Source organism: Frateuria hangzhouensis, assembly GCF_026410505.1.
Taxonomy (GTDB): domain Bacteria; phylum Pseudomonadota; class Gammaproteobacteria; order Xanthomonadales; family Rhodanobacteraceae; genus Frateuria_A; species Frateuria_A hangzhouensis.
This window is the reverse complement of sequence record NZ_JAPMIU010000003.1, coordinates 1-115,343: the sequence shown is the minus strand read 5'-3', so window position 1 is coordinate 115,343 and position 115,343 is coordinate 1. Positions and strand designations below refer to the sequence as shown.

General features: G+C 67.0%; 89 protein-coding genes, 1 pseudogene and 1 riboswitch (1 of these 91 running past the window's edge). Of the genes and pseudogenes, 54 read left to right on the top strand and 36 right to left on the bottom strand.

The window, feature by feature from the left end:
- The 3 genes from OSC30_RS04160 to OSC30_RS04150 form a co-directional block, all read right to left on the bottom strand.
- Nucleotides 1-212 carry the start of a response regulator gene (locus OSC30_RS04160; RefSeq protein ID WP_267170572.1) on the bottom strand. The gene continues 235 nt to the left of window position 1, outside the view, so the window shows 212 of its 447 coding nt (coding positions 1-212); the start codon lies at nucleotides 210-212; its stop codon lies off the left edge, out of view.
- The gene (locus OSC30_RS04155) at nucleotides 209-1,981 is read right to left on the bottom strand and encodes an ATP-binding protein (protein WP_425474733.1); all 1,773 of its coding nucleotides are present in this window, start codon (nucleotides 1,979-1,981) and stop codon (nucleotides 209-211) included. Before OSC30_RS04155 ends, OSC30_RS04160 begins: the two co-directional genes overlap by 4 nt.
- 426 nt (nucleotides 1,982-2,407) lie before the next feature.
- Nucleotides 2,408-4,672, bottom strand: coding sequence for a GH92 family glycosyl hydrolase (locus tag OSC30_RS04150; protein ID WP_267170570.1), 2,265 nt, complete (start codon nucleotides 4,670-4,672; stop codon nucleotides 2,408-2,410).
- Between the two features lie 401 nt (nucleotides 4,673-5,073).
- On the opposite strand from OSC30_RS04150, the gene OSC30_RS04145 reads away from it, so the two are divergent.
- The 5 genes from OSC30_RS04145 to OSC30_RS04125 all read left to right on the top strand — a co-directional run bounded on the left by OSC30_RS04145 (nucleotide 5,074) and on the right by OSC30_RS04125 (nucleotide 11,766).
- On the top strand, nucleotides 5,074-6,123 hold the full coding sequence (locus OSC30_RS04145) for a LacI family DNA-binding transcriptional regulator (RefSeq protein WP_267170569.1): 1,050 nt from the start codon (nucleotides 5,074-5,076) through the stop codon (nucleotides 6,121-6,123).
- A 20-nt stretch (nucleotides 6,124-6,143) separates the two neighbouring features.
- Nucleotides 6,144-7,463 carry a sugar MFS transporter gene (locus tag OSC30_RS04140; RefSeq protein WP_425474729.1) on the top strand — a complete coding sequence of 440 codons (1,320 nt, stop codon included), beginning with the start codon at nucleotides 6,144-6,146 and terminating at the stop codon, nucleotides 7,461-7,463.
- Nucleotides 7,460-8,440, top strand: a complete 981-nt coding sequence (locus OSC30_RS04135) for a carbohydrate kinase family protein (protein WP_267170568.1) — start codon at nucleotides 7,460-7,462, stop codon at nucleotides 8,438-8,440. Before OSC30_RS04140 ends, OSC30_RS04135 begins: the two co-directional genes overlap by 4 nt.
- Before the next feature lie 145 nt (nucleotides 8,441-8,585).
- Complete coding sequence (locus OSC30_RS04130; protein WP_267170798.1) at nucleotides 8,586-9,797, top strand: AGE family epimerase/isomerase; 1,212 nt, start codon at nucleotides 8,586-8,588, stop codon at nucleotides 9,795-9,797.
- Nucleotides 9,798-9,810: 13 nt separating this feature from the next.
- A complete protein-coding gene (locus OSC30_RS04125) occupies nucleotides 9,811-11,766 on the top strand; it encodes a M1 family metallopeptidase (protein WP_267170567.1) in 1,956 nt (651 codons plus the stop codon).
- A gap of 66 nt (nucleotides 11,767-11,832) precedes the next feature.
- Here OSC30_RS04125 and ligD read toward each other — a convergent pair.
- Nucleotides 11,833-12,687 (bottom strand): annotated as a pseudogene (ligD, locus tag OSC30_RS04120) (non-homologous end-joining DNA ligase); the annotation flags it as partial.
- A 235-nt stretch (nucleotides 12,688-12,922) separates the two neighbouring features.
- Nucleotides 12,923-13,888 (bottom strand): non-homologous end joining protein Ku, encoded by a 966-nt coding sequence (gene ku / locus OSC30_RS04115; RefSeq protein WP_267170566.1) that lies wholly within the window; start codon nucleotides 13,886-13,888, stop codon nucleotides 12,923-12,925.
- A 106-nt stretch (nucleotides 13,889-13,994) separates the two neighbouring features.
- On the opposite strand from ku, the gene OSC30_RS04110 reads away from it, so the two are divergent.
- From OSC30_RS04110 to OSC30_RS04100, 3 genes are read left to right on the top strand one after another with little or no spacing between them, the layout of a single operon-like run.
- Nucleotides 13,995-14,618 carry a YceI family protein gene (locus OSC30_RS04110; RefSeq protein ID WP_323374194.1) on the top strand — a complete coding sequence of 208 codons (624 nt, stop codon included), beginning with the start codon at nucleotides 13,995-13,997 and terminating at the stop codon, nucleotides 14,616-14,618.
- Nucleotides 14,605-15,177 carry a cytochrome b gene (locus tag OSC30_RS04105; protein WP_267170565.1) on the top strand — a complete coding sequence of 191 codons (573 nt, stop codon included), beginning with the start codon at nucleotides 14,605-14,607 and terminating at the stop codon, nucleotides 15,175-15,177. Before OSC30_RS04110 ends, OSC30_RS04105 begins: the two co-directional genes overlap by 14 nt.
- Nucleotides 15,174-15,740 carry a YceI family protein gene (locus OSC30_RS04100; protein ID WP_267170564.1) on the top strand — a complete coding sequence of 189 codons (567 nt, stop codon included), beginning with the start codon at nucleotides 15,174-15,176 and terminating at the stop codon, nucleotides 15,738-15,740. Before OSC30_RS04105 ends, OSC30_RS04100 begins: the two co-directional genes overlap by 4 nt.
- Nucleotides 15,741-15,745: 5 nt before the next feature.
- On the opposite strand, the gene OSC30_RS04095 is transcribed toward OSC30_RS04100, so the two are convergent.
- Nucleotides 15,746-15,976 (bottom strand): glutaredoxin family protein, encoded by a 231-nt coding sequence (locus tag OSC30_RS04095; protein ID WP_267170563.1) that lies wholly within the window; start codon nucleotides 15,974-15,976, stop codon nucleotides 15,746-15,748.
- Between the two features lie 76 nt (nucleotides 15,977-16,052).
- Between OSC30_RS04095 and OSC30_RS04090 the strand changes: the two genes are divergently transcribed.
- On the top strand, nucleotides 16,053-17,435 hold the full coding sequence (locus OSC30_RS04090; protein ID WP_267170562.1) for an L-serine ammonia-lyase: 1,383 nt from the start codon (nucleotides 16,053-16,055) through the stop codon (nucleotides 17,433-17,435).
- Between the two features lie 487 nt (nucleotides 17,436-17,922).
- Here the strand turns inward: OSC30_RS04090 and OSC30_RS04085 are convergent, their stop codons facing one another.
- Nucleotides 17,923-23,733 carry a fibronectin type III domain-containing protein gene (locus tag OSC30_RS04085; protein ID WP_267170561.1) on the bottom strand — a complete coding sequence of 1,937 codons (5,811 nt, stop codon included), beginning with the start codon at nucleotides 23,731-23,733 and terminating at the stop codon, nucleotides 17,923-17,925.
- Nucleotides 23,734-24,349: 616 nt separating this feature from the next.
- Here OSC30_RS04085 and OSC30_RS04080 point away from each other — a divergent pair.
- The 5 genes from OSC30_RS04080 to OSC30_RS04060 all read left to right on the top strand — a co-directional run bounded on the left by OSC30_RS04080 (nucleotide 24,350) and on the right by OSC30_RS04060 (nucleotide 33,643).
- Nucleotides 24,350-25,108, top strand: coding sequence for a copper homeostasis protein CutC (locus OSC30_RS04080; RefSeq protein WP_267170560.1), 759 nt, complete (start codon nucleotides 24,350-24,352; stop codon nucleotides 25,106-25,108).
- A 10-nt stretch (nucleotides 25,109-25,118) separates the two neighbouring features.
- On the top strand, nucleotides 25,119-27,791 hold the full coding sequence (locus OSC30_RS04075; protein WP_267170559.1) for a beta-mannosidase: 2,673 nt from the start codon (nucleotides 25,119-25,121) through the stop codon (nucleotides 27,789-27,791).
- Nucleotides 27,788-29,218 (top strand): glycoside hydrolase family 125 protein, encoded by a 1,431-nt coding sequence (locus OSC30_RS04070; RefSeq protein WP_267170558.1) that lies wholly within the window; start codon nucleotides 27,788-27,790, stop codon nucleotides 29,216-29,218. Before OSC30_RS04075 ends, OSC30_RS04070 begins: the two co-directional genes overlap by 4 nt.
- 63 nt (nucleotides 29,219-29,281) lie before the next feature.
- Nucleotides 29,282-31,702 (top strand): GH92 family glycosyl hydrolase, encoded by a 2,421-nt coding sequence (locus OSC30_RS04065; protein ID WP_267170557.1) that lies wholly within the window; start codon nucleotides 29,282-29,284, stop codon nucleotides 31,700-31,702.
- 276 nt (nucleotides 31,703-31,978) lie between these two features.
- A complete protein-coding gene (locus OSC30_RS04060) occupies nucleotides 31,979-33,643 on the top strand; it encodes an APC family permease (protein WP_267170556.1) in 1,665 nt (554 codons plus the stop codon).
- 165 nt (nucleotides 33,644-33,808) lie between these two features.
- Here the strand turns inward: OSC30_RS04060 and OSC30_RS04055 are convergent, their stop codons facing one another.
- The 3 genes from OSC30_RS04055 to metX are packed head-to-tail and all read right to left on the bottom strand — an operon-like array spanning nucleotide 33,809 to nucleotide 37,029.
- The gene (locus tag OSC30_RS04055) at nucleotides 33,809-34,879 is read right to left on the bottom strand and encodes a homoserine dehydrogenase family protein (RefSeq protein WP_267170555.1); all 1,071 of its coding nucleotides are present in this window, start codon (nucleotides 34,877-34,879) and stop codon (nucleotides 33,809-33,811) included.
- Nucleotides 34,876-36,063: a cystathionine gamma-synthase gene (gene metB / locus OSC30_RS04050; protein WP_267170554.1), complete on the bottom strand. Its 1,188-nt coding sequence runs from the start codon at nucleotides 36,061-36,063 to the stop codon at nucleotides 34,876-34,878. The genes OSC30_RS04055 and metB overlap by 4 nt, the downstream gene beginning before the upstream one ends.
- Before the next feature lie 18 nt (nucleotides 36,064-36,081).
- The gene (metX, locus tag OSC30_RS04045; RefSeq protein WP_425474732.1) at nucleotides 36,082-37,029 is read right to left on the bottom strand and encodes a homoserine O-succinyltransferase MetX; all 948 of its coding nucleotides are present in this window, start codon (nucleotides 37,027-37,029) and stop codon (nucleotides 36,082-36,084) included.
- Between the two features lie 143 nt (nucleotides 37,030-37,172).
- Nucleotides 37,173-37,289: riboswitch (SAM riboswitch) on the bottom strand.
- Nucleotides 37,290-37,583: 294 nt separating this feature from the next.
- Here metX and OSC30_RS04040 point away from each other — a divergent pair.
- The 6 genes from OSC30_RS04040 to OSC30_RS04015 all read left to right on the top strand — a co-directional run bounded on the left by OSC30_RS04040 (nucleotide 37,584) and on the right by OSC30_RS04015 (nucleotide 46,514).
- Nucleotides 37,584-38,309: a 2OG-Fe dioxygenase family protein gene (locus tag OSC30_RS04040; protein WP_267170552.1), complete on the top strand. Its 726-nt coding sequence runs from the start codon at nucleotides 37,584-37,586 to the stop codon at nucleotides 38,307-38,309.
- Nucleotides 38,306-38,959, top strand: a complete 654-nt coding sequence (locus tag OSC30_RS04035) for a M24 family metallopeptidase (protein ID WP_267170551.1) — start codon at nucleotides 38,306-38,308, stop codon at nucleotides 38,957-38,959. Before OSC30_RS04040 ends, OSC30_RS04035 begins: the two co-directional genes overlap by 4 nt.
- A gap of 76 nt (nucleotides 38,960-39,035) precedes the next feature.
- A complete protein-coding gene (locus OSC30_RS04030) occupies nucleotides 39,036-40,637 on the top strand; it encodes a peptide chain release factor 3 (protein ID WP_267170550.1) in 1,602 nt (533 codons plus the stop codon).
- Nucleotides 40,638-40,807: 170 nt separating this feature from the next.
- On the top strand, nucleotides 40,808-41,692 hold the full coding sequence (locus OSC30_RS04025; RefSeq protein WP_267170549.1) for a CPBP family intramembrane glutamic endopeptidase: 885 nt from the start codon (nucleotides 40,808-40,810) through the stop codon (nucleotides 41,690-41,692).
- Nucleotides 41,693-41,769: 77 nt separating this feature from the next.
- Nucleotides 41,770-45,381 carry a response regulator gene (locus tag OSC30_RS04020; protein WP_267170548.1) on the top strand — a complete coding sequence of 1,204 codons (3,612 nt, stop codon included), beginning with the start codon at nucleotides 41,770-41,772 and terminating at the stop codon, nucleotides 45,379-45,381.
- 137 nt (nucleotides 45,382-45,518) lie between these two features.
- Entirely contained in the window at nucleotides 45,519-46,514 is a 996-nt protein-coding gene (locus OSC30_RS04015) for a diguanylate cyclase domain-containing protein (RefSeq protein ID WP_267170547.1), read from the top strand.
- A gap of 253 nt (nucleotides 46,515-46,767) precedes the next feature.
- On the opposite strand, the gene OSC30_RS04010 is transcribed toward OSC30_RS04015, so the two are convergent.
- Both OSC30_RS04010 and OSC30_RS04005 read right to left on the bottom strand, forming a co-directional pair.
- Nucleotides 46,768-49,248, bottom strand: a complete 2,481-nt coding sequence (locus OSC30_RS04010; RefSeq protein ID WP_267170546.1) for an acyl-CoA dehydrogenase — start codon at nucleotides 49,246-49,248, stop codon at nucleotides 46,768-46,770.
- Between the two features lies 1 nt (nucleotide 49,249).
- The gene (locus OSC30_RS04005) at nucleotides 49,250-50,134 is read right to left on the bottom strand and encodes an alpha/beta fold hydrolase (protein ID WP_267170796.1); all 885 of its coding nucleotides are present in this window, start codon (nucleotides 50,132-50,134) and stop codon (nucleotides 49,250-49,252) included.
- A 103-nt stretch (nucleotides 50,135-50,237) separates the two neighbouring features.
- On the opposite strand from OSC30_RS04005, the gene OSC30_RS04000 reads away from it, so the two are divergent.
- The 5 genes from OSC30_RS04000 to OSC30_RS03980 all read left to right on the top strand — a co-directional run bounded on the left by OSC30_RS04000 (nucleotide 50,238) and on the right by OSC30_RS03980 (nucleotide 54,921).
- Complete coding sequence (locus OSC30_RS04000) at nucleotides 50,238-50,816, top strand: TetR/AcrR family transcriptional regulator (protein WP_267170545.1); 579 nt, start codon at nucleotides 50,238-50,240, stop codon at nucleotides 50,814-50,816.
- A gap of 129 nt (nucleotides 50,817-50,945) precedes the next feature.
- The gene (locus OSC30_RS03995) at nucleotides 50,946-52,721 is read left to right on the top strand and encodes a phosphoenolpyruvate carboxykinase (GTP) (protein ID WP_267170544.1); all 1,776 of its coding nucleotides are present in this window, start codon (nucleotides 50,946-50,948) and stop codon (nucleotides 52,719-52,721) included.
- A gap of 301 nt (nucleotides 52,722-53,022) precedes the next feature.
- Nucleotides 53,023-53,574, top strand: a complete 552-nt coding sequence (locus OSC30_RS03990) for an RNA polymerase sigma factor (protein WP_267170543.1) — start codon at nucleotides 53,023-53,025, stop codon at nucleotides 53,572-53,574.
- Nucleotides 53,571-53,993, top strand: a complete 423-nt coding sequence (locus tag OSC30_RS03985) for a hypothetical protein (RefSeq protein ID WP_267170542.1) — start codon at nucleotides 53,571-53,573, stop codon at nucleotides 53,991-53,993. Before OSC30_RS03990 ends, OSC30_RS03985 begins: the two co-directional genes overlap by 4 nt.
- Before the next feature lie 19 nt (nucleotides 53,994-54,012).
- The gene (locus tag OSC30_RS03980; protein ID WP_267170541.1) at nucleotides 54,013-54,921 is read left to right on the top strand and encodes a DUF4097 family beta strand repeat-containing protein; all 909 of its coding nucleotides are present in this window, start codon (nucleotides 54,013-54,015) and stop codon (nucleotides 54,919-54,921) included.
- Between the two features lie 249 nt (nucleotides 54,922-55,170).
- On the opposite strand, the gene OSC30_RS03975 is transcribed toward OSC30_RS03980, so the two are convergent.
- The gene (locus OSC30_RS03975; protein ID WP_267170540.1) at nucleotides 55,171-56,070 is read right to left on the bottom strand and encodes a hypothetical protein; all 900 of its coding nucleotides are present in this window, start codon (nucleotides 56,068-56,070) and stop codon (nucleotides 55,171-55,173) included.
- Nucleotides 56,071-56,334: 264 nt separating this feature from the next.
- Between OSC30_RS03975 and OSC30_RS03970 the strand changes: the two genes are divergently transcribed.
- Entirely contained in the window at nucleotides 56,335-59,229 is a 2,895-nt protein-coding gene (locus tag OSC30_RS03970; RefSeq protein WP_267170539.1) for a bifunctional diguanylate cyclase/phosphodiesterase, read from the top strand.
- A gap of 50 nt (nucleotides 59,230-59,279) precedes the next feature.
- On the opposite strand, the gene hslO is transcribed toward OSC30_RS03970, so the two are convergent.
- On the bottom strand, nucleotides 59,280-60,179 hold the full coding sequence (gene hslO / locus OSC30_RS03965; RefSeq protein ID WP_267170538.1) for an Hsp33 family molecular chaperone HslO: 900 nt from the start codon (nucleotides 60,177-60,179) through the stop codon (nucleotides 59,280-59,282).
- 108 nt (nucleotides 60,180-60,287) lie between these two features.
- On the opposite strand from hslO, the gene mtgA reads away from it, so the two are divergent.
- From mtgA to OSC30_RS03950, 3 genes are read left to right on the top strand one after another with little or no spacing between them, the layout of a single operon-like run.
- Nucleotides 60,288-61,028: a monofunctional biosynthetic peptidoglycan transglycosylase gene (gene mtgA, locus OSC30_RS03960; RefSeq protein ID WP_267170537.1), complete on the top strand. Its 741-nt coding sequence runs from the start codon at nucleotides 60,288-60,290 to the stop codon at nucleotides 61,026-61,028.
- Between the two features lie 3 nt (nucleotides 61,029-61,031).
- A complete protein-coding gene (locus OSC30_RS03955; RefSeq protein WP_267170536.1) occupies nucleotides 61,032-62,003 on the top strand; it encodes a glycosyltransferase family 2 protein in 972 nt (323 codons plus the stop codon).
- A 44-nt stretch (nucleotides 62,004-62,047) separates the two neighbouring features.
- Nucleotides 62,048-62,476, top strand: a complete 429-nt coding sequence (locus OSC30_RS03950) for a CBS domain-containing protein (protein WP_267170535.1) — start codon at nucleotides 62,048-62,050, stop codon at nucleotides 62,474-62,476.
- Between the two features lie 83 nt (nucleotides 62,477-62,559).
- Here OSC30_RS03950 and OSC30_RS03945 read toward each other — a convergent pair whose 3' ends face one another.
- Nucleotides 62,560-63,828, bottom strand: coding sequence for an NTP/NDP exchange transporter (locus OSC30_RS03945; RefSeq protein ID WP_267170534.1), 1,269 nt, complete (start codon nucleotides 63,826-63,828; stop codon nucleotides 62,560-62,562).
- Between the two features lie 230 nt (nucleotides 63,829-64,058).
- Here OSC30_RS03945 and OSC30_RS03940 point away from each other — a divergent pair, with 230 nt between their 5' ends.
- Complete coding sequence (locus OSC30_RS03940) at nucleotides 64,059-65,327, top strand: serine hydrolase domain-containing protein (protein WP_267170533.1); 1,269 nt, start codon at nucleotides 64,059-64,061, stop codon at nucleotides 65,325-65,327.
- 182 nt (nucleotides 65,328-65,509) lie between these two features.
- On the opposite strand, the gene OSC30_RS03935 is transcribed toward OSC30_RS03940, so the two are convergent.
- The 6 genes from OSC30_RS03935 to OSC30_RS03910 all read right to left on the bottom strand — a co-directional run bounded on the left by OSC30_RS03935 (nucleotide 65,510) and on the right by OSC30_RS03910 (nucleotide 71,526).
- Complete coding sequence (locus OSC30_RS03935; protein ID WP_267170532.1) at nucleotides 65,510-66,505, bottom strand: energy transducer TonB; 996 nt, start codon at nucleotides 66,503-66,505, stop codon at nucleotides 65,510-65,512.
- 270 nt (nucleotides 66,506-66,775) lie between these two features.
- Nucleotides 66,776-67,363: a met regulon transcriptional regulator MetJ gene (metJ, locus tag OSC30_RS03930; protein ID WP_267170531.1), complete on the bottom strand. Its 588-nt coding sequence runs from the start codon at nucleotides 67,361-67,363 to the stop codon at nucleotides 66,776-66,778.
- A gap of 466 nt (nucleotides 67,364-67,829) precedes the next feature.
- Nucleotides 67,830-68,225, bottom strand: a complete 396-nt coding sequence (gene gcvH / locus OSC30_RS03925) for a glycine cleavage system protein GcvH (RefSeq protein ID WP_267170530.1) — start codon at nucleotides 68,223-68,225, stop codon at nucleotides 67,830-67,832.
- An 81-nt stretch (nucleotides 68,226-68,306) separates the two neighbouring features.
- Nucleotides 68,307-69,407, bottom strand: a complete 1,101-nt coding sequence (gcvT, locus tag OSC30_RS03920; protein WP_267170529.1) for a glycine cleavage system aminomethyltransferase GcvT — start codon at nucleotides 69,405-69,407, stop codon at nucleotides 68,307-68,309.
- A gap of 105 nt (nucleotides 69,408-69,512) precedes the next feature.
- The gene (locus tag OSC30_RS03915) at nucleotides 69,513-70,136 is read right to left on the bottom strand and encodes an alpha-ketoglutarate-dependent dioxygenase AlkB family protein (RefSeq protein WP_267170528.1); all 624 of its coding nucleotides are present in this window, start codon (nucleotides 70,134-70,136) and stop codon (nucleotides 69,513-69,515) included.
- Nucleotides 70,129-71,526 carry an amidase gene (locus OSC30_RS03910; protein ID WP_267170527.1) on the bottom strand — a complete coding sequence of 466 codons (1,398 nt, stop codon included), beginning with the start codon at nucleotides 71,524-71,526 and terminating at the stop codon, nucleotides 70,129-70,131. Before OSC30_RS03910 ends, OSC30_RS03915 begins: the two co-directional genes overlap by 8 nt.
- Before the next feature lie 150 nt (nucleotides 71,527-71,676).
- On the opposite strand from OSC30_RS03910, the gene OSC30_RS03905 reads away from it, so the two are divergent.
- From OSC30_RS03905 to OSC30_RS03885, 5 genes are all read left to right on the top strand, one after another.
- Nucleotides 71,677-73,293, top strand: coding sequence for an electron transfer flavoprotein-ubiquinone oxidoreductase (locus OSC30_RS03905; protein WP_267170526.1), 1,617 nt, complete (start codon nucleotides 71,677-71,679; stop codon nucleotides 73,291-73,293).
- A 111-nt stretch (nucleotides 73,294-73,404) separates the two neighbouring features.
- On the top strand, nucleotides 73,405-75,393 hold the full coding sequence (locus OSC30_RS03900; protein ID WP_267170525.1) for a glycosyltransferase: 1,989 nt from the start codon (nucleotides 73,405-73,407) through the stop codon (nucleotides 75,391-75,393).
- A gap of 5 nt (nucleotides 75,394-75,398) precedes the next feature.
- Nucleotides 75,399-77,465, top strand: a complete 2,067-nt coding sequence (locus OSC30_RS03895) for a glycoside hydrolase family 99-like domain-containing protein (protein WP_267170524.1) — start codon at nucleotides 75,399-75,401, stop codon at nucleotides 77,463-77,465.
- A gap of 87 nt (nucleotides 77,466-77,552) precedes the next feature.
- Entirely contained in the window at nucleotides 77,553-78,299 is a 747-nt protein-coding gene (locus tag OSC30_RS03890; RefSeq protein WP_267170523.1) for an electron transfer flavoprotein subunit beta/FixA family protein, read from the top strand.
- A 27-nt stretch (nucleotides 78,300-78,326) separates the two neighbouring features.
- Nucleotides 78,327-79,271: an electron transfer flavoprotein subunit alpha/FixB family protein gene (locus OSC30_RS03885; protein WP_267170522.1), complete on the top strand. Its 945-nt coding sequence runs from the start codon at nucleotides 78,327-78,329 to the stop codon at nucleotides 79,269-79,271.
- On the opposite strand, the gene OSC30_RS03880 is transcribed toward OSC30_RS03885, so the two are convergent.
- Entirely contained in the window at nucleotides 79,272-80,234 is a 963-nt protein-coding gene (locus OSC30_RS03880; RefSeq protein WP_267170521.1) for a hypothetical protein, read from the bottom strand.
- Nucleotides 80,212-80,835 carry a class I SAM-dependent methyltransferase gene (locus OSC30_RS03875; RefSeq protein WP_267170520.1) on the bottom strand — a complete coding sequence of 208 codons (624 nt, stop codon included), beginning with the start codon at nucleotides 80,833-80,835 and terminating at the stop codon, nucleotides 80,212-80,214. The genes OSC30_RS03880 and OSC30_RS03875 overlap by 23 nt, the downstream gene beginning before the upstream one ends.
- 285 nt (nucleotides 80,836-81,120) lie before the next feature.
- Between OSC30_RS03875 and OSC30_RS03870 the strand changes: the two genes are divergently transcribed.
- The 3 genes from OSC30_RS03870 to OSC30_RS03860 all read left to right on the top strand — a co-directional run bounded on the left by OSC30_RS03870 (nucleotide 81,121) and on the right by OSC30_RS03860 (nucleotide 84,264).
- Nucleotides 81,121-82,095, top strand: coding sequence for a glycosyltransferase family 2 protein (locus OSC30_RS03870; RefSeq protein ID WP_267170519.1), 975 nt, complete (start codon nucleotides 81,121-81,123; stop codon nucleotides 82,093-82,095).
- 79 nt (nucleotides 82,096-82,174) lie between these two features.
- The gene (locus tag OSC30_RS03865) at nucleotides 82,175-83,626 is read left to right on the top strand and encodes a glycosyltransferase family 39 protein (protein WP_267170518.1); all 1,452 of its coding nucleotides are present in this window, start codon (nucleotides 82,175-82,177) and stop codon (nucleotides 83,624-83,626) included.
- Between the two features lie 14 nt (nucleotides 83,627-83,640).
- Nucleotides 83,641-84,264, top strand: a complete 624-nt coding sequence (locus OSC30_RS03860) for a hypothetical protein (RefSeq protein WP_267170517.1) — start codon at nucleotides 83,641-83,643, stop codon at nucleotides 84,262-84,264.
- A gap of 38 nt (nucleotides 84,265-84,302) precedes the next feature.
- Here OSC30_RS03860 and OSC30_RS03855 read toward each other — a convergent pair whose 3' ends face one another.
- The 4 genes from OSC30_RS03855 to OSC30_RS03840 all read right to left on the bottom strand — a co-directional run bounded on the left by OSC30_RS03855 (nucleotide 84,303) and on the right by OSC30_RS03840 (nucleotide 91,540).
- A complete protein-coding gene (locus tag OSC30_RS03855) occupies nucleotides 84,303-88,058 on the bottom strand; it encodes a glycosyltransferase (RefSeq protein ID WP_267170516.1) in 3,756 nt (1,251 codons plus the stop codon).
- An 86-nt stretch (nucleotides 88,059-88,144) separates the two neighbouring features.
- Nucleotides 88,145-89,533 (bottom strand): ABC transporter ATP-binding protein, encoded by a 1,389-nt coding sequence (locus OSC30_RS03850; RefSeq protein WP_267170515.1) that lies wholly within the window; start codon nucleotides 89,531-89,533, stop codon nucleotides 88,145-88,147.
- The gene (locus OSC30_RS03845) at nucleotides 89,523-90,380 is read right to left on the bottom strand and encodes an ABC transporter permease (RefSeq protein WP_323374193.1); all 858 of its coding nucleotides are present in this window, start codon (nucleotides 90,378-90,380) and stop codon (nucleotides 89,523-89,525) included. Before OSC30_RS03845 ends, OSC30_RS03850 begins: the two co-directional genes overlap by 11 nt.
- The gene (locus OSC30_RS03840; RefSeq protein WP_267170514.1) at nucleotides 90,377-91,540 is read right to left on the bottom strand and encodes a trans-sulfuration enzyme family protein; all 1,164 of its coding nucleotides are present in this window, start codon (nucleotides 91,538-91,540) and stop codon (nucleotides 90,377-90,379) included. Before OSC30_RS03840 ends, OSC30_RS03845 begins: the two co-directional genes overlap by 4 nt.
- A 148-nt stretch (nucleotides 91,541-91,688) precedes the next feature.
- Between OSC30_RS03840 and rfbB the strand changes: the two genes are divergently transcribed.
- The 8 genes from rfbB (at nucleotide 91,689) to OSC30_RS03800 (ending at nucleotide 99,867) form a co-directional block, all read left to right on the top strand.
- Nucleotides 91,689-92,738, top strand: a complete 1,050-nt coding sequence (rfbB, locus tag OSC30_RS03835; protein ID WP_267170513.1) for a dTDP-glucose 4,6-dehydratase — start codon at nucleotides 91,689-91,691, stop codon at nucleotides 92,736-92,738.
- Between the two features lie 10 nt (nucleotides 92,739-92,748).
- Nucleotides 92,749-93,636, top strand: a complete 888-nt coding sequence (gene rfbA / locus OSC30_RS03830) for a glucose-1-phosphate thymidylyltransferase RfbA (protein ID WP_267170512.1) — start codon at nucleotides 92,749-92,751, stop codon at nucleotides 93,634-93,636.
- A complete protein-coding gene (gene rfbC / locus OSC30_RS03825) occupies nucleotides 93,633-94,190 on the top strand; it encodes a dTDP-4-dehydrorhamnose 3,5-epimerase (protein ID WP_267170511.1) in 558 nt (185 codons plus the stop codon). The genes rfbA and rfbC overlap by 4 nt, the downstream gene beginning before the upstream one ends.
- A complete protein-coding gene (gene rfbD, locus OSC30_RS03820; protein ID WP_267170510.1) occupies nucleotides 94,187-95,116 on the top strand; it encodes a dTDP-4-dehydrorhamnose reductase in 930 nt (309 codons plus the stop codon). The genes rfbC and rfbD overlap by 4 nt, the downstream gene beginning before the upstream one ends.
- A 111-nt stretch (nucleotides 95,117-95,227) precedes the next feature.
- Nucleotides 95,228-97,414, top strand: coding sequence for a toll/interleukin-1 receptor domain-containing protein (locus tag OSC30_RS03815; RefSeq protein ID WP_267170509.1), 2,187 nt, complete (start codon nucleotides 95,228-95,230; stop codon nucleotides 97,412-97,414).
- Between the two features lie 31 nt (nucleotides 97,415-97,445).
- On the top strand, nucleotides 97,446-97,820 hold the full coding sequence (locus tag OSC30_RS03810; protein ID WP_267170508.1) for a hypothetical protein: 375 nt from the start codon (nucleotides 97,446-97,448) through the stop codon (nucleotides 97,818-97,820).
- 96 nt (nucleotides 97,821-97,916) lie between these two features.
- Complete coding sequence (locus OSC30_RS03805) at nucleotides 97,917-98,078, top strand: hypothetical protein (protein ID WP_267170507.1); 162 nt, start codon at nucleotides 97,917-97,919, stop codon at nucleotides 98,076-98,078.
- A 97-nt stretch (nucleotides 98,079-98,175) separates the two neighbouring features.
- A complete protein-coding gene (locus OSC30_RS03800; protein WP_267170506.1) occupies nucleotides 98,176-99,867 on the top strand; it encodes a hypothetical protein in 1,692 nt (563 codons plus the stop codon).
- A 358-nt stretch (nucleotides 99,868-100,225) separates the two neighbouring features.
- On the opposite strand, the gene OSC30_RS03795 is transcribed toward OSC30_RS03800, so the two are convergent.
- A complete protein-coding gene (locus OSC30_RS03795) occupies nucleotides 100,226-100,795 on the bottom strand; it encodes a manganese efflux pump MntP (RefSeq protein WP_267170505.1) in 570 nt (189 codons plus the stop codon).
- Between the two features lie 10 nt (nucleotides 100,796-100,805).
- Nucleotides 100,806-101,804 (bottom strand): CDF family Co(II)/Ni(II) efflux transporter DmeF, encoded by a 999-nt coding sequence (gene dmeF / locus OSC30_RS03790; protein WP_267170504.1) that lies wholly within the window; start codon nucleotides 101,802-101,804, stop codon nucleotides 100,806-100,808.
- Between the two features lie 15 nt (nucleotides 101,805-101,819).
- On the opposite strand from dmeF, the gene OSC30_RS03785 reads away from it, so the two are divergent.
- From OSC30_RS03785 to OSC30_RS03775, 3 genes are all read left to right on the top strand, one after another.
- Nucleotides 101,820-102,107 (top strand): metal/formaldehyde-sensitive transcriptional repressor, encoded by a 288-nt coding sequence (locus OSC30_RS03785; RefSeq protein ID WP_425474728.1) that lies wholly within the window; start codon nucleotides 101,820-101,822, stop codon nucleotides 102,105-102,107.
- Between the two features lie 10 nt (nucleotides 102,108-102,117).
- The gene (locus tag OSC30_RS03780) at nucleotides 102,118-102,318 is read left to right on the top strand and encodes a DUF1289 domain-containing protein (protein ID WP_267170503.1); all 201 of its coding nucleotides are present in this window, start codon (nucleotides 102,118-102,120) and stop codon (nucleotides 102,316-102,318) included.
- Nucleotides 102,319-102,492: 174 nt separating this feature from the next.
- Complete coding sequence (locus OSC30_RS03775; protein ID WP_267170502.1) at nucleotides 102,493-103,560, top strand: DMT family transporter; 1,068 nt, start codon at nucleotides 102,493-102,495, stop codon at nucleotides 103,558-103,560.
- Between the two features lie 115 nt (nucleotides 103,561-103,675).
- Here OSC30_RS03775 and OSC30_RS03770 read toward each other — a convergent pair whose 3' ends face one another.
- Entirely contained in the window at nucleotides 103,676-104,965 is a 1,290-nt protein-coding gene (locus tag OSC30_RS03770; protein ID WP_267170501.1) for a Y-family DNA polymerase, read from the bottom strand.
- Nucleotides 104,965-105,540, bottom strand: a complete 576-nt coding sequence (locus OSC30_RS03765) for a LexA family protein (RefSeq protein WP_267170500.1) — start codon at nucleotides 105,538-105,540, stop codon at nucleotides 104,965-104,967. The genes OSC30_RS03770 and OSC30_RS03765 overlap by 1 nt, the downstream gene beginning before the upstream one ends.
- A 183-nt stretch (nucleotides 105,541-105,723) precedes the next feature.
- Between OSC30_RS03765 and OSC30_RS03760 the strand changes: the two genes are divergently transcribed.
- Both OSC30_RS03760 and OSC30_RS03755 read left to right on the top strand, forming a co-directional pair.
- Nucleotides 105,724-105,942 (top strand): 2-hydroxyacyl-CoA dehydratase, encoded by a 219-nt coding sequence (locus OSC30_RS03760; RefSeq protein ID WP_267170499.1) that lies wholly within the window; start codon nucleotides 105,724-105,726, stop codon nucleotides 105,940-105,942.
- 68 nt (nucleotides 105,943-106,010) lie between these two features.
- Nucleotides 106,011-106,772 carry a S1/P1 nuclease gene (locus OSC30_RS03755; protein WP_267170793.1) on the top strand — a complete coding sequence of 254 codons (762 nt, stop codon included), beginning with the start codon at nucleotides 106,011-106,013 and terminating at the stop codon, nucleotides 106,770-106,772.
- A 54-nt stretch (nucleotides 106,773-106,826) separates the two neighbouring features.
- Here the strand turns inward: OSC30_RS03755 and OSC30_RS03750 are convergent, their stop codons facing one another.
- The 4 genes from OSC30_RS03750 to OSC30_RS03735 all read right to left on the bottom strand — a co-directional run bounded on the left by OSC30_RS03750 (nucleotide 106,827) and on the right by OSC30_RS03735 (nucleotide 109,141).
- Complete coding sequence (locus tag OSC30_RS03750; protein WP_267170498.1) at nucleotides 106,827-107,063, bottom strand: hypothetical protein; 237 nt, start codon at nucleotides 107,061-107,063, stop codon at nucleotides 106,827-106,829.
- A gap of 280 nt (nucleotides 107,064-107,343) precedes the next feature.
- A complete protein-coding gene (locus OSC30_RS03745) occupies nucleotides 107,344-107,874 on the bottom strand; it encodes a 2'-5' RNA ligase family protein (protein ID WP_267170497.1) in 531 nt (176 codons plus the stop codon).
- Complete coding sequence (locus tag OSC30_RS03740) at nucleotides 107,843-108,136, bottom strand: hypothetical protein (protein WP_267170496.1); 294 nt, start codon at nucleotides 108,134-108,136, stop codon at nucleotides 107,843-107,845. Before OSC30_RS03740 ends, OSC30_RS03745 begins: the two co-directional genes overlap by 32 nt.
- A gap of 36 nt (nucleotides 108,137-108,172) precedes the next feature.
- Complete coding sequence (locus tag OSC30_RS03735; RefSeq protein WP_267170495.1) at nucleotides 108,173-109,141, bottom strand: SOS response-associated peptidase family protein; 969 nt, start codon at nucleotides 109,139-109,141, stop codon at nucleotides 108,173-108,175.
- Nucleotides 109,142-109,306: 165 nt separating this feature from the next.
- On the opposite strand from OSC30_RS03735, the gene OSC30_RS03730 reads away from it, so the two are divergent.
- The 3 genes from OSC30_RS03730 to OSC30_RS03720 all read left to right on the top strand — a co-directional run bounded on the left by OSC30_RS03730 (nucleotide 109,307) and on the right by OSC30_RS03720 (nucleotide 114,166).
- Nucleotides 109,307-111,718, top strand: coding sequence for a DEAD/DEAH box helicase (locus OSC30_RS03730; RefSeq protein ID WP_267170494.1), 2,412 nt, complete (start codon nucleotides 109,307-109,309; stop codon nucleotides 111,716-111,718).
- Nucleotides 111,715-112,563: a ribonuclease H-like domain-containing protein gene (locus OSC30_RS03725; RefSeq protein ID WP_267170493.1), complete on the top strand. Its 849-nt coding sequence runs from the start codon at nucleotides 111,715-111,717 to the stop codon at nucleotides 112,561-112,563. The genes OSC30_RS03730 and OSC30_RS03725 overlap by 4 nt, the downstream gene beginning before the upstream one ends.
- Before the next feature lie 1,186 nt (nucleotides 112,564-113,749).
- Nucleotides 113,750-114,166 carry an H-NS histone family protein gene (locus OSC30_RS03720; protein ID WP_267170492.1) on the top strand — a complete coding sequence of 139 codons (417 nt, stop codon included), beginning with the start codon at nucleotides 113,750-113,752 and terminating at the stop codon, nucleotides 114,164-114,166.
- A gap of 340 nt (nucleotides 114,167-114,506) precedes the next feature.
- Here OSC30_RS03720 and OSC30_RS03715 read toward each other — a convergent pair whose 3' ends face one another.
- Complete coding sequence (locus OSC30_RS03715) at nucleotides 114,507-114,974, bottom strand: hypothetical protein (RefSeq protein ID WP_267170491.1); 468 nt, start codon at nucleotides 114,972-114,974, stop codon at nucleotides 114,507-114,509.
- Between the last annotated feature and the right edge of the window lie 369 nt (nucleotides 114,975-115,343).

The following is a 115,343-nucleotide window of genomic DNA, read 5'->3' as shown; positions in this document are numbered from 1 at the left end:
ATCTTGATGTCCAGCAGGATCACCGACGGATCGACGTCCTCGCGTCCCTGCCACGGACCGCGGCAATACAGATAGTCCAGGCAATCCACGCCGTCTTCCACGTGCACCACCGGATTGGCCAGGTTGGCCTCGCGCAGCGCGTCCATCGCCATCTCGGCGTCGGCGAGGCTGTCTTCGACCAGCAGTACGGGGCCCAGGTGTCGGTTGTTCATGACGGACGGCTCGCGGTGCGCGCCTCGGCCAGTTCGGTGGCCGGCAGCGAAAAGTGGAAGCTCGCGCCGCGATCCTGCTCGGCCTCGGCCCAGGCCCGGCCGCCGTGCCGCGCGACGATGCGGCGCACATTGGCCAGGCCGATGCCGTTGCCCGGGAATTCGGACGCACGATGCAAACGCTGGAACACGCCGAACAGCTTGCCGGCGTATTCCATATTGAAACCCGCGCCATTGTCGGCCACCGTGAAGACATATTCACCATCGCGATCACGTTTCACGTCGATCGCGATCTTCGCCACCTCGCGCCGCCCGGTGTATTTGACCGCGTTGCCGATCAGGTTCTGCCAGACCGTGCGCAGCATGTTCTCGTCGCCGATCACGATCGGCAGCGGGGTGATGGTCCACTCGATACGCCGGTCGCCGGCGTCCGATTCGGCCAGGGCGCGCGCCTCGTCCACCAGCGACTGCATGTCCACCGCCTGCAGCCTGAGCGCGCCGCGGCCCAGCCGCGAGAACACCAGCAGGTCGTCGATCAACTGGGCCATGCGCGTGGCCGAGGTGCCGATGACCTCCAGGTAATGCGCGGCGGTCTCGTCCAGGTGCTGCTCCAGGTGGCGGCGCAGCTTGCCGGTGAAGCCGGCGATATGGCGCAGCGGCGCGCGCAGGTCGTGCGACACCGAATAGCTGAAGGCTTCCAGCTCGCGGTTGACGTCGGAGATCTGCGCCACCTTGCCTTCCAGCTGGCGGTTGAGCTCCTTGACCTGCTGTTCGACCAGCGCGCGCGCGGTGACGTCGCTGACGGTGAGCAGCAGCACCGGCTCGTCGCCCTCGTGCAGTTGCAGGCGGCGGGCGTTGACCATCACATGGCGATCGATGCCGCCGACCGTGCGCTGCACCAGCTCGTAATCCCACAGCTCGCGATCGTGCAGCAGCACGTCGCGCAGGCGCTGCAGCAGCGCGCCGTCGGTCCAGGCGCCCTCGCCCACGTCCTGCAGCGCGCGCAATTCGCGCTGGTCCTCCTGCGGCAGGCCGTACAGCTCGCTGAAGGCGGTATTGACCAGTAACGTGCACAACTGTGCGTTGAGCAGCGCGATCGGCTCGCGCACGGCCTGCACGATCATCTGCGAGCGGCGCACCGCCTGGCTCTCGCGCGTCTCGGCGCGCATGCGGCGGGCGATCTGGCGCTCGGAGACCACCACGATCACCGACAGCAGCACGATCTGCGCGATCGAGGTGATCGCCAGCACCAGTGCGCTTTCGAAGGCACTGCGGCGAGCATGGGCGCGGCGCTCCATCAGCACGGTGCCCTCGTTGCGCACCACGGTTTCGATCTGCTGGTCCATGGGGAACAACGTGCCGGCATCGTGCAAGGCGGCGATCGCGCCCTTGCGGTCGCCGTGCTGGATCCGCGCGAGCGCCTGCTCCAGCAGCGCCAACCGGCCGTTGACCACGTTGCCCAGGGCGCCGATGGCGGCCTGCTGGGTGGGGTTGTCGCGGGTCATGTCGCTGAGCTGGCCGAGCAGCGCGGGGACGTCGTTGCCAGCCTGGCGCGCCTTGTCGACCAGTTTGGGCTCCTTGCCGCCTTCGAGCAGGCGGAAGATCGCCGCCTCGCTGCTGCGGGTGACGTAGGCGATGCGGTAGGTGAGCGACTTGACCTCGGAGGAATGCGTGACCAGTTGGCCCGCTTTCATGGCGTCGTCGTGGCTGGTGCGCGTGGCCAGGTAGGGCAGCAGCACGATCACCAGCACCGCGCACAGCAACCCGGCCATGCGCCAGCGCGGCACGCGCCAGCGGTGCAGGCCGCGGCGGAGCTCGGGCAGCAGGTCGCGATGGCGGCTGGGCATGCGCAGAAGGTTCCTCACCGGCTCGGCGGCCAGGCGGAGCTTACGGCGTGTCTACACCGGCCGGTAAACGTGCAATGAAAGCGTACGCCACGTTAGCGTGAGGTGATAGCGGGCGTGCGATCGCCCCCCTCCCCCGCGGGAGGGTCTGGGGTGAAGCATCGCACTGGCTTCGGCCTATCCGTCGGAGGCATCTGATAACAAGGTTCTTCGCGGGTCAGGGAACGGGGGCCTTGACCGCCACGATCCCGCTCCGTCAGATCAGGCCACGTGTTGGTAGGAGCCCACTTGTGGACTCCTACAGGAGTACGGCCAGGCCGCCGTGGCTCGAGGGGCATGTGCCGCGTTCGAGCGTTACCGCGCCGGCTCGGCCTGCATGCGGAAGTGCAGTTCGCCACCCGCGAGGATCTGGCCGTGCCGCAGGAACGGCCCGGCCAGCGGCTGGCCGTTCAAGGTGACCTCGCCCACATAGGGATGCGCGTCGTCCAGCGGCGCGGCGCTGACGGTGAAGTCCTTGCCGTTGGCCAGGTGCAGCGTGGCCCGTTCGACGAACGGTCGGCCGATCGCGTAGACATCGCTGGCGGGCGTCACCGGATAGAAGCCGAGCGCCGTGAACACGTACCAGGCCGACATCTGGCCCAGGTCGTCGTTGCCCGAGAGGCCGTCCGGACGCGCGGCGTACTGGCTGTCCATGATCTGCGTGAGCCGCTGTTGCGTCTTCCACGGCGCGCCGGCGTAGTCGTACAGGTAGGCGATGTGGTGGCTGGGCTCGTTGCCGTGGGCGTACCAGCCGATCAGGCCGGTGATGTCCTCCACGTGCTTGAAATGCGCCGGATCGATCTTTGCGTCGAAGACCTCGTCCAGCCGCTGGATGAACTTCGCCTTGCCGCCCATCGCCTGGATCAGGCCCGGCACGTCCTGCGGCACGTACCACGAGTACTGGTAGGCGTTGCCTTCGGTGTAATCGGTGCCGTAGCCGGCGGCGGCAGGATCGAACGGCGTGCGGAACGCGCCCGTGGAAAGCCGCGCGCGCATGAAGCCGGTCTCGGAATCCCACGCGTTCTTCCAGTTGCCGGCGCGTTTGCCGAACGTGGTGGCGACATCCTTGCGCCCCATCGCTCTGGCCATCTGCGCCAGCGCCCAGTCGTCGTAGGCGTATTCGAGCGTCTTGGAAGCACCTTCGGGCTCCCGGTCGATAGGCACGTAGCCGAGCTTCATGTAATCGGCCAGGTCGCCGTAGGGCGCATAGGTGGCGCTGGCGACCATGGCGTCGAGCGCCTTGTCCGCGTCGAAGCCACGTATGCCCTTGATCCAGGCGTCGGCGATCACCGGCACCGCGTGGTAGCCGATCATGCACCAGGTCTCCAGACCCTGGTACGCCCACACCGGCAGGATGCCGAATGGGCTGGATTCGCGTGCGGCGATCAGCGAGCGGATGAAGTCGGAGCTGCGTGCGGGATCGAGCAGCACCATCAGCGGCTGTTGCGCGCGGTAGACGTCCCACAGCGACCAGGTCGAATAGAACTCGTAGCCGTCCGCCTGGTGCACGGCGTGGTCGGGGCCGCGGTACTGGCCGTTGACGTCCATGCTCAGCGTGGGCGAGAGCATGGCGTGGTAGAGCGCCGTGTAGAACTGGGTACGCACGGTGGCGGGCGCGTCGATGTCGACCACGGCCAGCGCCTTGTCCCACGCGGCCTTCGCCTGCGCGCGGCGGGCGTCGAAATCCCAATGCTTGCCGTCGGCGTCGAGGTTGGCGACCGCGTTGGCGGCGCTCACCGACGAGATCGCCACCTTCACTTCAAGCGGCTGTTCCAGCGTGCCGAAGTCGAACACGCCAACCAGCGCGCGACCGTTCTGTGCATCGTAGTCGACCGGCTGGTTGCCGGGTCCCTTGAAGCCCTTGTAGAGGACGTCGCTCTCGCGGTCGTACAGGGTTCGCGAGGTCATTGGCTGGCTGAAGCGCATGGCGAAGCACAGTTCGCGCCCCGGCGCCCAGCCGCGGGTGGTGCGGCAACCGCTGACGGTGCCGTCGTCGGCCACCTGCAGTTGCGACCACAGCACCTTGCCGGGGTAGTCGTAGATGCTCGGACGCAGGTCCAGCAGCAGGTGGGCGCTCTTGCCTTTCGGGAAGGTGTAGCGATGCCAGCCTACGCGGCGCCCGGCGGTGAGTTCGGCGCGGATGCCGTAATCGGCCAGCGTCACCGCGTAGTAGCCGGCCTGTTCGACCTCGGTTGCGTGGTCGAAGCGCGACCGGTAGCCGCTGCCCGGCCTGGCCGGGTCACCGGGCTCCAGCTTCACCTCGCCGGCGACCGGCATCACCAGCACATCGCCCAAGTCCGAATGGCCGGAGCCGGAAAAGTGCGTGTGCGAGAAGCCCATGATGCTGTCATCGCCGTACTGGTAGCCGGCGGCCCACTTGTAGGCGTGCTTGAAGTCCGGCATCGCGGTGTCGGGCGAGAGCTGGATCATGCCGAAAGGCACCGTGGCACCCGGGAAGGTATGACCGTCACCGCCGGTGCCGATGCGCGGGTCGACGCGGTCGGCATGGCCGGTGGCAGCGAGGGCGAATCCGGGCAGTAAAATCAGGGCAAAGGCCAGGCGGGACAGGCGCAAGCGCATCGGTGCTCTCCGAATTTGGATCGTTCCAAATAGCCAAGCTAGCAGCGCTCATCGCCGCTTGCACGCTGCATTGCGCGAAGTGGGCGAAAGGCCTCCCCCTCTCCCCAACCCTCTCCGAGCAAGCTCGGGGGAGAGGGAGCCGGTGGGCGTACCGCAATGTGCGCCCCAACACGAGCGAGCCGCCGAGCAGCAAGCGGTCGACCGCCATGCGCTCGAACTCGACCGGCCTGGCCCAGGAGCAATGGCGTGCCGCGATGTGCTCCCTCTCCCCCGGCACCGCCGGGGGAAGGGCTGGGGAGAGGGGGAGGCCCTTGCTCCGATCCACAGGAACCGGTTCCAGTAACCCCACCGATCCGCTAGATTTGGATCGTTCCAAAGCAAGTTCCTCCCACGGGTGCCCCATGGATAGCAACCCTCCGCTCGGCCGCAAGGTCACCGTGCGCGACATCGCCGCGGGCTGTGGCGTCTCGCGCGCCACCGTATCGCTGGTGCTGCGCGGCAGCCCGCTGGTCAACAAGGACACCCGTGCCCGCGTCGAGGAAGAGCTGCGCAAGCAAGGCTACGTCTACAACCGCGCCGCGGCCAACCTGCGCCGGCGCACCTCCTCGTCGATCGCGCTGGTGATCAACGAACTGGCCAATCCGTTCTTCGCCGAATTCGCGGCGGGCGTGGACGACGTCATCGGCGAGGCCGGCATGGTGACGCTGCTCGGCTCATCCAGCGAATCGCCCAAGCGCGAACAGGCCGTGCTCGGCTCGCTGATCGAGCACGGGCCCGGCGGCATCATCCTTTCGCCCGCCGAGGGCAGCGACGCCAGCCAGGTGCTGGCGGCAGTCGGCGCACGCACGCCGCTGCTGCTGTTCAACCGGGAGCTGACCGGCGAGCAGCCCGAGTACGCCCACTGGGACACGCTGGCAATGGACAACCAGCAGGGCGCGCGCGAAGCGACCGCGCACCTGATCGCGCAGGGCCACCGGCGCGTCGCCTTTTTCGGCGGCCATCGCGATTCCAGCTCCTGCCGCCAGCGCCGCGCCGGCTACCGGGAAGCGATGCAGGCCGCCGACTTGCCGGTGGCGGCGCACTGGGAGGTCGAGTGCCTGCCCACCCGGCTCGAAGCGGCGCACTGCGCGCAGGCGCTGTTCGATGTCGAACCGGCGCCTACGGCAGCGGTCTGCTACAACGACGCCGTGGCGCTGGGCCTGATGCACGGGCTGCTCGAACGGGGCCTGGCACCCGGCCGCGACTTCGCCCTCACCGGCTTTGACGACATCGCCGAGGCCGCGCTCGCCACGCCATCACTGACCACGCTGGCGGCCGCGCCGCGCGCCCGCGGCCGCCAGGCAGCGCAGATGTTGCTGCAGCGGCTGCGCGAGCCGGATGCCGAAACCCGACGCATCGTCGCCCCCGTGCAGCTGGTGATCCGCGCCAGCAGTTGTCCGCCCACCGCCTGATCCGGACCCGAGTGACACCTATGGCCATCATGCAAGCCCCCCACCCGTCGCCCCTGGCTCCGAACGGGCCGCGCGAGCCCTACACCACTTATCCGGCGGCGCTGGCGGTGGTCACCACGATCTTCTTCATGTGGGGCTTCCTGACCTGCCTCAACGACATCCTGATTCCACACCTGAAGGCGCTGTTCGAACTGAACTATGCCCAGGCGATGCTGGTGCAGTTCACCTTTTTCGGTGCGTACTTCCTGACCTCGCTGCCGGCGGGGCGGCTGGTGGCGCATCTGGGCTACAAGCTCGGCATCGTCGCCGGGCTGGCGATTGCCGGCATCGGCGCGATGGGCTTCTGGCCCGCGGCCGGACTGCATTCCTACCCGGCCTTCCTTGGCGCACTGTTCGTGCTGGCCACCGGCATCACCGTGCTGCAGGTGGCGGCCAATCCGTACGTGGCGCTGCTGGGGCCGGCGCGCACCAGCTCCAGCCGGCTCACCCTGGCGCAGGCGCTCAATTCCTTCGGCACCTACCTGGCGCCGCACTTCGGCGGGCTGCTGATCCTGTCGGTGGCGGTGAAAAGCTCACTGGAGGTCACCCGGTTGTCGCCGGCCGAACAACTGGCCTACCGCACGCAGGAAGCGCAGGCAGTGCAGGGACCGTACCTGGGCCTGGCCATCGCGCTGTTCGCGCTGGCGGTGCTGGTGTACCTGTTCCGCCTGCCCGCGCTGGAGGAGGCCACCGAACAGGCCGACCGCAGCCATCACACGCTGCTCGACGCGCTGCGCATCCCGCACGTGATGTTCGGCGTGATCGCGATCTTCTGCTACGTCGGCGCGGAGGTCTCGATCGGCAGCTTCATGGTCAGCTACCTGTCGATGCCGGACATCGGCGGCATGCGGGAGGTGGATGCGGCGACGTACGTCTCGTACTACTGGCTGGGCGCGATGATCGGGCGCTTCGCCGGCTCGTGGCTGATGACGCGCCATTCGCCGCGCGCGCTGCTGGCGCTGTTCGCCGCCGTCAACATCGCGTTGCTGGCCGTGACCATGAGCACCGGCGGCATGCTCGCCACCTGGAGCGTGGTGGCGATCGGGCTGTTCAACTCGATCATGTTCCCGACCATCTTCACGCTGGGCATCGAACGGCTCGGCCCGCTGACCGAAAAGGCGTCCAGCCTGCTGATCATGGCCATCGTCGGCGGCGCGGTGGTGCCGGTCGCGCAGGGCGCGCTGGCCGACCACATCGGCGTGCAACTGGCCTTCGTGCTGCCGGCGTTGTGCTACGTCTACATCGTGTTCTACGGCCTGCGCGGTTCGCGCATCGTGGATGCCTCGCTGGAGGCACGATGAGCCGTCCGATCCTCTGCTTCGGCGAGGCGCTGATCGATTTCCATGCCGAGGGCACCGGCGACGCCGGCTTCCCGCGCGCGTTCGTGCCCTTTGCCGGCGGCGCGCCGGCCAACGTGGCGGTGGCGGCGGCACGCTTGGGCGGCGCCGCGCGCTTCGCCGGCATGCTCTCGCGCGACCCGTTCGGCGACTTCCTGCTCGACAGCCTCGAGCGCGCCGGCGTGGGCGTGGCCGACGTGGCGCGCACCGGCGAGGCGAATACCGCGCTGGCCTTCGTCAGCCTCGACGCGCGCGGCGAGCGCAGCTTCAATTTCTACCGGCCGCCCTCGGCCGACCTGCTGTTCCGGCCCGGACATTTCCGCGCCGGCGCGTTCGACGATGTCGCGGTGTTCCACGTCTGCTCCAACAGCATGACCGATGCGGAACTGGCCGAAACCACCCGCGAGGGCATGCGCCGCGCACAGGCGGCCGGGGCGCTGGTGAGCTTCGACCTCAACCTGCGTCCGGCGTTGTGGCCGCGGGACTCCAACCCGCGCCCGTCGGTGTGGCCGGCGCTGCAGCTGGCCGACGTGGTCAAGCTGTGCGCCGAGGAATTCGCCTGGCTGGCCGAGGACGGTGCCCTGCTCAACCGCCTGTGGCGCGGCCGCACGCGGCTGCTGGTGGTCACCGACGGCCCGCGGCCGTTGCGCTGGTTCCGTCGCGACGCCAGCGGCGAGTTGCCCTGCCCGCAGGTCGAGGCGGTCGACACCACCGCCGCGGGCGATGCCTTCGTCGGCGGCCTGCTGTGCCGGCTGGCGGCACTCGAGCCGGGCGCCTTCGACACCTTGCTGCACGACGAGGCGGGCCTGCACGAGATGCTTGCCTTCGCCGCCGCCTGCGGCGCGCTCACCGTCACCCGCCAGGGCTCGTTCGCCGCGATGCCGAGCGCGACGGAAGTGGACACCTTCCTGGCATCGAACCCACAAGGGAGCCTCGAATGACTCCCTTCGTGCTCAATGGCCCTGTGGGAGCCCGCTCGCGGGCGATGCTCTTTCAGGCACCGGAGCAAGAGCATCGCCCGCGAGCGGGCTCATGCAGGTTCGACGCGCGCCTTCGGCACTGCGCGACCCTACCCTGGACATTCCGATGACCACCCTGCCCGACTTCCGCAGCGAACACTTCCTGCGCGACCATATCGCCCGGACCATGGCGTTCTACCACCCGCGCGCCATCGACCCGGCCGGCGGCTTCTTCCAGTATTTCAAGGACGACGGCACGATCTACGACCGCAGCCATCGCCACCTGGTCAGCAGCACGCGCTTCGTCTTCAACTACGCGCTGGCGGCGATCGAGTTCGAGGATCCCGATTACCTGGAGGCCGCGCGCCACGGCCTGCACTACGTGCACGAGGTTCACCGCGATCCGGCCACCGGCGGCTACGCCTGGACGATCCGCGACGGCCAGCCGGAGGACCGCACCAACCACGCCTACGGCGTCGCTTTCGTGCTGCTGGCCTGCGCCAGCGCACGCCGCGCCGGCATCGTCGAGGCCGTGCCGTGGATGGACGAGACCTGGGCGCTGCTGGAAAAGCGCTACTGGGATGCCGATGCCGGCCTCTATCGCGACGAGGCCGATGCCGACTGGGATTTCTCGCCCTATCGCGGCCAGAACGCCAACATGCACATGTGCGAAGCGATGCTGGCCGCCTACCAGGCCAGCGACGACCCGCGCTACCTGGATCGCGCGCTGCTGCTGGCCGAACACATGACCCGCCGCCAGGCAGCCAAGGCCGGCGGCCTGGTGTGGGAGCACTACGACGCGCACTGGAACGTCGACTGGGACTACAACCGCGACAACCCGCGGCACCTGTTCCGCCCGTGGGGCTTCCAGCCCGGCCACCAGACCGAGTGGGCCAAACTGCTGGTGATCCTCGAATCCCACCTGGCCGGGCGCGGCCGCGAGGAGCGCTGGCTGCTGCCGACCGCGCGCCATTTGTTCGACACCGCGCTGATGCGCGCCTGGGACGCCGGGAACGGCGGCATCCACTACGGCTTCGCGCCCGACGGCAGCATCTGCGACGCCGACAAGTATTTCTGGGTGCAGGCCGAATCGCTGGCCGCCGCTGCGCTGCTGCACGCGCGTACCGGCGAGGCCGTGTATGACGACTGGTACGCGAAGCTGTGGACGTATGCGTGGCAGCATTTCGTCGATCACGAACACGGCGGGTGGTACCGCATCCTCACCCGCGACAACCGCAAGTACGACGACGAGAAGAGTCCCGCCGGCAAGGTCGATTACCACACCATGGGCGCCTGCCACGAAGTGCTCGCGCTGATCCGCGCCGGCGGCCAACCGTAAACAGGGGATCCCCATGAAAGCTCTCGCCCTCTCCCTCTCCCTCGCCAGCGCGCTGGCGCTGGTCACCACCGTCGCCGCGGCGGCCGACGCACCGCGTTACGACCCGCTGCAGACGTTCGCCCCGTTCAGCTATCCCGACCCGGTCAATGCCTACCGTTCCGGCGACGGCAAGCCGGGCCCGCTGTTCTGGCAGAACCGCGCCGACTACGCGATCGAGGCCACCCTCGAACCGGCCAGCCGCCTGCTCAGCGGCCGCGAAACCATCACCTACACCAACCACAGCCCCAACGCGCTGGACGTGCTGTGGCTGCAACTGGACCAGAACCGCTACAAGACCGACGCGCGCGGCGCCTTCACCAGCAAGTTCCCCACCGAATTCACCAGCGGCTACCACATCGCCTCGGTGGAAGTGGAGGACGCCCGCGGCCAGCGCCAAGCGGTGAAATGGATCGTCTCCGACACCCGCATGCAGCTGCGCCTGCCCGCCGCAGTCAAGGCCCATGGTGGCAGCGTGCGCGTGCACATCGCCTGGAACTACACGGTGCCCGGCGAGTTCGGCGGTCGCACCGACGTCAACCCGAGCAAGAACGGCGACATCTTCGAGATCGCCCAGTGGTACCCGCGCCTGTGCGTCTACGACGACCTGCGCGGCTGGGACACGGCGCCCTACTTGAATAGCGAGTTCTACCTGGAATACGGCGATTTCGACTACAAGATCACCGTGCCGTCGGACATGATCGTGGCCGGTTCCGGCGAGCTGGTGAACCCACAGCAGGTACTCACCGCGACCCAGGTCAAGCGGCTGGACCAGGCCCGCCACAGCGACACGACGGTGATGATCCGCACCCCGGCCGAGGTCACCGACCCGGCCAGCCGTCCCAAGCAGGGCGGCACGCTGACCTGGCATTTCCGCATGCACAACAGCCGCGACGTGGCCTTCGGCGCCTCCAGGGCGTTCGTGTGGGACGCGGCGCGGATCAACCTGCCGCAGGGCAAGACCGCGCTGGCGATGTCGGTCTATCCGGTCGAAAGTGAATGGCGCCGCGCCACCGAGTTCCTGAAGGCCTCGGTCGAGCATTTCTCCAGCAAGTGGTTCGCCTACCCCTGGCCGGTGGCGATCAACGAGGCCGGCACCGCGGGCGGCATGGAATACCCGGGCATCACCTTCGACCACAAGCGGGCCACCGGCAAATCGCTGCACATGCTGATCGCGCACGAGATCGGCCACACCTGGTTCCCGATGATCGTCGGCTCCAACGAGCGCCGCGACGCGTGGATGGACGAGGGTTTCAACACCTTCATCGACATCGGCGAGGATGAGGCCTTCAACCACGGCGAGTTCGCGCCCAAGCGCGATAGCGAGTACGCCCCCGGCGGCGGCAACCCGGCCGACGAGATCGCCAAGGTGCTGGCCGACCCGGACGCGCCCGCGCCGCTCAACGGCGCCGACATGACGCCGGAGAAGTACCGCCATCCGATCAGCTACTTCAAGGGCGCCTTCGGCCTGGTACTGCTGCGCGAGCAGATCCTCGGCCCGGAGCGCTTCGATGACGCGTTCCGCAAGTACATCGCCACCTGGGCCTTCCACCATCCCTCGCCGTCGGATTTCTTCCGTTTCATGGAGAGCGAATCGGGCGAGGACCTGGGCTGGTTCTGGCGTGGCTGGTACCAGCACAACTGGCAGTTCGACATGACCGTGCGCAAGGTCGCGCCGATCGACGGCGACTGGTCGCACGGCGCGGCGGTAACGGTGGCCAACCTGGACCAACTGGTGCTGCCCAATACCCTGCGGCTGACCTACGATGACGGCAGCACGAAGGACGTGCGCGTGCCGGTGGAGACATGGCAGCAGCATCGCGAGTACGTGGTGCGGGTGGCCGGGCCGCGCAAGGTGGTGTCGGCGATGCTGGACCCCGAGCACGGCCTGCCGGAGGCCAACCGCTCCAACGACACCGTCAAGCTGAAATAACCCCTTGTGGGCGATGTCTTTGGTGGCGAGGTCAGCCCCTTGAGAGCATCGCCCACAAGTGGGCTCCTACCTTTTCGGCAGGCGCTGTTGCAGTTTGGCCATGCCTTCCCAAGGGTCGGCCTTCAAGCTCTTCGCCCGCGCCAGCGCCGCCTGAAGGCCAAAGGCGGCGCCGCCCTCGACCTTCCCCAACTCTTCCCACCGCAGCGGCATCGCCACCGGCGCGCCGTCGCGTGCCCGCAGCGACCAGTTGCACACGCTGGTCGCGCCACGGGCATTGCGCAACCAGTCGATGAAGATCTTGCCCTCGCGCTGCGCCTTGCTCGCCGTGGCGATGTAACGCTCCGGCGCTTGCTCGACCATCGCATCGGCCACCCACTCGCAAAAATCCTTCATCGCCTGCCAGCTGGGTCCGCGACGGAACGGCACCACCACATGCAACCCCTTGCCGCCGCTGGTGCGCACGAAGCTGGCCAGTTCCATGCCCTGCAGCAGCGTGCGGATCCCGCGCGCGCACTCCACCACGGCCGCCCAGGCGACGCCGGGTGCGGGATCGAGATCCAGCACGATGCGGTCGGGCGAGTCGGGCTTGTCCACCCGCGAACCCCACGGGTGCAACTCGATCGTGTTCATCTGCACCAGTTGCAGCAGCCCCTTGCGGTCGCGGATGTAGACGTAGTCGTCTTCGCCACCCCCTTTTTCCTCCAGCGGGATCGGGCGCACGCTGGAGCCGAGCTTGGCCGCATGGTGTTTCTGGAAGAAGCAGGCGCTGTCCGTACCGCCGGGGCAGCGCACCATCGACAGCGGGCGGTTCACCAGTTCGGGCAGGATCCAGTCGGCCACGGCGGCGTAATAGGTGGCGACCTCGCCCTTGGTGATGCCGTCATCCGGATAGACCACGCGCGAGGGGTGAGTGATCCGGACGCCGGCAATCTCGACAGGCTTGTCTGCGTGCGATCGATGCCCATGGGCGGCCGAGGTGGATGCCACCGGGACGTGTGCACGCGAATTCACGACCAGGACCCGGTTGGCTCCCTCCCCTGCTTGCAGGGGAGGGTTGGGGAGGGGTGCTCTTCCGCTTCGACCGGGCTTCCCCCGCCCAAGCTCCGCCGGCACGCAGGGCGAGGCGCCGAAGCGGTGTCTGCCTGCTCGATCGGCTTCATCCGGCCTTGCGCCCCTTGCGGGTGGCCGTGACCTTCTTCGCCGGGCTCTTGCGCGCGGATTTCTTGGGTGCAGGCTCGGCCTTCTTGGCGGCCTTCTTCGTCGCGGGCTTCTTTTCGGATTTCTTTTCGGACTTCTCCTCGTCCTTGCCCTTGGCTGGCGTGCGTTCCTTGCCCTCGATGCTCTTCTTCAGCAACGCCATGAAATCGACCACGTTGGTGGTGGCGTTGGCGTGTGCCGGCTCCTCTTCCTCCAGCGTGGTGGTGACGCCCTTGCTCTTGAGGCGCTGCTCGATCACCGCGGTGAGCCGTTCGCGGAACTCGTCGCGGTAGCTTTCCGGCTCGAACTTGCCGGCCATCGACTCGATCAGCTCGCCGGCCATGTCCAGCTCGCGGTCGCTGATGCGGTAGTCGGCCACCGGCTTGTCCGGCAGGGCGTACTCTTCGGCGTCGACCAGCTCCTGCGGGAAGCGCAGCAGCACCAGCATCAGCGCCTCGTCCTGGGGCATCACCGCGCACAGGTATTCGCGCGTGCGGATGACCACCCGTGCAATGCCGATCTTCTTCGTACGCTTGAGCGTCTCGCGCAACAGCACGTAGCCCTTCTCGGCCTTTTTCCCGGGGACCAGGAAATAGGGCTTCTCGAAGTACGCGGGGGTGAGCTGGCCGGCATCGATGAAAGTGTCGATTTCCACCGTCTCGTGCGCCTCGGCCGCGGCGCTGCGGATGTCCGACTCCTCCAGCACCACGTAATTGCCCTTGGAATACTCGTACGCCTTGACGATGTCCTTCCAGGGCACTTCCTCGCCCGATTCGGCGTTGACGCGCTCGTAACGCACGGGTTGGTTGTTGCGCTGGTCGAGCATGCGGAAATGCAGGTCGACCTTGCGCTCGGCGGTCATCAGGCGGATCGGGACGTTGAGCAACCCGAACGACAGCGTGCCGGTCCAGATGGGGCGTGCCATGGCTTACCTCCACGACGGCGGGTTTCGATGGTAGCCACGGCGCCCGTGCACGGAATGCCAAAGCACCGCGCTGGCGCGTGTGCAAGGGATCGTCCAGACTTGCCCGATGAGCGCCATGCCCGCCGCCGCCCGCCTGCTTGCCTGTGCCGCCCTGCTGTGGCCGCTGGCCGGCCATGCGGCCGCGCACCGCTATCGCTACGACACCGTGCACAGCCAGATCGTTTTCAGCGTGAGCCACGACGGCTACTCGCGCCCGTTCGGCCGGCTGCATATCGCCCGCGGCTGGCTGCGCTTCGACCCGGACGACTGGAGCCACGCCGCCACCGAGCTGGACATCGACCTGGCCAGCCTGGACATGGGCGACGCCGACTGGAACGCCGCCGTGCTCAAGCCGGCCTTCCTCGATGCCACCAGGACCCGCTACGCCCACTTCGCCAGCACCTCGGTGGAGCGCACGGCCGACAAAAACGGCATCCTGCACGGCAAGCTCACCCTGCGCGGCGTCACCCGCGAGGTCGACATCCCGTTTACCTTCAACCGCCAGGCGCGCACCATCTTCGGCCTGCATACCATTGCCGGGTTTTCCGCCACCGCCATGCTCGACCGCACCGATTTCGGCATGACCGCCAACTCCGGCTCGATCGGGCGACACGTGTCCGTGTGGCTGGAGCTCGAAGCCATCCGCGAAGAGCGCACCGATGCCCGGGAGAGCGCCGATGCTGCGCAATGACGAGTGGCGCTGGGGCGCCGTCGCCAAGTTCTTCCACTGGACGATCGCCCTGCTGATCCTGGGCAACGGCGTGTTCGGCCTGCTGATGGACCTGGCCGGCTCGCCCATGCAGAAGGTCGGCTGGATGGCCCTGCACAAGTCGATCGGCCTGACCGTACTGGCGCTGTTCCTGCTGCGCGTGCTGTGGCGCGGATTCAACCGCCCGCCGCGCGAATTGCCCGCGCCGCGCTGGCAGTTGTGGGCCGCGCGCCTCGTGCACGGCATGCTGTACCTGCTGGTGGCGGCGCTGCCGCTGTCGGGCTGGTGGTTCAATTCCGTGCGCGGCTACCCGCTGCAGTACTTCAAGCTGTTCAACCTGCCGGCGATTGCCGCCAAGGACACCGAACTGCGACGGCTCGCGCACGAGGTGCACGAATACCTGTTCTGGATCCTGCTGCTGGTGTTGCTCGCCCACGTGGGCGCGGCACTGAAACACCACGTGTTCGACAATGACGACGTGTTGCGCCGCATGTGGCCGTTCGCCCGCCTCAAGGCGGGATCCAAAGGAGACAACCGATGACCCGACCGACCCTGCGGCGTCTGGCCCCGCTGCTGCTATGCCTGGCCCTGCCGGCGGCCGCCCAGGCGACCGATTACCGCGTGCTGCAGGACCAGAGCACGCTGGCCTTCACCGCGACCTTCCAGGGCGCGCCGTTCGAGGGCACCTTTTCCCAATGGCACGCCGCCATCCGCTACGACCCGGCGCATCTGGCCGACGCCCGCTTCGACGTCTCGGTGGACACCACCAGCGCCGGCACCGGCGATCCGGACCGCGACGGCGCGCTGCCCGGCGCGGACTTCTTCAACGCGACCAAATACCCGCAGGCGCACTACATCACCACGGGCTTCGTCCAGGCCGGCGGCCACGTGATCGCCCACGGCAACCTGACTTTGCGCGGCGAAACCCATCCGCTCGACCTCACGGTGACCTTCACGCCACAGGACAACGGCACCGCGGCGCTGGACGTGACCGGCACCCTCAAGCGGCTGGACTACGGCGTGGGCGGCGGCGAGTACGCCGATACCTCGGTCATCGGCAACGAGGTGGTCGTCAACGCGCACCTGGTGCTGGCGCCGAAATAGCGCGCTCAACCGTTCGCAAACCGCCGGACCGCCGCCGCGTCGAACGGCCAGTCCAGCTCCCGCCCGTCCCGTGCATCGCGCAGCACCGGCACCCGCGTGCCGTAGCGCGACTCCAGCGCCACATCGTCATCCACCCACACGCTGTCGAACTCCGGCGCACGCGCCTCGGCAAGCACCGCGAGCGCCTGGTCGCACAGATGGCAGTAATCGCGCTGGTAGAGGACAAGATCGGCCATGCGAGGTCGAATGGACTGCCAAACGTGGGGCGGGCGGGTAGAATAACGGGTTCACCCCTTTCCCCGTAGCGCATCCATGGCCGTCAGCGTCTTCGATATTTTCAAGATCGGCATCGGACCGTCGTCCTCGCACACGGTCGGGCCGATGCGCGCGGCCGCCCGCTTCGGCGAGAGCTGGCTGGAGGACAAGGGCGTGCTCGACCGCGTGGTCCGCGTTCGCGCCGAGCTTTATGGCTCGCTGGCGATGACCGGACGTGGCCACGGCACCGACAAAGCGGTGCTGCTGGGCTTCGAGGGCCACCATCCGGACGCCATCGACCCGGACGCCATCCCCGACGTCCTCGCCCGCATCCGCGCCAGCAGCCGGCTGCGCCTGCTGGGCAAGCACGAGATCGCCTTCGACGAGAAGGCCGACCTGGTCTTCAACAAGCGCCAGAAGCTGCCGCTGCACACCAACGGCATGCGTTTTTCCGCCTACGACGCCGACGGCAACCAGTTGGCCACGCGTGACTACTACTCGGTCGGCGGCGGCTTCGTGGTGAACCACGACGAGGCGGCCGAAGACCGCATCGTCGCCGACACCACCGAACAGCCCTATCCGTTCTCCTCCGGCGACCAGTTGCTGGCGCTGTGCGAGCAGCACGGCATGTCCGTCGCCCAACTGATGATGGCCAACGAGGCCGTGTGGCGCCCCGAGGCGGAAACCCGCGCGGGCCTGCTGGTCATCTGGAAGGCCATGCAGGACTGCGTCGCCCGCGGCCTGCGCTCCCCCGGCACGCTGCCCGGGGGCCTGCACGTGACGCGCCGCGCCCCCGCCATGGCCGCGGAACTGCGCGGCCAGCCCGAGGCGTCGCTGAAGGATCCGCTCACCATCCTGGACTGGGTCAACCTCTACGCGCTCGCGGTCAACGAGGAAAACGCCGCCGGTGGCCGCGTGGTGACGGCGCCCACCAACGGCGCCGCCGGCATCATCCCCGCGGTCGGCCACTACTATCTGCACTTCTGCCCCAAGGCGGACCAGAACGGCATCGTCGACTACCTGCTGACTGCCGCCGCCATCGGCATCCTCTACAAGGAAAACGCCTCGATCTCCGGCGCCGAAGTCGGCTGCCAGGGCGAAGTGGGCGTGGCTTGCTCGATGGCCGCCGGCGGCCTCACCGCCGCGCTGGGCGGCAGCATCTGGCAGGTCGAGAACGCCGCCGAAATCGGCATGGAGCACAACCTGGGCCTCACCTGCGACCCGATCGGCGGCCTGGTGCAGATCCCGTGCATCGAGCGCAACGCGATGGGCTCGGTCAAGGCCATCAACGCCAGCCGCATGGCGCTCAAGAGCGATGGCAAGCACCGCGTCAGCCTGGACAAGGTGATCAAGACCATGCGCGACACCGGCCGCGACATGAAGGACAAGTACAAAGAGACCAGCCGCGGCGGGCTCGCGGTGAACGTCATCGAGTGCTGAGCTTCAACTCCTCTCTCCGCGCGGGCCAGGCCTCGCCGGCGGCGCGGGGTCTGGCGTTCACACGCCTCGCATTCAGCACCTGTGACGGAAGACCGTGACTGCGCCCTTTCCGTCGCCAGGGCGGCGAAAGGGATGCGCAGCTGGGCTCGGGTGGCACTCCACTGGTGCTCAAAGGGAGCTGCCGCCATCGGCCTTCTCGCGAAAACTTCGGCCGCCGATGACCCATCTCTGGCGTCTTCGCTAGCGTCCTGAGGCTCGATGTAGCGGTGCCACCGGCCGCTTTGGCAGCACATCGCGAAGGCGAGATGGCGCTGCTTTCCGGGGCGAATCTGAAGCTGTCCTGCTCTCTCTCGAGCAGCGCAGTCGATCTTTCTCCTGAACCCGGGGCCCCTGGTTCGGCGCGAGGCGGATCACCGCCTTCGCGCCAAGTACCCTTCGCTGGCGCAAGACGCCCGGCAATCCCCGGGCATCGCGCCTGCGCCGCCGATCAATGCACTGCGTTCTTTCCGCAGCGCGGACCGTTGCAGACCGCCCCTGCTGGCGCCGCACCAGGTTGCATCTGGACGGCAGTAGCTGCGGCCGGGGCGGGCGAGCCGTAGGTGATTCTCAGGCCGATGCTGGTGTCGCTCGTCGCGCCGCTGGCCTGCTCGTATCCGAGCAGCAGCGACATCAGCCACCCGCGGCTCAGGCCCAGGTCGAAACCCGCACTCAACGACAGGGCGTTGTCGTTGTAGCTCGACATGCGCAGGCGGTAGTCGGTGGCGTTGGGCCAGAGGACGTAGTTCATCCGAGCCTCGCCGCGGTTGCCGACGGCTTCGCGGTATTCCACGGTCCAGAACGGTCGCAGTCGCCCGTCCGCGCCACCCACGAGCCACGAGCCTTCGAGGCCCAAGGCCACGGTCCGGTTGTCGACGGCCTGGCGGCGATAGGCCAGGTCGTAGATGCCCAGGCCGGTTTCGCGGTAGCCGTCGAGGGACGAGCGACTGGCATCCGCCCGGGCGTAGCCGGTCAACGTCAGCGCAGGACCGCGGTGCTCGTAACCCAACGACAGCGAGCCAAACCACTGGTCACCGTCGCGCGTTGCCATGCCGACCGCGCCAGCGTCGTCGCTCCAGCGCCGCATGTCGAAGTTCAGCCTGCCTGCGCCGAGCACGCCATCGAGGAACACGTGATCCCCCGCGCGCCAGAGGCCGTACAGCGCGAGCGAGCGCTGCGATGCGTCCAGATGGGACGCGTCGTCGTCGAGGTCACTGTCGTTGCGCGCCATGCTGCCGGCCACGCCGACGAGCAGGTCGCCGCCGATCGCGCGGTCCACGCCCACCGTGATGCCGTCGGTGCGGAAGTCGAAGCCACTGGCCTGTCCCGTGCTGCCGAAGGTGGCGGTGCCCGACGACCAGAGGCCCCATCCCTTCGGCATCGCCGGCGCCGCAGCATCCGAGCCCAGCGGGATCGAGCTGCCCTGCGAGTAGGGGCCGCCTTCATTGGCCAGCGTCAGATGGGTCGAGGAGGCGTTATCGCCGCTTCGTACCTGGCGCAGGCGATCACGGATATTGGACTGCTGCGCCCTGGCGAAGCGTACGCTCGCATCCACCTGCGCCTGCAGCAGGCCGGTCACGCTCGGGTCGCGCGTCGGATCCGGTCGCGCGGTCACCTCCAGTTGCATCTGGATGCTGGCGGCAGCGTAGTTGCCGCTGGCGGCCTGCGTCGCGGTGATGACGGTGGTACCGCCGCCATGCAGCGTCACCGTGCGGCCGCTGACCGTGGCGACATCCGGCTGGCTGCTGGTGAAGGTGAATCCGCCCGCGCTGGGGCTGCGTGGATTGGTCAGCTCGAATGCCGGCTCGCCCAGCACCTTCGACAACTGTGCCGGCCACGTGAGCACCGGCACCGCCGCGGCGATGTCGACGTCCAAGCGCACCTGCGCAGCAGCGCCGAAGCGGGTGTCCCCGGCCTGGTCGGCGGTGAGGCTGCAACGCCCCGCCGCATGCATGGTGACCGTGGCGCCTGTGACGGTGCAGACCGTCGACGCGGTGCTGGCGAACACCACCGGATTGCCGGATGCCCCGCCCTGCGCGCTCACCTCGAACGTGCCGTTGCGTACGAATACCGGCGCGACCGGGTTCGATGCGAACGCGGTGATGGCCTGGGCGGCCTGGGCGACGACCAGCTCGAAAACGTTCGTAGCGGTGAAGCCGTTGGCGTCGCGGACCTCGACGGTGGCGGAGAAGGTGCCGGTTGCGCCTGGCGTACCCGAGAGCACACCCTCGTTCGAGAGCGCCACACCCTGCGGCAGCGCGCCGGCGGTGATCGTGTACTTGTACGGCGCCGTGCCGCCGGTGGACTGCAGCGTTTGCGTCAGCGCCACGCCGAAGGTGGCCGGGGGCCAGGTGTCGGCCGTCAACGCGATCTGCGGTACGTCGACCACCAGCGTATAGGCGTGCTGGCTGACGAACGGGCCGGTGCCCGTACTGCTGTCGGTCGCCTGCACGGTGAAGTTGAAGGTGCCGGCCTCGGTCGGGGTACCCGAAAGCACGCCCGAGGGCGACAGGGTAATGCCGTCCGGCAACGTTCCGCCGGCCAGCGCGAACGTGTACGGGGCGGCGCCTCCGGTGGCGGTCAATGCGTGGCTGTACGCCGTTCCACCGGTTCCGTTGGCCAGCGTCGCGGCGTCGAGCGACACGGACGCGTTCGACACGGTGATGCTCACGGTCGCGGCGGAGGTCGTCGTGATGCCGTCGCTCGCGGTGTAGGTGAAGCTGTCCGCGCCGGCATAGCCGGCGGCCGGCTGGTAGCTGATGGTGGTGCCGCTGGCAACGGCCGTGCCGTGCGACGGCGGCGTGCCGATCGCCACCGACGTGGCCGTGCCGGTGATGGCGAGCGTGACCGGCGTCGCGGCGGCTGCATAGGGCACCGTCGCATTGACCGCTGCCACCGCGAGCGGCGGTGCCGGCATCACCACGTTCGACGCCACCGACGCGTTGCCGGTGCCGGCGCTGTTGGTCGCCGCGACGGTGAAGGCATACGACGTGCCATTGGTGAGCCCGCTCACGAGGATCGGGCTGGCCGCGCCCGACGCGGTGATGCCGCCTGGGATGGACGTCACGGTATAGCCAGTGATGGCCGCGCCACCGTCACTCGCCGGTGCGGCGAACGTCACCGTCGCCTGCGCGTCGGCGCCGACGGCGGTGACAGAGGTCGGCGCGCGCGGGACGACGGCATTGACCGTGAAACTGCGGCTCACCCGCGCCGCAGGCAGGACGGCCGCACTGCCGGACTGGTCGGCATCGATGGTGCACGTGCCAACGGCAACGAACGTGAGCACGCCGCTCGACGACACGGCACACACGCCGGGGGTGGCCGACGTCAGCGTTACCGGCAGGCCCGAATCGCTGGTGGCCGCCAGCGTCGGCGACGTGCCGAAATCCTGCGCACCGGGGTTGGCGAAGGTTATTGTCTGGTTCGCTGCCGGCGTGACCGCGTTCGACGCGGCCGACGTCGCACCGCTGCCCGCGGAGGTCGTTGCGGTGACGGTGAAGCTGTACGCGACGCCATTGGTCAGGCCGGTGATGGTGATCGGCGATCCCACCCCCGTGGCCGTCAGGCCGCCGGGCAGCGAGGTCACCGTGTAGCCGGTGATCACGGCGCCACCGTTGGACGCCGGCGCGATGAACGTGATCGTGGCCGAACCGTCGCCGGCGGTCGCGGTGCCGATGACCGGCGCCGCGGCCGCGACGGCATTCACCGCGAACGACTGCGTGACCGTGGCAGCGGCAGCGGTTACGGCGTCGCCCGGCTGGTCCGCATCGATCGTGCAGGTGCCGGCGGACACGAACGTCAGCACGCCACCGGCGGTGATCGTGCAAACGCCCGTGGTCGAGGAACCAAAGCTGACCGGCAGCCCGGCGCTGGAGGTGGCCGTCAACGTCGGCGAGGTGCCGAACGACTGCGTGCCGGGATTGGCAAAGGTGATTGTCTGGCTCGCTATCGGCGTGACGGCGTTCGACGCGGTCGACGCGACACTGTTGCCCGCCGAGTTGCCGGCCGTGACGGTAAAGGTGTAGGTCGTGCCGTTGCTGAGCCCGCTCACCTGGATCGGCGAAGCGGTGCCGGTGGCCTGCACGTTGCCCGGGCTCGAGGTGACCGTGTAGCCGGTGATCGCCGCTCCGCCGTCGCTGGCGGGCGGGACGAAGGAGACGGCCGCCTGCGCATTACCGCCGATGGCGGTGACCGACGTCGGCGCGGTCGGAACGACCGCATCGACCGTGAAGCTGCGGCTCACCCGCGTTGCCGGCAGATAGGCCGGGGTGCCTGCCTGGTCCGCATCGATCGTGCAGGTACCCGCAGCACCGAAGGTCAGCGCGCCGCCGGACGTGATGGAGCACACGCCGGGAGTCGAGGAGGAAAACGACACCGTAAGGCCGGATGTCGAGGTCGCCGTCAGCGTCGGCGAGGTGCCGAACATCTGGGCGCCGGGGTTGGCGAAGGTGATCGTCTGGTTCGCCTTCGGCGTGACCGCGTTCGACGCAGCCGATGCCGCGCCGGTGCCCGCGGAAGTCGTGGCGGTGACGGTGAAGGCGTACGCAACACCGTTGGTCAGGCCGCTCAGGGTGATCGGCGAGCCCGCGCCCGTGGCGGTGAGGCCGCCGGGCTGGGACGTCACCGTGTAGCCGGTGATCGCGGCGCCGCCGTTGGACGCCGGCGCGGAGAACGTGATCGTGGCCGAGCCATCGCCCCCGGTCGCCGAGCCGATGACCGGCGCGCCGGGCGCGACGGCATTGACGGCGAACGACTGGGTGACGGTGGCGGCGGCCTGGGTGGCCGCGTCACCCGGCTGGTCCGCATCGATCGTACAGGTGCCGCCCGACACGAAGGTCAGCGCGCCGCCGGCGGTGATCGTGCATACGCCCGTGGTCGACGAGCTGAAGGTGACGGTCAGCCCGGTGCTGGAGGTTGCCGTCAGCGTGGGCGAGGTGCCGAAGTTCTGCGCGCCGGGATTGGCAAACGTCAGCGTCTGGCTCGCCTTCGGCGTGACTGCGTTCGACGCGGCCGAGGCGGCACCCGTGCCCGCGGAGTTGGTGGCGGTGACGGTAAAGGTGTACGCCGTGCCGTTGCTCAGGCCGGCGAGCGTGATGGGGCTGGCGCTGCCGGTGGCGCTCAGGCCGCCCGGACTCGAGGTCACCGTGTAGCCGGTGAGCGCGGTGCCGCCGGTCGAGGCGGGAGGGGTGAAGGTCACGGCGGCTTGCGCGTCACCGGCGGTCGCGGCCCCGATGACGGGAGCGCCCGGTGCGACGGCATTCACCGTGAAGGATTGCGTCACCTGCGGAGCCGCATTGAACGCCGCGCTGCCCGCCTGGTGGGCGTCGATCGTGCAGGTGCCCGCGGCGATGAACGTCACCGCGCCACCGCTCGTTGCGGTGCACACAGTCGTCGAGGCGGACGAGAAGCTCACCGGCAACCCGGACGACGCGGTCGCGGTCAACGTCGGCGCAGTGCCGAAGTCCTGCGCACCGGGGTTGGTGAAGGTGATCGTCTGCGGCGCCTTGGGCGTGACGGCATTGGATTGCCCGGACAAGGTGCTCGTCCCGATCACGTTGGCCGCGCTGACGGTGAAGCGGTAGGCCACGCCGTTGGTCAGGCCCGATACCGTGATCGGGCTGGCGGTGCCGTTGGCGGTGACGCCACCCGGGCTCGAGGTCACGGTATAACCGTCGACCGGCCAGCCGCCGTCGAAATCGGCTTCAGTGAACGCCACCGTGGCCTGGGTGTTACCCGCCGTGGCCGTTCCGATCACCGGCGCGTCGGGTTCGCGGGGCGGCGCGTACGTCAGGACCAGCGTGTTGGTGCTGCCGCTTCGGGCCGCGCCGGTCGGTCGCGTTGCACGCCAACGCCCAAGGGCCGTGATGGTCCCCATCGCCATGTCCATCGGCTGCACGGTGTAGGTAAACGTGCAGTTCGTGGTCGTCATCAGATCGGCGGGCAGGCCGGGACAGCTCAGTCCGGACATGCCGGCGGGACTACCGCTGGTGAAGGTCAGCGAATCGATCGCGGTGTTGCCGGTGTACAGCTTCACGTTGAACGTGATCACTTGGTCCACCCGCGCAAAGGTGGGCTGTCGGGCGCCGGTGATCGTCACCGTGGTGGCGCTCTGCGCAGCCGCGGGGGTTGCCGACAGACCGGAGAGCAGCAGAAGCGCAGCGCAGGCAAACCCGCGCACCCGGCCGCGGCCGGCCTTCGAAAACGAACCCAACAAGCTACCGCCCACGCCGAACCGGCGCGGGTCTGCGCTCTGCTGCCACATGTGTTGTCCCCTGAAGTACCCGCGACACCCTCGATCGAAAGTTCGACGGGCGTGCGTAAAGTGCGTATCAGATCACACTTTCTTCACGAATTCTGCCCTAGGGCGCAAAAACTTGCGTTTTTCCGGCCCATCGAAAGGAAGGCGCTCCCTGCCTTCGGCGAAATCCGTTCGATGGGATAGCTCCATCAAGGTCAGCTGATTCGTGGTGGGTGATCAGCGGATGTCCGCTATGGGTCGGAAGCAGAACCATTTAAGCGGTGCGTTGCGACGCCCAGGCAACAGGGAGTAGCGAGGTCGAACCACCTCCCCTCCCCGTGACTTCCTCCCGCAGCACCCGGGTTCTCGAGTTTTTCCTCGCACTTGAGCCGTCATGCACGGCCGGCGTCCCAGCCGCGGACATGCCCGGCGCGGCCAACCCGGCGACAGGCGGCGGGTCACTCGGCCAGCCGCCGACGGATTACTGCAATGCGGCATGCACGCCTTGGCGGGCGATGCTACCTTGCCATATAGATCGATCTAAACGGCAGACCATCGTGGGCCATCCGCACCCGTCCCCAAGCGCATCCGCTTGCACCACGCGCGTTGCGACCGTCGCCGCTCGCGGTCCGGTGCCCTGATGTCTGCACCCGCCGCCCTGCTCGAAGTCGCCGCCAACTCGGTCGCCTCCGCGCTGGCCGCGCAGGAAGGCGGCGCCGGGCGGATCGAGTTGTGCGCGGCACTGGAACTGGGCGGTGTGACACCCTCCTACGCCGAGATCGCCACCGCGCGTGATCGGTTGGCGATCCCGCTGTACGTGCTGATCCGCCCGCGCGCGGGCGACTTCCTCTACAACGATTTCGAGTGCGAGGTGATGCTGCGCGACATCGAGGCCTGCGTGGCGCTGGGTTGCGACGGCGTGGTGCTCGGGGTGCTGGATCCGGACGGGCGGGTCGACCAGGCGCGGTGCCGGCCGCTGGTCGGTGCCGCCGGGCCGTTGGGCGTCACCTTCCATCGCGCGTTCGACATGGTCGCCGATCCGGCGCAGGCGCTGGAGGCCGTGATCGGACTGGGTTGCGAGCGCGTGCTCACTTCCGGGGCGCGGGCCAGTGCGATCGAAGGCGCGGCGGCGGTGCGGGCACGGGTCGAGCAGGCGGCCGGCCGCCTGGTGGTGATGCCCGGTGCCGGCGTGAGCGCCGGAAACATCGCGGCGCTCGCCCGGGCGACCGGGGCGCGCGAGTTCCATGCCTCGGCCAGGCGTGCACTGCCCTCGGGCATGAACCATCGCCACGCCGGGCTGGACGACATGGCAGGCGGCGAGTGGCGCAGCGACGCGGCGGAGGTACGCGCCCTGGTTTCGGCGCTGCAGAACCTTGCCGCGCCCACGGCGTCGCCGTAGCGGGATCGCCATGACCGCACCGGCCCTGCCCACGGGAACGCGTTTGAATCCACGCCTCGCCGGTTTCGCGGCCACCCTGCTGGTGCTGCTGCCAGCCACCGCCGGGGCGGCGGCGCTGACTACGCGCACCCTCGACCAGGGATGGCAGGTCCGCCTTGCGACGGGCGACGCCCAGGCGTCGGCGCATCCGGAGGCGGCCCGCTGGATGCCCGCCACGGTGCCGGGCGCGGTGCAGACCGACCTGATGGCGGCCGGCCTGGTCGCCGATCCTTTCGTGGGGCGCAACGAGGCGGCGATCCAGTGGGTGGGCCTGTCGGACTGGGTCTATCGCACCCGCTTCGACGTCGACCAGGCCACGCTCGGGCGCCGGCATGCCGAGCTGGTGTTCGACGGGCTGGATACCTTTGCGGAGGTCTACCTCAACGGGCACAAGCTGCTCGACGCGGACAACATGTTCCGGCGCTGGTCAGCGTCCGCGAAACCCTGGCTGCACGCCGGCGCCAACACGCTCGAAGTCCGCTTGTACTCGCCGATCAAGCGCCTGCAGCCGTGGCTCAAACGGCAGCCGTACGCGTTGCCGGGCGAGTTCGACTCGGCCTTCGGCGACGAGCCCAAGGGCCTGCAGACGGCCAACTACGTGCGCAAGGCCGCCTACCAGTACGGCTGGGACTGGGGTCCGCGCATCGTCACCGAGGGCATCTGGCAGCCCGTGCATCTGGAGAGTTGGGATGGGCTGCGCGTGGCCGGCTTCCACGTCGCGCAGAAGGGTCTCGATGCGCGGGCCGCACAATTGGACGTGCAACTGGACGTCGACGCGGACGGCGATGCCTCGCTCCCCGCGCAGATCAGCGTGTTCGGGCCAGACGGCCAGCCGATCGCGCAGCAGGTCGCGGAGGTCCACGTGGTCGCGGGCCACCATCGCCTCGGCGTGCCGGTGAGGATCGCGCACCCGAAACGGTGGTACCCGGCCGGTTACGGCGCGCAGGACATGTACACGGTGCGCGTGCGCCTGGGCGACGGCAGCAAGCCGCTTTACGAAGGCTCGCGCCAGATCGGCCTGCGCACGATCGAGCTTCGTCGGGACAGGGACCGCTGGGGCCGCCGTTTCGCGTTCGTCGTCAACGGCATCCCGATCTTCGCCAAGGGCGCCAACCTGATCCCGTTCGACAGCTTCCCCGCCCGCGTGGACGAGGCGCGGATGCGCCGGACGCTCGAGTCCGCGCGCGCGGCCAACATGAACATGCTGCGGGTGTGGGGCGGCGGCTATTACCTGCCCGACGCCTTCTACGCGATGGCCGATCGCATGGGCCTGATGATCTGGCAGGACTTCATGTTCGGCGGCGCGATCCCGCCGCGCGACGCGGCGTTCGTGGCGAACGTGCGGCAGGAGGCGGTCGAGCAGGTCGAGCGCCTGTCCGGCCATGCCTCGATCGTGCTCTGGTGCGGCAATAACGAGGTGCAGAGCAGCTGGCTCTCCTGGGGCGACCGCAAGGCCCTGCAGGCCTCGCTCGCCCCGGCGGAAAACGAACGCATCGAGCAGGGCATGCGCGAACTCTTCGGCGACGTGCTGCGCGAGGTGGTCACGCAACACGATCCGGACGTGCCGTACTGGCCGAGCTCGCCCAGCCAGGGCGGCGACGGATTCGCCAACGGCCTGGACGATGGCGACTACCACTACTGGGACGTGTGGTCTGGCGAAGCGAAACCGGCGACCGCCTACCTGGACGTGACGTCACGCTTCCAGTCCGAGTACGGCCTGCAGTCGTTCCCGGACCTGCGCACCATCCGCGCCTTCGCCGGCACGGAACCGTTGCAGGCGGACTCGCCGGTGCTGCGCGCGCACCAGAAGTTCGACGGCGGCAACGGCAACCGGCGCCTGCTCGACTACGTGCGCCGCGAGTACGGCGAGCCGAAGGATTTCCCCGCGCTGGTGTACCTGAGCCAGGTCATGCAGGCCGACGGCATCGCGCTGGCGGCCGAACACCTGCGCGCCTCGCGGCCGCGGTCGATGGGCTCGCTGTACTGGCAGCTCAACGACCTGTGGCCGGGCGCGACCTGGTCGAGCATTGATTCCTACGGGCGATGGAAGGCGTTGCAGTTCCGCGCCCGGCGCTTCTACGCGCCGTTGCTGGTGGCGGCGTTGCGGCATCAAGGGACGACCACGGTTTCGCTGGTGTCCGACCGCACCACTCCGCTCGCCGCGCGCTGGCGGCTGCGGCTGATGGACTTCGCCGGCAAGGTGTTGCGCGAGGACGCCCACGACGTGACGCTGGCGCCGCTGGCGAGCACGCAGGTCGCCCATTACACCGATGCGCAACTGCTCGCTGGCGCCGACCCACGCGCCACGTTCGCGGTCTTTGAACTCATCGAGAGCGGCAAGCCGGTCTCGCGGAACCTGGTGTTCTTCGCCCTGCCGAAGGATCTGCGCCTCCCGCAGCCGCGTGTCCACGCGCAACTCGCTCCTGCGGCGAAGGGCTACACCCTGACGCTCGCCACTGACACGCTGGCGCGCGACGTATGGGTGTCTTTCGGCGATCTCGATGCCGGTCTGTCGGACAACGCTTTCGACTTGCTGCAGGGCGAGCCGGTCACGCTGGACGTCGACAGCAAGGCCTCGGCCGAAGCGCTGCGAAAGGCGCTGCAGGTGCAGGATCTTGCGCATGCCACGGGAACCCCGCCATGACCACCCGCCGCGACTTCCTCAAACTGGTCGGCACCACCGCGGCCGCCGGCGCTTTCGGCAACGTCGCCATCGCCCGCACGCCGGCCCGCTACGCCAGCAAGCGCCCGCCGCCGGGCAAGCGCCGCTTCGCCAGCGCCGCGGTGGAACGCGAGCTGGCGCGCGTGCAGGCCCTCATCGGCGATCCCAAGCTCGCCTGGATGTTCGGCAATTGCTATCCGAACACGCTCGACACCACGGTCGAGCTGGGCACGCTGGAAGGCAAGCCGGACACCTTCGTGATCACCGGCGACATCGAGGCGATGTGGCTGCGCGATTCCTCCGCGCAGGTCGCGCCCTACCTTCCGCTGGCGAAACAGGACCGCGCGCTGCAGCGGCTGTTCCATGGCCTGATCCGCCGACAGGCGCGCTGCATCCGGCTCGATCCCTACGCCAATGCCTTCCTGCCCGATCCGCACGCGCAGCCGCTGTCGTGGGCGCGACAGGACCAGACCGACATGAAGCCCGGCGTGGGCGAGCGCAAATGGGAGATCGATTCGCTGTGCTGGCCGATCCGCCTGGCGCACGGCTACTGGCGGGCGACCGGCGACACGGCCTCGTTCGACGACGACTGGCGCGCGGCCATGCACCTTGTCCTGCAAACGTTCCGCGAACAGCAACGCAAACACGGCCGCGGCCCGTACCACTTCCAGCGCACCACCGACCGGCCCACCGAAACGCTGGCGCTGGAGGGCTACGGCAACCCCACGCGGCCCAACGGCATGATCCATTCGGCCTTCCGGCCCTCGGACGATGCGTGCGTGTATCCGCTGTTCGTGCCGGCGAACCTGTTCGCCGTGGTGTCGCTGCGCCAGCTGGCGGCGATGGCCCGCGCGATCCATCACGACACCGCCTTCGCCGACGACTGCACGGCGCTGGCCGACGAAGTGGCACAGGCGACCCACCGCGACGGCCGCGAGCCGGACACCGACGGCGATTATTGGACCTACGAGATCGATGGCTACGGCAACCGATTGTTCATGGACGACGCCAATGCGCCGGGCCTGCTCAGCCTGCCCTACCTGGGTTGCTGCGCGGCGGACGATCCGCTCTACCGGCGCACCCGCGCGCGCGCCTGGAGCGAACGGAACCCGTATTTCTTCCGCGGCACCGCGGCCGAGGGCATCGGCGGCCCGCACGAGGGCCTGCGCATGATCTGGCCGATGGCGATCACCATGCGCGCGCTGACCAGCAGTGACCCGGCCGAGATCCGCCAGTGCCTGCGCTGGTTGCGCGACACCGACGCCGGCACCGGCTTCATGCACGAGGCGTTCGACCAGGACGATCCGGCGCACTTCACGCGCGATTGGTTCGCCTGGGCCAACAGCCTGTTCGGCGAGCTCATCGTCAAGCTCGCCGATACGCAGCCCGCGCTGCTGCGCCATCCGTAAGTCCGATTTCCACCCCAGGGCCGGCATCCGTGTTGCCGCCCACCACCCACAGGAGAACTCGACATGGTGACCCGCAGACGCTTCCTGCAAGGCATGGGCGCCCTGGCCGCACTGGGCGGCGCCGGCACGCTGCCGGGCTTCGCGATGAGCCGGTCGGGTGCCGCTGACGCATCGATGGGCGCCGCCGGGGGCGTCTCCCGGTTCGTCGACGTGTTCGTCGGCACCGGCGGGCACGGCCACACCTTCCCCGGCGCCGCCCTTCCCTACGGCATGGTGCAGTTGAGCCCCGACACCAACGACGCCGGCTGGGACGCCTGTTCGGGCTACCACCAGCGCGACGGGTCGATCATGGGCTTCTCGCACACGCACCTCTCCGGCACCGGCGCCAGCGACATGCTGGACGTGCTGGTGATGCCGGCCCAGGGGCCGGTGCTGCTCAAGCCGGGCGAGCGCGGGCTGCCGGACAGGAACTACCAGTCGCACTTCGACGAAGCGGCGTTCGCGAGCACGCGGCTGCCGTCCGACGCAGTCGGTACGCCCGGCCACGGCTACCGCTCGCGCTACGACGGCGAGCAGGCTCAGCCCGGCTACTACCGCGTGCACCTGACCGACCACGACATCCTCGCCGAGCTGACCGCGACGCTGCGCGCCGGCCTGCACCGCTACACGTTCCATGGCGAGGGCGAGGGCCACCTGCTGGTCGACCTGGCGCACGGCTTCCATGACGATGCCAAGGTGCCGGCCAAGGTCAGCGATGCCACGCTCGAGCTGATCGGCGACGACCTGCTGGTCGGCAGCCGGCGCGTGCACCAGTGGGCCAACGGGCGCCACGTGTATTTCGCCATGAAGCTCTCCCGCCCGGTCGCGCGCACCACGCTGTACGCCGAGGACACGGCGCTGCCGACCGGCTCGCGCAAGGCGCATGGCAAGCACCTGAAGGCGGCGCTGCATTTCAGCGACGTCGCGCGCGAGCCGTTGCTGGTGAAGGTCGGCATCTCGGCCGTCGACATCGACGGTGCGCGGCGCAACCTGGAGTCGGAAGTGCCCGCCTGGGACTTCGAGGGCGTTCGGCAGCAGGCGGCCGACACCTGGGAGCGCGAGCTTTCGCGCATCCGCATCGACAGCCCGTCCGAGCCGGTCAAGCGCACCTTTTACAGCGCGCTCTATCACACCATGCTCGCGCCCACGCTGTTCAGCGACGTCGACGGCCGCTATCGCGGCATGGATCTGAAGGTTCACGAGCTGCCGCAGGGCCGGCACAACTACAGCACCTACTCGCTGTGGGACACCTACCGCGCACTGCACCCGCTGCTCACGCTGTTCCAGCCCGAACGCGTGCCCGACCTGGTCGACGGCCTGGTGCGGATGGCGGCGGAGAGCCCGGACGGCCCGCCGGTGTGGCCGCTGCAGGGCGTGGAGACCGGCTGCATGATCGGCTACCACTCGGCCGTGGTAATCGCCGAGGCGCAGGCCAAGGGCTTCACCGGCATCGACTACGCCAAGGCCTGGCCGCTCTATCGCAAGCGGGCGATGGACGACGACTACCGCGGCCTGACCTACTACCGAAAGCTTGGCTTCATCCCCAGCGACAAGGAATGGGAAGGCGCCAGCAAGACGCTCGAGTACGCCTATGACGACTGGGCGATGGCGAGCCTGGCCGAAGCGGCCGGCGCGCGCGAGGACGCAACGCACCTGCGCGAACGCTCGCGCAACTATCGCAACCTGTTCGACCGCAAGCTCGGTTTCGTGCGTCCGCGCGGCAGCGACGGAAAGTGGCTGGAACCGTTCGATCCGCGCGCGATGGGTCATGGCGACAAGTGGCGCGACTTCACCGAGTCCAATGCCTGGGAGGCGACCTTCCTCAACCAGCACGACCTGTACGGCTACATGCCGCTGTTCGGCGGCGAGCAGGCGTTCGAGCGCAAGCTGGACGAGCTGTTCGAGACCAGCTCGACGCTGCCGGGCGACGCGCCGCCGGACATCGCCGGCATGGTCGGCCAGTACGCGCACGGTAACGAGCCCAGCCACCACGTGGCCTACCTGTATGCCTACACCGGCGCGCACCACAAGACCCAGGCGCGCGTGCGCATGCTGCTGGAGAAGATGTACCGGCCCGAACCCGATGGACTGGCCGGCAACGAGGATTGCGGCCAGACCAGCGCGTGGTATGTGCTGGGCGCACTGGGGCTCTATGCGGTCGATCCGGTCAGCACCAACTACGTGTTCGGCAGTCCACTGCTCGACCGCGCGGAGGTCATGCTGGCGGGCGACAGGCGGCTGGTGGTGCGCACGACCGGCAACGGCGCGGACAGGCCCTACATCCAGTCGGTGCGCTGGAACGGGCAGCCCTGGACGAAGAGCTGGATCAGCCACGCGGAACTGGCCGCCGGTGGCACGCTGGAGTTCGAGATGGGGGCTTTGCCGAACAAAGCATTCGGCAAGGCGCCGACGGACCGTCCGCCATCGTTTGGCCGGCCTGCATGAATGCCGATCCCTTGCGGGCAGGATGCGCGGATGTAGCGCCAGCGCACCATCCCCAGGCGGTCTATGCACCGGTATTTGCGCGGAGGAGCGATCCGGCGCCCACGGCGGCCCTGCACAAGGGCGGCCGGCTTTTCCAAGCGGCCCCGAGGGGAGTGGCTTCCCAAGGCCTCGCGCGGATTCGATCTGCCCGGGGCGACCGGCACAGGTGACAATCGCCTGCGCACTTTGCGACCATCGCTCCTTTGGCGCTGAGCGCCTGGCACACAGGGGGCCTCGATGGCGAACCAGACTTCCATCCGGCGTGACGTCGGTCCATTAGCGCTCATGTTCACCGGCCTCGGCTCGATCATCGGTTCGGGCTGGCTGTTCGGCGCGTGGCGCGCGGCGCAGCTGGCCGGGCCCGGCGCGATCTGGGCCTGGGTGATCGGCGCGGCGATCATCATGACCATCGCGCTGACCTACGCCGAGCTGGGGGCGATGTTTCCCGAATCCGGCGGCATGGTGCGCTATGGACACTATTCGCACGGATCTCTGGTTGGTTTCATTGCCGCCTGGGCCAACTGGATCGCGATCGTCTCGGTGATCTCGGTCGAGGCCGAAGCGTCGGCGCAGTACATGTCGTCCTGGAAGTGGGACTGGGCCAAAGACCTGTACCACCAGATGCCCGGCGGCCACGGCGAGCTGAGTACCGCCGGCCTGCTGATCGCCGCGGTGCTGGTGGTGGCCTACTTCCTGGTCAACTTCTGGAGCGTCAAGCTTTTCGCGCGCTCCAATACGGCCATCACCTTGTTCAAATTGGTGATCCCGGCGGCCACCGGCATTCTGCTGATCGCCAGCGGTTTCCACCCCGAAAACTTCAGCGTCGGCATCCATGGCGACGCGCACTCCACCGATTTTGCGGCAGTGCTCACCTCGGTGGCCATCGCCGGCATCGTGTTCAGCTTCAACGGCTTCCAGAGCCCGGTGAACCTGGCCGGCGAAGCGCGCAACCCGGGGCGCAGCATCCCCTTCGCCATCGTCTGCTCGATCCTGCTGGCAACCGTCATCTACGTGTTGCTGCAGGTCGCCTTCATCGGCGCGGTGCCGCGCGAGATGCTGGCCAACATCGGCTGGCACGGGATCAACTTCAGCTCGCCGTTCGCCGACCTGGCCATCATCCTGGGCCTGCACGGGCTGGCGACGCTGCTGTTCGTCGACGCGGTGATCAGTCCCAGCGGCACCGGCATGACCTACACCGCCACCACCGCGCGCATGCTCTACGGCATGGAGCGCAACGGCACGCTGCCGCGCATCCTCGGCACGGTGCATCCCAAGTACGGCGTGCCGCGGCCGGCGATGTGGGTGAACCTGGTGGTGTCGTTCCTGTTCCTGTTCTTCTTCCGCGGCTGGGGCACGCTGGCGGCGGTGATCTCGGTGGCCACGATCATCTCCTACCTGACTGGCCCGGTCAGCGTGATGACTCTGCGCCGCACCGCGCCGGGCCTGCACCGCCCGCTGCGCCTGGCCGGCCTGCCGGTGCTCGCGGGCGTGGCCTTCGTCATGGCCACGGAGCTGCTGTACTGGGCCAAGTGGCCGCTGACCGGCGAGATCATCCTGCTGATGGTGGTGGCCCTGCCGGTGTACCTGTACTACCAGGCCAAGAACGGCTGGCACGACTTCGGACGCCAGATGAGCGGTGCCTGGTGGCTGGTGTTCTACCTGCCCACGATCGCACTGATCTCCTGGGGCGGCAGCACCACCTTCGGCGGCAAGGGCTACCTGCCCTACGGCTGGGACCTGGCCGTGGTCGCGGTAGCCGGCCTGTTCTTCTACGGCTGGGGCCTGAAGTGCGGCTGGCGCACGCCGTCGATCGAGGCGGCCGAACTGGAGGCGCGCGCCGAACCGTGCGAGCCGCTGGTGCCGCCGGACGAGGAGACCGCGGAGCGCGTGACCGGGCACTGACCCGGACAGGCCGGATGAAAGAGCGCGGCCCTCGGGCCGCGCTTTTTTTGGTTCATTACGCCTTATCGGGAAACGAGCCACGACCCTGTAGGAACTCACAAACGCGTGGCTTGTTGACGGATTCGCCCCAAGAGGTCGCTCTTGGACGCAACGGCTGCTGCCACTTCACACCAGCTCCAGCACATCCCCCAACAATGCCTGCGCGGTCACTTCCGGCCCCGCCCCCGGCCCCTGGATTACCAGCGGCTGGGTGTTGTAGCGGGTGGTGGTGAGGGCGAACTGGTTGTCGGTGCCGTACAGGCGCGCGGCCGGGTGCGTGGGCGACACTTCGACCAGCCCGACGCGGGCGCGGCCGCGCTGGTCGAGGCGGGCGAGGAAGCGCAATACGTTGCCGCACGCACGCGCCCGCGCATGGCGTTCGGCGAGCGGGGCGTCCAGCTCCTGCAGCCGGCCGAGGAAGCTGGCGGCATCCACGTCCTGTAGCGCGGGCGGCACCAGGCTTTCCACTTCCACCTCGTCGCTGCCCAGCGCGAAGCCGGCATGGCGGGCGAGGATCAGCAGTTTGCGTGCGACATCCTCGCCGGACAGGTCCGAGCGCGGATCGGGTTCGGTGTAGCCCAGCGCGCGCGCCTCGGCGAGCAGCGCGGAGAACGGACGGCTGCCGTCGTAGTGGTTGAACAGATAGGACAGCGAGCCGGAGAACACGCCCTCGAGCGTGAGCAGACGGTCGCCTGCGCCGCGCAGGCGGCGCAGGGTCGACAGCACCGGCAGGCCGGCGCCGACGGTGGCCGCGTCGCCATAGCGCCCGCCGCTGGCCAGCGCCGCCTGCAACGAGCGCCAGCCGGCCAGCGCGCCGCCAGCCAGCGCCTTGTTGGCGGTGACCACGTGATGCCCCTGCGCCAGCCAGTCGGCATGGCGCGCGGCCAATGCGTTGCTGGCCGTGGCATCGATGATGACCCTGCACGGCGCGCCGCTGGCGTCCAGCGTGGCGAACAGCGCCGTGTCATCGCGTTGCTCGCCCCCGCTGCGCAACTGCTCGCGCAGGTTGCGCCGGGCCAGGCGGGCCGGGTCGGTCTGCTGGCGGCGCGAGTTGGCCGCGCCGACCAGCCTGATCGGCGCGGCGGCGGGCGTGTCGAGCAGCTTGAGCAGCGCGCCGCCGACCACGCCGGTGCCCAGCAGCACCATGGCGACGCGGGGTGCCGGATGCGGGCAGCCATCGGCCAACACCGCACTCATGCGCTCACCCGGCGTCTGGACGGCGGGACGGCCGCCGCGCGGTCGAGCGCCCGCGACAGGTCGAGCAACAGGTCGTCGCCATCCTCGATGCCCACCGAAACGCGCAGCAGCGTGTCGGCGATGCCGGCGGTACGGCGCGCCTCCGGCGCCATCGCGGCATGCGTCATCGAGGCCGGATGGGCGATCAGGCTTTCCACTCCGCCCAGTGATTCGGCCAGCGAGAAGTAGCTGAGTCCGTCGACGAAGGCGGCCACGTTGGCCTGGCCTCCGTCCAGTTCGAAACTCAGCATGGCGCCGAAGCCCTGTTGCTGGCGTGCCGCCAGCGCATGGCCGGCGTGGCCCGGCAGGCCCGGGTAGTAGACCTGCCGCACGGCCGCGTGCAGCGCCAGGCGCTCGGCCAGGCGCAGGGCGTTTTCCTGATGCTGGCGCAGGCGCACCGAGAGCGTGCGCAGGCCGCGCAGGGTCAGGAAGCTGTCGAACGGCGCGCCGGTCAGGCCCAAGCAGTTGCCCCACCATTTCAGCTGCTCGGCCACGGCTGCATCGCGCGCCACCACGGCGCCGCCGACCACGTCGCTGTGACCGTTGATGTACTTGGTGGTCGAGTGCACGACCACGTCGGCGCCCAGCGCCAGCGGCTGTTGCAGCGCCGGCGAGAGGAACGTGTTGTCCACCGCCAGCAATGCGCCGGCCGCGTGCGCGGCCTGCGCCACGTGGCGGATGTCGGTGATCCGCAGCAGCGGGTTGGAGGGGGTTTCCACCCACACCAGCGCCGGCTTGCGGGCCAGGCCGGCGGCCACCGCCGCGGGGTCGGTGAGGTCGATGAAGGCCACCTCGAAGCGGCCCTTCCTGGCCCAGGCGTCGAGCAATCGCCACGTGCCGCCGTAGCAATCGTGCGCGGCCAGCACCAGGCCGCCGGCAGGCACCAGCTCCAGCGCCACCGCCACCGCCGCCATGCCGCTGGAGGTCACTACGGCGCCAGCGCCCCGTTCCAGTTCGGCCAGCGCGTTGCCGAGCAGGTCGCGGGTCGGATTGCCGCTGCGCGAGTAGTCGTACGGCCGCTTGCCGCCGAGACCCTCGAAGCTGTAGTTGGTGGACAGGTGCAGCGGCGGCACCACGGCGCCATGCTGGCTGTCCGATTCGATGCCGGCGCGCACGGCGCGGGTACAGGGGGCCGATTCGCTCATGGGCGTTGCTCCGTGGGTTCAGGCCAGCGCGGCGCGCAGCAGCGGCGCGAGCTGGTGGGTTTCCTTGAGAAAGCCGTCGTGGCCGTAAGGCGACTCGAGGACTTCCAGGGTGGTGGGACCATGCAGGCGCCGCTGCAGCTCGCACAGGTCCGCCAGCGGCACCAGCAGGTCGGAGGCGAAGCCGATCAGCGTGGCCGGGGTGGGAATGGATTCGGGGCGAACGTCGTGCAGGTCGATCGATTCGGACAGGGCCAGGAACCGCTCGGGATCGAAGCGTTCGACGAAGCGCCGTCCCTGGTGCTCCAGGTAGTCCTCCACCGGCAGGCGGAAACGCCCATCACGGAACTCCGGCGCCCCGGCGAACCGGCGGGCGAATTCCTCGCGACCGCGATAGGTGGTCACGGCGAGCTGGCGCGCCAGGCCCAGCGCCTCGCCGCCCGTTCCCTGGGCAAGACCCAGCCGCACGATGCCGCGCTGCACGCTGCGCTGGGCCGAAGCCAGCGGATGCGGGCGATGCGCGCCGGCGAGCAATACCAGGCGGCCCAGCGAGCGCGGATGCCGCGCGGCAAAAGCCAGCGCGACCATCGCACCGTACGAGGCGCCGACGAAAGCGTGCGCGTGGCGGATGCCCAGTGCGTCGAGCAGCGCCGCCAAAGCGTCGGCCTGGTCCTCGCTGGAGATCGCCTGCACGCCCAGCTCGTCCGGGCCCAGCCAGTCGATCGAGAGCACGCGGCAGCGGTCCAGGTCGATCGCCGCGCCGGCGTCGACCAGTGCCTGCCACCAGCCGGCACCGGCGCCGGACGCGGTCACGTCGCGGCCGGCGGAAATGCCGCCCTGCACGATCACCGTGGGCGCCTCGGCGGCCCCGCACCAGAGATAACGCACATCCACCGTGCGGACGCCCTGTCCGTACTTGGGCGAAAGCGTCAGACGCCGCGTGCTGCGCTGCGCGGTGAGGCCGCCCATGCGCGCATCCACCGGGGGCGGCGGTCCGAAGGACGGGGCAGGCAGGGGCAGCAGCTGGGCGGTCATGTGGTTCTCCGTGGCATCGCCCGCGGGAACCGGAAAGGTCGCCACCCCTCGCCGACGGTGCCGTCGGCGACGAATCACGCCCATCTCTCGGTGGCGACAGGCGCGCCCCGCAGGAATTGGCACCGTCGCGGGAACGCTTCCCGCAGGTTGCCCCGGCATCAAAGGGCCTATCCCTCCGCCGGTCTCGATGAGTGGCGTGGATTCTGGTTGCCTGCAGCCTCCGTGTCAATAGACGTATAGACGTCTGGATGTCTTTCTTCACTCTTAGCTATGGCGCGACCTGCCCCCTCTCCCTGCGGGGAGAGGGCTGGGGTGAGGGCCGCTTTTGCGTGGCCGTTGCCATCGGGCAAAGAACCCGAGCGGACGCACGCCGCACGAATGGGGCTACCCGCAAGCCTTGCCACCTCACCCAACCCTCTCCGGAGGGGAGAGGGCTCAAGTGGCGGGCCGCGGCGTATGCTGATATCCCCTGTCCACCCAGCCTTTCCATGACTGCCGCACTTCCCGCGCTGCACGACCAGCTTCGCCAGGACGGTTTCGCGTTTGCCGCCGCGGACACCATGCTCGCGCTGCTCGATGCGTCCTCCCTGCCCGATTGGCAGGGCTTCACCGCCAGCTGGAACGAACTGGCCCCGGATGCCCATCTCGCCTCGATCGGTCGCCACCGGCGGCGGCGCCACGCGGTGTTCTCGGCCGGACCGCAGGGTATCGAGCGCGAACCGCACCAGCCGCACTACCAGAGCAAGACCTACAACAACCTGCAGGGCGACATCGAGCGCTGGTTCGAGCCCTTGGCGGCCGACGGACCGAGCCTGCGCCGCGTCCTGCACTTCTGCCACGGCTTCTTCGGCGCGCTCGCGCCGGCGGTGGCCTGCTGGCACGTGGAAGTGCACCAGTTCCGCATCGAGGCGCGCGCCGACGAGGCCGGCGAACCCACGCCCGAGGGTGTTCACCGCGACGGCGTGGACTTCGTGCTGGTGCTGCTGGTCGACCGCACCAACATCGAAAGCGGCACCACCACCATCCACGCGGCCGACGGTCGCTTGCTCGGCGAATTCACCCTCACCCGACCGTTCGACGCCGCGCTGGTGGACGATGCGCGGGTATTCCATGGCGTCACCGCGGTCACACCGTTCGACCCCGCGCAGCCCGCCCACCGCGACGTGCTGGTGGTGACCTTCCGCGATGCCGCGCGTGCGCGGGCGCCGGCATGAATCGGGAAGCGGTCGGCCACCGCTTCGATGCGGCGTTGATGCAGCGCGCCCGCGAGCGCTGTTGGGCAGTGCTGCAGGACATCCGCGGCCAGATGCAGCCGGGCATCGGCGAGGACGATGCCCGGGTCATCGCCACCGAAACGTTCAAGCGCCACGGCGTGGAACGGCTGTGGCACCCGCCGATCATCCGCATCGGCGCCAACACCACCAGGACCTACCGCCAGCGCTCCATCCCCGGCGTGCGGCTGGGCCAGCACGACATCTGCTTCATCGACCTGGGCCTGGTGTTCGACGGGCACGAGGGCGACGTGGGCGACACGTTCGCCACCGGCGACGCGCCGCAGCTGCAGGCCTGCGCCGAGGCGGCGCGCCAGTTGTTCGACGAGGTGGCGCAAGCCTGGCGCCACGAGGGCCTGAGCGGCCGGGCGCTATACGATTTCGCCGCCGGACGGGCGCAGGCGATGGGCTGGCGCTTCAACCATGCGATCAAGGGCCACCGGTTGAGCGACTATCCGCACTCCATGCACAAGGGCGGCGACCTGGGCACGCTGGCGGATGCGCCCTCGCCCGGCCTGTGGGTGCTGGAAATCCAGATCGCCCACCCTACCGAGCCGTTCGGCGCGTTCTACGAGGATCTGCTCTGCGCTTGAGCCTTCCCGCCGCCGGCGAGGGATGGCCAAAGGCGCGGTATCATTGGCGGTTCGCAATTCCAAGCCGCCCCGCCACATGTCCACGCACCTGTCCGAAACCCGCCGCCGCCGCACCTTCGCCATCGTCAGCCATCCCGACGCGGGCAAGACCACGCTGACCGAAAAGCTGCTGCTGTTCGGCGGCGCGATCCAGATGGCCGGTTCGGTCAAGGGCCGCAAGGCGGCGCGCCACGCGACCTCCGACTGGATGGCGCTGGAAAAGGAGCGCGGCATCTCGGTGACCTCCTCGGTGATGCAGTTCCCCTACGAGGGCAAGATCGTCAACCTGCTCGATACGCCGGGCCACGCGGACTTCTCCGAAGATACCTACCGCGTGCTCACCGCGGTCGACTCGGCGCTGATGGTGATCGACTGCGCCAAGGGCGTGGAGGAGCGCACGATCAAGCTGATGGAGGTCTGCCGCCTGCGCGACACGCCGATCATGACCTTCATCAACAAGCTCGACCGCGAGGGCCGCTCGCCGATCGAACTGCTCGACGAGGTCGAATCGGTGCTGGGCATCGCCTGCACCCCGGTGACCTGGCCGATCGGCATGGGCAAGCGCCTGAAGGGCGTCTACCACCTGGCGCTGGACGAGGTGCATATCTTCGAGCCGGGCAAGAACTTCACGCGACAGGACTCGACCATCTTCAAGGCCCTGGATGCGCCCGGCCTGGAGGCGGCGATCGGTGCCGACGCCCTGGCCGAGCTGCGCGACGAGCTGGAGCTGGTGCAGGGCGCCTCCAACCCGTTCGACCTGGAGCAATACCAGGCGGGCAAGCTGACCCCGGTGTTCTTCGGCTCGGCGGTGAACAACTTCGGCGTGCAGTTGCTGCTGGACTTCTTCGTCGAGCACGCGCCCGGCCCGCGCCCACGCGGCACGCTGGGTCGGGAGGTGCAGCCGGAGGAGGAAAAGCTCACCGGCTTCGTGTTCAAGATCCAGGCCAACATGGACCCGGCGCACCGCGACCGCGTGGCCTTCATGCGCGTGTGCTCGGGCACCTACAGCGCCGGCATGAAAATGATCCAGACGCGCACCGGCAAGGAGGTCCGCATCGCCAACGCGCTGACCTTCATGGCGAGCGACCGCGAGATCGTCGAGAGCGCCTACCCGGGCGACGTGATCGGCCTGCACAACCACGGCACCATCTCGATCGGCGACACCTTCAGCGAGGGCGAGCCGGTCAGCTTCACCGGCATCCCCAACTTCGCGCCGGAGCTGTTCCGCCGCGCGCGCCTGCGCGACCCGCTGAAGATGAAAGCCTTGCAGAAGGGCCTGGCGCAGCTGTCCGAGGAAGGCGCCACGCAGTTCTTCCGCCCGCTGATGAGCAACGACCTGGTGCTGGGTGCGGTCGGCGTGCTGCAGTTCGACGTGGTGGCCTACCGGCTGAAGGACGAATACGGCGTGGAAGCGTCGTTCGATCCGGTCGGCGTGGTCACGGCACGCTGGGTGCACTGCGACGACGCGAAGAAGCTCGAGGAGTTCCGCGAGAAGAACGCGATGAACCTGGGCATCGATGGGGCCGGCGAGCTGGTCTACCTGGCGCCCTCGCGGGTCAACCTGCAACTGGCGCAGGAGCGCTGGCCGCAGGTGCGCTTCTCGGCCACGCGCGAGCACGCCGCCTCGGTCGCGGTGTAGCTGTCCGGCCCTTCGTAAAAGCCCGCTCGCGGGCGATGCCTTCTGATCCATGACCGAGAGCATCGCCCGCAAGCGGGCTCCTACAGGTTTGATGGTGGGTGGTGACCTCGTCCACTGGGCCCTGCACCCGGTGTGCTGCTAGCGTGTCCCCATCAACCAGGGGGAATCGCATGCACGGCAACCAACTCGCCTTCACCACGCCTGTCCAGGCCCCGCGCTGGAAGCGCTGGCTGGTGTTCTCGCCGCTGGCCCGGCTGGTGTTCTTCGTGCTGTTGCTGATCGTCTTCAGCGCGGCGTTGACGCTCATCCCCCATGGACCGGACGAAAGTCCGATCGGCAAGGCCCTGCGGGGACTGGGCTTTCGTGCCGTGGCGCCACTGCTTGCCTACCTGGTGCTGGTCAAGCTGATCGAGCGCCGCCCGGTGCGCGAGTTGAGCCTGCGCCGCCTGGCGCCCGATGGCGCGCTCGGCCTGGCCGCCGGCGCGCTGTTGTTCAGTGCCGTCGTGGGGATCCTGTGGCTGCTTGGCAGTTACCACGTCATCGGCTCCAACCCCGGCGCGCACTGGTTCGTCGCGGCGCTGACGGTCGGACTGGGCGCCGGCATCGGCGAGGAAATCATGTTCCGGGGCGTGCTCTACCGGCTGGTCGAGGAAGGGCTGGGCAGCTGGATCGCGCTGCTGGTGTCGGCCCTGTTCTTCGGCGCGGTGCACCTGAACAACCCGGGTGCGACATTGTGGGCGGGCACGGCGATCGCCATCGAGGCCGGCATCCTGTTCGGGCTGGTCTATCTGGTGACCCGCTCGCTGTGGATCTGCATGGGCCTGCATGCCGCGTGGAACTTCGTGCAGGGCACGGTCTACGGCATCCCGGTGTCGGGCACCAAGGCGGATGGCTGGCTGGTATCCACCCCCAGCGGCCCGGACTGGCTGAGCGGCGGCGTGTTCGGCGCGGAAGCGTCGGTGGTCGCTTTGACGTTGTCCCTGCTGGTATCGGCAGCCTTGTTGAGCGTGGCGCTGCGCCGCGGGCTGATCGTGCCGCCGTACTGGCGTCGTTGACGTACGCGCCGCCAACCCGGCGCTAAGCTGGGCCGGTCCATCGTGCGATGGGCGGCCCTTTCCCTTCGGTATCCGGCATGGCGGCAACGCAGGCGACTCATCGGCATTCGTGGCTGGCCAACCTGCCCGGCCAGTACAAGATCCTGCTGGCGATCTGCCCGCTGCTGGGCCTGTTCCTGCTGACCAGCCTGGCCACGCTGGCCACGTTGCGCAAGCAGGAGGATGCCCGCCACTGGGCGCAACACACCTACGAGGTGCTGCTGGCGCTGGACCAGGCGCAGCAGACCACCCAGCAGGGCCTGATCGCCGCACGCGGCTATATCCTGTCATCCGACCCGGGCGAGCTGGCCAGCTGGAAACAGGCACGCCCGCGACTGGAGGTCAACATCGCCCGGCTGCGCAGCCTCATGGCCGACAACCCCATGCAACTGGGCCGCCTGGAACAACTGCAGAACCGCGTCGCGCAGTGGGCCGAAGAAGCCGACCGCCTGATCATCCAGCCGCTGGCCGCACTGCCCAAGGGCGATCCCGAGGCCATGCTGGCCCAGCGCCTGGCCATCCGCAACGCCTACCTTGCCCGGCGCCGGGTGGGCGCTCCCGACATCGCGGCGGCGTTGGCGCAGATGGCCGACACCGAGCGCGCCCAGCTCGCCGCGCGCAACACGGCGCTCAACCGCACCCTGCGCACCTTGCGGCTGATCAACCTGCTGGCCATCGCCGCTGGCCTGTTGTTCGGCCTGTACGTGCTGCGGCTGACGTTCCTGATCGTGATCCGGCCGCTGCGCCAGAGCACCGACATCATGACGCGGCTTGCGCGGCGCGACCCGGACGTGGTGATCACCCGGCTGGGGCGGCGCGACGAAATCGGGCAGATCGCTCGCGCGCTGGAAGTGTTCAAGCAGGTGATGCTCGACCTGGATCGGCAGGATTGGGTCAAGTCCCATTCCTCGCGCATCGCGCGCCACCTGCAGGAGGCCGACACCTTCCAGGTGTTCGGCCACCGACTCACCAGTGAACTGGCGCCGTTGATGGAGGCCGGCATCGCGCTGTACTACCGCCTCGACGACGCGTCCGGACAACTGGAGCTGATCGGCAGCTACGGGCTTTCGCCATCGACCCAGGCGCCGGACCGCCAGTTGCCCGGCGAGGGCCTGGTCGGCCAGTGCCTGCTCGAGGGCAAGCCGATCGAACTCGGCGTGCCCGCGGACTACCCGCGCATCCGCTCCGGCAGCGGTGAGGCCATGCCCACCACCGTCGCGGTCTGGCCGGTGGTCTACCTGGGCACGGTCACCGGCGTGCTGGAACTGGCTGGTTTCTCGCCCGCGGCCGGGCGCCAGTGCGAGCTGTTCGACCAGTTGCTGCCGCAGGTCGCCCTGACCCAGGAAAACCTTTCCCGCGCGGTCAGCACGCGGCAGCTGCTGGAGCGCACGCGCGAGCAGGCCGACGAGCTGCGCACCTCCGAATTGCTGATGCGCCAGCAGAAGGACGTGCTGCGCCAGAGCAACGATGCGCTGCATGCCAAGACGCTGGAACTCGAACAACAGTCCCGCCGGCTGATCTCCTCCAAGGACGAGCTGCGCCGGCAGGCGAAGGAACTGGAGGCGTCCAACGAGGAACTGCGCGACAAGACCGCCAGCCTCGACCTGCAACGCCACGTGCTGGAGGAACTGCAGCGCGATACCGAACTGAAGGCCGGCGAGCTGGCCCGCGCCAGCAAGTACAAATCCGACTTCCTGGCCAACATGTCGCACGAGCTGCGCACGCCGCTGAACAGCTTGCTGATCCTCTCGCGCAGCCTGGCCGACAACGAGGACGGCAATCTCGACCACGAGCAGGTCGAATCGGCGCGGATCATCCACGATGCCGGCAGCCACCTGCTTCGACTGATCAACGACATCCTGGACCTGTCCAAGATCGAGGCAGGCAAGATGGACCTGCTCATCGAGCCGCTGCGCCTGGCCGACCTGGTCCGCTCGCTGCGGCGCACCTTCAGCCACGTGGCGCAGGAGAAGGGGCTGGAGTTCACCCTCGCCATCGAGCCGGACGCGCCCGACCGGCTGGATACCGACGGCGCACGGCTCGAACAGGTGGCCAACAACCTCCTGGGCAACGCCTTCAAGTTCACCGCCAGCGGCGGCGTGCACCTGTGCATCGGCCGGCCGCACGCGGACGTGCCCGTACCCGTCGAATTGGCCGGTCAGCCGCTGGTGGCGCTCAGCGTGCGCGATACCGGCATCGGCATCGCGCCGGAAAAACACCAACGCGTGTTCAACGCGTTCGAGCAGGTCGACGCCAGCACCAGCCGCCAGTATGGCGGCACCGGCCTGGGCCTGGCAATCTGCCGGCGCACCTGCGAACTGCTGGGCGGCGCCATCGTCCTGGCAAGCGAACCGGGCCAGGGCAGCACCTTCACCGTGCTGCTGCCCGAACAGCCACCTGCCGCGGCGCCGGCGACGGCCGAGCCGGTCCCGGCGCGCGCCGTCGCCTCCCCCGGCCTGGTCGACGACGATCGCGCCGACCTGCATCCGGGCGACGCCAGCGTGCTGGTGATCGAGGACGACCCGGCGTTCGCGCGCATCCTTGCCGACATGCTCCACCGCAAGGGCTGCCGCGTGCTGCTGGCGACCGACGGCGAGAGCGGTCTGGCGCTGGCTCGCGACCACCGGCCCGGCGGCGTGCTGCTGGACGTCGCGCTGCCCGGCATGGACGGTTGGGCCGTGTTCGAACGCTTGCGCGCCGATCCGACCACGCGGGCGATTCCTGTGCATTTCATCTCTTCGGCCGAGGGCGCCGGCCGCGCACGCGAGCTGGGCGCGGTCGGCTTTCTCACCAAGCCGGTCACCCGCGAGGCGATCACCAACGCATTCGAGCGCCTGCTGGGCGGGCGCCACGGCCGGCTGCTGGTGGTCGACGACGACGACGACGCCCGCCGCGCCGTGCGCCACCTGCTTGGCGGCTACCAGGTTGCCATCGACGAGGCCGGCTCTGCCGAGGAGGCGCTCGAGCACACCGCACACCAGCGCTACGACTGCGTCGTGCTCGATCTCGGTTTGCCGGGCATGTCCGGCATGCAGTTGCTGGACCGGCTGGCCGACGGTACCGACGGCCCGCTGCCGGTGGTGGTCTATACCGGCCGCGAACTGAGCGCCGAGGACACCCGGCAGTTGCAGCAATACACCCACGCCATCGTGGTCAAGGGCGGACGCTCGCCGGAGCGGCTGCGCGAGGAAGTCGGCCAGTTCCTGCGCGCGATCGACCCTTCGGCGCGCGCTGCTTCGGCCGCGGTGCCGGCCACCGCCGCCCTGCGCCCGTCGATGAAGGGCCGCCACGTGCTGCTGGTGGACGACGACATGCGCAACCTGTTCGCCCTGTCCAAGATCCTGCGCGGCTGGGGCCTGGAGGTGGGCATGGCCGCCGATGGCCCCAGGGCGCTGCGGGTGCTGGACGAGCGCGACGACGTTGCGCTGGTGCTGATGGACATCATGATGCCCGGCATGGACGGCAACGAGACCATCCGTGCCATCCGCAGCCAGGAAGCGCGCGCGCAACTGCCGATCATCGCGCTCACCGCACGGGCGATGCCCGGCGACCGCGAGAAGTGCCTCGAAGCCGGCGCCAGTGATTACCTGTCCAAGCCGATCGACACCGACAAGTTGGCCGCGCTGATGCGCAGTTGGCTGCGAGCCTGACTCTGCCGGACCCCGCGGCTTCCTTCGGGCTTCCGGCGGCACGCCGCCGGCCCCGCAAAGCGCGAAGCCGTTCAGCGCAATGCCGATGCCCATGGCTATCATCGAAGGCCAAGCCGGAGGCGACGCCGCAATCGACGATGAGCACGAGCAAGCCGAAGATCCTGGTGGTCGACGATACCCTCGCCAACCGGGTGGCCATGCGCCGCCTGCTCGCGCGCAGCGGCGCGGAACTGCACGAGGCGGCCAGCGGCAACGAAGCGCTGGCCCTGTGCCTGGAACACGAGTTCGCGCTGATCCTGCTCGACGTCAACATGCCCGGCATGGACGGTTTCGAGGTAGCCGCGCTGCTCAGCGATGCCGACCAGCTCAAGGACACGCCGATCATTTTCGTCACCGCGGCCTACGTCGATGACGTCAACCGCCTGAAGGGCTATCGCCACGGCGCGGTCGACTACATCGCCAAGCCGGTCAACGACCTGATCCTGCAATCGAAGGTGCGCGTGTTCCTGGAGCTTTACGCCGCCCGCGTGGCACTGGAACAGACGCTGGAGGAACTGTCCGAGCGCAACGACCAGTTGCAGCTGGAGATCGCCGAACGCGAACGCGTGGAAGCGAAAATGCGCCACCAGGCCACCCACGACATGCTCACCGGCCTGCCCAACCGCACGCTGTTCCACGACCGGCTGCAGGCCGCGATGCGGTACGCCGCGGAGGGTGGACCGGGCTTTGCCCTGGCGCTGCTGGACATCGACGGCTTCAAGGGCGTCAACGACCGCCATGGCCATCCGGCCGGCGATACGCTGCTGCAGGCGATCGCGGCGCGGCTGAAGCTCAACTCGCGCGCGCGCGACACGGTGGCGCGGCTGGGTGGCGACGAGTTCGCGCTCATCGTGGGCGAGCTGGACGACCTGCCGGTGTTGATGAAGCGTTGCCGCGAACTCTGCACACGCCTGGCCGAGCCTTATCCGCTGGTGTCGGCGCAGGGGAGCTTCGTGGTGAACGTCAGCGCCAGCGTCGGCATTGCGCTGTGGTCGGCCGATACCGGCGCAGACGAGGCGTTGATCCAGGCGGCGGATCGCGCGCTGTATCAGGCCAAGGAAAGCGGCAAGAACCGCTGCGTGCTGGCGTCGTAACGCCAGCCCGACTTGCCACCCTCTCCTTCCGGCCCTTCCCAAATCCCGCGAAGCCCTGCGCCCTCTTTCCTCCGGGGAGAGGTTGGGGTGAGGGGTCGCTCTTGCAGGAAAATGGCTACGCCAGCAGGGCTTCTGATGAGTGCGCCCGCAAAACACCCGCATTGTCGCGAGCCCCGGCCCCTCACCCAGCCCCTCTCAGGCGAAAGCCCTGCTCCCCTCATGGAGGGGAGAGGGCTCGACATCCGGCTTTCGCTCAGGCGATCCGCTGCTGCGGTTCGGTCTCGTGACCGCGGTCGGCGCGAGTCACCTTGGCACCCAGTTCGGCCGGATCGAAATCGTCCACCGAAATGAACTCGAACACGCCGTCGCGCACACGCTTGAGCAGCGCCGCCTCTGCCTCGGTGAGCACGCCTTCGCGCACCGCCTCGGCCAATTGGCCCTCGTAGTCGTGCGCCTGCAACTGGCCAGCCTTGAGTGCCTTGCCGAACTTGCGCTCGACCGGCTCGGCGGCGATCACGTCGGGCAGCAGCGCGTTCATGCGGCCGATGGTGTTGTTCGGCGTGGGCGTCAGGTAGACCCACTCGACCAGACGGTCACGCGCTTCGCCCGGGGCGGTGAGGATGGCGGCCACGCGCCGCCCCAGGCGGTCCGAAGGCGGCACCTCGCGACGACCCAGCGGGAACACCAGCAGGCGCAGCAGGAAACCGACCGGCTTGAGCGGGAAGTTGCGGATCGCGCCGTCCAGCGCCGCCTGCGTGCGCCACATGCACTCATGGAAGGCCCAGGCCAGCAGCGGACGGTCGGCTTCCGGACGGCCGCTGTCCTCGTAGCGCTTGAGCATGGCGCTGGCGATGTACAGGTACGACAGCACGTCGCCCAGCCGCGCCGACAGCTTTTCCTTGAACTTCAGCTTGCCGCCCAGCACACCCATGAACACGTCGGCGCACAGCGCCAGCGCCGCCGAGTAGCGGTCCAGCTTGCGGTAGTAGCGGCGGGTATAGGCATCGCCCGCGCTCTGGCCGATGGACGCGCCGGTCACTCCCAGCACGAAGCTGCGCACGGCGTTGGAAATGCCGAAGCCGATGTGGCTGAACAGCAACCGGTCGAAGGTGCGCAGCTTTTCGCCGTAGTCGGCAATGGAAAGCGCCTGCATTTCCTTGAGCACGTATGGATGGCAGCGGATCGCGCCCTGGCCGAAGATCATCAGGCTGCGCGTCATGATGTTCGCGCCTTCCACGGTGATCGCGATGGGCACGCTCTCCCAGCCGCGTGCGGCGTAGTTCTTCGGGCCGAGCTGCACCGCCTTGCCGCCGTGCACGTCCATGGTGTCACCGGCGACCTGGCGCGCCCATTCGGTGGCGTGGTATTTGGCGATCGCCGAGGTCACCGCCGGCTTCTCGCCGCGGTCGACCGCCGCCGCGGTGGCGCGCGAGAGCGCCGTGGTCGCATAAGTCAGGCCGCCGATGCGCGCCAGCGCCTCTTCGACGCCTTCGAAGCGCGCGATCGCCAGGCCGAACTGCTTGCGCATGCGCGCGTAGGCGCCGGTGGCCGCGGCCGAGGCGCGCATCGCGCCGGTCGCGTTGGACGGCAGCGAGATCGCGCGGCCCACCGACAGCACCTCGACCAGCATGCGCCAGCCGTGGCCGGCCATTTTCGGGCCGCCGATCAGCGTGGACATCGGCGCGAACACGTCCTTGCCGCTGATCGGACCGTTCTGGAACGGGATGTTGAGCGGGAAATGGCGGCGGCCGATTTCCAGACCCGGCGTCGCGCGCGGCAGCAGCGCCAGCGTGATGCCCAGGTCCTCGGTGTCGCCCAGCAGGTGCTCGGGGTCATAAAGCCGGAAGGCCAGTCCGATGACCGTGGCGATCGGCGCCAAGGTGATGTAGCGCTTGTCGAAGGTGAGCTTTACGCCAAGCGTTTCGACGCCGTCGACCATCTGCTTGCAGACGATGCCGAAATCCGGGATCGAAGTGGCGTCCGAGCCCGCGTAGGGGCCGGTCAGCGCGAAACAGGGAATCTCCTCGCCCACCGCCAGGCGCGGCAGGTAATGGTTCTTCTGCTCCTCGCTGCCGTAGTGCAGCAGCAGTTCGGCCGGGCCCAGCGAGTTGGGCACCGCAACGGTGGAAGAGACCGTCGCCGACGCCGTCGACAGCTTCTGCAGCACGGCCGAATGGGCCAGCGCGGAAAACTGCAGGCCGCCGTACTGCTTGGGGATGATCATGCCGAAGAACTTGCTCTTCTTGATGAAGTCCCAGACTTCCGGCGGCAGGTCGGCCAGCTCGTGGGTGATCTGCCAGTCGTCGATCATCGCGCACAGCGCTTCGACGGGGCCATCGAGGAAGGCCTGCTCCTCGGTGCTCAGCTCGGGCCTGGGCTGCTTGAGCAGCACGCGCCAGTCCGGCATACCCGAGAACAGTTCGCCCTCGAAGCCGACCGTGCCGGCTTCCAGCGCGGTCTGCTCGGTGGCCGAAAGCGCGGGCGTGGCGCGGGCGAACATCTTCAGCAGCGGCGCGCTGATCTGGCGCCGGCGGAACGCCGGCATCAGCAGCGGCACGGCGACCGCCAGTTCGATGACCAGCAGCACGATCATCGTTATCCAGGCACCCGTCACCACGCCAACCACCAGCGTAGTAGCCACCGTGGCGATCGCCCAGGTGCGCAGGCTGGTGCGGTGGTAGGCGCAGGCACCGGACGCGACGAGCGCCGCCAGCAGGGTCAGGAACACGGACATTTCAAGGCACCTCTTGCGGAATGGCCGGGCGGCGCGTGGCGCCGCCCGGGATGACATCTTGGATGAAGGCGGCGATCTGGCGCGTAAAAGCGTCGTTCGCGTCGCCGGCCAGCATGTGCGTGGCGCCGGGCACTTGCACGTGCCGTGCGTGCGGCACCAGGTTCATGAACTCGGCCACCGTCTCGCGCGACACCACGTCGCTGCGCTCGCCCGACAGCAACAGCACCGGCACCTCCACGCGCGCGGCCGCCGCCAGCAGGCGCGGCTGGTAGCGCTCGCTCTCGCGTACCACGCCTTCGAGCAGGGCCGGATCCCAATGCCAGCGCAGGCGCCCGTCGGCGCCCTCGCGCAGCAGCGGCTTGAGCTGGTCTTCACGCTTGCGCTCGCGCCGCTGCGGCAGATACGCGGCAATCCGTTCGGCCGCCTCGGCATAGTCGGCGAACCCGTCGGGATGTGCCTGCATGAAGGCCAGGATGCGTTCCACGCCGGCCGTTTCCCAGCGCGGCGTGATGTCGACCAGCACCAGCGCGCGGAACGGCGTGGGCCGCACCTCGCCCGCCAGCACCAGCCCCAGCAGGCCGCCCATCGAGGCGCCGACGAGCATCGGCGTGTCCGGCTGCGCCAACGCCAACGCGTGCAGGTCGCCGGCAAACTGATCCATGTGGTAGTCACCGTCGACCATGCGGCCGCTCTCGCCGTGCCCGCGGCTGTCGAAGCTCACGCAGCGGCAGCCGCTGGCCGCCAGGGTGCGCGCCGTGCCGTTCCAGGCGCCGCGGGTCTGGCCGAAGCCGTGCGCGAACAGCAGCGTCGGCGCGCCCCGGGCGTTGCGTATTTCAACCGACAGGCGCAAGCCGTCGCCGGTGTGGAAGTGGTCGACCGATACCATACGCACGAGTATGGTTTGCCCGGCACGCGCGGTCAACTGCCACCGCCGGGCGCCTGCCGCGCCCGCCTGTCGCCACCCGGTCCACAAGCGCTAACATGCATCAATGAACGCCAGCAGCAAGCCCGAACGCACCCGCCTTTCCGCCGAGGACTGGGAAAACGCCGCCCTGGACCTGATCGCCGAGCAGGGCGTCGGCGCACTGGCGGTGGAAGCACTGGCGCGTCGGCTGGGCGTGACCAAGGGCAGCTTCTACTGGCATTTCCGCACCCGCGAGGCGTTGTTGCTGGCGGCGCTGGAGCGCTGGGAGCAGTACGGCGAACGCGAAGTGATCGCGCAGATCGAGGCCATTGCCGATCCGCGCGAACGCCTGCCTGAACTGTTCCGCCGCGTCGCCCACGAGTTGCGCCCGCACCGGGTGTACGCAGCGCTGCTGAAAGCACTGGACCACCCGCTGGTGGTGCCGGTGATGGCGCGCGTGTCGCAACGGCGCACCGAGTTCCTTGCCACCGCCTTCCGCGAGGCCGGCCTGCCGCCTCCCGAAGCGCTCAATCGTGCCCGCCTGACCTACGCCGCCTACGTCGGTTTCCTGCAGCTGAACTTCACCCTCGGCCTGCCGCGCATCAGCCACGAAGATTTCGACGCTTACGTGGAACACATGATCGCGACATTGATTCCGGCTTGATAGGCCCCTCGGGGGCGCGGTCGCGCACGCCTGCGCGTGCCTTTCTTGCTGCACTCAACCTTGCAATACCAGTGCACGCAAACTAGCGTTCCGGAACCCTTTTTTCCTAAGACCTTGAAGAGGAACATCATGGCCAGCAAGCTGGAAGCGCTCGAGCGCTGGGTGAACGAGGTGGCGGCGCGCACGCGGCCGGCGAAGATCCACTGGTGCGACGGTTCCCAGGCCGAGTACGAGCAACTGGTCAAGGAGATGCTCGCCGACGGCACTCTGATCGAGCTCAACCAGGAAACCCATCCGGGCTGCTACCTGCACCGCTCCAACCCGTCCGACGTGGCGCGCGTGGAGCACCTGACGTTCGTGTGTCACAAGAGCGAGCAAGACGCCGGCCCGAACAACCACTGGATGGATCCGGCCGAAGCGCACGCCAAGATCGATGCGCTGTTCGACGGCTGCATGGAAGGCCGCACCATGTACGTGATCCCGTACTGCATGGGCCCGATCGACTCGCCGCTGTCGCGCTGCGGTGTGGAGATCACCGACAGCCCCTACGTGGTCGCCAACATGCGCATCATGACGCGCATGGGCAAGCCGGCGCAGGAGCGCATCGAGCGCGAAGGCACGTTCGTCAAGGGCCTGCATTCGACCGGCGAGCTCGATCCCGAGCGCCGCTTCATCATGCATTTCCCCGAAGAGCGCACGATCAAGTCCTACGGCTCCGGCTACGGCGGCAATGCGCTGCTGGGCAAGAAGTGCCACGCGCTGCGGATCGCCTGCAACCAGGCGCGCGACGAAGGCTGGCTGGCCGAGCACATGCTGATCGTCGGCCTCGAAAATCCCAAGGGCGAAACGCACTACATCGCCGCCGCCTTCCCCTCCGCCTGCGGCAAGACCAACCTGGCCATGCTGATTCCGCCGGAGGGCTACCGCAAGGACGGCTGGAAGGTGTGGACGGTGGGCGACGACATCTGCTGGATGCGCCCGGGCGCGGATGGCCGCCTGTACGCGATCAACCCGGAAGCGGGCTTCTTCGGTGTGGCGCCGGGCACCAGCAACGCCACCAATCCGAACGCGCTCAAGAGCATCTCGCACGACACCATCTTCACCAATGTGGCGGTCACCGCGGACAACCAGCCCTGGTGGGAAGGCCTGCCCGGCACGCCGGTCACCGACTGGCAAGGCCGTCCGTATGACGCCGCCAATGGCCCGGCCGCGCACCCGAACTCGCGCTTCACGGTCAGTGCGAGGCAGTGTCCGACCTGGTCGGAGAAAGCCGAGGACGCCCAGGGCGTGCCGATCAGCGCGATCGTCTTCGGCGGCCGCCGGCCTTCGCTGCTGCCGCTGGTGATGGAGGCGCGCGACTGGGCGCACGGCGTGCTGATGGGCGCCGCGATGGGCTCGGAAACCACCGCCGCCGCCACCGGCGCGGTCGGCGTGTTGCGCCGCGACTCGATGGCGATGAAGCCGTTCGCCGGTTACCACTACGGCGACTACTTCAAGCACTGGCTGTCGTTCGACCAGCCCGGCGCCAAGCTGCCGAAGATCTTCCACGTCAACTGGTTCCGCAAGGGCAAGGACGGCAAGTTCCTGTGGCCCGGCTTCGGCGAAAACCTGCGCGTGCTGGAGTGGATGATCAACCGCGTCGAGGGCAAGGCCCGTGGCGTGGAAACGCCGGTGGGCATCGTGCCGGCCGAAGGCGAGCTCAAGCTCGACGGCCTGGACCTGCCGCGCGAAGCCGCCAGCGAGCTGCTCGACATCGACACCGCCGGCTGGCAAGCCGAGCTGGACGCCATCGGCGAATACCTGGAGAGCTTCACCCCGCGCCTGCCCGAGCGCTTGCGTCAGGAGCAGCAGCGCGTAGCCAGCGGCCTGTCCGCCGATACCGCACCCCGCGCTGCCACGGCCTGAGCGCACTCAGCCCCTCCTCCGTTTGGGGGAGGGTCGGGCGACCTGCACATCGGCTGCGTACGAACCTTTACCCGTCTGTCGGCGCCCTATCCGGAGGGACGGGAGAGGCTCCAAAAAAAAGGCCACGCTCGCCCTGAGCGTGGGCGCTCGGCGCCGAAGTCGAAGGGTCCTGCGCCGGATATCCCGTGCCGACGAAGCACCCACCGGACACGCAGCTCACCGAAGCCGCTTAAACGCTCCGGCAACTTCGCGCATCCAAGCTGGCAAGATGGATGCCGCCTGCCTCGCCACCGGAAGCCCGATGCCCGCCCCGCCCGTAGCGTGGTCCGACGCCGATGATGCGCGCGCCGCCGCCAGGGGTGACCGCCAGGCGTTCCAGCGGCTGTATCGGCAGCACGTCGACCGCATCTATGGCGCGGTATACCGGCTGGCCGGCTACGACCACGCGCGCGCCGAGGATCTGACCCAGGACGCCTTCGTGCGCGCCTGGCAGAAGTTGGCCGACTTCCGCCACGAGAGCGCCTTCGGCACCTGGCTGTACCGGCTGGCTGTCAACGTGGCGCTGATGGACATCCGCTCGCGCAGCGCGCAGCCGGTCGGCTTCGTCGAGGACGACCGGTTGCCCGACCCCGGCGAAGTGCCGTTCTGCGCGGCCGAGCGCGAGGAACTGGAACGCGCCATCGCCAAACTGCCGCCCCGCGCACGCGCGGTGCTGGTACTGCACGACGTGGAAGGCTGGCGCCACGAAGAGATCGCCGGCGAGCTGGACATGGCTGTCGGCACCTCCAAGGCGCAACTGCACCGTGCCCGCGCGCTGCTCCGCCGGAAGCTCGAACCCGGAGAACCGTCATGAACGAATTCGAATGGCGCCGCCAGCTGCGCGAACTGCACGCGCCGGTTTCGCCGCCCCGCGACCTGTGGGCGCGCATCGACGCTGCGATGGAAGCGGCGCCGACCGCACGCGGCAGTTCACGCCCGGGCTGGCTGCTGGCTGCCAGCTTCGCCGGACTGAGCCTGCTCGCGGTATCGCTGAGCCTGCGCCAGGGTCAACTGCTGGAGCATCGGCAAACCACTGCCACGGCCGCCACGTACACGCCATGGAAGCCGGACGATCCGCGCTTGGCTGGTGCGGCCATCGAACTGGATGCGGCCCATCTGGAACTGAAACAGGCGCTGGAACAGGCCCCCCATTCGCCGGCGTTGCAGCGACTGCTCTCGCGCACCCGCCAACAGCAATCACGGCTGCGCCAGCTCGACCAGCAGGCCGGCTGAGAACCTCCAGGAGTCACCCATGAAGACCGTACGCTACCTTCCCCTGTTGCTCATTTTGTGCATCGGCCCCGCGCTGGCCGATACGCCGATCAACCTGCGCCATCCGGCCACCGCCGATGCACGCATCAGCGTCAGCAACGTCAAGGGCCAGGTCACCATCACCGCGTGGGACCGCAACGAGGTGCAGGTCACCGGCACCCTCGGCCAGGGCGCGGCGCCGTTGGCCATCGAAGGCGACAACGGCGACCTGGAGATCAGGGTCAAGCCCAAGGGCAACGACTCCGGCGGCTGGTTCGACTGGAACGGCGACAACTCGATGGGCGCGACCACTCTCGACCTGCACGTGCCCAAGGGCGCCTCGCTGGAGGTGGAGGTGGTCAGCGCACCGCTGGCCATCGACGGCATGGACGGCGGTGACATCTCGGTCAACTCGGTCAGCGGCCGCGTGCGCATCGACGCCCGCACGCCGGATCTCTCGGTCGAAAGCGTCAGCGGCACGGTGCAGCAGTCCGGCCACGCCGAGCGCGCCGACCTGCAGACCGTCAGCGGCGACATCCTCGCGCCGGCGCTGGGTGCCAAGGCCGACCTGCAGACCGTCTCCGGCCGCATCCAGGCCAGAGGCGGGCCGTGGCAGAAGTTCAATCTGAGCACGGTATCCGGCGACGTGCAGCTGGGCGGTGGCGTAGCCGACCACGGCAGCATCGACATCGACAGCATGAGCGGCGACGTGCAGATCCAGGTGCCGGCGAACCTTTCCGCCGCGATCCATGCCAGCAGCTTCAGCGGCGACCTGCGCAGCGACTTTGGCAAGGCCAGCGAGCACGAGCACGGCCCCGGCAGCGAACTCAGCGCCGAGGTCGGTGGCAGCAGCGGGCGCATCCACGTGGAAACCTTCAGCGGCGACCTGCGTATCCGCAAGCAGGATTGAGGTGGCGGGATTGGAGCAGTCCCGACCCCGCGCGCCCGAAATCCAACGCAAGGCCCTTTGTAGGAGCCTACTTGTGGGCGATGCCCTTGCTCTGATGGCGGCCAAGGGCATCGCCCACAAGTGGGCTCCTACACACCTGGCCGGACACGTCCTGGCGGCAAGGGACTTTTTCGCCAACCCGCGAAGAACCAACAAAAAAAGGCCGTCGCATGCGACGGCCTTTTTGTTGGTGTTGCGAAAGCGGAAGCCTTACAGATCCTGGTGATACTGCACGTACGGCGTGCGCGACTGGTCCGGTTCGGGACCGGCCGGCGTCGGCACCGAAGCGCCGGACGACCACAGGTTCTGCGCACCGATGCTCAGCTCGCCCTGCCAGGGCAAATGCAGGGTGACGCCCAGGTCGATGCTGCTCCAGCGCTTGTCGCCGTAGTAGCCGCCCGGCAGTGCCGGCTGCATGGTGCGGCCGACCAGCGTGCCGCTCAGCGGGCCATGGTCCACGCCGAAACTCAGCGCCTTCTGATCCAGCGTATTGATGCCCAGCACGTTGCCCGGCAGCAGGCGGATACGGCCGACGCTGGCGCCCAGGTCGATGCCGCTCTGCCCCCCGACCGCAACGCGGCCACGCGCACTCAACTGGGCGCTGCTGTCGAAGTCCGGCAAGCCGTTGACGCCCGGCGTGGCGCCCGGCAGGACGCGCGGAAGGCGCTGGTCGGGCGTGCTGTCCGTCCCCACGCTCAGGCCCACGCTGTAGCGACCCAGATTGTAAGTGGCGCCGATTTCGCTGCCGACCACCCGCGGGCCGCGGGAAATCCAGTTGTGCTCGCTCACGCCGGCGTGGATCTGCAGGTGCGGGTCCAGCCCGTATTGCAGGTCGGTCGATACCACGGTGCCGGCATCGACCACGTGGAACGACAGCGGCGCATCCACGCGCTGGCTCGCGGTGGACGACTGCGCGTCGGCCTTGAGCATGAGCATGTGGCCATCGTTGCCGCGCCACAGCGGCACCCCCACCCCGTAGCCGAGGTCGGCCACGTGATCGGGCGTCTGATGCAGCAATCGCTGCGCCAGGGCGTGCGTATCGCCATCCAGCGACTGCCCTGCCGCGGCGAGCGGCATCAGCAGAGTCAGCAGGGGCAACAGGCGTCGCATGGGTCGTTGATCGCTGTAAAAGGTGGCAGGCAGACGTATGCCAAAGGTTGGGACGAAGTATAGCGCCTTTACGTTTACCTAACACCCCATGTCGGAGGTCGGGCCCGCAAACGGTGAACCCAGGCACATATCCCGTCTCCATCGACCGCCATGTGAAGACGGGGTTCCCCGGCAATGAAATTCAGGCTAAACCGACTCCGACAAAGCCCCCGGGGCACGATATAGTCCACACCACGGCCCCGCCACGGAATCTGAGATCTTTCGATGAACCCGGCTCCTCCCACTCGCGAGCCCTCGACCTTCCCGGCTGACCGGGAAGTGTTGCATCGGGCGGTCGAGCGGCTGTTCGGGGCGCCGGACGCGGCCAGCGTGGCGGCGGTCTGCGAAACCCTGCTCTCGGACTGGCACGTGCGCGCCCGCCTGGGCTGGCGCCTGCTGGGCGCGGACGAGGCTCCCGCGTCGGCCGGCCGGCTGGAGCTGGCCGAGGACCCGCAGGGCCTGCGCGTGCTGGTGCTGGAACCGGAGGCGCCGCTATCCGACCCGCTGCGCGAGCGGCTGGCCTGGTTCGGCCGCCTGGCCGCCACCCGCCTGCGCCAGCAGGCCGAAACGGCGCGCCTGTACGAAGCCATTTCACGCCTGGCGTTGGCCGAGCGCCTGCAGCGGGCGCTGTTCGCGATCGCCGAGCAGGCCGGCACCGAACGCAACATGGCCGAAATGATGCGCTCGCTGCATGCCATCGTCGGCAGTCTCATGTACGCCGAGAATTTCTATATCGTGCTGTACGACGAGGCCACCGACAGCGTGCGCTTTCCGTACTACGCCGATGCGGCCGACCGCGATCCGCCTTCGCCCGAACGCAGCGTGCCGCTGGCCGACCTGGAGCACAGCCTTACCTGGAACCTGCTCAAGAGCGGACGCGCCATGATGGGCTCGATGGAAGAGCTCAACCGCACCGTGCCAGACCGGCTGGTGCTGATCGGCCCCGATTGCGAGCACTGGCTTGGCGTGCCGTTGCTGCGCGAGGGCAAGGTGGTCGGCGGCATCGTGATCCAGAGCTACCGCGCCGATACCCAGTACACCACGCAGGATCGCGAGTTGCTCTGCTACGTGGCCCAGCACGTGCAGGCGGCGCTGGAAAAGCGCCAGGCGCAGGCCGAATTGGAACGCCGCGTGGCCGACCGCACCGCCGCCCTGCGCGAAGCCAACCGCGTGCTGCGCCAGCAAGTGCTGCAGCGTCAACGCGGCGAACGGCTGCAGGCGGCGTTGTTCCGCATCGCTGAGCTGGCCAGCACGTCCGAAGGCCTGGATACCTTCTATGCGGCCGTGCATCGCGTCATCGGCGGCCTGCTGTACGCGCGCAACTTCTACATCGCGCTGGTCGACGAGGAAAACGGCCAGCTGACCTTTCCCTACTCGGTGGACGAGGTCGACAACATCCGCGCGCCCCGCTTGCATGGCCGCGGTGCGACCGAGTACGTGCTGCGCCACGGCAAGCCGCTGCTGGCCGATCCGGGCGAGCTGGAACGGTTGGCCACCCTGGGCGAGATCGAGCGCCAGGGCGCGCATTCGCTGTGCTGGCTGGGCGTGCCGCTGGTCTGGGGCGAAAAGGTGATGGGCGTGCTCGCGGTGCAGAGCTACACCCCCGAACACACCTACAACGAGCGCGACCAGGAACTGCTCACCTTCGTCAGCTACCACATCGCCAACGCGCTGCAACGCAAGCACACCACCGAGTCACTCAAGCAGGCCTACGCCGGCCTGGAGCGCCGCGTCACCGAGCGCACCCGCGCGCTGGCGCTGGCCAACCGCGATTTGCGCGAACAGATCGCCGAGCGCGAGCGCGTCGAGCGCCGGCTCAAGTACGAGACCCTGCACGACTCGCTCACCGGCCTGCCCAACCGCACCCTGCTGCTGCAACGCATGGAACAGGCGCTGGAGCGTTACCGCGCCGACGCGGACGAAGGCGGCTTCGCGGTGTTGTTCATCGACCTGGACCGCTTCAAGGTGATCAACGATTCGGTCGGCCACCTGGTGGGCGACGACCTGCTGTTCCAGGTCGGCGGGCGCATCCGCGCCTGCCTGAAGACCCGCGACGTGGTCGCGCGGCTGGGCGGTGACGAGTTCGCCGTGCTGCTCGAGGGCATCGCCGATCCGACCACCGCGGTGGCGGTCGCCGAACGGGTGATCAGTGAACTGCAGGTGCCTTTCCGGTTGGGCGCCAAGGAGATCTTCACCTCCGCCTCGATCGGCGTGGCCCTGCCCGGCCCACACTACCAGAAGCCGGAAGAACTGCTGCGCGACGCCGACGCGGCGATGTACCGCGCCAAGGACGAAGGCCGCCATCGCGCCGCGGTGTTCGACGACCGCCTGCGCCGCGAGGCGCTGTCGCTGCTGGAGCTGGAAAGCGACCTGCGCCGCGGCCTGGCGCGCAACGAATTCGTGCCGTTCTACCAGCCCATCGTGGCGCTGGAGGATGGCCAGGTGGTGGGCTACGAGGCGCTGCTGCGCTGGCACCATCCCGACCGCGGGTTGCTCGCCCCGGGCGAGTTCCTGATCATCGCCGAGGAAGCCGGCTGCGCCGAGAGCATCGACTGGCAGATCTTCGAGCAGGTCTGCGCGCAGGCGCCGGCGTTGCTGGGCAAGGACGGCTTCGTCAGCATCAACGTGTCCGGTCGCCACTTCCGCCTGCCCGACCTGGACGCGCGCCTGCTGGCGCTGCTGGCCGAACACGGCCTGCCACCGCGGCAGGTACGCGTCGAGGTGACCGAGCGCGCGCTGCTGGACAACCCGGCGCAGGTCAAGCGCATGCTCGAGAACATGCGCAGCCGCGGCGTGCGGGTGGCGCTGGATGATTTCGGCACCGGCTACTCGTCGCTGAGCTACCTGCACCAGTATCCGTTCGAAACGCTCAAGATCGACCGCTCGTTCATCACCGAATTGCCACGCGAAGGCGAAAGCCAGGGCGTGGCGGTGGTGCGCGCAATCCAGGTACTGGCCGACTCGCTGCACATGCTGGTGATCGCCGAGGGCATCGAGGAGGAATACCAGCGGCAGGCGCTGATGCGGGTCGGCTGCCGTTACGGCCAGGGCTTCCTGTTCGCCCGCCCGCAGCCGATCAACGTGTGGCTGCCGGCGGACCCCACGCCCGCCGTCGCCTGATGCGCACGTCCTGAGCGCACGTAGGGTGGGCTTCAGCCCACCCTACCAATTCACTGCTCGGTGGTCGGCGTATCGGCGCTCACGCCGCCGCTCAGCACATGCTCGGCATCGATGCGGTCGAAGGTATAGCGCTGCGCGCAGAACTCGCAGATCACCTCGATCTCGCCATCGCGCGCGGCCAGCGCCGCCTCGACCTCGTCCCGCCCCAGGGACCGCAGCATCGACTCCACCCGCTCGCGCGAACAACTGCAGCCGAACGCCAGCGGCCGCGGCTCGAACAGGCGCACGGTCTCATCGTGGTAGAGCCGGTACAGCAACTCCTCCGGCGTAGCGGCAAGCATCTCCTCTCGGCCCAGCGTGGCGGTCAGGTGCAGCACGCGATTCCAGGCGTCCTCGTCATCCACCGCGCTGTGGCCGCCCTCGCCAGGCAGCTTCTGCAACATCAGCCCGACCGCATGCTCGCCGTCGGCTGCCAGCAGCAGGCGCGCAGGCAGCTGTTCGGACAGGCGGAAATAGTTTTCCAGCGAACCAGCCAGGTCCGGCTGGCCGAGTTCGACCAACCCCTGATAGCGCTGGCCGCGCTCGGCATGGCCGATGGTGATCGCCATGACCGCCCCAGGCAGCGTGGACAGGTCCAGCGGTTCGGGCAGCGGATCGCTCCAGCGCGCCAGGCCGCGCAGACGGCCCTGGTCGGTGCATTCGGTGAACAGCAGGCGCAATGCGCCGCTGCTCTTGAGCTCGATCGACAACGCGCCTTCAAGCTTGATGTTGCCGGTCAGCAGCGCGCTGGCCGCCAGGCTCTGTCCAAGCAGCTCGCGCAACGGCGCCGGGTACTCCGAGCGCTCGGCCACCTCCCGCCAGGCCGCGCCCAGCCGCACCAGCACGCCGCGCACGCCGGCGCGCTCCAGCACGAAGCGATGCAGCACATCCTCGACAAGCACGTTTTCCACGACGTCACCTTAACTTTGCGGGGAACCGAACCAGATGGGGTCGGGGCCGGCGCGCGACAATGGCCCGCTTATACTCCCGGGAGCCCAAGCCGAGGTCGACGCCCGACGATGCCATTGCTGCGCAACGCCTTCCGACGTCTGCTACGGCTGCTCGCCATCGTGCTGGTGTCGTGGCTGGCGCTGTCCTGGCTGGTGGTGCTGGTCCTGCGCTTCGTGCCGCCATGGACGTCGGCGGTCATGATGGAGCGCCGCGTGGGCGCCTGGCTGCACGGCGAGCACGATTTCCGGCTGCGCCAGCACTGGGTGCCGTGGACGCAGGTATCGCCCTACGTGCCACTGGCGATGGTGGCCGGCGAGGACCAGAAATTCCCCTTCCACCACGGTTTCGACCTCGACTCCATCCAGGACGCGCTGGAAGACGCCGACGATGGCAAGCGCCTGCGCGGCGCCAGCACGATCAGCCAGCAGACCGCGAAGAACCTGTTCCTGTGGAACGGCCGCAGCTTCGTGCGCAAGGGGCTGGAGGCCTACTTCACCATGTTGATCGAACTGACCTGGCCCAAACGGCGCATCCTGGCGGTCTACATGAACATCGCCGAGCTGGGGAACGGCATCTACGGCGTGGGCGCGGCCAGCGAAGCCTACTTCCACGTGCCGCCGAGCCGGCTCGGCCCGGCTCAGGCGGCGCGGCTGGCGGCGGTGCTGCCCAGCCCACGCCGCCTACATGCCGATCGCCCGAGCGCCTATGTGCAGCGCCGCACGCAGTGGATCGTGCGGCAGATGCGGCAGCTCGGCGGCCCCGACTACCTGGACGGCACCCATCCGGCGCGCACGCGGCGAGGACACTGACCCATGCCCGAACTGACCGTCGTCGTTCCCGCCTACAACGAGGCGGCCGTGATCGATGCCTTCCACCTGCGCCTGGGCGACGTGCTCGACACGCTGGCGCTGGACTGCGCCGTGCTCTACGTCGACGACGGCAGCACCGACGGCACCTGGCTGGCGATCGAAGCGCTGCTGGCGCGCGATCCGCGCGTGCGGGCGCTGAAGCTGTCGCGCAACTTCGGCAAGGAGGCGGCGCTCACTGCGGGGCTCGACCATGTCGCCGAGGGCGCGGCCGTGGTGATCGACGCCGATCTGCAGGATCCGCCCGAGCTGATCCCCGAGCTCGTCGCGCAGTGGCGCGCCGGTCACGACGTGGTCTACGCCACGCGCAGCGCGCGCGCCGGCGAGACGCGGCTCAAGCGCCTCAGCGCTGCCGGCTTCTACCGCGCCATGGAGCGCCTCTCCGAGACGCCGCTGCCGCGAGATACCGGGGACTTCCGTCTGCTCTCGCGCCGGGCGCTGGACGCGCTCTCGCGGTTGCGCGAGCGCCAACGCTTCATGAAAGGCCTGTTCGCCTGGATCGGCTATCGCCAGACCGCCGTGCATTACCAGCGCCAGCCACGCGCCGGCGGCCGCAGCAAGTGGAACTACTGGCGCTTGACCCAACTGGCCATCGAAGGCCTCACCTCGTTCTCCACCGCACCGCTGAGGCTGGCCACCTGGGTCGGCCTGGGCTCTTCGCTGCTGGCCTTCGTCTACGGATTATGGGTGCTCACCAAGGCGCTCATCTGGGGCGATCCGGTGCGCGGCTATCCAACCCTGATGCTGGTGATCCTGTTTCTCGGCGGCGTGCAGTTGCTGGCACTGGGCGTGATCGGCGAGTACCTGGGCCGCAACTACGCCGAAAGCAAACGGCGGCCGCTGTACTTCATCGAAGAGGAACGGCTGGGCGCGCGCGAAAGCGCCGTCCTTGACGTGGAACCGACGGGCCCGGGCTAGACTCGCGGGTACCCGGCCGCCGCGGCCGGCTCAGGAGCCAAGGCATGCATCAGGTCAGGCATCTGCTGGAAAACAAGGGCAACGCCGTGTACGCCATCGCGCCCGGGGCGCCCGTGCTGGAGGCGATCCGGAGCATGGCCGAACGCCGTGTCGGCGCACTGGTGGTAATGAACGGCGACGCGCTGGCCGGGATCGTTTCCGAGCGCGACTACGCACGCAAGGTGATCCTGCAGGGCCGCTCGTCCGCACAGACGGCCGTGGCCGACATCATGAGCGGCGATCCGCTCACCATCTCGCCGGAAACCGACGTGTTCGACTGCATGCGCCTGTGCACCGAACGCCGTGTGCGCCACCTGCCGGTGGTCGAAGGCGACCGCGTGGTCGGCGTGATCTCGATCGGCGACCTGGTCAAGGCAGTGATCGACGCGCAGGCCGAGCAGATCGAACAGCTGCAGCGCTACATCACCAGCTGAATCGCTCCGTAGGGTGGGCTTCAGCCCACCGCCATCCACCTCACGCGACCGGTGGGCTGCCACCCTACTAACCTGAAACGCGGTCAGTCCCTGGCCAGATCCGGCGACCGCCCGGCGCGGCGCGCCACCCATGCCGACACGGTGGCGACGCCGGCGCCGATGAAGCCCATGCCGCCCACGCCCACGCCCAGCCAAGCCAGCACGCTCACGCCGCTGGTCACCAGCACGTCGCCGAAACGCCAAACCGCGGTTTCGACGAAGTTCTTGCCCTTGTAGCGGGTCTCGCGCGGCACGCGGGTGTACAGCGCGTCGACCGCCGGCTTGGTCATGCCATAGGCGAACCCGCGCGTGATCACCAGCATCACGGCCAGCAGCGGCACGGCCATGCCCAGCAGACGCAGGTCGCCGGTGCCGAAGATGGCCACCATCAGCAGCAGCGCGATGTTCACCAGCGCCGGCAGCACCAGGCCCCAACCAGCACCGAAACGCACCAGCAGCCAGCGCGTCAGGGTCAGCTGCAGCAGCGCGCCGAGCGCGTTGGTCGCCAGGTCCAGGTCGTTGTAGAACGCGGTGCGCGCCACCCGATCGACGAAATGCGCCTTGGCGTAGTCCGCCATCAGCGCATAAGCCAGCGTACCGATACCGTCGCCCAGCAGCATCAGGATGGCCATGTAGCGAAGGAATGGCCGCGACCACAGTTCGCGCAGGCCGGCCCAGAGCGAGCCACCGGTGCCCTGCGCGGCGCCGCCGTTGCCCGCCTGCTCGTCGCGCGCGGACAGCCGCAGCAACAGCGCCAGCGCAAGTGCCAGCGTCGCGGCCGATACCGCCAGCAGCGGGGCCACGCCCAGCACGTGCACCAGCAGCCGCGTCAGCAACGGGCCCGCGATCGCCCCGGCCATGCCGCCCAGCGCGATCAGCGGGAACACACGGCGCGCCTGCTGGCTGACGAAGATGTCGGCCATGAAGCTCCAGAACAGCGACACCACGAACAGGTTGAACACGCTGACCCAGACGTAGAAGACCACGCCCAGCAGGCGTGCGCCGATCCGTTCCTGCGCCAGAAATGCGGGCACGAAGGCGACCAGGCACACGATGAAGAAGCTGTAGCTCCAGGCCAGCAGCCGCCGCCGCGACACGTGTGCCACCAGCCAGCCAAACAGCGGCGTGAGCAGCAACATCACGCCGAACACCACCGCATAGAACAACGGCAGCGACTGCGAGCCGACCGCGCCGCCGAGCTGGTCGCGCACCGGGCGGATCATGTAATAGCCGGCCATCACGAAAAAAAAGGCCAGCGTGGACAAGGTCAGCCCGGTGCGCTCGTCGGCGCGGGCGTTGTGGCGCAGGCTCACGCGGAGTCCAGCCTCGTGTGGGGCGGCAAAGCCTAGCATGGCGACCCGCCGCTGCGGCCGCGCGCGGTCTGGGCGCCGGCGCCGACACCTCGGCCCGCTGAACGAGGGCAGCCTGGCGCCTGCCTGCTTACGTTGTGGACCCGGCCCAACTGCCCCACAATCGGGGCATCGCGCCTTCCCCGGCGGGTTTTTCCTCCACTTCCACGGCATTGCGCCGGACTCTTCCAGGCATGCAGCTTCGTACGCTTCCCTTGCTGATCGCCGGCCTGCTCGGCGCAGCGACCACCCCGCTCCTGGCCCGCACTCCCACGCCGGCCCCATCCACCGCCACCGCCACCGCCGCACAGTTGCCGCCCGAACGGGTCAAGGCGACCCTGGAGGCGTACAAGCAGTGGCTGAAAAAGCTCGAGCAGCGCAATTCGGTCGCCGGGCTGGCCACAGCGGTCGTGGTCGGCGACAAGGTGGTGTTCGAAGGCACCATCGGCTACGCCAATGCGTCCGACAAGGAGCCAGTCAAGCCGACCACCGTGTTCCGGCTGGCCTCGCTGTCCAAGGCGTTCGCCACCGCGATCACCGCACTGCTGGTGCAGGATGGCAAGTTCGCCTGGGATACGCGGCTGGTCAACGTGCTGCCTTTCTTCAAGCTCAAGAACGTGCCCGACACGCAGCGCGCCACCGTCGCCGACATCCTCGGCCAGCGTCTGGGCCTGCCGCGCAACACCTTCGACAATATGCTCGAGGACGATGTGCCCTACGAAGAGCTGGTGCGCAAGCTCGACGAGGTCGACATGACCTGCGGCGTGGGCGAGTGCTACGGCTACCAGAACGTGGCCTTCAGCCTGATCGGCGACGTGGTCTACGCGATGACCGGCAATTTCTTTTACAAGCTGGTCGACCGCCGCATCTTCCTGCCGCTGGGCATGACCACCGCCAGCTACGGCCGCGCCGGGCTCGAGTCGAGCGAGAGCTGGGCGCGCCCGCACCGCCGCACGCGGCGCGGCTGGGTGGCGTTCGAGCCGAAGGTCAACTACTACCGCGTGGCGCCGGCTGCCGGGGTCAACGCCAGCCTGCGCGACATGGAAAAATGGCTGATCGCCCAGATGGGAGGTCGGCCCGACGTGCTCGCTTCCTCGACGCTGGATGTCCTGCACACGCCCGGCGTACGCACCTCGGGGGAGCTGCACTCCTCGCCTTGGCGCAGGGGGCGCCTGACCGCGGCGCACTATGCGCTGGGCTGGCGCGTGTACACCTACGGCGGCGAGACGCTGATCTATCACGCCGGCGCGGTGGAGGGTTACCGCACGATGATCGGCTTCTTCCCCAAGTACCACACCGGCGTGGTGACCATGTGGAATGCCGGCGTGCCCACGCCATCGGGCCTGATGCCGATGGTGTTCGACGGCCTGTTGGGCTTGCCGCATGTCGATTGGGCGGGGCTGGAGAAAAACGTCCCCGACCACCCGCGCAAGAAGGCGCGCCCGCGTCGCCACCGCCACTGAGGCGATCGGCCTGCCGAGGTGTCGCGGTTGCGCCGAGGTCTGCGTAACGTCGTGGCCCGAGGCATTGGATGGCCCCCCGCGCCGGAGCGGGATCGGTCGTCACGGCGCCATTTCCGCCAGCTCACGAAGCGGCAAAAAAAAGCGGCGCCAGGGGCGCCGCTTTTTTCCTCGAGAATCCGGCCCTACAGCCGGAACTCGATCTTCTTCTGCAGATTCGCTTCCACAGCGCGACCGTTGCGCGTGGCCGGCTTGTACTTCCAGCGTTCCACCGCATCGATCGCCTCACGGTCGAACACGTGGCGCGGCTGCGCATCGACCACCTGGGCGCCCGTCACGTTACCCTCGACGTCCACCGTATAACCGACCACCACCCAGCCCTGCGTGCGCGTCCGCCGCGCCTTGGTGGGGAAGCGCGGCTGCACGTACTTGGTCATGACCGGATCGGTGCTCACCACTTGCCGCACGACCGGCTTGGCCGGCTCGGTGCTGGCCGGCGTATCGGTCGCGGCAACCTGCGCCGGCGGTTCCTGATTCGCCTGCTGCGTCTTCTGCGCAGCCGCGAGTTTCTCGGCCGCGGCCTTGTCGGCCGCCGCCTTCTCCGCGGCCAGCTGCTGCTGGCGCTGCTGTTCGAGCGCAAGCTGCTGTTCCTTGTCCAGCAGCTTGCGCTGCGCGTCGAGCTTGGAACGCAGAATGGTCAGCGTATAGTTGGCCGGGTCGGCCTTCGCCAGCAGGTCGATCTCGCGCTGCGCCTCGCTGAAGTCGCGGGCGTTGATCGCCTGCTCGGCGCCGCTGGCGGCGAACGGGAATGTTTCGCGCAACGCGTCGGTGGCCACCGTATTGCCGGGTTGCTTCTCCAGTGCCTTGAGGTAGAACTCGAAGGCATTGTTGCCGGCCGGGGCCAGCACGCGATGGTCGTTCATCGCCTTGCGGGCTTCGGCCAGCAACTGGGTCAAGTCCATCGCCTCCACGTTCGCCGGCGGCGCCACGGCGATCTTGCTGGTCGACACCGGTGTGGACGGGTGCCCACCCGCGTCCTGCATGACCAGTTCCTGATGCGGCTGCAGGATCAGGAACCAACTGGCGGCAGCAAGCAGGACGAAGATGGCGATAACGGCGAGCAGAGTGGGCCGGATGGCCCCGCGCGCGTGCGCACGCATAGAACTGGAACGGGTATCCATGGACGTTCACCGATTGACATGAGATACCCGCGCTTTTTCCCCCTGTAGGAGCGGCCGTCCCCCTGGACGTGCGCGGCGCGAGTAGGCACAAGTTACCCGCATTGTGCCGTTGCGGCAAATCAGGCGAACGCGCTACGGCGGGCCGCCTTTTGCGAGGCCTGAAACGAAGCGTCCCGGCCGAGGCCGGGACGAATCGCTCTTCGAAGTACCCTCCCTGCGCTGGGCACCGCAGGGAGAGAAAGTCGATACGGCTTGTTGGTCTTGTCGAACTTACTTCTTGGCCTTGGCCGGCTTGGCAGCCTTGGCGGGCTTGGCAGCCTTGGCGGTCTTGGTGGCCTTGACCACCTTGGCCGGCGCGGCCTTCTTTGCAGCAGCCTTCTTCGGAGCCGCCTTCTTGGCGACGGCGACCTTCTTCACGGCAGCCTTCTTGGCGGCGGCCGGCTTCTTGGCGGCAACCTTCTTGGCAGCAGCCTTCCTGGCGGCCGGCTTTTTGACGGCGGCCTTCTTGGCAACCGGCTTCTTGGCAACCGGCTTCTTCGCGGTGGCCTTCTTCACAGCAGTTTTCTTGGCGGGCGCCTTCTTGGCGGCCGGTTTCTTTGCAGCGGTTTTCTTGGCAGTGGCCATAGTTCGTCTCAGCTCCTCATCAGTTGGCAGTGGTTGCCCAGTAAAAGCGTGCAGGAACGCCTCCACCAGCAGATCGCTGTTGGTGGCGTGCCGAAGATTGTTTACCTGACGGCGAGTGCGCTCGTCGGAAAGCAGACGAAGGACATGCAACGGAATCGACACGGTGATCTTGCGCACCGCGCCGGCCTTCTCGCCGTGACCGACATAAGGCGTGATGTATTTCGATGCCGCCATGTGTACCTGTTCCCCTCGATCTGAAGCGAAAGCTATTCCTGAAGATTTCAACTGTCAATTGATTTCGACCAGAAAATTCAACCGGTCGAAGACCCCTCCGGCGCCCCGTAAAGCGCCGCACGGCAAGGCTTCGCGGACCAACCGGCGCATTTTCAAATAGACATATAAACGTCTAATCGGAAGATGCACTGATAATCGCCACCGCCCCGCAAAACGTTGCCACGCAACGCTTTGCGGCATATCCACCACCTCCATCGCGCGCGCGTTCCGCACGCAACCGGTTGGCGCGCGCATCACTTCAGGAGAGATGGAAATGGCCCGTATTCGAATGAACGGGAGTCGACCAGCGGGGCCGCCGACCGTCCGCGCCCGCCGTCGCCGGCACCCCGCAATGGTCTGTCAGGGTCGCCGCGAGGATGTGCGAAAACGTCGTGTGCCACCGCGGCGGCACACGACAAAGCAACCGTCAGTGGTCCTCGTTCTCGATCTGTTCGGCGTAGGCGTCGGCGTCGAGCAGCTCATCGAGCTCGCCACGATCGGAGATGCGCACGGCGAAGATCCAACCGTCGCCGAAGGCATCCTCGTTGATCGTCTCGGGCTTGTCGTTGAGCACCTCGTTGACCTCGACGATCTCGCCGGAGACCGGCGAATAGATGTCCGAGGCGGCCTTCACCGATTCGACCACCGCTGTGCCGGTACCGGCCTGCACGCTGGCGCCGATCTCCGGCAGCTCCACGTAGACCAGGTCACCGAGCTGGCCCTGCGCGTGGTCGGAAATGCCCACGCGCACCAGGCCGTTGTCTTCGACACGGGCCCACTCGTGGGATTTGAGGAACTTCAGATCGCCGGGAATCTCGCTCATGGTCGGGTCCAGTCGTCGTTCGTGGAATGAAGCGGCGATTCTAGCCGCTCGGGGGAAAGTCTACGGGATGGATGGCGTGAATCAGATGCCTTCGCGTGGTTTGCCGTCGCGCACGAACGGATACTTGACCACGCGGACCGGCACTTCGCGGCCACGGATGTCCACCCGCACGTCGCCCGGCTCGCCGGCCGGGATGCGCGCGAACGCCACCGCCTTGTCCAGCGTGGGGGCAAAGCTGCCCGACAGGATCTCGCCCTCGCCGTTGGCGGTAAGCACCTTCTGGCCGTGGCGCAGCACACCCTTCTCGTCCAGCACCAGGCCGACCATCAGGCGCGGCACGCCGGTGGCCTTCTGCGTCTCCAGCGCCTTGCGGCCGATGAAGTCCCGGCCCTCGTCCAGCGCGATGGTCCAGGCCAGATTGGCCTCCCACGGCGAGACGCCTTCGTCCATATCCTGGCCGTACAGGTTCATGCCCGCTTCCAACCGCAGCGTGTCGCGCGCACCCAGGCCGGCCGGCTTGACGCCCGCACCGGCCAGTGCCTGCCACAGCGCGACGGCGTGTTCGGTCGGCACGATGATCTCGAAGCCGTCCTCGCCGGTGTAGCCGGTGCGTGCAATGAACAGCGGCATGCCGTGCGGGCCTTGCGCGGCGGCGGCGGCGAAGCGGCCAAGCTTCTCGATACGCGCGCGATCGACCTCATGCAGCAGGCCGACCACCTTCGCGCGGGCGTTCGGGCCCTGCACGGCGATCATCGCGAAGTCGGGACGCTCCTTCACTTCCACGCCGAAGGAGCCGGCCTGCTGTTCGATCCAGGCGAGGTCCTTGGCACGCGTGGCGGCATTGACCACCAGGCGGAAGTGCGCCTCGTCGAAGAAGTACACGATCAGGTCGTCGATCACTCCGCCCTGCTCGTTCAACATGCACGAGTACAGCGCCTTGCCCTGCATCTTGAGCTTGTCGACGTTGTTGGCCAGCAGGTGGCGCAGGAACTCGCGCGTGCGCTCGCCGTGCAGGTCCACGACGGTCATGTGCGAGACGTCGAACATGCCGGCGTCGCGGCGCACCGCGTGATGCTCCTCGATCTGCGAGCCGTAGTTGATCGGCATGTCCCAGCCGCCGAAGTCGACCATGCGGGCGCCCGACGCGCGATGGGTATCGTTGAGTACGGTCTTCTCGGTCATCGCACGGGCACCTTGGGGAAAGCCACGATTATCGCTGGCGCCCGGATGCAAGCCAAGCTGCATGCAACCCTCCGCAGGAGTGCAATTGTGCGCGACCGCCAGGTCTCAAGGTTGAGCACCGGCGCGCTCGTGCAGGATCCGACGGAAGGTAAGGTTGATCCGCGGCAGCCGTAGCTGCCGCGCGCGCGGCAGGGCGTGCTGGTAGAGGCGCTGGGTTGCGTTGGCCATGCGCAGCAGGCTGCCGTGCGACAGCTCCAGCTCCAGCGTGGCCGGTCCACGCGCCGCCTTCGACCGGAATACGAAGCGACGCGGTGCGCCGAGGCTGAGCGAAGCGATCACCGGCGCCGGCCCGAGCTCCGGTTCGTCGTCGCTGTGCCAGCCCATGGCATCGCTTCCGTCACGATAAAGATTCGCCAGCACGCTGTTGAACGTGCTGCCGCAAGCCTGTTCCAGGCGCGGGCGCAGCGCGGTCAGCGCAGAGGGCCAGGGATGCGGTTCGAAGCGCGTGCGCGAGTAGACGTAGCTGGCGCCCGAGTCGCCGATCCAGCAACTGAGCCGCGGCGAAGCAACCTCACGGCCGAACAGGCGGATGACGTGGGTTTCCCAGCGCACCGCCTCGAGCAAATGCGCGAGCAGCGCGTCCGCCTCGTCGGTCGGCAGCCAGGTCGGCCAGATCGCGGCGTCCGCTCCGGGCAGGTCGAGCGGCTGCCAGCCCACCGGATCAGGCAATCGACGGATAGGTCGGTTCCGTATCCAGCGACGAGGCGCAGACCGCCGCCAGTTCGAGCAGGCGAAGGTCCGAGCCGCGTGCACCGACAAACTGCAGGCCGATCGGCCGGCCATCGGACAACGCGCCCATGGGAATGCTCACCGCCGGACAACCGGCCAGGCTGGCGAAACTGGTCAGGTCGGCGGCCGAGTCCGGCGCCGGGCCGTCCAGCGGGAACGCTCCCTGCGGCGTGGTCGGCAGCACCAGCACGTCGATCTGCGCGAACAGGCGACGCATTTTCAACGTAGCCGCATCCAGCACGCGGTCGGCGATGGCGTAGTCGGCCGCGCTTTTGTGCGCGGCGTAGTCGAGCATCCCGCGCAGGCGCGGCGACACCGGTCGCGCGGCGTCGGCCAGGTCGGCCGCGAAGGTGCCGAGCATTTCGGCCTCCATGAGAAGGAGTCCCGCGCGACGCGTGCGTGCGAAGTTCCAGTCGGAGAAATCCACCGTGCGCCGCTCGCCCAGCTCGCGCGGCAGCCGCGCCAGCGCCGCGTCGAACACCTCGATCACTTCCGGCTCCACGCCCACCGCCGCCAGATCCGGCAGCAGGCCTGCGCGCAGATTGCCCGGCTCCCAGTCGGGCGGCGAGAAGGCCACGCGACGGCGGCGCGAGCGCGCGTCGTCGGCGTCGTAGCCGGCCAGCACCTGCAGCAGCACGGTCAGGTCGTTGGCGCTGCGCGCCAGCAGGCCCACGGCGTCGAGGCGACGCGCAGCCGGCAACATGCCGCGGGTGGAAATTTCGCCGTGCGTCGGCTTGAGCGCGTAGAGGCCGCAATAGCTCGCCGGAATGCGGATGGAACCGAGGCTGTCCGAGCCCACCGCCGCCGCCGCGAGCCCCGCCGCCACCGCTGCGGCCGCGCCGCCGGAGGACCCGCCCGCGCTGCAACCATGCCGGTATGGGTTGTGCGTGGGACCGCTGTGCGGGTTGTCGGTGGCCGCGCCCAGCGCCGCCTCATCCATGTTGGTCTTGCCCACCAGCATCGCTCCCGAGGCGCGCAGGCGCGCGACCACATGGGAGTCCTCCTGCACCGGCTGGTCGCGCCCGGGCAGACCGGCGCGGGTGGGCCAGCCGGCCATGTCGAAGTTGTCCTTCAGTGCGATCGGAATGCCATCGAGCCGTCCGAGCACACCGTCGCGGCGGCGATGGGTGGCAGTGCGTGCCTGCTCCTGCAACAACCCCGGGCGCAGGTCGACGTAGGCATTGAGTTCCGGGTTGATCCGCTCGATCGCCCCCTGGTAGGCGTCGGCCAACGCCTGCGGTTGCACGCGGCCCACCGCCAGCCAGTGCAGCAGCTGGCACACGCTGGCGCGGCGCAGGTCGATGTCGGCGATCGGAGCGGGTGAATTCATGCCTCATCCTTTGCGTTCGATCCCCGATTATCGCCACGGCCGGCGAAGGGATTGCAAGCAGTCGTTAGTGAAGAGCCCGGTTTGCCGCGGGCCACCTGAAGCCGGACAATGTCCGTCTACGTCCAATCTACGACCCTGCTGGAGCCCACCATGACCGAACGCGAAACGATGGAATACGACGTGGTCGTGGTTGGTGCCGGCCCGGCCGGGCTGTCGTTCGCGATCCGCCTGAAACAGTTGCAGCCGGAAACCACCGTCTGCGTGATCGAGAAGGCTTCCACCGTTGGCGCACAGATCCTCTCCGGCGCGGTGATCGAGCCAGCCCCGCTGGACGCCCTGCTACCCGGCTGGCGCGACAACCCGCCACCGATCTGCGTGCCGGCCGGCGAGGACGAGTTCTGGCTGCTGAGCAAGACCGGCGGGCGCAAGCTGCCGGTACCGCCGGGGATGAACAACCACGGCAATTTCATCGTCTCTCTGGGCGCCATGTGCGCGTGGCTGGCGCCGCAGGCCGAAGCGCTGGGCGTGGATGTGTTTCCCGGCTTCGCCGCCGCGGACAACATCTATAACGAGGACGGCTCGGTCGCCGGCGTGCGCATCGGCGACATGGGCGTAGCCAGGGACGGCACGCACAAGAGCGGCTACACCCAGGGCATCGACATCAAGGCGAAGGTCACTGTGCTGGCCGAGGGTGCGCGCGGCAGCCTGACCAAGCAGCTGATCAAGCGCTTCGGCCTGGACAGGGACGCCGATCCGCAGGGCTATTCGATCGGCATCAAGGAGCTGTGGCAGGTGCCCGCCGGTCGCGTCACCCCCGGCAAGATCGTGCACAGCTTCGGCTGGCCGGCCGACACCAGCACCTACGGCGGCAGTTTCCTCTATCACCTGGATGGCGATCGCATCGCGCTGGGCTACGTCAGCGGCCTGGACTACCGCGACCCGCAATACAAGCCGTGGGAGGCCTTCCAGCAGTGGAAGAACCATCCGCACGTCAAACCCCTGCTCGAGGGCGGCAACATTCTTTCGGCCGGCGCGCGGGCCATCGTCACCGGCGGCTACCAGTCGCTGCCGAAGGTCGAGATGCCCGGCGCGATCCTGATCGGCGACACCGCCGGCCTGCTCAACGTGCCCAAGATCAAGGGCACCCACCAGGCGATCCGCAGCGGCATGCTCGCCGCCGAGCACCTGGCCGCCAACGGCCTGCAGGCGGCCGGCTTCGATGCCGCCCTGCGCGCCTCGCCGGCCATGGCCGAGTTGAAGCAGGTGCGCAACATCAAGCCCGGTTTCAAGAAGGGCCTGTGGGTCGGCATGGCCAATGCCGCCTGGGAAACCCTCACCCGCGGCGCATCGCCGTGGACGCTGAAGAACAAGCCCGACTGGTGCTCGCTGGAAAAGATCGGCGAATACGAGGCCCCCAAGCGCGATTACGTCACGCGCGAATTGCCGCCGCGCGACCGCCTGGCCGGCGTCTACTTCGCCGCCACCGAGCACGACGAAGACCAGCCGGTCCACCTGCACGTGGCCGACACCAACATCTGCATCGAGCGCTGCAGCATCGAATACGACAACCCCTGCACCCGCTTCTGCCCCGCCAGCGTCTACGAGATCGTGGAGGATGCCATGCCCGACGGAAGCCGCGGCAAGCGCCTGCAGATCAACGCCGCCAACTGCGTGCACTGCAAGACCTGCGACATCAAGGACCCGTACGAGATCATCACGTGGGTCACGCCCGAGGGTGGGTCGGGTCCGAATTACCAGAACCTGTAAGTCGCGAAGGCAAGCTTTCTGATCGGCAACCTGTCATGGCGCGTCAAGCGCCTCACCTATCAACTGCAGCGCATCCGCGCCAGCATCGCGCTGCGCGGCTGGCGCGGCACGATGGCGCGCGTCCGCCAGGAGTTCACCGCGCTGCCGGAGTTCGCGGACGAACTCGACCTGTTGCCGCTGGACCTGCCCTTCGCTCCATTCACCCTGCCGCGCGCGGATGCCCCGTGCGTGTCCATCGTGATCCCGGTGCACGGCAAGCTCGCCCATACCCTCGCCTGCCTGCGCTCGCTGGCACGGCACGGCGCACGTGCCGACTTCGAGGTCATCGTCGTCGACGACGCCTCGCCGGACGACACCGCCACGGTGCTGGCGCAGGTCGGCGGTCTGCGCCTGCTTTGCAATGAACGCAACCTCGGCTTCGTCGACAGCTGCAACGCCGGTGCCGCGGTAGCGACCGGCGAGTTCCTCTTGTTCCTCAACAACGACACACAGGTGACCCAGGGTTGGCTCGACGCGCTGCTGGCCTGTTTCGCCGAGCGGCCCGACTGCGGCATCGCGGGACCGCGGCTGGTCTATCCTGACGGGCGCCTGCAGGAGGCCGGTGGACTGGTCTTTGCCGACGGCAGTTGCTGGAATACCGGCCGCTTCGAAGCGCGCAACGCATTCGCCTACCAGTATCGCCGCCGCACCGACTACGTCACCGGCGCGGCGATGCTGCTGCGTCGTGAGGTGTTCCATCGCGTCGGCGGCTTCGACATCCGCTATCGGCCGGCCTACTACGAGGACACCGACCTCGCTTTCGCGGTCCGCCAGCTCGGCCTGAGCGTCTACTACGAGCCCTCCAGCACCGTCATCCACTGCGAGGGCATCACTTCCGGCACGGATCCCCGCAGCGGGGCCAAGCGACACCAGGCGACCAACCAGGCGAAGTTTGCCGACAAGTGGGCGTCGCAACTGGCCGCCCAGCCGCCGCCGGGCACGCCGCTGGAACGCGCCATCCGCTGGCATGCGCGTGGCCGCGTGCTGGTGGTGGACGCCACGATGCCCGATCCGGCGCGGGATTCCGGCTCGCTTCGGCTCTGCGGCATCCTTCGCCTGCTGGATGCCCATGGTTGGAGCACGTGCTTCTTCCCGGACGACCGCCGCGCGGGCAGCGCGGAGGCGATCACGCTCGGCGGGCTCGGCTGTGAAGTGCTGGCCGGCCCGCAGGCCGATGAGCTTCCGCAGTGGCTCGCCCGGCATGGCCGGCAGTTGCACGCGGTCGTGCTCTGCCGCCACACGGTCGCCGGCCAGTACGCTCGCCTGGTCCGCCTGCACGCACCCCAGGCGCGGCTGGTGTTCGATACAGTGGACTTGCACTTCCTGCGGGAACGACGGGCGGCAGAGCTGGCGGGCAATCCCGCGCTTTCCCGGCAGGCCGAGGCCTCGCGGCGCAGCGAGCTTGCGCTTATCGAGCAGAGCGACGTGACCCTGGTGGTCAGCGCTCACGAACAGGCCTTGCTGGCCGGGATGGTGCCGAGCGCGCGCGTGGAACTGCTTTCCAATATCCATGAGTTACACGCCAGCGTCCCGCCGCACGACGAGCGCAGGGACCTGGTGTTCATTGGCGGTTGGCAGCATCCGCCGAACGCCGACGCGATCCGCTGGATCGCCGGCGCGATCCTCCCGCGGCTGCGCGAGGCCTTGCCGGGCATCCGCGTGCACGTGCTGGGCGACGTGCCCGAAAACACCCGGACGGAGCTGGCCCGGCCCGGCCTGGAGATCCATGGCCGCGTCCCGCAGTTGGAACCATGGCTGGATGGTTGCCTGGCCTCGCTCGCTCCCTTGCGTTTCGGTGCCGGAGTCAAAGGCAAGATCAACATGGCGATGAGCCATGGCCTGCCCGTGGTCGCCACAACCATCGCGGTGGAGGGCATGCAGCTGACCGACGATGTCGACGTGCTGGTGGCGAACGACGCGGACGCGTATGCCGATGCGGTGCTGCGCCTGGCAAGGGACGCGCCGCTTTGGCAGCGCCTGTCCGGGCATGGCCTGGAAAACGTAAGAAGGCACTTCTCCGCCGACGCCGCCGCCGCCACGCTCGAGCGCATTCTGGGTTGACGCTGATGCCCTCCTCCTCCTTCGCCAGACGTTGCCTGTTCCGGCTCTTGCGCACCGGCTTCCGCGTACTGCCGCTGCCCGCGCTCACGCGCGACCGGTTGCGCCAACGTTTCCTGGACCGTTACGCGCAACTGTTGCCGGCCGGGCCGCGGGGGCAGACGCCCGAGCCCGGGCAGGCCGAACGCCGGGCTCGCCGGCATGCCGCCGGGCGCGCCATCGGTTTCGTCGATCGACGTGTCGGGCCCTTGCCGGCACCCCTGCCGGCAACCCTGGTTGCCTTCTATCTGCCGCAGTTCCACCCCATTGCGCAGAACGACGCGTGGTGGGGCGAGGGTTTCACCGAATGGACCAACGTGACGCGCGCCTTGCCGCAGTTCGAAGGCCATGCACAACCGCGTCTTCCGGGCGCGCTGGGTTTCTACGATCTGCGTCTGCCGGAAGTGATGCGGCGCCAGATGCAATTGGCTCGCGAGTACGGCATCGGTGCCTTCTGCAGCTATTTCTACTGGTTCGGCGGCGAGCGCCTGCTCGAACGTCCGCTGCAACAGTGGCTGGAGAACCCTTCGCTGGACCTGCCCCTATGCCTGTGCTGGGCCAATGAGAATTGGTCACGGCGCTGGGACGGGCGCGCCGAGGACCTGCTCATCGGACAGCGACACAGCCCCGAGGACGATCTCGCCTTCATCGCCTACGTCGCACGCTACCTGCGCGATCCACGCTATCTGCGCGTGGAGGGCAAGCCATTGCTGCTCGTCTATCGCCCCGGCCTGCTGCCCGACCCGAAGGCCACCGCGGCGCGCTGGCGCCGCTGGTGCCACGACAACGGCATCGGCGAGATCCAACTGGCTTACGTGCAGAGCTTCGACCGGGTCGATCCACGCGAGATCGGCTTCGACGCCGCCGTCGGATTTCCTCCCAACAACACCGCGCCCGAACCGATCACCGCGCGCCAGCACCTGCTCAATCCGGCGTTCGAAGGCGAGGTCTTCGACTGGCGCGACCTGGCACGCAAGGCGATGGCGCAACCGGATCCGCCTTATCCGCGCTACCCCGGCGTCAATCCCGCCTGGGACAACGAACCGCGGCGCAGCGGCCGGGGCCGGGTGTTCGCACATGCCTCGCCCCGCGGCTACCGCGACTGGCTGCGCCACGCGATCGCCACCGCCCGGCGCCGCCAGCCGCAACAGCCGCTGGTGTTCATCAACGCCTGGAACGAATGGGCCGAGGGGGCCGTGCTCGAACCGGACGCCCGCCTGGGCCACGCCTGGCTGCAGGCCACCCGCGACGCCTTGCACAAGCCCGCGGCACCGGCGCCGGCCACCCGCCCCTGCGCGGTCATCCACGCCTGGTACGTCGAGGTACTGGACGACCTGGCCGCAGCACTGCGCAGCAGCAGGATCGACTGGCGCCTCGTGGTGACCACTTCGCACGAGCGCGCCGACGCCGTGCGCGAGCGCCTGGCAACGCTGGGCCTCGAGGCCGAGCTCGAGGTGTTCGAGAACCGCGGTCGCGACATCCTGCCGTTCCTGCACGTCGCCAACCGCCTGCTCGACGAAGGCACCGACGTGATCCTGAAGCTGCACACCAAGCGCTCCACGCATCGCCCGGATGGCGAGCAATGGCGGCATGAGCTGCTGGACCGCCTGTTGGCGCCGTCGCGTACGGCGTGCATCCTGGAGGCTTACCGCAGCCAACCGACGATGGGCATCGTCTATCCGGAGGGCCATCGCCAGGAAGTCGCCGGTTTCTGGGGCGCCAACCAGGCCAACGTGATCTCGCTGGCTACCCGCATCGGCATCGGCCTTGACGCTGACAAGCCGGGAACCTTCGTCGCGGGGACGATGTTCTGGATCCGCGCCGAAGCCCTGCGTCCCCTGCTGGATGCCCATCTCACCATCGATGCGTTCGACGCCGAGGCAGGCCAGGTCGATGGCACCCTGGCCCACGCCATCGAACGACTGTTCGTGCGGGTGGCCGAATCCGCCGGTTTCACGAGCGCCAGCGCCGCCACCATCTGCGGCATGGAGGAGCCTCCCGCGACACCGTATCCGTACGCGCGGCGCAGTCATTGATCGCCACGGCACCGGCCTTTGCACAATGACGATACGGGTACAATGTCAGTTTTTCGCACCCTGCAAGGCAGCAACAGAGGAAACGCGATGAAGATTCTGGTCGGCTACAAGCGCGTCGTGGACTACAACGTCCGCATCCAGGTCAAGCCCGACGGCTCCGGCGTGGTGACCGAGGGCGTCAAGCTCTCGGCCAACCCCTTTGACGACATCGCGCTGGAAGAAGCCCTGCGCCTGCGCGAGAAAGGCGTGGCCGAGGAAGTGGTGATCGTGGGCATCGGCCCGGCCGACCTCACCGCGCACCTGCGCAACGGCCTGGCAATGGGCGCCAACCGCGCCATCCACGTCACCACCGCCGAGGCCGTGCAGCCGCTCACCGCCGCGCGCGTGTTCCTCAAGCTGGTCGAGAAGGAGCAGCCGGGCCTGGTGATCCTGGGCAAGCAGGCGATCGACGACGACGCCAACCAGACCGGCCAGATGCTGGCCGCGCTGTGGGATCGACCGCAGGCCACCTTCGCCAGCAAGGTCGAGATTGCCGATGGCAAGGTCACCGTGACCCGCGAGATCGACGCCGGCCTGGAAACCATCGAGGCGGACCTGCCCGCGGTGATCACCACCGACCTGCGCCTGAACGAGCCGCGCTTCATCAAGCTGCCGGACATCATGAAGGCCAAGTCCAAGCCGATCGACACCATCGAATTCGGCTCGCTGGGCGTCGAGGCGGGCGACCATCTCAAGACCACCCATTACGCCGCGCCGCCCAAGCGAAGCCGTGGCGTGATGGTCAAGGACGCGGCCGAGCTGGTCGCCACGCTCAAGCAGAAGGGCCTGCTCTAAGCAGCCGCCGGGAACAGGAGAGAAGACATGAGCAAGATCCTCGTCATCGCCGAACACCTGGACGGCAAGCTCAACCCTTCGACCGCGCGCGCCGTCAGCGCCGCCGCTGCGGTCAAGCCCGAGGCCATCGACGTGCTGGTGCTGGCCGACAGCGCCGACACCCTCGCCGCCGAGGCCGCGAAGATCGAAGGCGTGAGCCGCGTGCTCACCGCCACCCGCGCCGAGAACGCGCATGCGCTGGCCGCCGTGATGGCGCCGCAGGTGGCCAAGGCCGCCGCCGGCTACAGCCACGTGTTCGTCCCCTCCACCACCTTTGGCAAGGACCTGGCGCCGCGCGTCGCCGCCCTGCTCGGCGTGGCGCAGGTCAGCGACGTGATGGCGGTCGAGGGCAGCCACACCTTCAAGCGCCCGATCTACGCCGGCAATGCCATCGTCACGGTCGAGGCCGACCCGGCGCAGACCGTGGTAGCGACCATTCGCACCGCGTCCTGGTCGGCCGCGTCCAACGGTGCGAACAGCGCCCCCATCGAAGCGTCGAACATCGACGTCGCCCTTCCCTCGCACACCCGCTTCGTCGAGCTCAAGCAGGGCAAGAGCGACCGCCCGGATCTGCAGAGCGCCAGCAAGGTCGTCTCCGGCGGCCGTGGAGTCGGCTCGAAGGAGAACTTCGAGATCGTCTACAAGTTCGCCGACAAGATCGGCGCAGCGGTGGGCGCCTCGCGCGCCGCGGTGGATGCGGGCTACGTGCCCAACGAGATGCAGGTTGGCCAGACCGGCAAGATCATCGCTCCCGAGCTGTACATGGCCATCGGCATCTCCGGCGCCATCCAGCACCTGACCGGCATCAAGGACGCCGGCACCATCGTGGCGATCAACAAGGACGCCGAGGCGCCCATCTTCGAAGTGGCCGACATCGGTCTGGTCGGCGATCTGTTCAAGATCATCCCGGAGCTGGAAGCGGCGCTGGCTTGATCAGGGGTGCGGGGGCGCCGGGTTCGATGATTCCTTGCCAGGCGCCGCTATAGCAGTCCCGCCCAGCATCAGCCCCAGGACCAGAAAGAGGACGTCGCCGCCGAAGGTAATGACCCGAAAAGCTACTGCAAGCAGCAAGATATCCGGTTCCGCCATATGACCACGCAGTAGTGTGAGAAATACCATTTCTCTCACGCCTACTCCCGCTGGAGCTCCCACGACCAAGAACCCGGCCACCCAACTCGCCGCGGCAGCCGCCGGCAACAGGGAGATGTTGCCCTCCTTCATGAGCACGTGGGCAGGCGCCATCAACGCCAGCGCCATCGCGGCGAACAGGAGTAGTTGCAGAGGGAGTACGGGCAGCAACCAGCGTGGCGCGTGCAGGGGCACCCAGGCGCTGGCTCGCGGACTACGCTTGCGCCATGCCTGCAGGCAGGCAAAGCCCAGTCCCAGGCACAAGGCCTCGCCTAAAATCATCTGCCACGTTGTCGGCGTGACTGGCAACCATGGCACCAGCGCCTTTGTCGCGCTCGCGGCCCAAACCAGCGACGCCAGTACGAGAAAGCCAGCTTCCCCTACGGTACCGAGAAAAAGCGCCCGATGGCTCATGCCTAGGCGGCGAAGCAACACGTGCCTCCCCAGGTAGTGTCCGAAATTGCCCGGCAGATATTTTGCAAACTGTGTTGTTGCATACGTAGCAAACATCAGGCGCAAAGGGGGCGTCCTAGGCACGAAGGCCGTCTGCAAACACCACCAGGCTAGTCCGGCGCAACACAATCCAAGCGCATAGATTGGTATGGCGGCGGCCACGAAGCCAGCCAACAATTCGAAATGTGGCGACTGTAAAAGATGCGTCAGGACACCAGCGCGCACAAACCTGGCGACGATCCATCCGATGCATGCCAGCGCAAAAAGACCGCCAACAACCCGAATGGCGGCCTTAGCAACCTTTGACACGGCCAAGTACAAGTGTCCAGGGAAGCGGTGACCGCACCGCAACGACTTCTAGGTGACGCTCGATGAGTGCCAGGAATGCGCCTCGCGACCAATGCTGGATGTGACCTGGCGTGTTGCCGAGATCTTTCCAATAGCGCCCCCGAGCCAGATTGAGCGCGCGCCATACCGGTTCGCGCGGAACGCTCAACAGCAGATGCCTGCGACTCAGGCTCTTGAGGATTTCCAGCGCCGCCTCCGGGTCCTCCAGGTGTTCCATCACCTCGCAACAAACTACGAGATCGCTGGGTTCGTAAATTCCCCGTGCGTTGAAAACGTCGAGCGCGCGAAAGGGTATCGGCAGACCCGCTGCGGCGGATCGTCGCTGGGCTTCGATCACTGCTTCCTCGGCGATATCACATCCCTGGACATCCCACCCCGTTCGCGCCAGCCGCATCGACAACTCGCCTTCGCCGCATCCCACCTCGAGAGCGGAACCTACCGGTTTCGCCAACGCGGCAAGCTCCATGAACGAGCGTAGAAACCCCTGCATGAGGGCACGCGCGACCGGGTTGCGCGTGTTGTACTTGTCGTAATAATTGCCGGCCGGCTGTACAACATTGCCGCTCATCATCACCTCGCTAGAGTCCGTATGGTCAAGCGCAATCAGCGCCGGAATATTGCGCGATCCACCGCTTCGGCGAATCCGCGTGCGTAGGTTCGGACTCGACGTGCCGCTCTCCCACCAACCGATTCTATCTTCGAAGCCGGGTCACGCGAAGGGTGCATCGTTCGTTAGTAACGCGCAGGCCGCACGGCCCAAGGTCTCCGGTATCATCAAGGGAGCGCCACACCGACGTGGCTTCGCCAACAAGCGCGATCGGCCGCAAAGGTCGAGCTGCGATAAGGGAATCCAATGAAGCTGATCATCCAAATCCCCTGCCTCAACGAGGCGGAAACCTTGGCCGTCGCACTGGCGGACCTACCCCGCGAAGTCGAAGGATTCGACACGGTCGAATGGTTGATCATCGACGATGGTTCCAGCGACGGCACCGCCGATGTCGCTCGCCAGCACGGCGTCGACCACGTCATTCGACATCCTGTCAATCGTGGTTTGGCTGTTGGCTTCATGTCGGGACTCGATGCGGGCCTGCGTTTGGGCGCCGATGTCATCGTGAACACCGACGCCGACAATCAGTACTGCGCCGCTGATATCCCAAGACTGACTTCCCCGATTCTGGCGCAGGAGGCCGACATCGTGATCGGCGCGCGGCCGATCGAACAGACCGAGCACTTTTCCTGGATCAAGAAAAAGCTCCAGCGCTTGGGGAGCTGGGCGGTCAGGGTCGCCAGCAAGACGGACGTGGCGGATGCTCCCAGTGGCTTTCGTGCAATGTCGCGCGATGCCGCATTGCGACTCAACGTCTTCAGCGCCTATACGTACACCCTTGAAACCATCATCCAGGCCGGCCAGAGCAATCTTCGAATTGCTTCTGTTCCGGTACGGACGAACGCCGATCTGCGCCCGTCGCGGCTCGTCAAGAGCATTTCGAGCTATGTCAAGCGCTCGCTACTAACCATCTTCCGGGTTTTCGTCATCTATCGACCAATGACCCTGTTCCTGTGGGTAGGTTCGCTATTCATGTTGGCCGGCGCCATCGGCGGCCTGCGCTTTCTTTATTACTACATGGCCGACGGCGGCGAAGGGCACGTCCAGTCCGTCATACTGACCTCGCTGTGTATAACGCTAGGCATGCTCCTCTACATGATGGGTCTAGTGGCCGACCTCATTGCGACGAATCGCAAGCTGTTGGAGCGGGTCCATCTTCAGCTCAAGACGGACAACCTAGCCCGTGCGTCTTTGACGCATTTCCGCCAAGGTAAGGATTGAAGCAATGCCGCGGACATTCACGGACCTCTCGGTCGGCGACGAAAACATTGAGGCTATCGCCCCGAGGAAGCGTCCAACCATGACGTGGGCGATCGTTTGCGTATGCTTTTTTCTCAAGTTCGCGATCTACGGCATATTTATTACGCCGCTATGGGACATTCCCGACGAATCCGGCCATTTTTCCTATGTCGAAGACATCGTTGACGGGAAAATCCCGATGCTCGGCACATCAAAAATGGGCATCGATGTCACCCATTCGTGGATCGCCCCTTCTGCCAAACCGGGCTTGAACTGGATAGCACAGCATCCTCCGCTTTACTACGTGGTCGCGGCACCGGTACTGATGACGGCGCGGGCTGCCAGCCTTTCCTTCGATGGACAAGTGCGGAGCGTGCGTCTCGTCAGTGCGCTGTTCGGTGCACTGGCGCTGCTTGGCATCATGCTGGTCATCTGGGAAGTCACCCGTAACGGCATGCTCGCACTGGCTGGAGGAATCTTTGTCGGTTGCACGCCCATGTTTCTTCAACTAGGCACGGGTGTTTCCCACGACACGCTTGTCGCCTGCATGGCGGCGTGGGCGGCCTTCTGGTGTATCCGCTGGCTTGATACCGATAACTTCGTTTATGCCTTGTGGTGCGCTCTGTTCGTCGCGCTAGGCTTGGTCACCAAGTTCACAGGCCTTGGTATGGCCATACCGTTGTTCTTTGCCATGGCCTATCGCCTATGGACCGCAAGCGCGCTTGAGAGGCAAATGACCGCGCTGCGGCGCTGCACCGTTCTGTGGCTGGTCATGTTCCTGCCAATCTGTCTCTGGATGCTACGCAACTTCGTACTGATGCATCAGTTGCTTCCGTTCACGTCCATCATCACCAAAGAGCATCCCAAGGTATCGATAGGATTTCTGGAATACGCTTTGACCACGCCATTCTGGCCTGCCACCCTGACCAACTATGTGGGGCTCATTGGCTGGAATGGCCGAGGCAGCGGCGTGCTTGACTGGGTCCAAGCAAATGGACCGGTACTGCGCTATTTTCTGGCGGCCATTTTCTTCTGTGCGACCTTCACCTTGGCTCAGGCCTGCAATCATTGGCGAGTCCGATTGGCCAATCGCAATATTGCATTGCTGTCGGCCGTTGTTACGGCTTGCGCCGCAGGCATGCTGCAACCCAACAAGCTTTCCGGCCTGACCTGTATTGTCCTGGCACTCGCCTTGCTTGCGACCTTGGCGACGCACCTTCCGGCGGCGCTCCGCGGGGAGCGCAAGCCGTGGTTGTTCGTTACCGGAAGCGTCTGTGCGCTGTTTTTCTCGTTCGTGTTTTACGAACATCTGTGGGCGGAATACAACGGCGTCGTGCGCGCCACGCACGGCCGCTACTTTTATCCCGTGCTCCCCTTCCTCATCGTGATCCTGGCTTGGCCGTTGCGCGGAATTAGGCTGACCAGAGTGGCCTTGTTCGCCTCGCTTCTGGCTATGCTTTTTTCCGATCGCTTCTTTCTGCATCAAGCTCTGAGGCTATACGGCCAGCTTTGAGGATTTTTATGCGCTTGTTCATACCCGTATTTCTAGTCGCCGCGCTGTTGATCTTCTTACCTTTCAGCACCAATCAGGAGTTTTTGAGAAACCGGGCCCGAGCAAATACCCCGGCGGGGGAATTCAATGCTGGGGCAAGATTGGTGCAGTCCGGATATCTGCCTCGCGGTACAACCTCTACCGCCGGGCAGGGCAATCTATGCGTAGGCATACAGTTCGCCACGTATGCACGGCGCAATTCGGGGCAACTGGGGGTTCACTGGAGCCAGCCCGGGCGAACAAACCGTTGGCGCGTGGAATCCTCGGAACTCGAAGACAATCAGTTCAAATATTTTTGTCCGCAGGACGGTATTGAACTCGACTCTGGTTTCGAGATCGCAGTCATCGGAATCGATGGCAAATCCGGTCATTCGCCCACGGCTTGGCTTACCGCAGACACCAGCCTGGGCACGGTACGTGTGAATGGGCAACCACGGGGCAAATCTCTTGTTTTGTCCTTTGCGGCCCGCAAACACGTGACAGCAGCCCGGATACTGCGGACGAATCATGGCGCGTTTGCACTTGGACTGCTGCTATCGGTCATCATCGGACTCGTTGCGTTGCTGTCCATGAAACAGCACGCAGCCGAGTCCGCCTGATTGCCTTAGGCGAGGCGTGTCCCGACGGGGCGGGTGGCTCACCCCACTCGTCGCGGAGGGAACGCCAGCTTGAAAGGCGTGTCGCTGATCGACAGGTTCGGGTTGTACGCGGGGTCGTTCATCAGTTGCTGGCCCCATCGTTCCTGCATGAATTCCACCTCGCCCGCAAATCTGGCTTTCTTCTCGGGTGAGTCTTCCTGGCCGCGACTGGCAGACTCGTGGTGGTAGAGCTCGGCGAAAGGCGACCATACATTTCGATACCCTGCCTCCCGTACCCGCAAGCAGAAGTCGACGTCGTTGAATGCCACCCGCAGTTTTTCATCCAGTCCGCCGACTTGTTCGTAAACTTCTCGCCGAACCATCAGGCAGGCGGCAGTCACCGCGCTAAGTGACTGGGTCAAACCGGCCCGGCCCATCTGCCCTGGCCATCCCTTCGGCTTGCCGCAATAGATGTGCGCTGCCACACCGTGTACGCCGAGCACCACGCCCGCGTGTTGGATCGTGTCGTTCGGGTAATACAACATGGCGCCTACGCACCCGATGTCCGACCGTATGGCATGGCCGGCCAACTCCTCCAGCCAGCCAGGCGTGATGACTTCGATGTCGTTGTTGACGAGGGCGATCAATTCCCCGCCCGTGTTCGACACGGCAAAATTGTTGACCGCCGAGTAATTGAATGGGTGGTCGTATTCGAGTACCCGCACGCGACTGTCCTGCACCACCGAGATGAAGTATTCCAGCGTTGCCGGGTCCGTGGATTGGTTGTCGACGATGACGATCTCGTAATTGGGGTACGTCGTCTTTTCGAGAATGGAGTCGACGCAGCGACGCAACAGCGACAGTCCGTCGCGCGTGGGGATGATGATCGATACCTTGGGTTGATCGTCGAGCTGATAGTGGATCCGGAAGTGGCCAGGTTGCCCGCCGACCTCCTGCACGCTCGCGCGGGTGCCAATGCGAGCCAAATGGTTTTCGATAGCTTTCAATCCCGCATCCCGCGCATAGTTCTTCTCGCCCACGCCTACCGAAGTGGAGCCTGGAATCGCTCGCCAGTGATAAAGGACGCGCGATACGTGTCCGATTTCATCCGGCGAAAGCCGCTCGCAGAAGCGCAACGCAAGATCCCAGTCCTGGCTTCCTTCGTACCCTTTCCGGAAACCGCCGATCTGCAACATCAACTCTCGCTGGTAGATGCCAAGGTGGCTCACGCAGTTGTGTCCCAGCAGGAGATCGTAGTTCCAGTCTGGCTTCATATAGGGGTCGTAACGCCGCCCCTTCGGATCGATCTTGTCCTCATCGGTGTAGATGAGTTTCCAATTGCGATGCGTCTGCAACGCGGCGACCACTTCGTGCAGCGCCAACGGGTGTAGCTCGTCGTCATGATCAAGCAAGGCCACGTACTCGCCGGTGGCCAGCGCCAGCGCGCTGTTCGTGCTCGCGGAGATATGTCCGTTGTCCGCGCGCAGCACGATCCGGATGCGTTCGTCCTTTTGCTTGTACTCCTCGAGTACGCGCCTCACATGTGGCAAGGGCGATGCGTCGTCGGCAATGCACAGCTCCCAGTTGGGGTAGCTCTGCGCCAGCACGCTGTCGATGCAGCGCCGCAGCCAAACCTCTTCCGTATTGTAGGTCGGCAACAGGACCGAAATCAGTGGTTGATAGCCCCAGGATCCGGAAGTCGTGCGAGCATCCTGCAGGTCCTTCCCGGAGACGCGGTCATATTGGGCAATCCACGCGTCGTACGTGTCGAACGACTCGTTCATATCCGTGTAATTGCGATACACGCGATCGGTCATCGCGGATAGACCGGAGGCGCGCAGCCTCTTGATGAACCCTCCGCGGCGGGCGTTGAGCCGAATCCCACCGCGGCCTGCTTTGCCGATCGAACGGAACAGCGTGAGCGCGGCACGCAACTTGCCCACGCGCCGCAACACCAGCTTACGCACGGACAACTCGCAGGGCGCCATGGCCGGGTCGAACCTCAGGTCGAACACGGTATGGGGGAACCGAATCAATCCGACATGCCGGTGGCGTTGAGGGTCGAAGAACGAGAGCCTTATCCCTTGGTCGGCAGGCACTCCCGGCCCGTAGTTCGGGTAGAGCATCGCCTGCGCTGGCGGCCCTTGGTGCTGGACCATCTCCAGATCGACCATATACCAGCCCGGCGCGAGCGGATATCCGCCATAGGCGCATGCAAAGATCGGATCATCCCCCGTCACCTTGTAACGACTGTCGCCGGCGTTCACCAATTCCAGTTGCTGAAGTGGTTGCAGTTTGGCGCGAACGCGCGAAAACCGGCGCCGCAGCCGCGATAGCAAATCGCTATGCGTGAGCGTCCGGATCGCCACTTCCTGGCGAGCCAAGGCCAGCTGCAAGGGCTCCATGGACGTCGCAATCTCGGACACTTGCCGCTCGATGGTGAGGAAGGCGGTCTCGCGAGCGTCACGTTCGGCACGCAGCAGCCGCAACTTTTCCTTGAGACGTCGCTCCCGCTCGCCCGCCGTTGTTCGCGCTGCATCCAGTTGTCGCACCAGGTTGCCGAACTGGGACTCGAGTGCGTCGAACTCAACCGCGATGCGCTGCGCATTGAAGCGCTCGACATCGAGTACAAGCGTCGTGCCTGGCCGCACCACCCCATCCGGCCACGCGAAAATCATCTGCGGATCCCCGTCCACGCGGTGCACGACGGACCCAGGATGGCTTGGGCTTTCCAACGAATAGATGCCCGACAGGCTGACTTCCCCCGGAGAATCTTCCCAGTTCCACAGCATCCTACGCTCTGCATCTCGCAGGAATACCGCGTGGAAAACGTAGTAGCCACCGCGGCTTGCCGGATCCAACCGATACCGCAAATCTGCGCCAGCCACCACCGGCAATTCCACCAGCGAGCGCCCCGGAGGAACCGCCCGATGTTCCACCCGGTCCTCCGAGAAATGCTCACCCTCGGCGGCGTGATAAAGAGAGGCTTGAACGCTTCTGTCGTCGCTCGTACGGGCCGAACGGACCACCTCGTTCGGCAACGGTGCTTCCTCGCGATAATCAAGTAGGCGGAAAAGCTCGATCGCTTCGTCCGAAAGAGCGCCCAACGCCTTCCAGTCGCTGTCCGCTCGTCCCGAAGCGATCCGCCGGGTTTCCGTTTCCATGCGGGCAACGATAGGAGGGGTCCAACCGTTCGGCTCCGCACCGCGATGATTGCGCATGGCCGAGTCAAGGAAGGCCCCAAGTGCCGATTCGCGCTGGCTTGGCGGGATCGGCCACGTTACCTGCAAATCCCGCCCGATCCGTTCCAGGGTGCCAACGGGATCGGAAAGCAACTGGTCGTACTCGATCAGCGATCGCGGCAGTTCGCGGGTTGCTCGTTCCGAGTCCGCCAAATGCAGGATCCAGGACAGCACACCCGCTTGTTCTCTGAGGCCTTGGGCACGCTTCAACGACTTGGCGACCTCGATCGCCGCGCGCGCGGTGAATACGGCGGAAACGGAGATCCCCATCGTCTGCAGGCATTCGATCCAGAGCGGCGCCACGCGGCACATGCGCGGATCCTTGATCCCCCAGAGTGGGACCTTGAGAAAATCGCGATGTACGAGCGCCTTTATTTCCTCACGCGCGCGCGATGCGGCAGCGCTGCCCAGCCAGCCGTCAGGCAGCGGCTCGAGACTCCACCAGACCATGTCGAAGGCCCCCAGGAGACGGTCGTTGATATGCACCGCTTCGGCGTGTTCCCAGTACCCCTTGGCGTTGACGCTGTCCGGGTCGAGCAAGTGGGAGCCGACGTCCATGCCCAGTAGGTTCATGCAGCGAGTCGCCGCGGAGGTCCCACTCCGATGCATGCCCATGATGAGAAGGCATCGACAGGGAGCCTGCGTGTTTTCAACCTGAATCATGCTGTTTCCGTGTTCCCCTCGAGAGGACTCGCTTCCATGGTTTCGACCAGGTCTACGAACCCGGTCGTCTTTCGGTCCCGGCGGGCCATTACCCGGAACATCACCACGTCGATCCGACGGTCGAGGTAAGTTTCTTCTTCGCCCAAGCGACCCTGGACACCTGCATTCATGAAATAGACGCCGGGCGACAAACGGCAGGTAAATTCGAACCGTAGGTCGAATCCGGCCCCAGGGCCCACCCATTCGAGCGCTTCTTCGGTTCGAGCGGTCACCCCGCCGGCAAGCTCGACGCCTGTCAGCGACTTAATCAACATACCGAAGCGCACGCCGCTCGCGCCCCGATCGAACCGGACGCGATAGCGATAGACATAACGTTCGCCGGCATTGATCACATTGACCTGCGCACCCCGCATCGTCTCGATGCGCGGATCTTCGATCGTCGCGCCTTGGCTGAGGTAAGCCACCTCGCTTTGCGAGCAGAGACCCTCATCGAAATATGGCCGCTCGACCGAATCGGTCGACGAATCGGGCGGCGGCGCCAGCTTGCGCGACTCTTCGCCGGGCAAGCGCGACTCTGCAAGCCTACCTTCGTCCCTGCTATGCAGGCGGTCCCGCAGCAATTGTTCCCGCAGCGGCCCTGCACGCTCTTCGCTTGCATACAGAAGACGTTGATAGGACGAAACTACCGCCTTGGGCGCCCCGTCCGCCAGCATGTCGCCTGCGTCCAGCAGGATCGCGCGATCACATAATTCGATCACGGTCGCCGCGGCATGGGATACGAACAGGATCGTGCATCCCCGTTGGCGCAGCGCCTCGATCCGAGCAAAGCATTTTCGCTGGAAGGCCTCATCGCCCACTGACAACGCTTCATCCACGATCAGCAGATCGGGCTCGACATGAATGGCGACCGCGAACGCAAGCCGCACATACATGCCGCTGGAATAGGTTTTGACCGGACGATCGATGAAATCGCCGATTCCCGCGAAGGCGAGTATCTCTGGCATCTTCCTTTCGATCTCGCGCCGCTCCAGGCCCAAGACAGTGCCGTTCAAAAGGACGTTCTCGCGGCCAGTGAACTCCATATTGAAACCAGCGCCCAGTTCAAGCAGGGCGGCAACCCGCCCCGTGACGCTTACCTTTCCGCATGAGGGGGTCAGGGTGCCGCAGATCAGCTGCAGCAGCGTGGACTTGCCCGAACCGTTGCGGCCCACGATGCCGACGGTTTCGCCACGCCTTATGCTGAAATCGATATCGCGCAACGCCTCGAATTCGCGATGCCAACGGCGCGCGCGACTGAACATCTGGAAGAGGCGATGGTGCGGCTTGTCGTAGATCGGAAAGGTCTTGCGTAACCCGCTGACCTCAACGACGACTTCAGAGGACATCGGCGAACCCCCGCCTCGTCGCCATGAACCAGGCATGGCCCAACCACGCCATAACCGCTCCGACCAACGTCGCCAGCGCCAGGCCATCCCAATCGGGCGCCGTACCGGCGAGTGCCACCATTCGAGCCTGATCAATGAAGAAGGTCAACGGATTGAGGTGGAACAGAGTCTGCAGCCCCGGAGTAAGGATGCTCACCGGAATGATCGCGGACGAAAGAAACAGCAGGGCCGAGGCCAGAACCGGCATGATCTGCGAGATGTCGCGGAAGTACACGCCCAACGAGGCGAGAAGCCATGACAATCCCAACGTCAGTAGCGCAAAAGGCGCCATGATCACCGGCAACAGCACGATGGTGGCGGGCAGGCGGCGCTCCAGCGCCACCATCAACAGGATAAGCACGATGAAATTCGTCAAGGCGTGGAAAAGCGCGGAAAACACCATCGGCCAAGGCAGCACGTCCAAAGGAAAGACCACACGCTTGACGAAATTCGGATTGGCCACAACGAGGGTGGGCGCACGTGTCAGGCACTCCGCGAAGAATCCGTGCAGGATCAGACCCACGAACAGGATCACCGCGTAGGGATGATCTCCACCGGCTTCGTGTGGCCAGCGGCTCTTGAGTACTGCGCCAAAGGCAAACGCATACACGCCCAACATCATGAAGGGGCTGATCACCGACCAAGCCAAGCCGAAGCTTGCTCCGCGATAACGCCCGAGAACTTCGCGCTTGCTCAGTTCCCAGGTCAGCGACCGATGTCGGACCAGAGCAGCGAAAGGTCCTTCCCAGCGGCGTTGCTTCTGCTCTACGGGCACACCGCTGCCATCACGCGGCGCGATCAGACTCATGACAACGCCCACTCCAACTCCGCCTTCAGGTCCGCGACGTCTTCGACGCCGACCGACAACCGCACCAGACCGTCGCTGATCCCGAGCCGTTTGCGGTTCACCGCCGGCACCGAGGCGTGGGTCATGATCGCCGGATGTTCGATCAGGCTTTCGACGCCGCCGAGGGATTCGGCCAGGGCGAACAGCTTGCAACGCTCGAGCATGCGACGCGCCTTGCGCAGGCCGCCCTTGACCTCGATCGTCACGATGCCGCCGAAGCCGTGCATCTGGCGGCGCGCCAACGCGTGCTGCGGATGGCTCTTGAGGCCCGGGTAGATCACCCGTTCGACCGCGGGATGCTTTTCCAGCCATTGCGCCAGCTCCATCGCGCTGCGGCAGTGCGCCTGCATGCGCAGGTGCAGGGTCTTCAGGCCACGCATGGCCAGGAAGGCATCGAACGGGCCGGCGATGGCACCCACGGAGTTCTGCAGGAAGCCCATCTTCTCGGCCAGTTCCTCGTTGCCGGCGACCACGATGCCGCCGACCATGTCCGAATGGCCGTTGAGGTACTTGGTGGCTGAATGCAGCACCAGGTCGGCGCCGAACTCGAGCGGCCGCTGCACCATCGGCGAGCAGAAGGTGTTGTCCACCACCAGGATCAGCCCGTGCTTCCTGGCGAAGGCGGCGATCTTGGCCAGGTCGACCAGTTTAAGCATCGGGTTGGTCGGCGTCTCGGCCCAGATCATGCGGGTGTTGGGCTTGAGCGCGGCCTTCAGCGCCTTGGCATCGTTCAGATCAATGAACTCGAAATCCAGCCCCGCCGAACGCCGGCGCACCCGCTCGAACAATCGGTAGCTGCCGCCGTACAGATCATCCATGGCGATGACGTGGCTGCCCGAGTCGAGCAGATCCAGCACCGTGGCCGCCGCGGCCAGCCCGGAGGCGAAGGCGAAGCCGGCCACGCCGCCTTCCAGGTCGGCCACGCAACGCTCGTAGGCCATCCGGGTCGGGTTCTGCGTGCGCGAATATTCGAAGCCCTTGTGCTTGCCGGGGCTTTCCTGCACGTAGGTGGACGTGGCGTAGATCGGCGTCATGATCGCGCCGGTACTCGGGTCGGGATGCTGGCCGGCGTGGATGGCGCGGGTTCCTAGCCCGAGGGAAGCGGCGTTTTTCTTGCTCATGGATCGCGGGAACCTGCAATAAGGAGGCTGCCATCTTAACCGCGAAGCCTGCTTTTGCCTTAATCCGCCGTCACTTCCGCCGTCTCCCGCGGCCCGCAAACAGGCCGTCGATGGCACAATACGGAGTTTGGAAGACGCGGACCGCAACATGGAAACCTTGCTCGTCACCGGCGGCGCCGGCTTCATCGGCGCGAATTTCGTGCTGCAGGCAGTCGCCGACGGCCTGCGCGTGGTCAACCTGGACAAGCTGACCTACGCCGGCAACCTGGACACCCTGGCCTCGCTGGAGGGTAATGACCGCCACCTGTTCGTGCAGGGCGACATCGGCGACCGCGCGCTGGTGGCGCAACTGCTGGCCGAGTACCGGCCACGGGCGATCATCAATTTCGCCGCCGAATCGCACGTGGACCGCTCCATCGACGGCCCGGCGACCTTCGTCGATACCAACGTGGTCGGCACGCTGGGCCTGCTCGAGTGCGCGCGCGATTACTGGCGCGGCCTGGAAGCGGCCGCACGCGAGGGTTTCCGCTTCCTGCACGTGTCCACCGACGAGGTGTATGGCTCGCTGGGCGCCGAAGGCAAGTTCACCGAGACCACACCGTACGCGCCCAACTCGCCCTACTCGGCCTCCAAGGCCGCCTCCGACCACCTGGTGCGCGCGTTCCACCACACCTACGGGCTGCCCACGCTCACCACCAACTGCTCGAACAACTACGGGCCCTACCAGTTCCCCGAGAAGCTGATCCCGCTGGTGATCCAGAAGGCGTTGGCCGGCGAGCCGCTGCCGGTCTACGGCGACGGCCTGAACATCCGCGACTGGCTCTACGTGGGCGACCATTGCAGCGCGATCCGCCGCGTGCTCGAGGCCGGCCGCGTGGGCGAGACCTATAACGTGGGCGGCAACGCCGAGCGCGAGAACCTGACGGTGGTCAAGACCATCTGCGCGCTGCTCGACGCGCGCCGGCCGCTGGCCGACGGGCGCCCGCGCGAGTCGCTGATCACCTTCGTCAAGGACCGCCCCGGCCACGACCGCCGCTACGCGATCGATTCGGGCAAGCTGCAGCGCGAGCTTGGCTGGTCGCCGACGCACACGTTCGAAAGCGGCATGGCGCACACCGTCGACTGGTATCTCGCCCACCAGCCGTGGGTGCAGCGGGTGCTGGACGGCAGCTACCGCATGGAACGGCTGGGATCGTGAGGAGCCACGCATGAGCGCACGCAAGGGCATCATCCTGGCCGGCGGTTCCGGCACGCGGCTGTATCCGATCACCCAAGGCATCAGCAAGCAGCTGCTGCCGGTGTACGACAAGCCGATGATCTACTACCCGCTGGCGATGCTGATGCTCGCCGGCATCCGCGAAGTGCTGGTGATCAACACCCCGCATGAGCAGGCACTTTTCCAGCGGCTGCTGGGCGACGGCTCGCAGTGGGGCATGGACATCCAGTACGCCGTGCAGCCCTCGCCCGACGGCCTGGCGCAGGCGTTCCTGATTGGCCGGGAGTTCCTCGCCGGCGCATCCAGCTGCCTGGTGCTGGGCGACAACATCTTCTATGGCGTGGGCCTGACCGAGCGCTTGCAGCGCGCGGCGGAGCGCGAGCACGGCGCTACCGTGTTCGGCTACTGGGTGCGCGATCCGCAGCGTTACGGCGTGGCCGAGTTCGATGCCGACGGCCGCGTGGTGGGGCTGGAGGAAAAGCCCGCCAGTCCCAAGTCCAGCTATGCCGTCACCGGCCTGTATTTCTATGACGAGCGAGCCAGCGACTATGCCGCCTCGCTCGCCCCCTCGCCGCGCGGCGAACTGGAAATCACCGACCTCAATCGTTGTTATCTGGACGAGGGCAACCTGCACCTGGAACAGCTGGGCCGCGGCTACGCCTGGCTGGACACCGGCACGCACGAGTCGCTGATGGAAGCGGGCAACTTCATCCAGACCATCGAGCACCGGCAGGGCTTGAAGGTGTGCTGTCCGGAGGAGATCGCCTACCTCAAGGGCTGGATCGACGCGGAGCAACTGCTGCGCCTGGCCGAACCGCTGGCCAAGACCGGCTACGGCCAATACCTGCAGAACCTGCTCAGCCAGGGCCTGGCGCGATGAAGATCATCCAGACGACCCTGCCCGGTGCCGTGGTGCTCGAACCGCAGGTGTTCGGCGACGCGCGCGGCTTTTTCTACGAGAGCTACAACGAGGCGAAGTACCGCGAGGCCGGCATCGACCGCCGCTTCGTGCAGTCCAATGTCTCGCGTTCGGCACGCGGCGTGCTGCGCGGCCTGCACTATCAGTGGCCCAACCCGCAGGGCAAGCTGGTCAGCGTGCTGGAAGGCGAGGTGTATGACGTGGCGGTCGACATCCGCCGCGGCTCGCCCAGCTTCGGACGCTGGGCCGGCGTCATGCTCACGGCCGAAAACCATCGCCATTTCTGGGTCCCGGAGGGCTTCGCGCACGGCTTCTGCGTGTTGTCGGAGTTCGCCACCTTCAGCTATCAGTGCACCGCGCTGTATGACCGCGAGGGCGACGCCGGCATCCGCTGGAACGACGCGGACATCGGCGTCGACTGGCCTGTCAGCGCTCCGTTGCTTTCCGACAAGGACACCCGCGCGCCGTTCCTGAAGGACGTCCCGGCCGAGCGGCTGCCGCTCTACACGCCATGAAGATCCTGCTGCTGGGCGCCAACGGCCAGCTTGGCCGTGCTTTCATGGAGGACGGCGGCCTGGCCGCGCACGGCACGCTGGTCCCGGCCACGCGCGACGGCACGCTGTGGAATGACGAACGCGGCGAAGTGGCCGACCTGGCCGGGCCGGACCTGGAGCGGCTGCTCGAGCGCATTCACCCGGACGTGATCGTCAACGCCGCCGCCTACACCGCGGTCGACCGCGCCGAACAGGATGAAGCGCTGGCCACCCGGGTCAACGGCGACGCCGTCGGCGTGTTGGCCGCGTGGGCCGCTGCGCATGGCGCGCTGGTGCTGCACTACTCGACCGACTACGTGTTCGGTGGCGACGCGACCACGCCGTACCCGGTCGATGCGCCCACCGGCCCGCTCGGCGCCTACGGCCGCAGCAAGCTCGCCGGCGAGGAAGCGCTGCGCACCAGCGGCGCCGACCACCTGATCCTGCGCACCGCGTGGGTGTATGCCCCGCATGGCCACAACTTCCTGCGCACCATGCTGCGCCTGGGCGCCGAGCGCGACGAGCTGCGCGTAGTCGCCGACCAGTACGGCGCGCCCACCTCCACCGCGTTGATCGTGCGCGCCAGCGTGGCCCTGCTCGAGCGCTGGTTCGCCGAGCCCGGCGCGCGCGACCCGTTGCGCGGCACGCACCACGTGGTCGCCAGCGGCCACACCAGTTGGCACGGCTTCGCCAGCGCAATCTTCGATGAAGCCCACGCCCGCGGCCTGCTCGCCCGCAAGCCCCGCGTACTCCCGATTGCCACGACCGACTACCCCACCCTGGCCCGCCGGCCGGCCTGGTCCGTGCTGGACAACACCGGCCTGGGCCGGCTGCTCGGAAGTCCGTTGCCCGACTGGCAAGAAGGCCTGCACGAGGTGATGGACCGGCTGGCCGACCGGGTCGCCTGACCGGCAGCACGCTGCCACGTCCATCGTGAGGCCGGCATCACGCGAAGGGTGCTAGGTTCCGGCCGCCGCCAGCGCCAGGGGACTGTGCGACTCGCCAAAGGGTCGTGCGCCATGAACCAGGTTTCCGCCGAAGGCGAATTCCGCTACCGCGCATTCATCAGCTACAGCCATCGCGACCGGCGCTGGGCGGAGTGGCTGCATCGTGCCTTGGAAACCTACCGCGTGCCCTCGCGCCTGGTCGGCCAGGCCACGGACGCGGGCATCGTGCCGCGACGGCTGGTCCCCGTCTTCCGTGACCGCGACGAACTGGCCAGTTCCCACGACCTGGGCCACAAGGTGGACCTGGCGCTGGCGCAATCGGCCAATCTGATCGTCGTGTGCTCGCCGGCGGCGGCCGCCTCGCGCTGGGTGGGCGCCGAGATATGCGCGTTCCGGCGGCTGGGCCGCAACGATCGCATTTTCTGCCTCATCGTCGCCGGCGAACCCAACGCCTCGGCCGGGCAGTCGGCCGAGGAATGCCTGTCGCCGGCGTTGTGCGGCCCCCTGGACGGCCAGACCGATGCGGCCGGGGACGAGCCGATCGCCGCCGACGTACGCCCCGGCAAGGACGGCAAGCAGGCGGCCAAGCTCAAACTCGTGGCCGGCCTGCTCGGGTTGGAACTGGACCAGCTGCGCCGGCGCGAACTGCAGCGGCGCAACCGGCGGCTGGCGGCGGTCACGGCGTTGTCCATGCTGGTCATGCTGGTGACCACCCTGCTGGCGATCGACGCGATGATCGCCCGCCGCACCGCCGAGCGCCGGCAGAAGCAGGCCGAGGCGTTGATCGGCTTCATGCTCGGCGACCTCAACGACAAGCTGGCGCAGGTGCAGCGGCTGGACATCCTGGAAGCGGTCGACGACAAGGCGATGGCCTACTTCCAGTCGCTGCCCGCCACCGACGTGACTGACGACGTGCTCGAACAGCGCGCCAAGGCGCTGGAGAAGATCGGCAGCGTGCGGCTGGACCAGGGCCGCCTGGCCGCTGCCACGCGCGCGTACCGGGCGGCCGAACCGCTGGCACGAGCGCTCGCCCGGGCGGCACCGGCCGACCGTGAACGGCAGATCGCCTACGCGCGGGTGCAGGCCTTCCTCGGCGTGAGCGACTGGTACCAGGGCGACCTCGAGGTGGCCGGACGCTACTTCGCCGCGGCGCAGGCCACGCTCGAACGGCTGGGCGCGCCGGCGCGCACCGATCCGCGCGTGTTGTTCGAACTGAGCACGCTGGACAACGACATCGGCCACGTCCTGGAAGCCGATGGCCGCCTGGACGAAGCCGCCGTGCACTACCAGCGCATGCTCGAGCGCTGCCGAGCGCTGGCCGCCCACGCCTCGCCGCGCAGCGAATGGCTCGAGCACCTGGGCGAGGCGCACAACAACCTCGGCAAGCTGGCCCTGATGCGCGGCGATCTGCTGACGGCCATCGCCGAGTACTCGGCCGACGACGCCATCGAAAGCCGGCTGAGCCAGGCCCATCCGCAGGACAACGGCCAGCGCCAGAACATGGCGCGCGTGCGCGCCATCCTGGCCCGCACGCTGGCCCTGGCCGGGCATGGCGAACAGGCGGACCGCGATACCAGGCAAGCGCTGGCGGTGATCGAGGACATCCACCGCTTCGATCCCAGCCTGACCGATGCCAGGGAAAGCCTCGGGCTGTACTCGACCCAGCTTGCCCGCCTGCAGCGCACGCAGGGCGACACCCGCTCGCCCCGTGCCCTGCTGGCGCGCGCCATGCACACGCTCGAGGACCTTGCACGGCACGATCCGAGCAACACCGGCTGGCAGCAGGACCTGGCTGAGGCCCGCATCGAACGCGCGGCATGGCTGCAGGCCACCGGGCGTCTTGACCAGGCGCGTGCCGACGCGCAGGCCGCGCTGGCGGCGCTCACGCCTCTGCTGGCCGACCAGCCGGACGAACGCACGCTGCTGCTGTCCACCGCCAACGCCCGCCTCCAACTGGCCTACCTGCAGGCCGGCAAGGACGCCGAGGGGCTGCGGCTGGCCGCCCTCCGCGGCTTGCGCGGGGTCGACAGCGGCGCCGGCGACGTGCGCCTGCTCGCCACCCAGGTCGACGCCCTGCTGGCGCTGGGCCGCACCGACGAAGCACGGCCGCTGGTCCGGCGGCTGTGGTCTTCGGGCTACCGCGAACCGGCACTGATGCGGCGGTTGGCACGGGCAGGCATCGGGTTCGAACCCAACCCCGTCTTCGAACAACGCCTGCAGGATGTCCTCGACCGGCGCGCACTGGCATTGGCGCGCTGACCGACCGCCACCCCAACGATCGAAGAACACCATGGATCACGTGCTGAGCGTCACTCTGGACAAGTCCGCCACGCCCTGGTCGGTCGACATCGACCAGCATGGCAACGCCAACCAGGTCGGTCGCAACCCGCAGCGGCAGACCCTGGTCTGGCAGCTGACCGGCAACGCCGCCAGCGGCGAGCTGCTGCCGCTGCAATGGGTCGAAACACCCCGCGAGGGCATCTTCGGTCCGCCCGAGGTAACCGCCAACGGCCAGCGCATGACCATGACCGACCTCAACAAGGGTCAGGATTCCACCGGCACCTGGATCTACATGCTGAGCCTGACGCTGGATGGCCAGCAATATTCCACGCGAACAACCCTACCCACCGGCACCACCACCAACCCGTCGATCAAGAACCACTGATCCCGTCGCACGGGCATCACCGGCGCATAACGGCGCAAGACGTACACGCCACTCGGCGGCCAAGCCGGCCGCCGCCAGGCCCATCGGAGGCTGACCATGACCAAGCCACGCACCATCCAGGGCAACCCGGACGAACCCAGGTCGACTGTCGAGCGCAAGCCCCCCGAGAACCCGCCGAAGGAACGCGAGGTTCCGCAGGACGCGCTGGCCGCGGCCAACGCCACGCGGGATCCGACGATCATCAATCGCACCCGCTAGCGCACTCGCCGCGCAGCCGAACGGCGGTTGCGCAAGCAACGGCGCGCCGGCTTGCGGCCGCCGCGGCCTTCCCCCGGCCGCAAGCCCTGGAGCACCCATGACGCCCCTGGTGATCGGCGTGACCAGCCATCGCGACCTGCCGCCGGCCGACGTCGTGGCCGTCCGCGCGGCCGTGCGGCAACTGTTCGGGACGCTGCGCGAATCGTGGCCTTCGCTGCCGCTGGTGGTGCTCTCGGCGCTGGCCGAGGGCGGCGACCAGCTGGTAGCCGCAGAGGCGCTGGCGCAGGGCGCGCGGCTGATCGCCCCGCTGCCGCTGCCGCTCGAGCTCTACGTGAAGGACTTCACCGACTCCACGGCACGCACCCGCTTCGAGGCGCTGTGCCGGCAAGCCGAGGTGATGACATTGCCGGTGCGCAAGGGCCGCTCCCACCGCGAAGTGGGCAACCCCGGCACCGCGCGCGACCAGCAATACGCGCAGGCGGGCGTCTACATCGCCAGCCACTGCCACATCCTGCTGGCGATCTGGGACGGCCAGCCCTCCGACCGCCTGGGCGGCACTGCGCAGATCGTGCGTTACCACCTGCGCGGCACCCTGCCCGGCCCGCCCAGCGAGGACCGCGACCCGCACCACATCCTGGCCGCGGGTGACGAGCGGCTGCTCTACCACGTGCTTTGCGGCCGGGCGGGCCCGGCCGATGATGCACGCCCGGCGGTCAGGGTGACGTGGCGGCATGCCCTGGCGGCGACGCCGGAGGACCACCTGCCGGCGCCGTTCCGGCTGATGTTCGATCGGATGGCCGAGTTCAACGACGAATGCACCGCTTACGCCGACGCGATCGATGCATCGGCACGACCCGGCGTAGACGCCGATCCCGCCGCACCGGCCACGGCCCGGATGGGCATCGAGCGCACCTTCCGCGAAGCGGACTGGCTGGCCATGCACTTCCAGCACCGTGTGCTGCTGGCCATGCGCACCATCTACACGCTGGCCGCGCTGATGGGCATCGCCTTCACCTGCTACGCCCACTTCGCCGCGCAGAACTACCTGATCTACCTGTTCCTGCTGCTGTTCGCGCTCGGCACCACCATGACCGCGATCGCCAAGCACCGCGGCTGGCATCGCAAGTACCTCGACTACCGGGCGCTGGCCGAAGGGCTGCGCATCCAGTCGTACTGGCGCCGTGCCGGTATCTCGCTGACCCGCGACCACGCCTTCGCGCACGACGACTTCCTGCAGCGGCAGAACGTCGAACTGGGCTGGATCCGCAACGTGATGCGCGCCTCCGGCCTGCCGCCCAGCCACGCACCGCCGGCAAACGCGGCGGAACTGGCCGGCGTGATCGCCGAATGGGTGGGCGAGCCAGGCCGCTCGGGCCAGCTGCATTACTACGAACGCAAGAGCATCGAATGTGCCGGGCTGCATCGCGTCACCGAGGCGCTCGGCGCGTTGAGCCTTTGGGGCGGCGTATCGATCAGCGTGTTGCTGGCGCTGTTCGCGTTGCGCCTGGAGGAAGGCACGAAGGCCGGCCTGGTCGCGGTGATGGGCATCCTCTCGATCATCGCCGCCGTGCGCCAGGCGTACGCCTACCGCAAGGCCGACAAGGTGCTGCTCAAGCAGTACCGTTTCATGGAGCGCATCCTGGGTGCCGCGCGCACCGCGCTGGACCAGACCGACGACCCGGCCGAGCAGCGCTTCATCCTGCGCGCGCTCGGTCATGCCGCGCTGACCGAACACGCGGAATGGACCCTGATGCAACGCGAACGGCAGGTCGAGCACGGGCCCATGTAGTGGTCCGACCTAAAATAAAGTCCAAGAAACTCGGTCCCGGGGCCACGAGTGATCGTCGACCGCGTGCCGCATATATCGAAAGAAAGAGTCCAAATCTCTGGCCTGTTCCTTCCGAATGCCAATCTGGCGACGAAAAGAAAGTCAAATTGGCCAAACCACGCCGGCAAGATCGTCCCCGGCGATAAGCCAAGGGTGCTCCGTAACAAACAAACCCCGCAGGCTTCTGTGGGGTCTTTTTGTGACCGCGTGTTAGTGGGAATGTCACCAAGCCTAGCTTGTACCTCCTCCCACAGGGACCGGACGCCGCCTTCATTCATTGACGTCCGCTTCCGGCCAGAAGCGGACATCCTCATGCGTATCAAGCTGCGGACAGGTGCTCGTAAAGAACAGCGGCTCCCACGGCGATCAGGATCAGTCCACCCAAAGCCTCCGCCCATTTGCCAACCAGGCGGCCAACCAAGTGGCCAAGCATGATCCCGATGCTGACCATCGTGAACGTACACGCGCCAATGACCATTGCGATGATCCAGATCGGCGTATTCACGAAGGCAAGGCCGACACCCACCGCCATGGCATCGATGCTCGTCGCCAGTCCAGTGAGCGCCAACCCGACAATGCCTGATCGGGCAGGGACACCCGGTTCCTCGTCGCCGTCGCCCGTCCACGCCCTCCAGAGCATGTGGAGGCCCAACCCGCCGAGGAGGATGAAGGCGATCCAGTGATCCCAAGCTTCGACGTAGCGCGACGCTGCCGTACCGATCAGCCAGCCGATGACCGGCGTCGCGGCCTCCACCACGCCGAAGACCAAACCGATGCGCATGGCGTCGGTCAGCTTAGGCTTTCGCAGGCCGGCACCCTTGGCGAGGGCGGCAGCAAAGGCATCGGTCGACATCGCTAGACCGAGCAAGAGGACCGAAATCCAACTCATGCGTGGGGAATCACTCTCGGCCGGCGCCCGATGAAGCCAAAGGACGCGTTTCGCGCACCTGATCCGCACCCACGCGCGTGACCTCGATCGTGAGATGCACGAGTTCTTCGTGGATCGACAGGGCTTGGCGGAAGTGGTTGGCGTCGGCCTCGCTCAAGGTAACGATATCCACCGCTACCGCATATTGGCCTCGTCCGACCCGCCAGACGTGCAAGTCCGTAATCCGCGCAGGAACGCCGCCCTCTTCAATCACCTCACGCACCTCCCCTACGACGGGCTGGTCCATCTCCGCGTCAAGCAGGACCGCGCCAGAACGGCGGAGCAATCCCCATGCCCAGACCGTCACCAACACGGCTCCAACGAGCCCCATGATTGGATCAAGCCACGTGGCACCCCACAGCTTGCCGCCGAAAAGGGCAACGATGGCCAGTACCGATGTCGCTGCGTCGGCAATCACGTGGATGTACGCCGAGCGCAGGTTCAGGTCATGCGCCTGAGCATGGACTTCCGCGTGGTGGTGGTCGTGCCCATGGCCAGCGTGATCGTGATGATCGCGAAGTAACCAGGCGCATACGAGGTTGACTGCGAGGCCGACGATCGCGATGGCGATCGCCTGGTCATAGTGGATCTGCTGCGGCACCATCAGGCGCTCGGCGGACTGGAAGGCCATGAGCGCCGCTACGCCCAACAGCAGGATGGCGCTTGTGTAACCGCCGAGGATCTCCACTTTCCACGTGCCGAACGCGAATCGCTCGTTATGCGCATGGCGCCGCGCAAATGCGTATGCGAATACGGACAGCCCCAACGCCAACGCATGGGAGCTCATATGCCAGCCGTCGGCGAGCACGGCCATGGAGTTGAACCACCAGCCGCCCGCGATCTCGACGACCATCATGACGGCTGTCAGGACCATGGCGCGGCGCGTGTTGCGCTCGGCCAATGGGTTGCCCTCATCGAACCGATGGGCGTGGCGGCGGCCGGAAGCCGCTTGGTCTAGGATGTGATTCATACCCCCCTAGGGTATATGATCGGGGTCATCATGTCGCATCTCTCTTCACCATCCAAGGCCCTGAGGACCCGGGTACGTCGAATCCGGGGTCAGGTAGAAGCGCTCGAGAACGCCCTAGAGGGAGGGGGCGAGTGCACGGATGTGCTTGTGCAGATCGCCGCCATTCGAGGCGCGGTGCACGGACTCATGATGGAAGTGCTCGGAGAACACCTGTCGTCGCATGTGGCTGAGGAAAAAAGCATGCAGGCCCGCGAGAAGGCGCTAAGCGAGGTCTTGGCTCTGATGCGCACGCATCTACGCTAGGCTGTTCGATGTGGCTGCCAAATCCCCTTGCGCCGACATTTGCCGGTTCGACCGCAAGGCCGACCTCTGTGTCGGTTGCTTCCGCACCCAGGATGAGATACGGCTGTGGCGAAAGATGACCGACCACAAGCGTCACGAGATCGTCGCTGATCGGCCGCGCCGGCAGGCCCGGCTTGCGGCAAGACAGGTTAGAGCTCGTCAATCACGCTAGAACAACAACATCTCTACATGCCGGAATTCGAGGATTGTTTGGCGTTCGAACCGAGGTCCGGGCCCGGCGTAGGCCTCCTCCCCATCTAGAGCGGCCATCTCGTCGCTCTGTCGTGTTCGACAACGGGGCGACAAAGCCAGATTTATCGTCATGGTTCCTCAGCATCGGTGGAGCATGACCTTGGCGGCTTTTCGTTCACTGCCTGGCGTCGTCCAAGGCCTCGCGGCTGCAGCCCTGTTTGGCGCCAGCACACCGCTGGCCAAAGCTTTGCTCGGCACCGTGCCACCGCTGCTGCTAGCCGGGCTGCTCTACGCAGGGTCCGGTCTCGGCTTGGGTGCCTGGCTGTTGATACGCCGCCTGATTGGGAGAACTACCGGCGAAGCGTCGCTGGCTCGCCCCGATGTTCCGTGGCTGGCCGGCGCGGTGCTGTTCGGTGGCGTGCTGGGACCGGCACTGCTGATGCTGGGGTTGGCGCACACCCCAGCTTCAGCTGCCTCGCTGCTGCTCAACCTCGAGAGCGTCCTGACCGCCGTTCTGGCGTGGGTGGTTTTCCGCGAAAACGTCGATCGGCGGGTCGGGCTCGGCATGTTGGCTATCGTCGTCGGAAGCGGGTTGCTTTCCTGGCATTCGGACGGTCCTGGCGGCCTGCCGTGGGGCGCGCTGGCGGTCGCAGGCGCCTGCCTCTGTTGGGCGATCGACAACAACCTGACGCGACCGGTCGCTGGCGGGGATCCGGTGCAGATTGCCGCTATTAAGGGGGGCGTGGCGGGAGCAATCAACATTGGGCTTGCCGTGCTCGCCGGCTACCGCTTCCCCCATTGGTTTCCGTTGCTCGCAACAGGCGCCGTCGGTTTCGTTGGCTACGGCCTCAGCCTGGTGCTCTTCGTGCTGGCGTTACGACACCTTGGCACCGCCCGGACTGGCGCCTACTTTTCGACCGCGCCGTTCGTTGGGGCGGCCCTCGCCTTAGTGATGTTTCCTGAGCTACCAGGTATTCGCTTCTGGATCGCCGGGCTTCTAATGGCACTTGGAGTGTGGCTGCACCTCAGCGAGCGGCACGAGCACGAGCATGTGCACGAGGCTATCCACCACGACCATCGTCATAGGCATGACATTCATCATCAGCACGATCATGACTTTCCTTGGGACGGCGAAGAACCACACAGCCATCCGCATGAGCACGAGCCGCTATTCCACAGCCATCCACACTACCCAGATCTACACCATCGCCATAAGCACTAGGTTGAGGAGCCACTAGGCACGTATCGCTGCATGTCCGCTTCGGGTCGAGAGCGGACGTGCCCCCTACACCTGATAAGGCTTCCTAATCGCGAATCGGCAGCACCCCGCCACGGCGCTATGCCTCGACAACCAGGAGCTGGGCCCAGTCGGTGGTGTACGCCGGTGAAAGCCGCCCTCGCCGCATCGTCCAGCCCTTGGTTTCCTTGACCCCGGCGTGCCCCATGCCAACTTCCGTGCGCCCGAAACGGGCGTGGATGCGATCGAGCGTGGCCATCAAGGCCTGGCGTCTCGGGCTTGCTTCCGCCGCATCAAACAAACCACCTTGCACGTGCGTTTGGTCGGCCAGCTCTTCGAGCAAGACGCCAGCCTTGGTGTAGCGGTAGCCGTCTTTGTAGATCCGGGCAAGCACGACACCGGCGGCGCGCGTCAGCTCGGCCAGATCGTCGCTTGGGTTTGGCAGGTGCACCCCGGCACACGGGTGGTATTGCGGATCCTGCGGTCGGAAGCGATTGGTTTCCAGCCAGACCTTCACGGTGCCCGCCCGACTCCCCTGCCCCCGCAACTTGTAGGCCGCGCGGCCCACGTAAGTCTGCACAGCGGCCTTCAGATCCTCGTGCGAAAAAACCGGTTCGCCGAAGGACCGTGAGGCAATGATTTGCTGGCGAGGTTCGACGACGTCCAGCCCTTGGCAGGCGATCCCCTGCAGCTCACGTACCGTGCGCTCGACCACCACGCCCAGGCGTTCCCGCAAGCGTTTGGGGTCAGTGCCCGTGAGCTGCGCCACCGTATGGATGCCCAAGCTGTTCAAGTGGGCCGAGAGCTTGCCGCCGATGCCCCAGACGTCGCCGACGGCGACCGTTGCGGCCACGTCGAGGAAATCCCGAGCAGCCATGGCCGTGAGGTCGCAGACACCACCAAATCCTGGCCGCTTTTTTGCGAGGTGGTTCGCCAGTTTGGCGAGCGTGCGCGTAGCACCCACGCCGACGCATACCGGCAGCCCGCACCACTGGGCGACGCGGTGTCGGATCTGGCTGCCGAGCGCAGCACCGTCTGCGTGCGGGTAGCGACGGAGATCCAGAAACGATTCGTCGATGCTGTAGACCTCCTGGTCGTCGCGCGCCACGAACTGGCCGATTACGTTCATCGTACGGCGGCTCATGTCCCCATAGAGGGCATAGTTCGAGGACCGGTACTGGATGCCATGCTGTCGCACCAAGTCTTGCATCTGGTGCCAAGGGGTGCCCATGCGGACCCCCAGCGCCTTTACCTCGGCCGAGCGCGCGACGACACACCCGTCGCCGTTGGATAGCACGACGGTTGGCACACCAAGAAGCGTGGGGTCATACAAGCGCTCGCAGGAGACGTAGAAGTTGTTGACGTCCACGAGCGCGAAGCGGGGGGCCATCAGATGAGCTTGTGCAAGGCGTACCGAACCACGCCCCAGATCTCGAACTCGTCGCCTTCGGCGATGACGCGGTCCTCGTAGTGAGGATTCTCAGCTTTCAGGTAGGGGCGCCCGTTCGCCATGTAGCGCAAGCGTTTGCAGGTGGCCTTGCCCTGGTAGACGGCGATGACGATGGAGCCATTCCGCGGCTCGAGTGCGCGATCGACCACAAGCTCATCGCCATCGTTGATGCCCGCGCCGGTCATCGAGTGGCCCTTGGCGCGGACCAGGTAGGTCGCCTCCCGGTGACGCGGATCCATCACCACTGTGTTGAGGTCGATCGGGCTCTCTTCGTAATCTTCCGCTGGGGAGGCAAAACCGCACGGCACTTCAGTGAAGTGTCGGAGCAGCCAGGGGCTGGCCTCGGCGACGGTGCCGAGGTGCTCGATGCCCTCGGCATCTTCCCTGCGCAGACGTTCCATCAAGCTGAGCACCACGGGCACGTGGGGCTCAGGGACGCGGATACGCTGGGAAGGGGCGCCGGGCCGGCCGGCGCCGGGGCGCGTGCCCCCGCGGTTGTTGCTGGACGTGCTCATGCTTGTTTGATTTCTGGGACAGAAATCAAAGCTACCACGCAGTCTGGCTCACAACACGAGATTGGCTACACAGCCCGCGCCGTACCTTGGGTCTCGGGTCTTGACGTGCTCGAGGCCGATGGGCCTCCCACCCGCGTCATCGATCAAGTGATCGCCCTTCCAGCCGCATGGGAGAATGCGCCCATGACCATACCCACCGACGCCTTCCGCCGTTTTCAGGCCGAACTGGCGGCCCTCGATACCAAGAGCCGCCCTTCCAAGTCGCCCATGGAACTGGCAAAAGAAGAGTTTCTCGCGCTCAGGAAGCGCTACGGCCTGACAGTCGCGGACGTCGTGACCTTCTTTCCGGAAGAGGAAGGGATCGCCTACCTGCAACAGCTCATCGCGGCGCGTACGCGATAGCACGGGTCTGCGGACCTCGCGCCGGCTGGAGCCCATGGCTCTGCCAAGCCACCCGGTATCATGGCGTGATGCACACACGCCTCCTGCTTGCTCTCGTCCTCCTCCTGCCGGCCAGCCATCTTCACGCATGGGGCCGCGACGGCCATACCGTCGTTGCCCAAATTGCCGACGATCACCTGACACCCGCCGCCCGTGCCGAAGTCCAGCGGCTGCTCGCCCTGGAACCGGGGGCCACGCTGGAATCCATCGCCTCGTGGGCCGACGAGCACCGCAACCCCGCCACCAGCAAGTGGCACTACGTCAATTTCCCGCGCGGCTCGGACCTCCATTACTCACCAGATCTGTGTCCAGGCGGCGATCAATGCCTGGTTGCTGCGCTCCAACGCCAGGAGCTGATGCTGGGTAATCGCCATGCCTCGGACGAGGACCAGGCGAAAGCGCTGCGCTACGTGGTTCACCTGGTGGGTGATGCCCACCAACCTCTGCATGCCGGCTACGGTGACGACAAGGGGGGAAATACGTACCAGGTGCGCTGGCAGGGTCGCGGATCGAATCTGCACCACGTTTGGGACACGGGGCTGATCGAAACGTTCGGGCAAGCGCCTACCGAACTGGCTCAGCGTATCGAGCGCGACCTGCCCCATGTGGCGATCGGTGGAGATGTACAGGATTGGGTCCACGAGAGCGGCGCGCTGGTCAGCTCGCCGGGCTTCTACCCACCCCGCAAGATCAGTACGGAATACGTTCGGGCATGGCGTCCCGTGGTCGAGCAGCGCTTGGAACAGGCAGGATTGCGACTGGCCGCAGTGCTCAACCGGTTGCTGGGCTAACGACAGACGCAGCCGCCATCCCCTGCCGCTGCATTGCGAAGCGTCATCCAAATTCTACGCGGCGGCCGTGGCTTCCAATGTTCGCGGCGGATGTTGCTCCAGCAGCAACGATTTCTCGGGAATCACCAGCTCCACCGTCACTTCAGACCCCGTGCGCTCGTGGTAGTCGCGACCGAGCTTGCGCGCATGTTTGATGGCGCTGGCTAGCGTAAGTGCTTCAGCCAGGCCGGTCGCACCTTGACGCACACGCCAGCCAACGACGCCTTCTTCGACACAAAAGACAGACCGCATAAGACACACGCCCAGGTAAAGGAAGGGCCCCGGTCATCGGTCCGCGCCTGGACACCCATGGTCGGCTCGCGCCTGACTCCCTGTCGCCTTGGTCCTGACTCGCGGGGCAGCCATAGCTTGTTCGGCGCCAACGTGCTTGCCCATCAGGCGCCCACGACCCCATCTGTAAGGCAATGCCGACAGCTGCCTGGGTGCGCTGCCAAGGCATGGCGGCGTCCACTGTCGCAGAGTGACGACCTCGCATTGTTGGTGCTCGATGTCGACCCGGCTTCGATTCCCCTCAGATGGGGTGAGACTTACCGAGCGGCAGCTGCAGTTGCACATGCCATGGGCCGCCACCGGTCCGTTCGAGCAGCACGACCGCTGTACACGCTGCACGAATCCCCTCGCCACTGCCCGGCAATACTGCGTTGAGCGCCGCCATCACTTCTTCGCGTGCATCGCGTACATGGCGCGCGACCGATAGGTGCGGTGCGTATCGCGGGAATGGATCCTCAGGCAAGCGCCGTTCGAAGATCTTCTCTACAGCCGCGCGTAGGGCGACGAACGGCGCCACCGGTTCGGGGTCGAGGAACACTGTCGTCGGGAAGCGGGAAACGCGCGCAAGGGTGTAGTGGAAGCTCGGCACAGAGGCGACCGCGTCCGCGAGCATCGCCTGGTCGCGTGGGCTAAGCGCCCTGAGCGGGAGGAACGGGTAACGGAGGGTGATGTGCGCGCCCAGCCCGCGCCGCACTGAGGGGTCCCAGCGCTCTCGCAAGCGCCCGATAACCGGGTCGGCCTCAGGCGTCAGTACGGCCAGGAACGCCGCCATGCGCATGCACTTCGCGGTAAGCCGCGAGCGCCGCGGCCTCGTCGAACTCACCCGGGCCGTAAAACCCCGCTACATCGCAGAACTCGGCAAAGGCCTGCTCACACGCCTTGCAGCCACATTCTCCGGCGCAGCGGCTCGGGCACCGGTTGACACAGGTGCATGGCAGCTCGCGGTCCGGGGCAGCTTCGATCTGCGCCGGGTCCGGGAAATAGCCCTGCGTATGCGGGTAGCGGCGGCGGCCTTCGGGTGTGGGCTCAGTCATGGCTCGATTTTACGCGGTCGTCTCGACGCCGTCCGATCACGCGGCGAGCCTGTGTTGGTAGTACGGCCGCGCCCGGTCATCCAGGATGGCGTACAGGGCCTCGCGTGGCGCCACGGCTGGATTCAGCCAGGCATCGACGTGCTCGGGCTTGATCGGGACGATGCAGCGGTCGTGGCCTGCGGCCGCAACTTCTGGGGGTGGCTCGTCCGTGATGGCCGCGAAGGTGAAAAGGTCGGAGCCGTTGTCCGCGCCCTTGGACACGTTCCACAGGCAGGCCACCAGCATGTCCTGAGGCGGCTGAGGGTCGAAGGCGAGCACCACGTTCTCCTCCTTTTCGCCCTCTGCCAGCGCTCTTCCCTCGAGCCGGTGGCGCGCCACATTCTCGTAAAAGCGTGTGACCACCAGAATGCCGTGGCGGTAGCCAAAGAGTTGGCTCCAGGATTCCTCGAGCTTGTCCCGCCGGGCGTTGTAGGTGCCGGGATACTTGCGCTCCACGGCCGCGTTCCAGCCTGGCATGCGGCACTGGTAGCGCATGGGCACCACAAACCGCTGGCCATCGCGCTCGATCAGCACAGGCGCATACGAACCCGGGAAGATTCGAGCATCGTCATCGACCAAGTCGCGTCGCTGGAGTGCCGCCAGGTTGGCTTCTGTCGCCGCGATCTTGTTGGTCGCGATGCGCTTGTCCTCGGCCGCCTTCTTGGTGGGCTTGGGGCCCGCCAGTACCGCCTCCGCCTTGGTCAGACGCTCCCGCTGTGCCGCCAGATCCTCCCGGTAGCGGTGCTCTAGCTCGCGATCCCCCTCGGCCACCAGCTTGGCAAGCTCAAAGCCCGCCTCGCTGTCCGGGTGCCGAAAGCTTTCGCGCAGGGCCTTGGGGATCTTCGACCACGTGCCGTCCCGGCGGCGTTCCCAGAACAGCTCGGTGAAGCGCTGAAGGCTGATCGTCGCGCCAAAGTGGCGCACGTAGCGGACGTAGTCGGCCTTGATTTGGGCGGAGTAGCACATGGCGGGCGCTCCGGCGTAGGGAGTGACCAGCATACCGACCGGGGCGTCGAAGGGGCGCGGAGGCGGGCACCTGGTCGGTCATCAACCAACAAGCTTTCCTGACCAGTCTCATCGGGCGAGACGCGCCCTCGATCTACTGCCACCAAGAATCAAAGGTGGCCCCCATTGAACGCTCTCCCTGATCGTTACCAGGCCGCGGACGATCTCGTCCTGCGCGGCCCGAGCGATGGGCGCGCGCTAGCCCAACGGCTATCCAAGCGCTACGCCGAACGCATCACCGGCTCCTTCGTGGTGCCGGGTCGCGAGGGATCCTTCGCGCCCTTGCCCGCGGACCTACCGCCGGCACTAGCCCACGCCCTGCGATCGCGCGGCATTGATGCGCTCTACAGCCACCAGGCCGAGGCCTGGGTCGCGACACAACGCGGTGAGCAGGTAGCGATCGTGACGCCGACAGCATCCGGCAAATCCCTCTGCTACACCCTGCCCGTACTCAGTGCTGCGATGAAGCAGGGAGCCAAGGCGCTGTACCTGTTTCCGACCAAGGCATTGGCCCAGGACCAGGTCGCCGACCTGCTGGAGCTCAACAAGGCCGGTGAGCTGGGGGTCAAGGCCTTCACGTTCGATGGCGACACGCCGGGCGACGCACGCCAGGCGATTCGCCTCCACGGCGACATCGTGGTGAGCAACCCTGACATGCTGCACCAGGCGATCCTGCCGCATCACACCAAGTGGGCACAGTTCTTCGAGAACCTGCGCTACGTGGTGATCGACGAGGTCCACACCTACCGCGGCGTGTTCGGATCGCATGTGGCCAACGTGATCCGGCGACTCAAGCGCGTATGTGCGTTCTATGGGGTGACTCCTCAGTTCATCCTGTGCTCGGCAACGATTGGCAACCCAAAGGAGCACGCTGAGGCGCTGATCGAACACCCGGTCACCGCCTTCACGCAAAGCGGCGCGCCCTCGGGCGACAAGCACGTGCTGCTGTGGAACCCGCCCGTGGTCAACCCCGACCTTGGCCTTCGCGCGTCGGCGCGCTCGCAGACAAACCGGATCGCCCGGCTGGCGATCAAGGCGGGCATGAAGACCCTGGTGTTCGCGCAGAGCCGCACCATGGTCGAGGTGCTGACCAAGTACCTGAAAGACGTCTTCGATCACGATCCACGCAAGCCTCCACGAATCCGTGCCTATCGAGGCGGCTACCTGCCGACCGAGCGTCGGGCCGCCGAGCGTGAGATGCGCGCCGGCAGCATCGACGGCATCGTGAGTACCTCTGCGCTCGAGCTGGGCGTGGACATCGGCAGCCTGGATGTCGTGGTACTCAATGGCTATCCTGGCTCCATGGCGGCGACCTGGCAGCGCTTCGGTCGGGCGGGCCGCCGCCAGCAGCCGGCGCTCGGCGTGCTGGTGGCCAGTAGTGATCCATTGGACCAGTACCTGGTGCGCCATCCGGAATTCTTCGAGGGTGCCCCGCCCGAGCACGCGCGCATCGCCGCCGACCAGCCATTGATCCTGCTCGACCATATCCGCTGTGCCGCCTTCGAACTGCCGTTCGTGGGCGACGAGGTATTCGGACCGGGCGCAGCCACGCCCTGGCTCGAGGTGCTCGGCGAGGAAGGCGTGCTGCACCGCGAGGGCAACCGCTGGGAATGGATCGCCGACAGCTATCCGGCCAATGCCGTCTCACTGCGCAGCGTGGCCGACGGCAACTTCGTGGTGGTCGATCGCACCGGAGGCAAGCAGACCATCATCGCCGAAGTCGACTTCACCGCCGTGCCGGTGACGCTCTACGAAGGCGCGATCCACATGATCCAGTCGGTGCCCTACCAGGTGGAACGGCTCGACTGGGATGGCCGCAAGGCGTTCGTGACGCGTACCCACGTGGACTACTACACCGACGCCATCGACTACACCAAGCTCAAGGTGCTCGACTGTTTCGGCAGCTCCAGCGCGGGGCGCGGCGAGGCCCACCACGGCGAGGTGCACGTGGTCCGGCGCGTGGCCGGCTACAAGAAGATCCGCTACTACACCCACGAAAACATCGGCTACGGCCCTGTCAACCTGCCCGACCAGGAGCTGCACACCACCGCGGTCTGGTGGCAGCTTGCCCAGCGCGAGCTCGAACAAGCCTTTGATGGCCGGCAGCAGGCGCTGGACGGTTTCCTCGGGGCCGCCTATGCCTTGCACATCGTCGCCACCGTGGCGGTGATGGCTGAGTCGCGCGACCTGCAGAAGTCGGTGGGAAGCTCCGACGGGGCGTGGTTCGTCGCCTCGGACATCGCAGGCCGCGGCCAGCTGCGCGGGATGGATGGGCAGCCAGCGGCGCTGGCGCCCGATGCGCCCTTCACCCCGACGGTTTATCTCTATGACGCCTTTCCCGGCGGCGTGGGCCTAAGCGCGCCGTTGTTCGAGCGGCGCGAGGATCTGGTCCGCATGGCCATGACGCTGGTCGATCGCTGCGACTGCATGGCCGGTTGCCCGGCCTGCGCCGGACCGATCCTGGCCGCGGACGAAGCAGCCGCGGACACGCCCAAGGCCCTGGCCTTGCGGGTTCTGGGCCTGCTGGTGGCCCTGTGAGCGCGCTGGCCGACCGGCTGCGCCAACTGCGCACGCAATCAGGGCTGTCGGTTCCCGCGGCCCCGACGCCGGCGCCGAAACAGACCCTATCGGCTGACGTACTAAGGCTGATCCAAGGTCGCTCGCGGCTGCAGCGTGCGGAACCACGTGCATCGTCGACGGATCGCTTCGTGCCCGGCGAAGAGATCGCAAGCGGACTGTTCCTCACCGAGGCGGTGGTGGACTGGCTATCTCCGCCACCCTTGATCGACACGACCTTTGCGCGCTGGGACGAGGCAGTTGGCACTGCCAGGCTGCTTCATTTCGATACGGAAACCACCGGGCTCGCCGGCGGCACCGGCACACGGGCGTTCATGATGGGCGCGGCCCATTGGGAACAGAACGGCCGATTCCGCATTCGCCAGCTAACGATCACCACTATGGCCGCCGAAACCGCGATGCTTCAGACCTTCGCCGGATGGCTGCACGACGACACCATACTTGTGAGCTACAACGGCAAGAGCTACGACGCGCCCCTGCTTGCCACCCGCTACCGTTTGGCCCGGTTGCCCAACCCGCTCACCGGCCTTCGTCACCTTGATCTGCTCCACCCCGTCCGTCGGCACTGGAAGGGTGTATGGGAGAATTGTCGCCTCGCAACTGCCGAACGGCAGCTCCTCGGCGTGGTACGCGACGACGACCTACCAGGATCGGAAGCGCCAGCGGCATGGCTGACATTCCTGCGAGGCGGACCGGCCACCAACCTGCGTCGCGTGGCTCACCATAATGTGCAGGACCTTCGCAGCTTGGCGGGCGTGCTCCTGCGCGTTTCGCGGCTCGGCGCACGTCCGCCAGCCGCGGAATAGGTCGCGCTCTACATCATGTCTGCTTCCGGCCAGAAGCGGACCTTCCGCATGGAATCTGGTAGACCAGACGCACACCCCGTGCTTAATCCGATCAGCCCACGAAACCAGACTCTAGTGAGACGAAAAATCTCATGACGTCATCAACCCTTCCTTCCGCTACAAGAGCAACTGCTGTTTTGCCTTGGAACGGTGGTAAGGGATGGCTAACTACGTATTGTTTGGCCGCCTCTGCATCACCAGTAATCTCCGCAACTGCTGCGAGCACACGCTTTAGGTCTTCTAAGAACGTCTCAAAGTTCTGCGTAGAGAATCCCATCGCCCTCTCCATACCCAGCTGGCAGTTCGGCCACGATACTTGGACTTGGGTGCGTCGGCCATTGATCGTTCTGGCGCCGGCAAGGCGCATGCAGGACGGAGCAGACGCCGAGCACTCAACATAAGGCGACCACAGCGTCGGTATTGGTCCGCTTTGGGTCGATAGCAGCTCTAGGTACTCCCAGCGAGAGGCCGCGCAGGTACCAGTATCGCTACCGCGCCCGCCTTGCCTTCATCGTCCATCAAATCTGCCACGCCGAATGAGCGCTGACAGCTGGGTGCGCTCTACACGCCCGTACGCATCAAGCGCTTCTTCTTCCGCCTTCGAGGTTGGCACCAGCGCGCTTAGCCGGCCAGTAGCTTCGCAAAGCGTCACGAACTGGACCGAGCAGGCTTCGCAGCCGCACTCGCCTGCGCAGGGGACCGCGCAGGTGCGGGTGCAAACGCAGGGTATCGGACTTGCGTGATCCACGTTATATCCCGCCGTCTCGGGATAGCGCGTCAGGCCTTCATTTGTCGGTTCGAACACCGTGGCGCTCCTCTCATTGGATGCTGGCAAGACGATATTGACGTTTGCAAGCTGAGGCAAAAAGCTTGTCGGTCGTACCGTGTCGCTGACCTGGCACCCGGGGTGGAGCACGGTTGACCCACTATGTACGGCCCTCACAGCGCACCGTCAGGTATTTGGGGATTGAGGTGGATGACGCGCTTGAACTGGCCGAGCAGACAGAGGCATGACCGATACCAACCAATGTCCAGATGCTTCCTCTTGGCTCGCGAGCGAACCGATTGACAGATCAGAAGCTTCCGTTGACACCCTCCATAAGGTTTCGTTGTCTAATGGGCGGCGATCCAACTCCCTAGGACGACTATGGCCATCAATCTCGATTCACTTTCCCCAGCCGAACTTCAGGCTCTCATCAAGAGCGCCGAGGCGCAGATGCAAGCTGCCCGCAAGAACCACATCCAAGAGGTCCGGACCAAGATTGAGGGGCTCCTTAAGAGCGCAGGCCTGACCATCGACGAGGTTTACCCCCGCCGCGGTGGGCAAGGCAGCAAAGGTCCGAAGGCTGCTGTTGCACCGAAGTACCGCAACCCCGAGAACCCTGCCCAAACGTGGTCGGGGCGCGGCAAGCGCCCACTTTGGTTCTCGGAGGCTCTTAAGAAGAAAGGAGTAACAGCAGACAGCATGCTCATCGGCAGTGCTGCGACGAAGCCCGCGCCCGCCAAGAAGGTTGCTCCGAAGGCCACCAAGAAGGGCCCCGCCAAGAAGCCAGCGAAGAAGTAGCGCGAGCGACGTCGCCATAAGACCCCGCAGGCTCCTGCGGGGTTTTTTTATGCTCGTAGGTCGATCCAAGGTTCATAGCCAAGGGCCTGGAGTTTCTCGTAGTACGGCATGACGAGAGACTTGTCCTCTACTGCGTGGTTCAAAAAGATCTTCATCCACTTCCCTTACGCCCGTTTCAGTGGGACATAACCGCCGATTGTAAGGCACGGTTTCTCTACCAGGACTTTCATCGGAAGATATGGAGTTCGGCTAGCAACGCGCCCCCGTCTGCTCGCGGCCAGAAACGGACATCGAACGGTTGAGCCAAGCGGCGACGACGCCGTCCGCAATGAACGAACTGTTAGCCTTCAACTGCGGACCGTTCATCATGATGTTCCTCGAAGAACCTTAACTCGTAGTATTGGGCTTTCCACACGGGTACGCCATGACGCCGGAAAAAACCCTCAATGTAGCCCTGGATGAGCGCGACGCCCGGCATGGAGGGAAGTCCGTCAGCGCCGGCCCGTGCTACGACGTGGTCAGCAAGGATCAATCTAGAAGCAAGCCAAGCTGATGCATGTAGCGAAGATCGCTCTTCTTTGAGATCGCAGTAGATTTTGTAAGCCCTGTCGTAACCTTCCTGCCCGCGAGGTAGGGCTACAACAAGCTCACGGCACGCGATTGCGATCTTCGCGGCCTCGGAGAGAAATTGTGCCTCAACATCTTGAATAGCTGTAACAGTCTCCCCCACAAGCTCATCCATGTGTATAGAAACCTTCTTGCTCTTTGAAGCGGTAAAGTCGGCAATAAGTGCTTTGAAAATTCCCATGCAACTCCATTGAAGCTAACGCTGAGATAAGAGGCGAAAGCTGATCGCTTGAACGAGCTATTAGGCCGCATTATGCAATCATAAAAAAAGCGCCCCCGAAGAGCGCTTTAGTGTAGATGAGGAGTTAGACCGTTCGCTGCCAAGGCTGCCATTACTGATGAAGCTGTTAATATGATTGACTTGGTTGAAGCAAAGATTACTGCGTTAAAACAATGAATTGTATCCATAAGTCCTCCTGTTAGGGATGGTCTGATCAATCGCCGCGCAACCACTCACGCGTGACATTGGTCCCGTCAAAGCGAAAAACGCTCATTTTGACGGCGGAATGCCGCCTTATTCGCTCCGCAGTTGACCTCTTTGGTCCACTGC

Coding starts and splice junctions, on each gene's coding strand:
- OSC30_RS04155 (WP_425474733.1), bottom strand. CDS start 1,981: ATGGCCGGGTTGCTGTGCGCGGTGCTGGTGATCGTGCTGCTGCCCTAC.
- OSC30_RS04150 (WP_267170570.1), bottom strand. CDS start 4,672: ATGCGCTTGCGCCTGTCCCGCCTGGCCTTTGCCCTGATTTTACTGCCC.
- OSC30_RS04145 (WP_267170569.1), top strand. CDS start 5,074: ATGGATAGCAACCCTCCGCTCGGCCGCAAGGTCACCGTGCGCGACATC.
- OSC30_RS04140 (WP_425474729.1), top strand. CDS start 6,144: ATGGCCATCATGCAAGCCCCCCACCCGTCGCCCCTGGCTCCGAACGGG.
- OSC30_RS04135 (WP_267170568.1), top strand. CDS start 7,460: ATGAGCCGTCCGATCCTCTGCTTCGGCGAGGCGCTGATCGATTTCCAT.
- OSC30_RS04130 (WP_267170798.1), top strand. CDS start 8,586: ATGACCACCCTGCCCGACTTCCGCAGCGAACACTTCCTGCGCGACCAT.
- OSC30_RS04125 (WP_267170567.1), top strand. CDS start 9,811: ATGAAAGCTCTCGCCCTCTCCCTCTCCCTCGCCAGCGCGCTGGCGCTG.
- ku (WP_267170566.1), bottom strand. CDS start 13,888: ATGGCACGCCCCATCTGGACCGGCACGCTGTCGTTCGGGTTGCTCAAC.
- OSC30_RS04110 (WP_323374194.1), top strand. CDS start 13,995: ATGAGCGCCATGCCCGCCGCCGCCCGCCTGCTTGCCTGTGCCGCCCTG.
- OSC30_RS04105 (WP_267170565.1), top strand. CDS start 14,605: ATGCTGCGCAATGACGAGTGGCGCTGGGGCGCCGTCGCCAAGTTCTTC.
- OSC30_RS04100 (WP_267170564.1), top strand. CDS start 15,174: ATGACCCGACCGACCCTGCGGCGTCTGGCCCCGCTGCTGCTATGCCTG.
- OSC30_RS04095 (WP_267170563.1), bottom strand. CDS start 15,976: ATGGCCGATCTTGTCCTCTACCAGCGCGATTACTGCCATCTGTGCGAC.
- OSC30_RS04090 (WP_267170562.1), top strand. CDS start 16,053: ATGGCCGTCAGCGTCTTCGATATTTTCAAGATCGGCATCGGACCGTCG.
- OSC30_RS04085 (WP_267170561.1), bottom strand. CDS start 23,733: ATGTGGCAGCAGAGCGCAGACCCGCGCCGGTTCGGCGTGGGCGGTAGC.
- OSC30_RS04080 (WP_267170560.1), top strand. CDS start 24,350: ATGTCTGCACCCGCCGCCCTGCTCGAAGTCGCCGCCAACTCGGTCGCC.
- OSC30_RS04075 (WP_267170559.1), top strand. CDS start 25,119: ATGACCGCACCGGCCCTGCCCACGGGAACGCGTTTGAATCCACGCCTC.
- OSC30_RS04070 (WP_267170558.1), top strand. CDS start 27,788: ATGACCACCCGCCGCGACTTCCTCAAACTGGTCGGCACCACCGCGGCC.
- OSC30_RS04065 (WP_267170557.1), top strand. CDS start 29,282: ATGGTGACCCGCAGACGCTTCCTGCAAGGCATGGGCGCCCTGGCCGCA.
- OSC30_RS04060 (WP_267170556.1), top strand. CDS start 31,979: ATGGCGAACCAGACTTCCATCCGGCGTGACGTCGGTCCATTAGCGCTC.
- OSC30_RS04055 (WP_267170555.1), bottom strand. CDS start 34,879: ATGAGTGCGGTGTTGGCCGATGGCTGCCCGCATCCGGCACCCCGCGTC.
- metB (WP_267170554.1), bottom strand. CDS start 36,063: ATGAGCGAATCGGCCCCCTGTACCCGCGCCGTGCGCGCCGGCATCGAA.
- metX (WP_425474732.1), bottom strand. CDS start 37,029: ATGGGCGGCCTCACCGCGCAGCGCAGCACGCGGCGTCTGACGCTTTCG.
- OSC30_RS04040 (WP_267170552.1), top strand. CDS start 37,584: ATGACTGCCGCACTTCCCGCGCTGCACGACCAGCTTCGCCAGGACGGT.
- OSC30_RS04035 (WP_267170551.1), top strand. CDS start 38,306: ATGAATCGGGAAGCGGTCGGCCACCGCTTCGATGCGGCGTTGATGCAG.
- OSC30_RS04030 (WP_267170550.1), top strand. CDS start 39,036: ATGTCCACGCACCTGTCCGAAACCCGCCGCCGCCGCACCTTCGCCATC.
- OSC30_RS04025 (WP_267170549.1), top strand. CDS start 40,808: ATGCACGGCAACCAACTCGCCTTCACCACGCCTGTCCAGGCCCCGCGC.
- OSC30_RS04020 (WP_267170548.1), top strand. CDS start 41,770: ATGGCGGCAACGCAGGCGACTCATCGGCATTCGTGGCTGGCCAACCTG.
- OSC30_RS04015 (WP_267170547.1), top strand. CDS start 45,519: ATGAGCACGAGCAAGCCGAAGATCCTGGTGGTCGACGATACCCTCGCC.
- OSC30_RS04010 (WP_267170546.1), bottom strand. CDS start 49,248: ATGTCCGTGTTCCTGACCCTGCTGGCGGCGCTCGTCGCGTCCGGTGCC.
- OSC30_RS04005 (WP_267170796.1), bottom strand. CDS start 50,134: ATGGTATCGGTCGACCACTTCCACACCGGCGACGGCTTGCGCCTGTCG.
- OSC30_RS04000 (WP_267170545.1), top strand. CDS start 50,238: ATGAACGCCAGCAGCAAGCCCGAACGCACCCGCCTTTCCGCCGAGGAC.
- OSC30_RS03995 (WP_267170544.1), top strand. CDS start 50,946: ATGGCCAGCAAGCTGGAAGCGCTCGAGCGCTGGGTGAACGAGGTGGCG.
- OSC30_RS03990 (WP_267170543.1), top strand. CDS start 53,023: ATGCCCGCCCCGCCCGTAGCGTGGTCCGACGCCGATGATGCGCGCGCC.
- OSC30_RS03985 (WP_267170542.1), top strand. CDS start 53,571: ATGAACGAATTCGAATGGCGCCGCCAGCTGCGCGAACTGCACGCGCCG.
- OSC30_RS03980 (WP_267170541.1), top strand. CDS start 54,013: ATGAAGACCGTACGCTACCTTCCCCTGTTGCTCATTTTGTGCATCGGC.
- OSC30_RS03975 (WP_267170540.1), bottom strand. CDS start 56,070: ATGCGACGCCTGTTGCCCCTGCTGACTCTGCTGATGCCGCTCGCCGCG.
- OSC30_RS03970 (WP_267170539.1), top strand. CDS start 56,335: ATGAACCCGGCTCCTCCCACTCGCGAGCCCTCGACCTTCCCGGCTGAC.
- mtgA (WP_267170537.1), top strand. CDS start 60,288: ATGCCATTGCTGCGCAACGCCTTCCGACGTCTGCTACGGCTGCTCGCC.
- OSC30_RS03955 (WP_267170536.1), top strand. CDS start 61,032: ATGCCCGAACTGACCGTCGTCGTTCCCGCCTACAACGAGGCGGCCGTG.
- OSC30_RS03950 (WP_267170535.1), top strand. CDS start 62,048: ATGCATCAGGTCAGGCATCTGCTGGAAAACAAGGGCAACGCCGTGTAC.
- OSC30_RS03940 (WP_267170533.1), top strand. CDS start 64,059: ATGCAGCTTCGTACGCTTCCCTTGCTGATCGCCGGCCTGCTCGGCGCA.
- OSC30_RS03935 (WP_267170532.1), bottom strand. CDS start 66,505: ATGGATACCCGTTCCAGTTCTATGCGTGCGCACGCGCGCGGGGCCATC.
- metJ (WP_267170531.1), bottom strand. CDS start 67,363: ATGGCGGCATCGAAATACATCACGCCTTATGTCGGTCACGGCGAGAAG.
- gcvH (WP_267170530.1), bottom strand. CDS start 68,225: ATGAGCGAGATTCCCGGCGATCTGAAGTTCCTCAAATCCCACGAGTGG.
- gcvT (WP_267170529.1), bottom strand. CDS start 69,407: ATGACCGAGAAGACCGTACTCAACGATACCCATCGCGCGTCGGGCGCC.
- OSC30_RS03910 (WP_267170527.1), bottom strand. CDS start 71,526: ATGAATTCACCCGCTCCGATCGCCGACATCGACCTGCGCCGCGCCAGC.
- OSC30_RS03905 (WP_267170526.1), top strand. CDS start 71,677: ATGACCGAACGCGAAACGATGGAATACGACGTGGTCGTGGTTGGTGCC.
- OSC30_RS03900 (WP_267170525.1), top strand. CDS start 73,405: ATGGCGCGCGTCCGCCAGGAGTTCACCGCGCTGCCGGAGTTCGCGGAC.
- OSC30_RS03895 (WP_267170524.1), top strand. CDS start 75,399: ATGCCCTCCTCCTCCTTCGCCAGACGTTGCCTGTTCCGGCTCTTGCGC.
- OSC30_RS03890 (WP_267170523.1), top strand. CDS start 77,553: ATGAAGATTCTGGTCGGCTACAAGCGCGTCGTGGACTACAACGTCCGC.
- OSC30_RS03885 (WP_267170522.1), top strand. CDS start 78,327: ATGAGCAAGATCCTCGTCATCGCCGAACACCTGGACGGCAAGCTCAAC.
- OSC30_RS03875 (WP_267170520.1), bottom strand. CDS start 80,835: ATGAGCGGCAATGTTGTACAGCCGGCCGGCAATTATTACGACAAGTAC.
- OSC30_RS03870 (WP_267170519.1), top strand. CDS start 81,121: ATGAAGCTGATCATCCAAATCCCCTGCCTCAACGAGGCGGAAACCTTG.
- OSC30_RS03865 (WP_267170518.1), top strand. CDS start 82,175: ATGACGTGGGCGATCGTTTGCGTATGCTTTTTTCTCAAGTTCGCGATC.
- OSC30_RS03855 (WP_267170516.1), bottom strand. CDS start 88,058: ATGAACCTACTGGGCATGGACGTCGGCTCCCACTTGCTCGACCCGGAC.
- OSC30_RS03850 (WP_267170515.1), bottom strand. CDS start 89,533: ATGTCCTCTGAAGTCGTCGTTGAGGTCAGCGGGTTACGCAAGACCTTT.
- OSC30_RS03845 (WP_323374193.1), bottom strand. CDS start 90,380: ATGAGTCTGATCGCGCCGCGTGATGGCAGCGGTGTGCCCGTAGAGCAG.
- OSC30_RS03840 (WP_267170514.1), bottom strand. CDS start 91,540: ATGAGCAAGAAAAACGCCGCTTCCCTCGGGCTAGGAACCCGCGCCATC.
- rfbB (WP_267170513.1), top strand. CDS start 91,689: ATGGAAACCTTGCTCGTCACCGGCGGCGCCGGCTTCATCGGCGCGAAT.
- rfbA (WP_267170512.1), top strand. CDS start 92,749: ATGAGCGCACGCAAGGGCATCATCCTGGCCGGCGGTTCCGGCACGCGG.
- rfbC (WP_267170511.1), top strand. CDS start 93,633: ATGAAGATCATCCAGACGACCCTGCCCGGTGCCGTGGTGCTCGAACCG.
- rfbD (WP_267170510.1), top strand. CDS start 94,187: ATGAAGATCCTGCTGCTGGGCGCCAACGGCCAGCTTGGCCGTGCTTTC.
- OSC30_RS03815 (WP_267170509.1), top strand. CDS start 95,228: ATGAACCAGGTTTCCGCCGAAGGCGAATTCCGCTACCGCGCATTCATC.
- OSC30_RS03810 (WP_267170508.1), top strand. CDS start 97,446: ATGGATCACGTGCTGAGCGTCACTCTGGACAAGTCCGCCACGCCCTGG.
- OSC30_RS03805 (WP_267170507.1), top strand. CDS start 97,917: ATGACCAAGCCACGCACCATCCAGGGCAACCCGGACGAACCCAGGTCG.
- OSC30_RS03800 (WP_267170506.1), top strand. CDS start 98,176: ATGACGCCCCTGGTGATCGGCGTGACCAGCCATCGCGACCTGCCGCCG.
- OSC30_RS03795 (WP_267170505.1), bottom strand. CDS start 100,795: ATGAGTTGGATTTCGGTCCTCTTGCTCGGTCTAGCGATGTCGACCGAT.
- dmeF (WP_267170504.1), bottom strand. CDS start 101,804: ATGAATCACATCCTAGACCAAGCGGCTTCCGGCCGCCGCCACGCCCAT.
- OSC30_RS03785 (WP_425474728.1), top strand. CDS start 101,820: ATGATCGGGGTCATCATGTCGCATCTCTCTTCACCATCCAAGGCCCTG.
- OSC30_RS03775 (WP_267170502.1), top strand. CDS start 102,493: ATGACCTTGGCGGCTTTTCGTTCACTGCCTGGCGTCGTCCAAGGCCTC.
- OSC30_RS03770 (WP_267170501.1), bottom strand. CDS start 104,965: ATGGCCCCCCGCTTCGCGCTCGTGGACGTCAACAACTTCTACGTCTCC.
- OSC30_RS03765 (WP_267170500.1), bottom strand. CDS start 105,540: ATGAGCACGTCCAGCAACAACCGCGGGGGCACGCGCCCCGGCGCCGGC.
- OSC30_RS03760 (WP_267170499.1), top strand. CDS start 105,724: ATGACCATACCCACCGACGCCTTCCGCCGTTTTCAGGCCGAACTGGCG.
- OSC30_RS03755 (WP_267170793.1), top strand. CDS start 106,011: ATGCACACACGCCTCCTGCTTGCTCTCGTCCTCCTCCTGCCGGCCAGC.
- OSC30_RS03750 (WP_267170498.1), bottom strand. CDS start 107,063: ATGCGGTCTGTCTTTTGTGTCGAAGAAGGCGTCGTTGGCTGGCGTGTG.
- OSC30_RS03745 (WP_267170497.1), bottom strand. CDS start 107,874: ATGGCGGCGTTCCTGGCCGTACTGACGCCTGAGGCCGACCCGGTTATC.
- OSC30_RS03740 (WP_267170496.1), bottom strand. CDS start 108,136: ATGACTGAGCCCACACCCGAAGGCCGCCGCCGCTACCCGCATACGCAG.
- OSC30_RS03735 (WP_267170495.1), bottom strand. CDS start 109,141: ATGTGCTACTCCGCCCAAATCAAGGCCGACTACGTCCGCTACGTGCGC.
- OSC30_RS03720 (WP_267170492.1), top strand. CDS start 113,750: ATGGCCATCAATCTCGATTCACTTTCCCCAGCCGAACTTCAGGCTCTC.
- OSC30_RS03715 (WP_267170491.1), bottom strand. CDS start 114,974: ATGGGAATTTTCAAAGCACTTATTGCCGACTTTACCGCTTCAAAGAGC.